Source organism: Nonomuraea fuscirosea, assembly GCF_003001935.1.
In the GTDB taxonomy this organism is placed as follows: domain Bacteria; phylum Actinomycetota; class Actinomycetes; order Streptosporangiales; family Streptosporangiaceae; genus Nonomuraea; species Nonomuraea fuscirosea.
Window position 1 is genome coordinate 57,672 of sequence record NZ_PVNG01000004.1, and the last position, 115,343, is coordinate 173,014.

Annotated in this window: 95 protein-coding genes and 1 pseudogene (2 of these 96 cut by a window edge); 47 read left to right on the forward strand and 49 right to left on the reverse strand. The window is 72.9% G+C overall.

All coding sequences use genetic code 11. The features are described 5' to 3' along the window. Nucleotides 1-56 carry the beginning of an amidohydrolase family protein gene (locus tag B0I32_RS10455; RefSeq protein WP_181307248.1) on the reverse strand. It extends 730 nt beyond the left edge of the window, so the window shows 56 of its 786 coding nt (coding positions 1-56); it begins with the start codon at nt 54-56; the stop codon falls past the left edge of the window. A gap of 294 nt (nt 57-350) precedes the next feature. Here B0I32_RS10455 and B0I32_RS10460 point away from each other — a divergent pair, with 294 nt between their 5' ends. From B0I32_RS10460 to B0I32_RS10475, 4 genes are all read left to right on the forward strand, one after another. Further along, a complete protein-coding gene (locus tag B0I32_RS10460) occupies nt 351-2,258 on the forward strand; it encodes an outer membrane protein assembly factor BamB family protein (RefSeq protein ID WP_245955733.1) in 1,908 nt (635 codons plus the stop codon). Between the two features lie 9 nt (nt 2,259-2,267). Further along, on the forward strand, nt 2,268-2,954 hold the full coding sequence (locus B0I32_RS10465) for an amidohydrolase family protein (protein WP_146178121.1): 687 nt from the start codon (nt 2,268-2,270) through the stop codon (nt 2,952-2,954). Between the two features lie 55 nt (nt 2,955-3,009). Then, nucleotides 3,010-3,756: an amidohydrolase family protein gene (locus tag B0I32_RS10470; protein WP_106237232.1), complete on the forward strand. Its 747-nt coding sequence runs from the start codon at nt 3,010-3,012 to the stop codon at nt 3,754-3,756. A 135-nt stretch (nt 3,757-3,891) separates the two neighbouring features. Next, nucleotides 3,892-5,112 (forward strand): DegT/DnrJ/EryC1/StrS family aminotransferase, encoded by a 1,221-nt coding sequence (locus B0I32_RS10475; protein ID WP_106237234.1) that lies wholly within the window; start codon nt 3,892-3,894, stop codon nt 5,110-5,112. A gap of 12 nt (nt 5,113-5,124) precedes the next feature. On the opposite strand, the gene B0I32_RS10480 is transcribed toward B0I32_RS10475, so the two are convergent. Together B0I32_RS10480 and pulA are read right to left on the reverse strand one after the other, a co-directional pair. Further along, nucleotides 5,125-5,766, reverse strand: coding sequence for a hypothetical protein (locus B0I32_RS10480; RefSeq protein WP_245955734.1), 642 nt, complete (start codon nt 5,764-5,766; stop codon nt 5,125-5,127). A gap of 127 nt (nt 5,767-5,893) precedes the next feature. Beyond that, complete coding sequence (gene pulA / locus B0I32_RS10485) at nt 5,894-8,602, reverse strand: pullulanase-type alpha-1,6-glucosidase (protein ID WP_219911754.1); 2,709 nt, start codon at nt 8,600-8,602, stop codon at nt 5,894-5,896. Between the two features lie 346 nt (nt 8,603-8,948). On the opposite strand from pulA, the gene B0I32_RS10490 reads away from it, so the two are divergent. From B0I32_RS10490 to B0I32_RS10530, 9 genes are all read left to right on the forward strand, one after another. Beyond that, complete coding sequence (locus B0I32_RS10490; RefSeq protein WP_106237238.1) at nt 8,949-10,238, forward strand: extracellular solute-binding protein; 1,290 nt, start codon at nt 8,949-8,951, stop codon at nt 10,236-10,238. Nucleotides 10,239-10,241: 3 nt separating this feature from the next. Then, nucleotides 10,242-11,231 carry a carbohydrate ABC transporter permease gene (locus B0I32_RS10495; protein ID WP_106237239.1) on the forward strand — a complete coding sequence of 330 codons (990 nt, stop codon included), beginning with the start codon at nt 10,242-10,244 and terminating at the stop codon, nt 11,229-11,231. Further along, nucleotides 11,225-12,103 (forward strand): sugar ABC transporter permease, encoded by an 879-nt coding sequence (locus B0I32_RS10500; RefSeq protein WP_106237242.1) that lies wholly within the window; start codon nt 11,225-11,227, stop codon nt 12,101-12,103. Before B0I32_RS10495 ends, B0I32_RS10500 begins: the two co-directional genes overlap by 7 nt. A 69-nt stretch (nt 12,104-12,172) precedes the next feature. Beyond that, nucleotides 12,173-14,578: a hypothetical protein gene (locus B0I32_RS10505; RefSeq protein WP_106237244.1), complete on the forward strand. Its 2,406-nt coding sequence runs from the start codon at nt 12,173-12,175 to the stop codon at nt 14,576-14,578. A gap of 87 nt (nt 14,579-14,665) precedes the next feature. Further along, the gene (locus B0I32_RS10510; RefSeq protein ID WP_146178122.1) at nt 14,666-16,801 is read left to right on the forward strand and encodes an alkaline phosphatase family protein; all 2,136 of its coding nucleotides are present in this window, start codon (nt 14,666-14,668) and stop codon (nt 16,799-16,801) included. Between the two features lie 111 nt (nt 16,802-16,912). Continuing rightward, on the forward strand, nt 16,913-20,329 hold the full coding sequence (locus tag B0I32_RS10515; protein ID WP_245955736.1) for a phosphodiester glycosidase family protein: 3,417 nt from the start codon (nt 16,913-16,915) through the stop codon (nt 20,327-20,329). A 141-nt stretch (nt 20,330-20,470) separates the two neighbouring features. Then, the gene (locus B0I32_RS10520; protein WP_106237248.1) at nt 20,471-21,625 is read left to right on the forward strand and encodes an amidohydrolase family protein; all 1,155 of its coding nucleotides are present in this window, start codon (nt 20,471-20,473) and stop codon (nt 21,623-21,625) included. Between the two features lie 187 nt (nt 21,626-21,812). Then, the gene (locus B0I32_RS10525; RefSeq protein ID WP_245955783.1) at nt 21,813-23,147 is read left to right on the forward strand and encodes a M20 metallopeptidase family protein; all 1,335 of its coding nucleotides are present in this window, start codon (nt 21,813-21,815) and stop codon (nt 23,145-23,147) included. Nucleotides 23,148-23,209: 62 nt separating this feature from the next. Further along, nucleotides 23,210-26,092 (forward strand): glycoside hydrolase family 2 TIM barrel-domain containing protein, encoded by a 2,883-nt coding sequence (locus B0I32_RS10530; RefSeq protein WP_106237251.1) that lies wholly within the window; start codon nt 23,210-23,212, stop codon nt 26,090-26,092. A 213-nt stretch (nt 26,093-26,305) separates the two neighbouring features. On the opposite strand, the gene tuf is transcribed toward B0I32_RS10530, so the two are convergent. Continuing rightward, nucleotides 26,306-27,514 (reverse strand): elongation factor Tu, encoded by a 1,209-nt coding sequence (gene tuf / locus B0I32_RS10535; RefSeq protein ID WP_106237253.1) that lies wholly within the window; start codon nt 27,512-27,514, stop codon nt 26,306-26,308. A gap of 226 nt (nt 27,515-27,740) precedes the next feature. Next, complete coding sequence (locus B0I32_RS10540) at nt 27,741-29,036, reverse strand: UDP-glucose dehydrogenase family protein (RefSeq protein WP_106237255.1); 1,296 nt, start codon at nt 29,034-29,036, stop codon at nt 27,741-27,743. A gap of 246 nt (nt 29,037-29,282) precedes the next feature. Here B0I32_RS10540 and B0I32_RS10545 point away from each other — a divergent pair, with 246 nt between their 5' ends. The 7 genes from B0I32_RS10545 to B0I32_RS10575 all read left to right on the forward strand — a co-directional run bounded on the left by B0I32_RS10545 (nt 29,283) and on the right by B0I32_RS10575 (nt 39,162). Beyond that, complete coding sequence (locus B0I32_RS10545) at nt 29,283-31,166, forward strand: S9 family peptidase (protein WP_106237258.1); 1,884 nt, start codon at nt 29,283-29,285, stop codon at nt 31,164-31,166. After that, a complete protein-coding gene (locus B0I32_RS10550) occupies nt 31,130-32,440 on the forward strand; it encodes a serine hydrolase domain-containing protein (RefSeq protein ID WP_245955737.1) in 1,311 nt (436 codons plus the stop codon). The genes B0I32_RS10545 and B0I32_RS10550 overlap by 37 nt, the downstream gene beginning before the upstream one ends. Before the next feature lie 34 nt (nt 32,441-32,474). Beyond that, complete coding sequence (locus tag B0I32_RS10555; protein ID WP_106237264.1) at nt 32,475-34,064, forward strand: PucR family transcriptional regulator; 1,590 nt, start codon at nt 32,475-32,477, stop codon at nt 34,062-34,064. A gap of 92 nt (nt 34,065-34,156) precedes the next feature. Then, entirely contained in the window at nt 34,157-35,740 is a 1,584-nt protein-coding gene (locus B0I32_RS10560; protein WP_106237266.1) for an ABC transporter substrate-binding protein, read from the forward strand. Nucleotides 35,741-35,744: 4 nt separating this feature from the next. Continuing rightward, entirely contained in the window at nt 35,745-36,686 is a 942-nt protein-coding gene (locus B0I32_RS10565; protein ID WP_106237268.1) for an ABC transporter permease, read from the forward strand. Then, nucleotides 36,686-38,500 (forward strand): dipeptide/oligopeptide/nickel ABC transporter permease/ATP-binding protein, encoded by a 1,815-nt coding sequence (locus B0I32_RS10570; protein WP_106237270.1) that lies wholly within the window; start codon nt 36,686-36,688, stop codon nt 38,498-38,500. The genes B0I32_RS10565 and B0I32_RS10570 overlap by 1 nt, the downstream gene beginning before the upstream one ends. After that, on the forward strand, nt 38,497-39,162 hold the full coding sequence (locus B0I32_RS10575) for an ABC transporter ATP-binding protein (protein ID WP_106237272.1): 666 nt from the start codon (nt 38,497-38,499) through the stop codon (nt 39,160-39,162). The genes B0I32_RS10570 and B0I32_RS10575 overlap by 4 nt, the downstream gene beginning before the upstream one ends. Here the strand turns inward: B0I32_RS10575 and menC are convergent. Both menC and B0I32_RS10585 read right to left on the reverse strand, forming a co-directional pair. Then, on the reverse strand, nt 39,152-40,252 hold the full coding sequence (gene menC, locus B0I32_RS10580) for an o-succinylbenzoate synthase (RefSeq protein ID WP_181307250.1): 1,101 nt from the start codon (nt 40,250-40,252) through the stop codon (nt 39,152-39,154). The two genes, B0I32_RS10575 and menC, sit on opposite strands and share 11 nt — an antisense overlap. A gap of 13 nt (nt 40,253-40,265) precedes the next feature. Next, nucleotides 40,266-41,063, reverse strand: a complete 798-nt coding sequence (locus B0I32_RS10585; protein WP_106237274.1) for a GNAT family N-acetyltransferase — start codon at nt 41,061-41,063, stop codon at nt 40,266-40,268. 126 nt (nt 41,064-41,189) lie between these two features. Between B0I32_RS10585 and B0I32_RS57575 the strand changes: the two genes are divergently transcribed. Further along, nucleotides 41,190-41,345 carry a hypothetical protein gene (locus tag B0I32_RS57575; protein WP_181307252.1) on the forward strand — a complete coding sequence of 52 codons (156 nt, stop codon included), beginning with the start codon at nt 41,190-41,192 and terminating at the stop codon, nt 41,343-41,345. A gap of 53 nt (nt 41,346-41,398) precedes the next feature. Here B0I32_RS57575 and B0I32_RS10590 read toward each other — a convergent pair whose 3' ends face one another. The 7 genes from B0I32_RS10590 to B0I32_RS10620 form a co-directional block, all read right to left on the reverse strand. Beyond that, entirely contained in the window at nt 41,399-42,988 is a 1,590-nt protein-coding gene (locus B0I32_RS10590) for a Na+/H+ antiporter (protein ID WP_106237276.1), read from the reverse strand. A 117-nt stretch (nt 42,989-43,105) separates the two neighbouring features. Continuing rightward, entirely contained in the window at nt 43,106-44,188 is a 1,083-nt protein-coding gene (locus tag B0I32_RS10595) for a M24 family metallopeptidase (RefSeq protein WP_245955739.1), read from the reverse strand. Next, the gene (locus B0I32_RS10600; protein WP_106237278.1) at nt 44,185-45,093 is read right to left on the reverse strand and encodes an ABC transporter ATP-binding protein; all 909 of its coding nucleotides are present in this window, start codon (nt 45,091-45,093) and stop codon (nt 44,185-44,187) included. The genes B0I32_RS10595 and B0I32_RS10600 overlap by 4 nt, the downstream gene beginning before the upstream one ends. Then, a complete protein-coding gene (locus B0I32_RS10605) occupies nt 45,090-45,863 on the reverse strand; it encodes an ABC transporter ATP-binding protein (protein ID WP_245955740.1) in 774 nt (257 codons plus the stop codon). The genes B0I32_RS10600 and B0I32_RS10605 overlap by 4 nt, the downstream gene beginning before the upstream one ends. Further along, complete coding sequence (locus B0I32_RS10610; protein ID WP_106237280.1) at nt 45,860-46,738, reverse strand: ABC transporter permease; 879 nt, start codon at nt 46,736-46,738, stop codon at nt 45,860-45,862. Before B0I32_RS10610 ends, B0I32_RS10605 begins: the two co-directional genes overlap by 4 nt. Further along, entirely contained in the window at nt 46,735-47,757 is a 1,023-nt protein-coding gene (locus tag B0I32_RS10615; protein WP_106237282.1) for an ABC transporter permease, read from the reverse strand. Before B0I32_RS10615 ends, B0I32_RS10610 begins: the two co-directional genes overlap by 4 nt. A 12-nt stretch (nt 47,758-47,769) precedes the next feature. Then, nucleotides 47,770-49,347: an ABC transporter substrate-binding protein gene (locus B0I32_RS10620; protein WP_106237284.1), complete on the reverse strand. Its 1,578-nt coding sequence runs from the start codon at nt 49,345-49,347 to the stop codon at nt 47,770-47,772. A 110-nt stretch (nt 49,348-49,457) separates the two neighbouring features. On the opposite strand from B0I32_RS10620, the gene B0I32_RS10625 reads away from it, so the two are divergent. Then, complete coding sequence (locus tag B0I32_RS10625; protein WP_106238195.1) at nt 49,458-50,099, forward strand: Lrp/AsnC family transcriptional regulator; 642 nt, start codon at nt 49,458-49,460, stop codon at nt 50,097-50,099. 79 nt (nt 50,100-50,178) lie between these two features. Here B0I32_RS10625 and B0I32_RS10630 read toward each other — a convergent pair whose 3' ends face one another. After that, nucleotides 50,179-50,514 carry an avidin-fold protein gene (locus B0I32_RS10630; RefSeq protein WP_245955742.1) on the reverse strand — a complete coding sequence of 112 codons (336 nt, stop codon included), beginning with the start codon at nt 50,512-50,514 and terminating at the stop codon, nt 50,179-50,181. Between the two features lie 753 nt (nt 50,515-51,267). On the opposite strand from B0I32_RS10630, the gene B0I32_RS10635 reads away from it, so the two are divergent. Both B0I32_RS10635 and B0I32_RS56405 read left to right on the forward strand, forming a co-directional pair. Beyond that, a complete protein-coding gene (locus B0I32_RS10635; RefSeq protein ID WP_106237289.1) occupies nt 51,268-52,035 on the forward strand; it encodes a bestrophin-like domain in 768 nt (255 codons plus the stop codon). Nucleotides 52,036-52,037: 2 nt separating this feature from the next. Further along, a complete protein-coding gene (locus tag B0I32_RS56405; RefSeq protein ID WP_146178123.1) occupies nt 52,038-52,919 on the forward strand; it encodes a hypothetical protein in 882 nt (293 codons plus the stop codon). A 325-nt stretch (nt 52,920-53,244) separates the two neighbouring features. On the opposite strand, the gene B0I32_RS61375 is transcribed toward B0I32_RS56405, so the two are convergent. After that, a complete protein-coding gene (locus B0I32_RS61375; protein WP_219911725.1) occupies nt 53,245-53,439 on the reverse strand; it encodes a response regulator in 195 nt (64 codons plus the stop codon). Nucleotides 53,440-53,540: 101 nt separating this feature from the next. Here B0I32_RS61375 and B0I32_RS10655 point away from each other — a divergent pair, with 101 nt between their 5' ends. Next, entirely contained in the window at nt 53,541-54,314 is a 774-nt protein-coding gene (locus tag B0I32_RS10655) for a phosphotransferase enzyme family protein (RefSeq protein WP_106237293.1), read from the forward strand. Nucleotides 54,315-54,341: 27 nt separating this feature from the next. Here the strand turns inward: B0I32_RS10655 and B0I32_RS10660 are convergent, their stop codons facing one another. The 3 genes from B0I32_RS10660 to B0I32_RS10670 are packed head-to-tail and all read right to left on the reverse strand — an operon-like array spanning nt 54,342 to nt 57,484. Continuing rightward, nucleotides 54,342-55,250 (reverse strand): carbohydrate ABC transporter permease, encoded by a 909-nt coding sequence (locus B0I32_RS10660; protein ID WP_106237295.1) that lies wholly within the window; start codon nt 55,248-55,250, stop codon nt 54,342-54,344. Between the two features lie 3 nt (nt 55,251-55,253). Further along, entirely contained in the window at nt 55,254-56,168 is a 915-nt protein-coding gene (locus B0I32_RS10665) for a carbohydrate ABC transporter permease (RefSeq protein WP_106237298.1), read from the reverse strand. Further along, nucleotides 56,165-57,484 carry an extracellular solute-binding protein gene (locus tag B0I32_RS10670; protein ID WP_106237301.1) on the reverse strand — a complete coding sequence of 440 codons (1,320 nt, stop codon included), beginning with the start codon at nt 57,482-57,484 and terminating at the stop codon, nt 56,165-56,167. Before B0I32_RS10670 ends, B0I32_RS10665 begins: the two co-directional genes overlap by 4 nt. Before the next feature lie 422 nt (nt 57,485-57,906). Here B0I32_RS10670 and B0I32_RS10675 point away from each other — a divergent pair, with 422 nt between their 5' ends. The 5 genes from B0I32_RS10675 to B0I32_RS10695 all read left to right on the forward strand — a co-directional run bounded on the left by B0I32_RS10675 (nt 57,907) and on the right by B0I32_RS10695 (nt 65,661). Next, nucleotides 57,907-60,402 carry a glycoside hydrolase family 3 N-terminal domain-containing protein gene (locus tag B0I32_RS10675; RefSeq protein WP_106237304.1) on the forward strand — a complete coding sequence of 832 codons (2,496 nt, stop codon included), beginning with the start codon at nt 57,907-57,909 and terminating at the stop codon, nt 60,400-60,402. After that, nucleotides 60,386-61,408 (forward strand): LacI family DNA-binding transcriptional regulator, encoded by a 1,023-nt coding sequence (locus B0I32_RS10680; RefSeq protein ID WP_106238197.1) that lies wholly within the window; start codon nt 60,386-60,388, stop codon nt 61,406-61,408. Before B0I32_RS10675 ends, B0I32_RS10680 begins: the two co-directional genes overlap by 17 nt. Before the next feature lie 103 nt (nt 61,409-61,511). Beyond that, nucleotides 61,512-62,594, forward strand: coding sequence for an NAD(P)-binding domain-containing protein (locus tag B0I32_RS10685; protein WP_245955743.1), 1,083 nt, complete (start codon nt 61,512-61,514; stop codon nt 62,592-62,594). A 264-nt stretch (nt 62,595-62,858) separates the two neighbouring features. Beyond that, on the forward strand, nt 62,859-64,538 hold the full coding sequence (locus tag B0I32_RS60885) for a serine/threonine-protein kinase (protein ID WP_106237310.1): 1,680 nt from the start codon (nt 62,859-62,861) through the stop codon (nt 64,536-64,538). Between the two features lie 112 nt (nt 64,539-64,650). After that, nucleotides 64,651-65,661 (forward strand): coiled-coil domain-containing protein, encoded by a 1,011-nt coding sequence (locus B0I32_RS10695; protein WP_245955744.1) that lies wholly within the window; start codon nt 64,651-64,653, stop codon nt 65,659-65,661. 50 nt (nt 65,662-65,711) lie between these two features. Here B0I32_RS10695 and B0I32_RS10700 read toward each other — a convergent pair whose 3' ends face one another. Beyond that, nucleotides 65,712-65,921, reverse strand: coding sequence for a hypothetical protein (locus B0I32_RS10700; RefSeq protein WP_106237312.1), 210 nt, complete (start codon nt 65,919-65,921; stop codon nt 65,712-65,714). Between the two features lie 97 nt (nt 65,922-66,018). Between B0I32_RS10700 and B0I32_RS10705 the strand changes: the two genes are divergently transcribed. After that, entirely contained in the window at nt 66,019-66,759 is a 741-nt protein-coding gene (locus tag B0I32_RS10705) for a dienelactone hydrolase family protein (RefSeq protein ID WP_106237315.1), read from the forward strand. 306 nt (nt 66,760-67,065) lie between these two features. Here B0I32_RS10705 and B0I32_RS10710 read toward each other — a convergent pair whose 3' ends face one another. The 3 genes from B0I32_RS10710 to B0I32_RS10720 all read right to left on the reverse strand — a co-directional run bounded on the left by B0I32_RS10710 (nt 67,066) and on the right by B0I32_RS10720 (nt 70,105). Next, nucleotides 67,066-67,542 (reverse strand): hypothetical protein, encoded by a 477-nt coding sequence (locus B0I32_RS10710; protein WP_106237317.1) that lies wholly within the window; start codon nt 67,540-67,542, stop codon nt 67,066-67,068. Between the two features lie 171 nt (nt 67,543-67,713). Beyond that, complete coding sequence (locus B0I32_RS10715) at nt 67,714-69,204, reverse strand: sugar ABC transporter ATP-binding protein (protein WP_245955745.1); 1,491 nt, start codon at nt 69,202-69,204, stop codon at nt 67,714-67,716. A 100-nt stretch (nt 69,205-69,304) separates the two neighbouring features. Then, on the reverse strand, nt 69,305-70,105 hold the full coding sequence (locus tag B0I32_RS10720) for a DeoR/GlpR family DNA-binding transcription regulator (protein WP_219911726.1): 801 nt from the start codon (nt 70,103-70,105) through the stop codon (nt 69,305-69,307). 163 nt (nt 70,106-70,268) lie between these two features. Here B0I32_RS10720 and B0I32_RS10725 point away from each other — a divergent pair, with 163 nt between their 5' ends. Genes B0I32_RS10725 through B0I32_RS10745 form a run of 5 tightly spaced genes read left to right on the forward strand, consistent with a single transcriptional unit; the run spans nt 70,269 to nt 77,381 of the window. Beyond that, nucleotides 70,269-72,794, forward strand: a complete 2,526-nt coding sequence (locus tag B0I32_RS10725) for a PA14 domain-containing protein (protein WP_219911727.1) — start codon at nt 70,269-70,271, stop codon at nt 72,792-72,794. 59 nt (nt 72,795-72,853) lie between these two features. Further along, a complete protein-coding gene (locus B0I32_RS10730; protein WP_106237320.1) occupies nt 72,854-73,921 on the forward strand; it encodes an ABC transporter substrate-binding protein in 1,068 nt (355 codons plus the stop codon). A gap of 1 nt (nt 73,922) precedes the next feature. Beyond that, on the forward strand, nt 73,923-75,470 hold the full coding sequence (locus tag B0I32_RS10735; RefSeq protein WP_245955746.1) for a sugar ABC transporter ATP-binding protein: 1,548 nt from the start codon (nt 73,923-73,925) through the stop codon (nt 75,468-75,470). Continuing rightward, complete coding sequence (locus B0I32_RS10740; RefSeq protein WP_106237325.1) at nt 75,451-76,431, forward strand: ABC transporter permease; 981 nt, start codon at nt 75,451-75,453, stop codon at nt 76,429-76,431. Before B0I32_RS10735 ends, B0I32_RS10740 begins: the two co-directional genes overlap by 20 nt. Then, a complete protein-coding gene (locus B0I32_RS10745) occupies nt 76,428-77,381 on the forward strand; it encodes an ABC transporter permease (protein ID WP_106237327.1) in 954 nt (317 codons plus the stop codon). The genes B0I32_RS10740 and B0I32_RS10745 overlap by 4 nt, the downstream gene beginning before the upstream one ends. A gap of 148 nt (nt 77,382-77,529) precedes the next feature. Here B0I32_RS10745 and B0I32_RS10750 read toward each other — a convergent pair whose 3' ends face one another. From B0I32_RS10750 to B0I32_RS10765, 4 genes are all read right to left on the reverse strand, one after another. Further along, nucleotides 77,530-77,973, reverse strand: coding sequence for a DUF6223 family protein (locus B0I32_RS10750; RefSeq protein ID WP_106237329.1), 444 nt, complete (start codon nt 77,971-77,973; stop codon nt 77,530-77,532). Nucleotides 77,974-78,276: 303 nt separating this feature from the next. After that, complete coding sequence (locus B0I32_RS10755) at nt 78,277-79,299, reverse strand: pirin family protein (protein ID WP_106237330.1); 1,023 nt, start codon at nt 79,297-79,299, stop codon at nt 78,277-78,279. Between the two features lie 41 nt (nt 79,300-79,340). After that, nucleotides 79,341-80,462, reverse strand: a complete 1,122-nt coding sequence (locus B0I32_RS10760) for an MBL fold metallo-hydrolase (protein ID WP_181307254.1) — start codon at nt 80,460-80,462, stop codon at nt 79,341-79,343. Between the two features lie 86 nt (nt 80,463-80,548). Further along, nucleotides 80,549-81,334 (reverse strand): oxidoreductase, encoded by a 786-nt coding sequence (locus B0I32_RS10765; RefSeq protein ID WP_106237336.1) that lies wholly within the window; start codon nt 81,332-81,334, stop codon nt 80,549-80,551. 112 nt (nt 81,335-81,446) lie between these two features. Here B0I32_RS10765 and B0I32_RS10770 point away from each other — a divergent pair, with 112 nt between their 5' ends. Further along, nucleotides 81,447-82,016: a TetR/AcrR family transcriptional regulator gene (locus B0I32_RS10770; RefSeq protein ID WP_106237338.1), complete on the forward strand. Its 570-nt coding sequence runs from the start codon at nt 81,447-81,449 to the stop codon at nt 82,014-82,016. Nucleotides 82,017-82,043: 27 nt separating this feature from the next. Here the strand turns inward: B0I32_RS10770 and B0I32_RS10775 are convergent, their stop codons facing one another. After that, nucleotides 82,044-82,757, reverse strand: a complete 714-nt coding sequence (locus tag B0I32_RS10775; RefSeq protein ID WP_106237340.1) for a DUF3152 domain-containing protein — start codon at nt 82,755-82,757, stop codon at nt 82,044-82,046. A 101-nt stretch (nt 82,758-82,858) separates the two neighbouring features. Further along, on the reverse strand, nt 82,859-84,130 hold the full coding sequence (locus B0I32_RS10780) for an NAD(P)/FAD-dependent oxidoreductase (protein ID WP_106237343.1): 1,272 nt from the start codon (nt 84,128-84,130) through the stop codon (nt 82,859-82,861). 254 nt (nt 84,131-84,384) lie between these two features. Between B0I32_RS10780 and B0I32_RS59750 the strand changes: the two genes are divergently transcribed. After that, nucleotides 84,385-85,263 carry a hypothetical protein gene (locus B0I32_RS59750; RefSeq protein WP_245955747.1) on the forward strand — a complete coding sequence of 293 codons (879 nt, stop codon included), beginning with the start codon at nt 84,385-84,387 and terminating at the stop codon, nt 85,261-85,263. A gap of 124 nt (nt 85,264-85,387) precedes the next feature. Here B0I32_RS59750 and B0I32_RS61625 read toward each other — a convergent pair. From B0I32_RS61625 to B0I32_RS10815, 7 genes and pseudogenes are all read right to left on the reverse strand, one after another. Then, a pseudogene (locus tag B0I32_RS61625) lies at nt 85,388-85,555 on the reverse strand (BTAD domain-containing putative transcriptional regulator); the annotation flags it as partial. A gap of 324 nt (nt 85,556-85,879) precedes the next feature. After that, nucleotides 85,880-86,794 carry a zinc metalloprotease gene (locus B0I32_RS10790; protein ID WP_106237349.1) on the reverse strand — a complete coding sequence of 305 codons (915 nt, stop codon included), beginning with the start codon at nt 86,792-86,794 and terminating at the stop codon, nt 85,880-85,882. A 196-nt stretch (nt 86,795-86,990) separates the two neighbouring features. After that, nucleotides 86,991-89,711: a sugar-binding protein gene (locus tag B0I32_RS10795; RefSeq protein ID WP_106238208.1), complete on the reverse strand. Its 2,721-nt coding sequence runs from the start codon at nt 89,709-89,711 to the stop codon at nt 86,991-86,993. A gap of 20 nt (nt 89,712-89,731) precedes the next feature. Then, nucleotides 89,732-90,532, reverse strand: coding sequence for a carbohydrate ABC transporter permease (locus B0I32_RS10800; protein ID WP_106237352.1), 801 nt, complete (start codon nt 90,530-90,532; stop codon nt 89,732-89,734). Beyond that, entirely contained in the window at nt 90,529-91,419 is an 891-nt protein-coding gene (locus tag B0I32_RS10805) for a carbohydrate ABC transporter permease (RefSeq protein ID WP_219911728.1), read from the reverse strand. Before B0I32_RS10805 ends, B0I32_RS10800 begins: the two co-directional genes overlap by 4 nt. 2 nt (nt 91,420-91,421) lie before the next feature. Further along, nucleotides 91,422-92,804 (reverse strand): extracellular solute-binding protein, encoded by a 1,383-nt coding sequence (locus tag B0I32_RS10810; RefSeq protein ID WP_106237354.1) that lies wholly within the window; start codon nt 92,802-92,804, stop codon nt 91,422-91,424. 3 nt (nt 92,805-92,807) lie between these two features. Next, nucleotides 92,808-94,022, reverse strand: a complete 1,215-nt coding sequence (locus tag B0I32_RS10815; protein ID WP_106237356.1) for a carbohydrate kinase family protein — start codon at nt 94,020-94,022, stop codon at nt 92,808-92,810. A 131-nt stretch (nt 94,023-94,153) separates the two neighbouring features. On the opposite strand from B0I32_RS10815, the gene B0I32_RS10820 reads away from it, so the two are divergent. From B0I32_RS10820 to B0I32_RS10830, 3 genes are read left to right on the forward strand one after another with little or no spacing between them, the layout of a single operon-like run. Beyond that, nucleotides 94,154-94,912 carry a DeoR/GlpR family DNA-binding transcription regulator gene (locus B0I32_RS10820; RefSeq protein WP_106237359.1) on the forward strand — a complete coding sequence of 253 codons (759 nt, stop codon included), beginning with the start codon at nt 94,154-94,156 and terminating at the stop codon, nt 94,910-94,912. Between the two features lie 10 nt (nt 94,913-94,922). Next, entirely contained in the window at nt 94,923-96,260 is a 1,338-nt protein-coding gene (locus B0I32_RS10825; RefSeq protein ID WP_106237362.1) for a 6-phospho-beta-glucosidase, read from the forward strand. Continuing rightward, nucleotides 96,257-97,312 carry a hypothetical protein gene (locus tag B0I32_RS10830; RefSeq protein ID WP_106237364.1) on the forward strand — a complete coding sequence of 352 codons (1,056 nt, stop codon included), beginning with the start codon at nt 96,257-96,259 and terminating at the stop codon, nt 97,310-97,312. Before B0I32_RS10825 ends, B0I32_RS10830 begins: the two co-directional genes overlap by 4 nt. On the opposite strand, the gene B0I32_RS10835 is transcribed toward B0I32_RS10830, so the two are convergent. Next, nucleotides 97,309-97,737, reverse strand: a complete 429-nt coding sequence (locus tag B0I32_RS10835; RefSeq protein ID WP_106237366.1) for a type II toxin-antitoxin system PemK/MazF family toxin — start codon at nt 97,735-97,737, stop codon at nt 97,309-97,311. The genes B0I32_RS10830 and B0I32_RS10835 overlap by 4 nt on opposite strands. A gap of 9 nt (nt 97,738-97,746) precedes the next feature. Beyond that, nucleotides 97,747-98,868, reverse strand: a complete 1,122-nt coding sequence (locus tag B0I32_RS10840) for an epoxide hydrolase family protein (protein WP_106237368.1) — start codon at nt 98,866-98,868, stop codon at nt 97,747-97,749. Between the two features lie 124 nt (nt 98,869-98,992). Here B0I32_RS10840 and B0I32_RS10845 point away from each other — a divergent pair, with 124 nt between their 5' ends. Continuing rightward, nucleotides 98,993-99,937 carry a helix-turn-helix transcriptional regulator gene (locus B0I32_RS10845; protein ID WP_106238212.1) on the forward strand — a complete coding sequence of 315 codons (945 nt, stop codon included), beginning with the start codon at nt 98,993-98,995 and terminating at the stop codon, nt 99,935-99,937. A 4-nt stretch (nt 99,938-99,941) separates the two neighbouring features. After that, the gene (locus B0I32_RS10850) at nt 99,942-100,718 is read left to right on the forward strand and encodes an acyl-CoA thioesterase domain-containing protein (protein ID WP_106237371.1); all 777 of its coding nucleotides are present in this window, start codon (nt 99,942-99,944) and stop codon (nt 100,716-100,718) included. A gap of 68 nt (nt 100,719-100,786) precedes the next feature. Here the strand turns inward: B0I32_RS10850 and gndA are convergent, their stop codons facing one another. Beyond that, nucleotides 100,787-102,211, reverse strand: coding sequence for an NADP-dependent phosphogluconate dehydrogenase (gene gndA, locus B0I32_RS10855; protein WP_106237373.1), 1,425 nt, complete (start codon nt 102,209-102,211; stop codon nt 100,787-100,789). Between the two features lie 74 nt (nt 102,212-102,285). Continuing rightward, nucleotides 102,286-102,978, reverse strand: coding sequence for an HAD family hydrolase (locus B0I32_RS10860; RefSeq protein WP_106237375.1), 693 nt, complete (start codon nt 102,976-102,978; stop codon nt 102,286-102,288). Nucleotides 102,979-103,001: 23 nt separating this feature from the next. Here B0I32_RS10860 and B0I32_RS10865 point away from each other — a divergent pair, with 23 nt between their 5' ends. The 3 genes from B0I32_RS10865 (at nt 103,002) to B0I32_RS10875 (ending at nt 107,260) form a co-directional block, all read left to right on the forward strand. Continuing rightward, the gene (locus B0I32_RS10865) at nt 103,002-103,643 is read left to right on the forward strand and encodes an SDR family oxidoreductase (protein ID WP_106237378.1); all 642 of its coding nucleotides are present in this window, start codon (nt 103,002-103,004) and stop codon (nt 103,641-103,643) included. Between the two features lie 4 nt (nt 103,644-103,647). Then, the gene (locus B0I32_RS10870) at nt 103,648-104,682 is read left to right on the forward strand and encodes an aldo/keto reductase (protein WP_106237380.1); all 1,035 of its coding nucleotides are present in this window, start codon (nt 103,648-103,650) and stop codon (nt 104,680-104,682) included. 79 nt (nt 104,683-104,761) lie between these two features. Next, complete coding sequence (locus B0I32_RS10875; RefSeq protein ID WP_106237382.1) at nt 104,762-107,260, forward strand: ATP-dependent Clp protease ATP-binding subunit; 2,499 nt, start codon at nt 104,762-104,764, stop codon at nt 107,258-107,260. Nucleotides 107,261-107,319: 59 nt separating this feature from the next. On the opposite strand, the gene ptsP is transcribed toward B0I32_RS10875, so the two are convergent. Genes ptsP through B0I32_RS10910 form a run of 8 tightly spaced genes read right to left on the reverse strand, consistent with a single transcriptional unit; the run spans nt 107,320 to nt 113,879 of the window. Next, on the reverse strand, nt 107,320-109,017 hold the full coding sequence (gene ptsP / locus B0I32_RS10880; RefSeq protein ID WP_106237384.1) for a phosphoenolpyruvate--protein phosphotransferase: 1,698 nt from the start codon (nt 109,015-109,017) through the stop codon (nt 107,320-107,322). Beyond that, the gene (locus tag B0I32_RS10885) at nt 109,010-109,291 is read right to left on the reverse strand and encodes an HPr family phosphocarrier protein (protein ID WP_106237386.1); all 282 of its coding nucleotides are present in this window, start codon (nt 109,289-109,291) and stop codon (nt 109,010-109,012) included. Before B0I32_RS10885 ends, ptsP begins: the two co-directional genes overlap by 8 nt. A gap of 10 nt (nt 109,292-109,301) precedes the next feature. Continuing rightward, nucleotides 109,302-110,306, reverse strand: a complete 1,005-nt coding sequence (locus B0I32_RS10890; protein WP_106237388.1) for a zinc-dependent dehydrogenase — start codon at nt 110,304-110,306, stop codon at nt 109,302-109,304. After that, nucleotides 110,303-110,728, reverse strand: a complete 426-nt coding sequence (locus tag B0I32_RS10895) for a PTS mannitol transporter subunit IIA (protein WP_106237390.1) — start codon at nt 110,726-110,728, stop codon at nt 110,303-110,305. Before B0I32_RS10895 ends, B0I32_RS10890 begins: the two co-directional genes overlap by 4 nt. After that, nucleotides 110,721-111,026, reverse strand: coding sequence for a PTS lactose transporter subunit IIB (locus B0I32_RS59755; protein WP_245955748.1), 306 nt, complete (start codon nt 111,024-111,026; stop codon nt 110,721-110,723). Before B0I32_RS59755 ends, B0I32_RS10895 begins: the two co-directional genes overlap by 8 nt. A 3-nt stretch (nt 111,027-111,029) precedes the next feature. Then, nucleotides 111,030-112,139, reverse strand: coding sequence for a mannitol-specific PTS transporter subunit IIC (mtlA, locus tag B0I32_RS10900; RefSeq protein ID WP_245955749.1), 1,110 nt, complete (start codon nt 112,137-112,139; stop codon nt 111,030-111,032). A 37-nt stretch (nt 112,140-112,176) separates the two neighbouring features. Next, on the reverse strand, nt 112,177-113,121 hold the full coding sequence (gene pfkB, locus B0I32_RS10905) for a 1-phosphofructokinase (protein WP_106237392.1): 945 nt from the start codon (nt 113,119-113,121) through the stop codon (nt 112,177-112,179). Beyond that, nucleotides 113,118-113,879 carry a DeoR/GlpR family DNA-binding transcription regulator gene (locus tag B0I32_RS10910; protein ID WP_106237395.1) on the reverse strand — a complete coding sequence of 254 codons (762 nt, stop codon included), beginning with the start codon at nt 113,877-113,879 and terminating at the stop codon, nt 113,118-113,120. Before B0I32_RS10910 ends, pfkB begins: the two co-directional genes overlap by 4 nt. Before the next feature lie 102 nt (nt 113,880-113,981). Here B0I32_RS10910 and B0I32_RS10915 point away from each other — a divergent pair, with 102 nt between their 5' ends. Continuing rightward, nucleotides 113,982-114,869 (forward strand): D-alanyl-D-alanine carboxypeptidase family protein, encoded by an 888-nt coding sequence (locus B0I32_RS10915; protein ID WP_181307258.1) that lies wholly within the window; start codon nt 113,982-113,984, stop codon nt 114,867-114,869. 142 nt (nt 114,870-115,011) lie between these two features. On the opposite strand, the gene B0I32_RS10920 is transcribed toward B0I32_RS10915, so the two are convergent. Further along, nucleotides 115,012-115,343 carry the 3' portion of an MmcQ/YjbR family DNA-binding protein gene (locus B0I32_RS10920; RefSeq protein WP_106237397.1) on the reverse strand. The gene runs 25 nt beyond the window's last position, so 332 of the gene's 357 nt are visible here — the last part of the coding sequence; the start codon falls outside the window, past its right edge; the stop codon is at nt 115,012-115,014.

A 115,343-nucleotide genomic window follows, 5' to 3' on the forward strand; every position in this document is an offset into this window, starting at 1 on the left:
ACGTCGAAGGTCACCTCAAGCTCGCCGACCAGTCCACCAGCGTCGAACGCCGTCACGCCGCCTCCATTGACTATTCCCGATCCGCACATTACGGTCTGGGCCAAAATTGGGCAACAACTCGCGGAGGTGCGGCCATGCCGCGCGGTTCCCTCACGCTCTCAGCGGTCCTGGCCGCCGTGCTCCTCACCACGGCGGCCCCGGCCTCGGCAGCGGTCTTACCCACGCCCCCCACGTCATCCGGCCCATCAGCCGGCGCACCCTCGCCCGCCGTCCCGGTCACCGCCGAAACAGGCTTCCAGGGCCGCGCGTCCGAGGCCGCCGAAGGGTCCCGGTCCTGTGCGGGGACGCGGGTGGAGACGTTCGGACCGGCGTCGCTGACCGGCGCGATCGTCGGCGCCGCCGTTCACGACGGCAGGGCGTACGTCGTCACCCGCGGCCAGAAGCCGCCCGTGCTGGCCGAGATCGACCTGGCCACGCGCGCGGTCGTCCGGACCGCCCGCCTGCCGGACGCCCCCGCGGCCGGGGAGCCCGAGGGCGGCTGGGCCACGGCGGTCTCCGGCGGCAAGGTCTACGTCGGCACGTACCCGGTGCCCGACCTCTACCGCTTCGACCCGGCCAGCGGCGAGGTGACGCACCTGGCCTCGTTCGGCAAGAACGGCGGCTACATCTGGTCGCTGGCCGCCGCGCCCGACGGCACCCTCTACGCCGGCACGTACCCCGACGGCCGGGTCAGGGAGTACGACCCGGACACCGGCGCCGTGCGCGACTTCGGCGTGCTCGCCGCCGGCGAGCGCTACGTCAGGGCCGTCGTGGCCGACGACCGCACCGTCTACGCGGGCCTGCTCGACAAGGGCAAGCTGGTGGCGATCGACCGGGCCACGGGCGCGGTCAGGGAGCTGGCGCAGGGCACGACGGGCATCGGCGTGGTGGCCGAGCACGGCGACCGGGTCCTCGCGGTCAGCGGGCCGGCCCTGATCGACGTGCGCAAGGACGGCACCGACGTCAGGAACGTCCCCCTGGGCCCGCTCAGCCTCGACGCGCTCACGGTCGCCGCCGACGGCACCGTCTACGCCACCTCCCGCCCCGACGGCGCGATCCACCGCTACCGTACCGGCGACACCGCCCTCACCCCGGTGGCCGATCCGCCGTCGCGGGACGACGAGACCAGGCGGATCGTGCTCACGGACGACGACACCCTCGTCGGGTTCTCCGGCAGCGGCGGCATGTGGTCGCTGGACCTGCGCACCGGCACGTCCGCGTTCACCGACCTGATCGAGGCGGGCCTGCCCGCCGGAGCCGAGCGCCCGCAGAGCATGCTGCTGGTGCCCGGCCGCGCCGTCTACGTCGGCGGGCACTTCTTCATGGACGTACGCGACCTGCGTACGGGCGAGCAGCGCAGGTTCCGCGTCCCCGGCGAGCCCAAGGACCTGGTCCGCCACGGGAACAAGATCTATGCCGCCCTCTATCCCAGCGGCCAGGTCGTCTCCGTCGACCTGCGCACCGACGAGGTCCGCCCGCTGGCCCGCCTGGGCCACGACCAGCAGCGCCCGTGGGACATCGAGTACGACCCGGGAACCGGCAAGCTGCTGGTCGCCTCCGCCCCGCTGGGCGCCAGGCTGGAGGGCGCCCTGTCGATCATCGACCCCGGCACCGGCGCGATCGACTCCTACCCGGGCGTCATCCCTGACCAGAGCCTGATGAGCCTGTCGCTCGACTCCCGCGCGGGCGTCGTCTACCTGGGCGGCGACGTGCTCGGCGGCGGCGGGACGCCGCCGGTCAGAGCGTCGGCCTCCGTCGCGGCCTTCGACCTGCGCACCCGTACGGTGCGCTGGCAGGTGGACCCGGTCCCGGGCATGCGGACGTTCCAGGACGTCAAGGTGCACGGCGGCCTGCTGTACGGGGTCTACAAGCGCGACTCCGGCACCTGGATCGCCCTCGACCCGGCCACCGGGACGGTCAGGCAGCGGGGCGCCCTGTCCGGGTACGGCGAGCTGACCGTGCATCGCGGCCGGGTGTTCGCCGCCACGTTCTTCGGCGGCGGCAACGCGTACGAGCTGGGCACGGACGAGCCCGGCGGCGGCGCGCTCGGACCCGCCAGGCACCTGGCCACCGGTCTCGGCGACGACTGGTACACCAACCCGCAACTGCACTTCGAGCCCGGCTCGTGGCAGGCGTGGACCATGAGCGGCCGTCATCTGGCCAGGGTGGACCTGAACCCGCGCTGCCCGCTCTTGACCGTCACTCCACCGCAAGGCTAATTTCGGTCTGTGCCGAAATCAGTGCTGGACGCCCACCGGCTCATCGGGCCCGTGCCCTTCGACGACCTGCCCCGCGACCCGGGGCGGGAGATGGACCGGCTGGGCATCCACCACGCCTGCGTCACCCACACGCTCAGCCTCTACTCCGACGTCCACGCCGGCAACGAGGCGCTGCTCGGCCTGCGCGACCCCCGGCTCGTCCCGGTGCCCGTCCTGCTCCCCGAAGCGTTCGCGCCCGCCCAGGACTGGGACGTGCCGATGGTCCGCCTCTGCCCGGCCCGGCACCGGTACGAGCTCACCGGCCCCACGGCGCTGCGCCGGCTGGCGGACCTCGGCGCCGTCGCGGCGATCGAACTCGACGAGACCTCACCGGCCGAACTCGTCACCCTCACCCGCCGGCTGCCGGAACTGCGCGTCCTGCTGCTCAGCCCCGGCTACCGGCGGCTGCGCGCGATCGGCGAGCTCATGGCCGAGATCCCCAACCTGTGGCTGGAGATCGGCACCGTCAACACGCAGCGCGGCGTCGAATGGCTGGCCGCGCACTACGGCGCCGAGCGGCTCGTGTTCGGCACCGGGGCTCCCGTCATGGACGACTGCGGGCCCCGCTTCCTGCTCGACCACCTCGAACTTCCGGAGGCCGACATCGACCTGATCGCCTCGGGCGGCAGCCTGCTCGGGCAGGGAGTCCTGCGGTGATCCTCATCGACCGGCTCGCTTCGGGCGGCGACCTGCTCGGGCGAGGAGTCCTGCGGTGATCCTCGACGCGCACGGCCACCTCGGATCGTGGCCCGACTTCCTCATCCCCGACCCCTCCGCCGCCGGCATGGTGTCCCTGATGGACCGGCTCGGCATCGACGCGATCGGCATCAGCCACCTGCTCGCCGTCGGCCCGGACGCCGAGGAGGGCAACCGGCTGGCGTTCGCCGCGGCCGGGCGGCATCCCGGCCGGATCGGCGTCTGGCAGGTCTACAACCCGCACCAGCGCAACCGGCTCACGGGCAGCGGCGTCTGGGGCGTGAAGATCCATCCGGACGTGCACGAATGCCGGCTCGACGACCGCCGCTACGACCCCGTGTGGGAGCTGGGCCTGCCCGTGCTCGCCCACGGCCAGACCGGCTCCCCGTGGAGTGACCCGGCGCAGTTCGTCACCGTGGCCGGGCGGCATCCGCACGTGCCGCTCCTGCTCGGCCACGCCGGGCTCTGGCCGAACGGCTTCGCCAGGGCGGCCGAGCTGGCGGGCCCGTATCCGAACCTCTTCCTGGAGATCTGCGGTTCCAAGATGACCGGCCGCTGGATCGCCCGGCTGGCCGAGCTGATCGGCGCCGACCGGGTGATCTACGGCTCCGACGCCTGCTTCCTCGACCTGCGCGTCGGCTTCGGCCGCGTCGCCCTGGCTCCCCTCACCGATGCCGACCGCACCCTCGTCCAGGGCGCCAACCTCGCCCGCCTGCTGCCCCCGGACCAACCGGCCGGGCCCGCCCGATCGCCCGAGCCGTGATCGCCCGAGCCTCGGGTGCGTGGCCGGACCCGCCCGTTCAGCCGAGCCGTGATCGCCCGAGCCTCGGTCATCCCGTCCTCGATCGCCTGAACCCGTTCGTCGTGGCCCCGTTCGTGCAGACAAGGACCAACTCGTATGACGCTCGCTCTCTACGGCGGAGCCCCCGTCCGCACCTCCCCCTGGCCCGCCTGGCCGCCGCCGCTCGACGGCGCCCAGCGTGAACGGGTCACCGCCGTGCTGGACAGCGGACTGTGGGGCGCCACGCAGGGTGGGTCCGCGTGCGCGGAGCTGGCCGGCGCGTTCGCTCGCCGGTCGGGGGCCGAGCACGCCGTGACCGTCGGCAACGCCACGCTCGGTCTGTTCGCCGCGTTGCGCGGGCTCGGGGTCGGGCCCGGCGACGAGGTGATCGTCCCGGCGTACACGTTCGTCGCCTCGGCCACCGCCGTCCTGCTCGCCGGCGCCACGCCGGTGATCGCCGACGTGGACGCGGACGACCTGCACCTGTCGGCGGACACGGTACGGGCGGCGCTCACCCCGCGCACCGCCGCGATCATGCCGGTGCACCTCGCGGGCAGCCCGGCCGACATGGACCCGCTGACCGAGCTCGCCACCCGGCACGGGCTGGCCGTGATCGAGGACGCCGCCCAGGCGCACGGCGCCACCTACCGGGACCGTCCGGTCGGCGGGCTCGGCGACGCGGGCGTCTACAGCTTCCAGGCGAGCAAGGCGATGACGGCGGGGGAGGGCGGCCTGATCGTCTGCCGGGACCAGGCGGTGCACGACGCCGTCTGGTCGGTCTGCAACCTCGGCCGCGACCCCGGCGGCGCCTGGTACGGCCATCCGTCGGTCGGCTGGAACCTGCGGCTGACCGAGATCCAGGCCGCGCTGCTGCTGCCCTGGCTGGACCGGCTCGACGCGGAGATCGACCGCAGGAACGCGTTCTGCGCCGCCCTCGAACGCGAACTGTCCGCGATACCCGCGCCCCCGGGCCGCGAAGGTGCGGGGGAGCCGGGAGAGAGGGCCGGGCCGGGGGGATTCCGGCCCGTGACGGTGGTCCCGCGGCCGGCGGGGACCACGCGGGACTCCCGGCACCTGCTGATGCTCAGGCTGCACGTGCCCGTCGACCGGTCGTTCCTGCTGGAGGCCATGGCGGCGGAGGGGGTGCCGCTCGACGGCGGCTACCCGCCGCTCGGCACCATGACGGCGCTGACCGGGGCCGGCGCCAGGCCGGAGCCCTGCCCGGCCGCCGAGGCCGCCGCCCGCGAGGTGGTCTGGGTTCGCCAGTCCATGCTCATGGACGACCCCGCCGGCGCCGCCTGCGTCGCCGAAGCCCTGGCCAAGGTCCTCACGGGCTGACCCGCGACCGGGTCAGACGGACGCCGGGGTGGCCGGGGCCGACGTGGGCTGCTCGGTGCGGATCAAGGCGTCGCACTCGGCGATCGTCTCCTCCAGCAGCGTCCGCAGCAGCGCGTCCGGGTCGGGGATGCACGCCTGCACGATCCCCACCACGGCCAGCTGCACCGCGTTCGGGGCCGCGTACCGGCGGAAGCCCTTCTCCGTGATCCGCGCGGCCCTGCTGAAGCGCCGGGCCTGCTCGGCCGCGTGCGGGACCTCCTCCATGGCCCGCCTGCTGCGCTCGCTCAGCCGCCCGGGCGGCGCGCCGTCGAGCCGGGCGAGCATCTCCTCGGCCGCCAGCACCGACACCGCCAGCGCGAGCTGGCGCTCGGCCGCCGCGACCGGCAGGGCCGTGGTGGCGCAGCGCAGCGCGATGTGCGCGTCCACCCGCAGGTCGTCGCTGGCCAGGCCGATGATGGACGGGACGAGGTGGACGAGCTTGGCCCGGCTCTCGTCGCCGGTGTTGTCGTTGACCAGGCGGGCGAGCGCGGCCAGCAACGGATGGGTGCAGGCCGGATGGTCACTCCACCGCTCGCCGGCCAGGTAGGAGGCCAGCTCCATGAAGCAGGCGCCGCGCTTCGGGTTGCGATGCCTGCCGCGGGAAAGAACCGGCATGTGATCAAGGTGATTGTCCACGGGTGCTCCACTGCTCCACGCGATCGCCGTTTATACAGTCTGCGCCGTCGTGCCGCGCAATGCCAGTGATGTCCTTGAACGTTCCCCCTACCCCGCCGGGTCACACTCAGGCGCTCACGAACACCGCGACCGTCCGCGCGGGCACCGTCACCGTGCCGGTGGCGGGATCGAACGACGACTCCCGCACCACGGGGTCCTCGGAGGCCGCCTGTACGGGATGCAGCGCCACCTCCCGCCCCGCCACCTCCGGCAGCGTCTGCGCCTGGGCCGACGGGGTGGCGTTGAAGACGACCGTCACCGACGCCCAGCGCGGGTCGAGCCCTTCCGTGTCCACGTGCATCGTGATCACCCCCTCCGCCGAGCCGGGGAACGTCAGCCGCCGCCCCACCTCCTCCGCCGACCCCAGCGCGAACGCCGGCGACGACGCCCTGATCCGCAGCAGCTCGCCGAACCCGGCCCGGGCGGCGCCGATGTCGGCGCAGCCGGGCCGCAGCGCGGGATCGGCCAGCAGCGGCCTGGCGTAAGGCCACGCGGCCTCGTTGGCGGCCCGGGGCGGCAGGCCAGCGCCGAAGCCGTTGCCCCGCTCGCAGTCCCACAGCAGCCGGTTGAACCAGTCGCCCGAGTCGTAGGAGTCGCGGTCGAACGACTTCGAGCGCAGCCGCTCCGAGCCCGCGTGCACGAACGCCGTCCCCTGCGCCAGCAGCACCGTGGCCAGCGACAGCACCTGCATGCGCACCCGGTCGGCCATCGGCGTCTCCTGCGGCAGCTTGTACGCCAGCGCGTCGAACAGCGTCTCGTTGTCGTGCGCGTCCACGTACGTCACCGCCTCCCCCGGCGCGGCGGTGTACCCGGCGGGCGAGCCGTGGTAGCCGACCTCCGAGCCCTTCCGGCCCGACGGCAGCACGTAGCCGGCCAGGTTGCCGGTCAGCCCCAGCCTGATCAGGTCCGCGCAGTACGCCAGCCGCGCCCGCCGCTCGCCTGGCGTGCCGTTGGCCGGGGCGCCGTTGGGGTCGCCGGCCAGCCCGGAGCCGAAGCCCTGCACGCGCGGGTCGGAGTCGAAGGGGCCGCCGCCGCGCACCGCGTCCCGCAGCCGGTCGGTGAACGTGCCGATCCCGGTCCCGGCCAGGTTGCCCTGCGTGGCCTGCTCGAACCTGGCGCCGCCGGCCACCTCGCCGAAGTCCCAGCCCTCGCCGTACAGGAGGATCGACCGGCCGTCCACGCCGTCCCGCTCGGGGGTCAGCGCGTCGAGCGCGCGGCGGACGGCGAGCAGGTTCGCCTTCGGATGGTGACCCATGAGGTCGAAGCGGAAGCCGTCGATCTTGTACTGCGTGGCCCACGTGACGATCGAGTCGACCACGAGGCGGCCCATCATGGCGTGCTCGGGCGCGGTGTTCGCGCAGCAGGTGGAGGTGGCCAGAGAGCCGTCGTCCAGCAGGCGGTGGTAGTAGCCGGGCACGATCGGGTCGAGCACGCCGGTGGAGTGGGTGTGGTTGTAGACCACGTCCATGACCACGCGCAGGCCGGCCCGGTTCAGCCCGGCGACCATGGCGCGCAGCTCTCTGGTCCGCTCGTCCGGGTCGGTCGCGTACGAGCCCTCGGGCACCGTGTAGTGCAGCGGGTCGTACCCCCAGTTGAAGGAGTCCCGCGCGGCCGTGCGCGCGACGCATTCCTGCTGCGCCTCGGAGTCGGGCGGCAGCGCGGCCAGGTCGCAGTCCGGCTCCGTCCTGTCCTGCCTGCGCTCGGGGACGGTGGCGAAGTCGAACACGGGCAGCAGCTGCACGTGCGTCAGCCCGTCCCGGGCCAGCGCCCGCAACTCCCGCATCCCGGCCGTGTCGTCGGCTATGTCGCCCGCCGTGTCGCCCGCCGTGTCGTCAGTGGGGCCGCCGCCGGGGGCGCCGGCGCGGTCGCCGCCGGCGGTGTCTGCGAAGGCCGTGTACGTGCCGCGCAGGGCCGGGGGCACGGTGGTGTCGGAGGCGGAGAAGTCGCGTACGTGCAGCTCGTAGATCGAGGCCCGGTGCGGCGGGACCGGGGGCGGCTTGACCAGCCGGTCCCAGCCGGGCGGCTTGAGCGCGGCGGCGTCCAGGCTCACCAGCCGGCTGCGCCCGCCGTCCGGGGTGACCGCCAGTCCGTACGGGTCGGTGACCTCGTTCGTCACGACCCCGCCCGCGCCGGGGGAGTACACGGTGACCAGGTAGGTGTACTCGCGGCCGAGCCACGACGGCGGCCCCTGCACCGACCACACACCGCTCTCGTCGTCGCGCCGCATCGGCTGCACGCTGCTCCGCCCGGGGCCGTACAGCGCCAGCTCGACCTTCCGCGCGGTCGGCGCCCACACAGCCAGCCTCAGCGCAGTGTCGCTGGACGGGCCGAGCGGCTCGGTGAGGGCGCGGGTGGCGTACAGGTCGTCCAGCACGCCCGGGATCTGCACGCCGGTCGCCGCCACGAGCGCGCCCGAGCCGTCCCGCGCGGCGGCCACGACCTGGCCGCGCAGTGCCTCGCGGACCATCCCGGCGTCCTCAGGGTGGACCGTGAACGCGGGATGGGCGGCCAGGTGCGGCCAGGCGCGCCGCTGCTCCTCGCTCAGCGTGCCGGGCAGCAGCCGGATCAGCTCCTGGACGCCGCGCAGGTCCCCGTCCCGGCAGGTGATCCCGCCGCCGGCGCTGAGGGCCAGGAAGTGGCGCGCCGCCGGCCCGGCCCGCCAGAGCACGGTGCCGCGGTCGATCCAGTGGGCCCTGGCCTCGCCGCCGGGCGGCTCGCCACTGCTGTGCGTCAGGATCTTCGCCCCGCTTTCGTGATTCCCGTCCGCCTTCGTGATGCCCCACCCGGGCAGCGGTGATGCAGCACGACGCCGCCCCGGGCTCGGCCCACCCCGGCGGCGGGGATGCGACGCGACGGCGCCCCGGGTTGGACCCGCCCGGCCGGCGGCGACGCGGCACCACGGCGTTTCGTGCCAGAACCGCTGCCCGAGCTGCCCTCGGGGTGTTGCCGGGACGTTACGGTCCGTCTACGATCTTTGCAACGCTTTCTGGAAATTTCAGAAAGCAATTGGCTCACTCTGGTAACTACTTGCAGAAACCTTGCGCCGCCATCTACCGGCGCGCGTTCCGTCGGCGTAGCCTCCGGCTTACTCCGACCTCCGACAGAGCTGTGAGGAGAAGGACATGCGACGACTTTTACCGTCAGCGGCGGCCGTCGCCGCGGTGACCCTGACGCTGGCCGCCTGTGGCGGCGGCGGAGGCGAGAGCGCCGCTCCCGCCGCGTCGGTCTCCGACCCGTCGAAGGTCAGCGGCGAGGTGACCTGGTGGGACACGACGCGCCCGGACAGTGAGGGACCGACCTTCCAGGCGCTGATCAAGGAGTTCCAGGCCAAGTACCCGCAGGTCAAGGTCAACTATGTGAACGTGCCCTCGGACCAGGCGCAGAACCAGTTCCAGACGGCCGCGCAGGCCGGCACCGGCGCCCCCGACGTGATCCGCTCCGAGGTGGCCTGGACCTCGCAGTTCGCCTCGCTGGGCTACCTGCAGCCGCTGGACGGCAGCCGGGCCGTGGACAAGCCCGAGGACTTCCTGCCCGGCCCGCTCAGCAGCACCAAGTTCGGCGGCAAGACGTACGCGGTGCCGCAGGTGACCGACACGCTGGCGCTCATCTACAACAAGCGGCTGCTCAAGGAGGCCGGCCACGAGGAGGCCCCCAAGACGATCGCCGAGCTCAAGCAGACCGCGCTCGACGTCAAGGCCAAGACCGGCGCGCAGGGCCTCGCGCTGAACGTCGACTCCTACTTCCTGCTGCCCTTCATGTACGGCGAGGGCGGCGACCTGCTCGACGTCGCCAACAAGAAGATCGTGGTCAACTCCCCGGCGAACGTGAAGGCCATGGAGACCGTCTCCGACCTGATCAGCTCGGGCGCGGCCGCCAAGCCCGCCACCACCGAGAGCTACGCCAACGCCATGACGGCCCTGAAAGAGGGCAAGGCGGCGATGATCTACAACGGGCCGTGGGCCCTGTCGGAGATCTACCAGGGCAAGGAGTTCAAGGACAAGGCGAACCTGGGCATCGCGCCGGTCCCGGCCGGCTCGATGAAGGCCGCGGCCCCCACGGGCGGCTGGAACCTGGCCATCTACGCCGGCTCGAAGAACATCCCGGCGGCGTACGAATTCGTCCGCTTCATGACCACGGCGGAGGCCCAGGCGAAGATCGCCAAGGAGATCAGCCTGCTGCCGACCAGGACCTCCGCCTACGACAACCCCGACGTCCAGGCCAACGCGGACGTGGCGGTGTTCAAGCCGATCATGGACACGGCCGTGCCGCGCCCGTGGATCCCCGAGGGCGGCCAGCTCTTCCAGCCGCTGCTGGAGGGCTATCAGGCGCTCGTCGGCGGCAAGTCCGCGCCCGCGGACATGCTCAAGCAGGTCGACGAGCAGTACCGCGGGATCATGAAGGACTGGAGCTGACCCGTGGCGGTGTCGACCGGACAGGTGAAGGCCGCGGGCGGCGCCGCCCGCGGCAGTCGCCGTGACAGCCCAGGACGGCTGCGGCGCTCGATCGCCACCCACTGGTACGCGTGGGCGATGATCGCTCCGGTGCTGATCGTGATGGCGGCGCTGATCGGCTGGCCGCTGGTGCGGGGCCTCTACCTGTCGCTCACCGACGCGACCGAGGCGAACATCGGCCGCACCATCGGCGTCAACGTCATCCCGGCCACGTACGAGTTCGTCGGCCTGGACAACTACCTGCAGATCCTGACCAGCAGCGTCTTCTGGGACAAACTGCTGTGGACCGTCGTCTGGACGGCGGCCTGCGTCGTCCTGCACTACGGCATCGGCCTGGGCCTGGCCGTCATGCTCAACCGCAAGCTGCGCTTCCGCTCCCTCTACCGGGTGCTGCTGATCCTGCCGTGGGCGGTGCCCGCGTTCGTGGCCGCCTTCATCTGGCGCTACCTCTACAACAGCGACTACGGCGTGATCAACGGCTTCCTCAAGATGGCCGGACTGACCGGCGTCGGCTGGCTGGACGACCCGACCACGGCGAAGATCGCGGTGATCGCGGTCAACGTGTGGATCGGCGTGCCGTTCATGATGGTCGCGCTGCTCGGCGGCCTCCAGTCGATCCCCGCCGAGCTGTACGAGGCCGCCGAGGTGGACGGCGCGGGCCCCTGGCAGCGGTTCCGCGCGATCACGCTGCCCGGCCTGCGCCAGGTGTCCACCACGGTGGTGCTGCTGGGCACCATCTGGACGTTCAACATGTTCCCCATCATCTTCCTCGTCACCCGGGGCGGGCCCGGCAGCGAGACCGAGATCCTGGTCACCTACGCCTTCCGTGAGGCGTTCACCGGCATCCGCAACTACTCCGGTTCGGCGGCCTGGGGTGTGATCATCCTGGCCATGCTGGTCGTCATGGCCGTCGGCTACCGCCGTACCCTGCGCAGTCAAGGAGACCCATGGTGAGCACCACGACCCGGCCCCGCGTGAGCACCACGACCAGGCCGCGCGGCGAGCGCGGCCCGCTGGCCTCCGTCGCGCTGCACGCCGGCCTGCTGCTCGCGGTGGCGATCTCCCTGTTCCCGGTCGTCTGGCTCGTGCTCACCTCGCTCAAGCCGCGCGACAGCTGGCTGTCGGCCGAGCTGCAGCTGTTCAACAACTCCTCGCTGGACAACTACGTCCGCGTGCTGACCGGCACCGAGTTCCCTCAATGGCTGCTCAACAGCGTGCTGACGGCCGGGCTGACCATGGTGCTCGGCGTGTTCCTGGCGGCGACCACCGGGTACGCGGTCAGCCGGTTCCGCTTCCCCGGCCACCGCTCGGTGATGTGGCTGCTGCTGATCACCCAGATGTTCCCCGTGGCCATCCTCATCGTCCCGCTGTACAACCTGATGGCCGGGCTGGGCCTGCTCAACCAGATCCCCGGCCTGGTGATCGCCTACATGACGATCGCGGTGCCGTTCTGCGCCTGGATGATGAAGAGCTACTTCGACACCGTCCCGGTGGAGATCGACCAGGCCGGCATGGTCGACGGGCTGACCCCGTTCGGCGTCTTCTGGCGGGTGGTGCTGCCGCTGGCCAGGCCCGGCATCGCGGTCACCGCGTTCTACTGCTTCATGACCGCCTGGGGCGAGGTCGGCTACGCCACCGTGTTCATGTCGCAGGAGGACAAGCGCACGCTCGGCGTCGGGCTGCAGCAGTTCATCGGCCAGCACTGGTCCGACTGGGGGTTGATGACGGCCTCCGCCGTGCTCATCGCCATCCCGGCCGGGGTGGTCTTCCTGCTGGTCCAGCGCCATCTGATCACCGGGCTCACCGCGGGGGCGACGAAGGCGTAGCAGGCTGTCGCCTGCGGGTAATCAATCAATCACTGTACGTGACCGTGGCCGGGGCGGGACCATGGTCACGTGGACGGATTCATCGACAGGACCTGTGCGGGCGTGACCGAACTCCGCGTGCACGGCGTCTCCGGCACGCCGCCGGCCGGCGTACTGAACCATCCCCACCCCCGCCTCGTCGCGGGCGACGGCACCACCGGGTTCTACCGGCGCTGGTGGACGGGCGGGCGGCCGACCGGCGAGCACCCCGACGTGCCGGGCGTCCGCCGCAGGGAGGCCTACGCCTGGGGCAACCTCACCTCGGGCGGCAGGACGATCGCGCTCTGGCTGCTCCTGCTGCCGTTCTCGCTGGCGAACCTGTCCTACTTCATGCTCCCGAGGCCGGCCGGCGGGACCCGGCTGCGGCACGCCACCGAGGCGGCGCAGCGGCTGTTCGCCCTGCTGCTCACCGGCACGCTCGTCGGAGCCGTCACCCGGGCCGCCGTGGACCTCGTCGGCTGGCAGTGCACCGCCGCCGGGCGCGCCTGCACCCTCGCCACGGCGCCCGGCTGGGTGCGCTGGCTCGGCACGCTGTGGGGCGCGGAGCCGTCGAAGCGGCTCGCGGTTACCGCGCTCGTGCCGCTGCTGCTCGTCGTTCTGCTGTGGTGGCTCGCCCGCCGCACCTGGCGCCGCGACGAGAACACCGCCGAACCGCCGGACGTCGCGCCCGACCGGCCCGAGTACCGGCCCGCTGCCGATCCGGCGTCCCGGTCCGGTGGCGAGCCCGGGTCCCGGTCCCCGGCCGAGGCCGAGGCCGATCCCGATCCCGGGTCCCGGCCCGCGGAGGCGGCCGAGGTGCTGCTGGCCAGGCCGCGGTTGTGGCGGGGTGGCGCGCCGGTGTGGCGGCTGCGGGTGGTGCACGTCGCCTTCTCGCTCGCCTCCATCGGGGTGGCGGTGTCGGCGCCCTTCGCGCAGACGTTCCCCGGGCTCGCGCTGACGGTGGCCAACGCCGGCGTGCAGCTGGCCGCCGCCGTGCTGGCCGCGCTGCCGTGGACCGCCCGGCGGGTGGACCCGCGCTCGGGACGGCGGGCGCCGCGCCGGCTCATCCGCTCCGTGCACGGGCTGCGGGTGGCGGCGCCGCTGGTCTTCCTGGGCACGGTGGGGGCCGCGCTGGCGGGGCTGCCTGAGGGTTCCGCCGGTACGACGCTGTGGCGGCTGCCCGGTGTCGGCATTGGAACGTTCCAGTACGCCCTGACGCTCGCGCTCGGCCTGTTCATCCTGGTCTCCACCTGCCTGCTCGCCCGCCTGGACCGCCGGACCCGCCGCACCGCCCCCGAGCCGGCCGAGCCGGAGGGGCGGGAAGGGCGGGAGGTCGTGGCGGGAGAGCGGCCGGCGATGGGCGGGGTGGCCGCCTGGGTCGTGCTGATGATCGCCGCCGGCGGCGCGAACGTCCTCGCGCTCGGCGTGCTGTTCTGCACGGCCGCCTTCTTCGGCGTCCCCGCGATGACGGGAGGCCCCCGCCCGCCCGGCCGGCGGCTGTTCCTCGACGACCCCGTCTGGTGGACGGCCGCCCTGGTGCCGCTGCTTGTCCTGGGACTGGCCGCGCTGGCCGTGGTGCTGTGGCTGATCAGGCGGGCCGAGGCCAGGCGGCTGGCGCCGGAGCTCAAGCCGTACTATCTCGAACGCGACGACGCCGAGGCCGTCGCGCGCACCTGGGCGCTGGCCTCGCTCACCGACCGCGCCGGGCTCGTGCTGGGCGTGCTCACCGGCATCGGGGTGGCCGGATCCGCTGCCGTCGGCACGATCCACCAGCTGCGCCTGTTCACCCCGGACGGCGGGCTCGCCGGGCGGGCCGCGTCGATCGGCGGCTGGGCCCTGGCGGCGGTCATCTCCGGGCTCGCGCTGCTCGGCCGCCGCACCTACCGCGACCCCCGCCTGCGCCGGACGATCGGCGTGCTGTGGGACGTCGCCACGTTCTGGCCGCGCGCCATCCACCCGCTCGCGCCGCCCTGCTACACCGAACGGGTGGTCCCCGAGCTGACGGCCAGGATCGGCACCCTCGCCGCCACGGAGCGGGACCAGGTCGTGCTGTCGGGGCACAGCCAGGGCAGCGTGATCGCCGCCGCCGTGGTCCTGCAGCTCGATCCCGCCCTGCGCGGGCGCGTGCGGATGCTCACGCACGGCTCGCCGCTGCGCCGCCTGTACGCGCCCTTCTTCCCCGCCTACTTCGGCGAGCCGGGACCGCGGGCCGTACGCGAGGCCGTGACCTGGTGCAACCTGTACCGGCTGAGCGACCCGATCGGCGGAGCCGTCTTCCGCCGGGTCGATCCGCTCGCCGGCGGACGGAGGGACGCGGTGGACCGGTTCTGCTGGGATCCGCCGCGTCCAGGACCCGGTGAGCCGCTGCCCGAGACGCGGTGGCATACGGACTACTGGCTCGAACCCTCCTATGGCGAAGCCTTGAATCATCTGGTCACCGTCAAACCCGCCGCGTGAGCGCGCCGGACCGGTAGGGTTGCCCGCGTTCCGAGTCGATCAGCCAGGTCCGGATGGGGGCTAACGGTGAGGTGGGTGCTGTTATTGGTGCTGTTTTCCCCGTTGTGGTGGTCGGCTCCGGCCGTCGCTTCCACGGAGGGGAACACGCCCGCGCGGGAGGTGCCCGCGAGCCGCTCCGAGGCCGGGGGACGGGTGGCCTTCATCGGGGTGCCGGGGCTGCTGTGGGACGACATCGACCCGCGTGACACGCCGCGCCTGTGGGAGCTGGCCGGGCAGAGCGGGCTCGGCTCCCTGTCGGTCAAGGCCGTCGGCACCGTGACGTGCCCGTACGACGGATGGCTGAGCGTGTCGGCGGGAGTGCGCTCGGCCGTCGGGCACCGCTGCGGGCTGCCGCCCGAGCCGGTCGTCCAGGGCGCGGGCGCGCTCGTGCGCGAGGTGCCCGAGCTGCACGCCCTGCGTGACGGCGCGTTCGCCGGCACGCTCGGCTCCGCCGTGCACGCGGCGGGCAAGTGCACCGCCGCCGTGGGCCGGGGCGCCGCGCTGATGCTCGCCGACCGGGAGGGCAAGGTCGACCTGTACGCCGCCGACCCGGCCGGCCTGGCCGACTGGTCGCGCTGCCCGGTGCTGGCCGTGGACGTGCCCGCGCTCATCGAGCCGTACCTGCGCGACGACAGGCTGTCGCAGGAGCCCGAGGCCATCGCGCCCGAGCAGCGGCGCGAGCTGGCCCGCCGGGCCGACGCCCAGGTGGGCGCGGCGCTGGACCGGCTGCCCGCCGGCACCGAGATCGTGCTGGCCGGGGTCGGCGACCACGGCTCCGTGCCGCACCTGCGGGTCACCATGTGGAAGCGCGCCGGCACGGAGGCGGTCGCCGGCGTGGCGGGCCCCGCCGTCGGGGCCAACTCCACCCGGCGCGGCGACATCGTCGTGCTGCCCGACATCACGCCCACCATCCTGCACGCGGCCGGCGTCGCGGTGCCGGACACCGTGCTCGGCGTGCCGTGGCGGCTCGGTCCGGCCACCACCCCTGACGACCTGGCCAGGGACGACATGGCCGGGGTGAGCGTGCGCGGCACGACGGGCGTCTTCTTCACCGCCTTCGCCACCGTCACGGTCGCCTTCTACGCGCTGGCCTACTTCCTGCTCACCCGGCGCAGGCGGCACGGCCTGGTCGGCGCCGCCGCGATCGTGCTGGCCGCGATGCCGGTCTCCACCTACGCGGTCAACCTGCTGCCGTGGGACCGCAGCCCGTACGTGGTGGTGACGCTGATCGGCGGCGTGCTGGCTTCCACGGCGCTGATCGCCGCCGTGGCCCTGCTCGGCCCGTGGCGGCGCGACCCGCTCGGGCCGCCCGCGACGGTGGCCGCGATCACCGCCGCGGTGCTCGTGTTCGACCTGCTGACCGGGACGACGCTGCAGTTCAACAGCCTCATGGGCTACACCGCCGTGGTCGGCGGGCGCTACTACGGGCTGGCGAACATCCCGTTCGCGCTGCTGTCCACCGCCGTGCTCATGGGCACCGCCATCGCCGCCCAGTACCTCGTGCGCGCCGGGCACAAGCGGGCCGCCGTCGGCGGGGTGGTCACGCTGGGCGTGGTCGCGATGCTGCTGGCAGGCTGGCCCGGCGTGGGCAGCGACTTCGGCGGCGTGATCGCGTTCGTGCCGGGCATCGCCGTCACCGCGCTGCTCATCGCGGGCAAGAAGGTGTCGGTGCTGAAGCTGGCCGGGTTCTGCGTGCTGGGCGGGGTGGCGGTGTCGATCATCGCCGTGCTCGACCACCTGCGGCCGCCCGCCGCGCAGACGCACCTGGGCCGGTTCGTGGGGCAGGTGATCGACGGCACTTTCCTGCCGATGATCGCGCGCAAGCTGGGCGCGATGCTGAACACCCTGCTCTCGCCCAACCTCATGCCGATCGTGCTCGCCGGGCTGGCGTTCCTGATCTTCGCGATCATGCGGCCGGGGAAGATCAGCGCGGGCGTGGTGCCCAGGGCGTTCGCGCGGTGGCCGATGTTGCGCGCCGGGCTGGTCGGCGCGCTGGTCAGCGGCGTCGTGGGCATGCTGGTCAACGACTCGGGCACCGCCGTGCTGTCGATGGTGGTGGCCCTGGCCGTGCCGCTGGTGCTGCACGCCGGCGTGCGGGTCCCGGGCGAGGAGGAGGAACCGGAGGTCGTCGTCCCGCTGGAGGAGCCGGGGCGCCGCGACGACGTCCTCGCCGGCGAGGTCTGAGCGCTCGTACGGGCCGGGGAGAGGCGTTCCCGGCCCGTACAAGATCTGAAATTTTCTTTTAGTTCATGCTGAAGCCTTGAAAGTTATAACCACGAGCGATTGAGTTCGGTCGTGCAGACCCTCCGATTGCTGGCCGCCGCCGCGCTCGTGTTAGGCCCCATGGCCCTCGTCGCGCCCGCGCAGGCCGAACCCGCTCCCCCCGCAGAGGACGCGCTCGACGCGTCGTCCTACCCGGCGCCCTCCACGCTCCTCACCCGGGCCGCTCCCGGCCAGAAACAGGGCCAGGCGCGGCTGGTGACGGACCAGCGGACCCGGCCGGTCGCGCCGGGCATCTCGCTCACCTCGTTCGACACCTACGACGCGCTCGGCTGGCTGCGCGCGGACGCCGTCACCGCCGAGCTCGGCGGCAAGCCGGGCGTCAAGGCCGACTACGTCTTCTCCGGCGAGGTGAGCAAGACCGAGCCGCTGTCCGGGCCGGTCAAGCGCTCGCGCGCCGTGGCCGCCGTCAACGGCGACTTCTTCGACATCAACAACTCCGGCGCCGCCCAGGGCATCGGCGTGCAGAACGGCGCGCTGATCCAGTCGCCGGTGGCCGGGCACGAGAACGCGGTGGCCGTCGGCGGCGACGGCGTCGGCCGCGTGCTGAAGATGTACTTCGAAGGCAGCGCCACCCCCGCAGGCGGCGCGCCGATCGCGCTCACCCAGTTCAACCAGATCGTGCAGAGCGGCGGCGTCGGGCTGTTCACGCCCTTGTGGGGCTCCTACAACCGGGCCCGCGCCGTCGAGGGCGCCACGTCCGTCGCCGAGGTCGTGCTGGTGGACGGCGTCGTCACCGAGGTACGCAGCTCCGCCGGCACCGGTCCCATCCCCGCAGGTACCACGATCCTGCTCGGCCGCGACGCCGGGGCCGCCGCGCTGTCCGCGCTGAGGACAGGTGACCGGGTCGACGTGCGCTACCGGCCCAAGCCGTCGGCCGGGGGCGAGGTCAAGGCCGCCGTGGGCGGCAACTGGGTGCTGGTCAAGGACGGGGTCGTGCAGAACTCCGCCGACCAGGCCGCGCACCCGCGTACCGCCGTGGGGTTCTCCGCCGACGGCAGGAAGATGTACCTGCTGACCGTGGACGGCCGCCAGGCCGACAGCCGCGGCGTCACGCTGAACGAGCTGGCCGCGATGATGGCCGACCTCGGCGCCGCGAACGCGCTCAACCTCGACGGCGGCGGCTCCTCAACCATGCTGGCCCGCGAGCCCGGATCGGCCGACGTCCAGGTGGAGAACAGCCCCTCCGACGGCGGCGAGCGGCACGTCCCCAACGGCCTCGCGCTCTACGCGCCCGAGGGCAGCGGCAAGCTGAAGGGCTACTGGCTGGAGACCGCGAGCGACCCGGCCAGGGCGCCCGGCGTCGGGCCGGTCGCGGGCGGGCGTCCCGACCGCGTCTTCCCCGGCCTCACCAGGCGGCTGCGCGCGGCCGGCTACGACGAGACGTACGGCCCCGCCGCCGGCACCCCGTCCTGGCGCTCGAACCCCGCCGTGCACGGCGTCGTGCGCGACGGCAGGTTCCACGCCCTCGTGCCCGGTCAGACCACGGTCACCGCCGCGCGCGGGAGCGCTAAGGGCAGCATCGAGCTGACCGTGCTGCAGCCGCTGGAGCGGCTCGGCGCCACCGCCGACCGGCTCGGCATCGCCGGTCAGGACGAGACGGCCACGTTCGGCGTGGTCGGCTACGACCGCAACGGCAACTCCGCGCCCGTCGAGCCCGCCGACCTCAAGCTCGACTACGACAAGAGCCTGTTCGAGGTGACGGCCGCCGAGCAGGGTTACTTCACCGTCAAGGCCAAGGGCGCCACCGGCTCCGGGCTGATCACCGCCAAGGTCGGCAAGCTCACCACGGCCGTGCCGGTGACGGTCGGGTTCGAGGACAGGCCGGTTGCCGACTTCGAGGACGCCGCCTCCTGGACGTTCGCCGCCGCCCGCGCCACCGGCGACCTGTCGGCCGCGCCCGGTCAGAGCGGCGGCGGGCTGAAGCTCTCCTACGACTTCTCCACCTCCACCGCCACCCGCGCCGCCTACGCCAGCCCACCGCAGCAGATCGTGGTGGACGGGCAGCCGCAGGCGTTCGGCATGTGGATCAACTCCACCGGCAAGGGGGAGTGGCCGAGCCTCGAGTTCTACGACGCGCTCGGGCAGTCGCAGATCCTGCGCGGGCCGTACATGACGTGGACCGGCTGGAAGTTCGTCGAGTTCACCGTGCCGCCCGGCGTCACCTACCCGCTCAAGCTGCGCCGCTTCTACGTGGCCGAGACCAAGGCCGACGTCGCCTACACCAACGAGATCCTCATCGACGGCCTGGTCGCCAAGGTGCCGCCGTCGGTCGAGACCCCGGCCACGCCCAAGGTGACCGATCCGGTGGTCGAGGCCGAGGTGGCGAAGATGCCGTGGCGCTTCGCGGTCATGTCGGACGCCCAGTTCGTGGCGAGGGAGCCGGACAGCGACATCGTGAAGAACGCCCGCCGCACGCTGCGCGAGATCAAGGCGGCCAAGCCGGACTTCCTGCTGATCAACGGTGACCTGGTGGACGAGGCGTCGCCCGAGGACTTCGCGCTGGCGAAGCGGATCCTCGACGAAGAGCTCGGCGGAACGGTGAAATATCACTACATCCCGGGCAACCATGAGGTCATGGGCGGCAAGATCGACAACTTCCAGGCCGTCTTCGGCGACACGTACGGGACCTTCGACCACAAGGGCACCCGCTTCATCACCCTGGACACCTCCCGCCTCAACCTCAGGGGCGGCGGCTACGACCAGGTGGCGCTGCTCCGCGCCAAACTCGACCAGGCGGCGAAGGACGCCTCGATCGGGTCGGTCACCGTGCTGTTCCACGTGCCGCCGCGCGACCCGACGCCCGGCAAGGGCAGCCAGCTCGGCGACCGCAAGGAGGCCGCGCTGGTCGAGGGCTGGCTGGCCGACTTCCAGCGCACCACCGGCAAGGGGGCGGCGTTCATCGGGGCGCACGTGGGCACCTTCCACGCCTCCCGCGTGGACGCGGTGCCGTACTTCATCAACGGCAACTCCGGCAAGAACCCCGCCACCGCCCCCGACGACGGGGGGTTCACCGGCTGGTCTCTGTGGGGTGTGGACCCGGTGACGCGGGCCGAGGCCGAGCACGTCAGGCGCAACTGGTTCGCCGACGCGCCCGACTGGATCGGCACGCAGGTCCGCCCGCACGTGGACGAGCTCACGCTGACGGCCCCCGCCACGGTCGCCGTCGGTAGGCCCGCCACGGCGACGGCCTCGCTCGCCCAGGGCACGAGGACGGTGCCGGCCGCGTACCCGGTGTCGGCCGGCTGGTCCGGCTCGCCGAACCTGCACGTCGGCCCGCGCGAGACGGCCAAGCCCTGGCACGTGGCGGTGCTCGACCCGGACACCGGCACGCTGACGGCACTGCGGGCCGGCCGGGTGACGGTGGCCGTCACGGTCAGCGGCGTCACCCGGCAGGCGACCGTGACGACGACCGCCAAGGCCGCCGCCTGACGCCCGCACTTCCGGGCCCCGCGGGACGGTCGCCGTCCCGTGGGGCCTTTGTGCGTGATGGGCCTGTGTGTGCGATGGGCGGGTCGCGGGCAGGGGGCGAGGGTACGGGATCGTGCGACCGCCAGACGGGAGGAACCCCAGATGTCCGCTGAGCTCGATCTCGTGCCCGCCGCGCTCACCCAGGCCATCGACGAGCTGCCCCTGGTGGACCACCACGTGCACGGGGCGACCTCGCACGACCTGTCCCGCACGGCGTTCGAGGAACTCATCACCGAGTCCGACCGCCCCGTGCCGGAGTGGACCACCCAGTTCGACTCCCAGGTCGGGTTCGCCGTCCTGCGCCACTGCGCGCCCGTGCTCGGCCTCGAACCCTTCTGCACGCCGGAGGAGTACCTGGCCCGGCGCGCCCGGCTCGGCGCGGGCGAGGTCAACCGGCGGCTGCTCGGCGCCAGCGGGATCAGGCACTTCCTGGTCGAGACCGGCTACCGCGGCGACGAACTGCTCGGCCCTTCGGGGATGGCGGAGGCGAGCGGGGCGCCCGCCGACGAGGTGGTGCGGCTGGAACAGGTGGCCGAGCGGGTGGCCTCGCTCGGGTGCGCGGCGGACGCGTTCGCCGACCGGTTCGGGCGGGCGCTGGACGAGCGCGCCCGTACGGCGCGCGGGCTCAAGAGCGTCGCCGCCTACCGGTGCGGCCTCGACTTCGACCCCGCGCCGCCGTCACCCGCCGAGGTGACCCTGGCCGCGGGGCGATGGCTGGACTCCGGTGGCGGGCGGCTGAGCGATCCGGTGCTGGTGCGGCACCTCATCTGGGCCGGGCTGGAACGGGGGCTGCCGCTGCAGTTCCACATCGGCTACGGCGACCCTGACGTGGACCTGCGGCGGGCCGATCCGCTGCTGCTGCGCGGGCTGATCGAACTGGCCGAGCCCACCGGGGTGCCGCTGGTGCTGCTGCACTGTTATCCGTACCAGCGGCACGCGGGGTTCCTGGCGCAGGCGTACCCGAACGTGTTCTTCGACGTCGGCCTCGGGGTGAGCTACACGGGGGCGCGCAGTGCGGCGCTGGTGGCGGAGAGCCTGGAGGTGGCGCCGTTCGCCAAGATCCTGTTCTCCTCCGACGCCTTCGGGCCCGCCGAGCTGCACCACCTGGGGGCGTTGTTGTGGCGGCGGGCGATGGCGCGGGTCCTGGGCGGGTTCGTCGCCGACGGCGAGTGGTCGCTGGCGCAGGCGCTGCGGGTGGCCGGCATGGTGGGGGCGGGGAACGCGCGCCGTGTCTACGGGCTGGGATCCGGGGGATGAGAGAGGCGTTCGTGGTTCGGTGATTTTCGAGCGGGGGCAGTGAGTGAGTGCGAACGGCCGGAGGGCGGCCGCAGGTACGGGCAACCCGGAGACGGGCGCAGGCACGGGCGGTGGCACGGGCGGTGGCGCGACCGGCGGCCCGATCGGTGGCGCAGGAGGTGGCGCGGGTCCGGGGGCGGAGCTGCGAGTGGCGTTGCTGGAGGCGCTGGGCCGGGAACTGCCCGCCGCGGCGGCGTTGCGGCGTGAGTTGCACGCCCTGCCCAGGGTGTCCGGCCAGGAGGAGCCGACGCTGAAGCGGGTGCTCGACGCGCTGCCGGAAGGAGCCGTCGAGCAGGTGGCGGGCACCGGCGCGGTGCTGCGGATCGGCGGGGCGGGGCCGGCGGTGGGGATGCGCGGCGAGCTGGACGCGCTGCCCATCGCCGAGCAGACCGGCGTGCCGTGGGCCTCCGTCAACGGCGCCATGCACGCCTGCGGCCACGACGTCCACCTGGCCGCCGTCGTCGCCCTCGCCCGCGCCATCGCCGCCACCGGCGCCCGCGACGCACACGTACACGAGGCGCGTGCGGCCGACGCACATGCCGGCGACACGCACGCTTCCGACGCGCATGCCCGCGAGGCGCACGCGGCCGATGTGCGTGCTCGCGACGTGGGTGCGCCGGCGCCGTTGCTGGTCGTGTTGCAGCCGCGGGAGGAGACCTTTCCGTCCGGGGCGCTCGATGTCGTCGCGTCCGGGGTGCTCGGGCGGCATCGTGTGCAGGCCATGATCGGCGCGCACGTGCAGCCCGTGCTGGCCGGGGGCACGATCGCCTGCGCTCCCGGGCCGGTGAACGCCTCGTCGGACGAGTTCAGGGTGACCGTCAGGGGAGCCGAGGGGCACGCCGCCTACCCGCATCTGACCCGGGACCCGGTGCTGGCCATGGCGCAGGTGATCGTGGCGGCGCAGCAGCTCGTCAGCCGGGTCGCCGACCCCATGGTGCCGACCGTGGTCACGTTCGGGACGGTGAACGCGGGCAGCACGCCCAACGCCGTCCCCGGCGAGGCCGTGGCCAGAGGCACGCTGCGGACCATGTCCCGCAAGTGGCGCGAGCGGCTGCACGAGCGGTTCGCCCAGGTGGTGGAGGACACGGCGCGGGCGTACGGATGCGTGGCCGAGGTCGAGATCCTGCCCGGCGAGCCGATCCTGGTCAACGACCGGGCGCTGGCCGTACGGGCGGGGGAGCGGCTGCGGGAGCAGGGGTGGACGGTCGACGACGAACTGCGCTCGTGCGGGGCCGACGACTTCGCGCGTTACGGCGAGGTGGCGCCGTCGCTGATGATGTTCGTGGGCGTGGACACCGCGGCCGGGCTGCACAGCCCCGGTTTCCTGCCGGACGACGACGCCGTGGGCGCGGTCGCCGAGGCCCTGCTGGCCGGCTACCTCGCCGCCTCCCCACCGGGCACCGGCGGGCGCTCATCGGAGCTCGGGGAGGCGGTGTCCTCCCACCGCGGTAGCGGGCGGGTCGCGGGGCCGTTCGAGGGGTGATCGGTTACGGACGAAGACCTCAACGCTGACGAAACCCGGTCGAACCTCTAGGCTCGGCCGAGATGGACCTCGAAACTTTCTCCCCTGGTTCGGGCCGCCTCGAACCCCGGGCAGCCCTCCGTACAGACGCCCCTTCCGTCGATCTCAACGGGACGTGGCGCTTCCGCCTGTCGCCGACCGCGAACGTCCCCGAGGACTTCGCCGGGCCCGACTACGACGACTCGGGCTGGGACGACCTGCCCGTGCCGTCCCACTGGGTGCTGCACGGTCACGGCGCGCCCGCCTACACCAACGTCGTCTACCCGATCCCCGTCGACCCGCCGCGGGTGCCCGACGAGAACCCCACGGGCGACTACCGCCGCGTCTTCGACCTGCCCGAGGGCTGGACCGGCGGGCGGCTGCGGTTCGAGGGCGCGGAGTCCTTCGCCCGCGTCTGGCTGAACGGCCACGAGCTGGGCTTCTCGACCGGCAGCCGGCTGCCCGTCGAGTACGACGCCGGCCCCTACCTGCGTCCCGGCCGCAACGTGCTGGCCGTGCGCGTGCACCAGTGGTCGGCCGCCACGTACCTGGAGGACCAGGACATGTGGTGGCTGCCCGGCATCTTCCGCGACGTCACGCTCACCCGTTCGGCCGCCGACGTCTTCGTGCGCGCCTCCTACGCGGCGGACGGACGCGGCACGCTGAGCTTCGACGGCCCCGGCACGCTCAGCGTCCCCGAACTCGGCGTCGAGAACCTCGAACCGGGCACCGAGATCACGGTCGGCGTCCGGCCGTGGACGGCCGAGACCCCGCACCTGTACGACGCCGTGGTGACCTGCCCCGGCGAGACCGTACGGCTGCGCGTCGGCTTCCGCAGCATCTCCATCGAGGACGGCGTGCTCCTGGTCAACGGCCGTCCGCTGCTGCTCAAGGGCGTCAACCGGCACGAGTTCCACCCGGAGCACGGGCGCGCGGTGCCGTACGAGACGATGCGCGAGGACGTGCTGCTGATGAAGCGGCACAACGTCAACGCGGTCAGGACCAGCCACTACCCGCCGCACCCCGACTTCCTGGACCTGTGCGACGAGCTGGGCCTGTGGGTGATCGACGAGTGCGACCTGGAGACGCACGGCTTCGGCGGGTTCGGCTGGCGCGGCAACCCCACCGACGACCCGCGCTACGAGGACGCGCTGCTCGACCGCATGCGCCGGATGGTCGAACGCGACAAGAACCACCCCAGCGTCATCATGTGGTCGCTCGGCAACGAGGCCGGCGTCGGCCGCAACCTGGCCGTCATGGCGGGCTGGACGCGTGAGCGCGACCCGTCCAGGCCGCTGCACTACGAGGGCGACCGGTCGTGCTCGCACACCGACGTCTACTCCCGCATGTACGCCTCGCACGCCGAGGTCGAGGCCATCGGCCGGCGTGAGGAGGACCCGCTCGACGATCCGGAGCTGGACGCGCGGCGGCGGCAGCTGCCGTTCCTGCAGTGCGAGTACGCCCACGCCATGGGCAACGGGCCCGGCGGGCTGGCCGAGTACCAGGAGCTGTTCGAACGCTATCCGCGGCTGGCCGGCGGGTTCATCTGGGAGTGGATCGATCACGGGCTGGCGCACCCCGAGCACGGGTACGCCTACGGCGGCGACTACGGCGAGCCCGTGCACGACGGGAACTTCGTCATCGACGGTCTCGTGTTCCCCGACCGGACGCCGTCCCCCGGGCTGATCGACCTGAAGAAGGTGTTCGAACCGGTCAAATTCGAGTTCGGCGACGGGGTCGTCCGGGTCGTCAACGGCCATGGATTCACCGACCTGTCCCACCTGCGGTTCGTGGCCGTCGTGCAGGTCGAGGGGGAGACCGTCGCCGAGCACCGCCTCGACGTGCCCGCGGCGGGCGGCGAGTGCAAGCTGCCCGGCTTCCCGGACCGGCCGGGCGGTGAGCGGTGGCTGACCGTGCGCGCCGAGCTGGCCGCGGACGAGCCGTGGGCGCCGGCCGGGCACGAGGTGGCCTGGGGGCAGGCGCTGCTGACACTGCACGATCCCGCGCCGAACGAGCTCCTCACCTCCTTCACCCGCGCCGCCACCGAGCCGGCCGACGGCGCCGGGGTGAGCGACGGCGAGGCCGGTCAGGACGGCGGGTCGCGTGACGGCGTCGGCCTGCGGTACGGCGGAGGCGCGGGCGCCCGGGATGAGCTGATCGCGGGGGACAGCGCGTTCGACGCGGCCACCGGGCGGCTCGTGCGGCTGTTCGGTACGGAGGTGGACGGGCCCCGGCTCGACCTGTGGCGGGCCCCGACCGACAACGACCGGGCCGACGGCCTGGCGGACAAGTGGCACCGGCTCGGCCTGCACCGCCTCACCCACCGGGTGGAGGAGATCACCGCGGGCGAGGAGCTGGTCGTGCGCACCCGGGTCGCGCCGGCGGCGACGAACCTGGGGATGCTGGCCACGTACCGGTGGACGTTCGACGGCGGCCTGCGGCTCGTCCTCGACATCGAGCCGGAGGGCGACTGGCGCGACCCGGTCGCCCGGATCGGGGTGACGATGACGCTGCCCGGCTCCGCGGTGGACCGGGTGACGTGGTTCGGGCCTGGGCCGGGGGAGGCGTACCCGGACACGGGCATGTCGGCCCGGGTCGGCCGGTGGTCGGCCACGCTCGAGGAGCTGCAGACGCCGTACGTGCGCCCGCAGGAGAACGGGCACCGCGCCGACGTGCGGTGGGCCGAGCTCGGCGGGATCCGGGTGTCCGGCGAGCCCGTGTTCGGGCTGACCGCGCGCCGCTGGAGCGCCGCCGAGCTGGCCGCCGCCCGGCACCTGCCCGACCTGGTGGCGGGTGACCGGCTCCACCTCCACCTCGACCTCGCCCACCAGGGCATCGGCACGGCCACCTGCGGCCCGCGCCCGCTGCCCGCCTACGATCTGCTGGCCCGCCGCACCACCCTCCGCCTCCGCTTCGACCGCGCTTGACGCCCGGCCGTCCCCCGTCACGGAAAGACCGGGCGGGCCAGGCACGCGCGGTGACAGTTCGGGCCCGCGCCCGACATGAAGCGGCCGGGCCCCGTACGACGGGACCCGGCCGCTGACGGTGGCCTCCGCACGTGAAGCGCGGAGGCCACGGAGGTGGGCCGATGCCCCGGTAGCGCGAGACGACCGGGGCAGCGCACCCGCCGGCACCAGGCGTCAGGCGACCTCCGCCGGGGCGGAGGGCCGGACGATCTCGGCCGGGGCGGCGAGGACGGTGCCGGCGCCGACCGTGAGGCCGCCCTCGCGGATCGCGAAGCCGAGCCCCGCCTCCAGCGCCACCGCCTTGCCCAGCTCGACCGCCACCTCCACCGTCTCGCCCGGCCGGGCGACGACGCCGGCGGGCAGGACGAGCTCACCCGGCACGTCCGTCGTGCGCAGGTAGAACTGCGGCCGGTAGCCGGTCGCGATCGGCCGCCGCCGTCCGCCCTCCTCCGGCGTGAGGAGGTAGACGCGGGCGGTGAACGAGCCGAGGGCCCGCTGGCTGCCGGGCGCGGCCAGCACCATGCCCCTGCGCACCTGGTCCCTGCGGACCCCGCGCAGCAGCACGGCGGCGTTGTCGCCGGCCTCGCCCCGCTCCATCGTCTTGCCGAACGTCTCGACGCCCGTCACGACGGCGGAGAACCCGTCGCCGAACCCGATCGCCTCGACCGTGTCGCCGACCCGCACCGTGCCGCGCTCGATGGCGCCGGTGACGACCGTGCCGCGGCCGGTGACCGTCAGCACGTTCTCGACCGGCATCAGGAACGGCGCGTCCACGTACCGCACGGGCACGGGGATGTGCTCATCCACCGCCCGCAGCAGCTCGTCGATCGACGCCGTCCAGGCGGGGTCGCCCTCGAGCGCCCGCAGCCCGGACACCCGGACCATCGGGACGTCGCGGTAGCCGTGCTCGGCGAGCAGCTCCTGCAGCTCCAGCTCGACCAGGTCGATCAGCTCCGGGTCGGCGCCGTCGGCCTTGTTGACCGCCACGACCAGGTGCTCGACGCCGACCCGCTTGGCGAGCAGCACGTGCTCCCTGGTCTGCGGCATGATGCCGTCGTGCGCGGACACGACGAGGATCGCGCCGTCGAGCTGCGCCGCCCCCGTGATCATGTTCTTCACGTAGTCGGCGTGGCCCGGCATGTCCACGTGGGCGTAGTGCCTGGTGGCGGTCTCGTACTCGACGTGCGAGATGTTGATCGTGATCCCCCTGGAGGCCTCCTCCGGGGTACGGTCGATCCGCTCGAACGGCGTGTACGTGGCCTGCCCGCGCCCGGCCAGCACCTTCGTGATGGCGGCGGTCAGCGTGGTCTTGCCGTGGTCGACGTGGCCCATCGTGCCGATGTTGAGATGCGGCTTGTTGCGTACGTAGGCCTGCTTGGCCATGGTTCCTTCCCTCGAAACCTGGAGTTTTCGCCGTGACCCGTCATGGGCCGGTCAACCTCTCCCCGCCGGGTCACGTGGACGTACGGGAAGAGGTCAGCGCTCCAGGCCGTCGCAGGCACGCCCGAGCGCGCCCGGCAGTGCGGGCGTCGCGAGGTGAGCGTGCTGGAACATGAGGAACATAGTGCGGGCTTCAGCACCGCGCCGCAACGGTTTATTCCAGGAGCGGTTAGGGCCTTCCGACGCTCATGTACGTGTAGCCGAGCGCCCGCATCGCCGCCGGATCGAACAGGTTGCGGCCGTCGTAGAGCACGGGACGGCGCATGACCGACGCCGCGCCCGCCCAGTCGACCTCCTTCAGCTGCGGCCACTCGGTGACCACGATCGCCGCGTCGGCCCCCGCGAGGGCCAGCTCCGGCGTCGGGTGCCGGGTCGTCGAGCTCCACGGCTCCACGCCGGCCGGGCGCGCCATCGGGTCCCAGGTCCGCACCTCGGCGCCCTCGGCCAGCAGCCGGGCGGCCAGCACGGTGCTGGGCGCCTCGCGCATGTCGTCGGTGCCGGGCTTGAACGTCAGGCCGAGCAGCGCCACCCGCATGCCCGCCAGTGTGCCCAGCTCGTCGTGGAGTTTCTGCACGGCCCGGCGCTTCTGCAGGTTGTTGACGTCGATGACGGCCGACAGGAGCTGCAGGTGGTAGCCGGTGTTGCTGGCGAGCTGGCGCAGCGCCTCGGAGTCCTTGGGGAAGCAGGAGCCGCCCCAGCCGATGCCGGGACGCAGGAAGTGGGGGCCGAGGCGGTGGTCGAGGCCGACGGCGCGGGCGACCTCCTCGACGTCGGCGCCGGTCTTCTCGCACAGGGTGGCGATCTCGTTGATGAAGCTGATCTTCGTGGCGAGCAGCGCGTTGGAGGCCAGCTTGACCATCTCGGCCGAACGCACGTCCATCACCACGACCGGGCCGTCGACGCCGTCGTGCAGGTCGGTGATCAGGGCGGCGGTGGCCTCGTCGGCCGAGCCGATGACGATGCGGTCGGGCTTGAGGAAGTCGGTGACCGCCCGGCCCTCGGCGGTGAACTCGGGGTTGGCGGCGTAGCCGACGTGCGCCAGGCCCGCCGCGTCGAGCGCGGCCCGCACGCGCGCGCCCGTGCCCACCGGGACGGTCGACTTCACCACGACGGCCTTGAGGTGCGCCGCGCCCTCCAGCGACTTCACCACCGCCCAGAGCCGGGACAGGTCGGCGTCGCCGGAGGCCGAGGGCGGGGTGTCCACGCACACGTAGGCGATCTCGGCGCCGTCGAGCGTCTCGGCCAGGTCGAGGGTGAAGGTCAGCCGCTCCTTGTTCCTGGCGATCATGTCGCCCAGGCCCGGCTCGTAGATCGGCACGTCGCCGGCCCGCAGCAGGGCGACCTTGTCCGGATCGATGTCGCGGACCACCACCCGGTGGCCGAGCTCGGCGAGGCAGGCGCCGGTGACCAGACCGATGTATCCGGCGCCGAACACGGCGACGTGGCGTTCCGGCTTGCCGACCATGGCTGACCATCCATTCTCGCGGGCGTCAGGGGCGCGCCCGCCGTTCGGGGGAGAGAGGTGCCGAAACCGGCGCGGGATCTTCACTTTAACGTTGGCCTTCACATTCTCCCCGACCAGCCGTCACGTCCTGTACGCGAGCCCCGCCACCGGAGTCCGCGCACCCGGTTGGCGGTGAGCACAACGGGGGCGGCCCTGTTCGTCGCGCACGCCGAAGCAGGCGGCTGAACGGTGGCCTACGGTTCGGATATGCCACGACTCGCCCTGGAGGACCTGCACCGTTTCGCCGTACCCTCCGATCCCGCGCTGCGCCCCGACGGCGGCGCGGTCGCGTACACGCTGACCACCGTCGACCGGGACGGCGACGAGAACCGCTCGGAGATCTGGCTCGTCTCCTGCGACGACCCAGGCGCGCAGCCGCGCCGCCTGGCCGCGGGCAGCTCGCCCCGCTGGTCGCCGGACGGCCGCACGCTCGCGTTCCTGCGCCCGGCCGGCGGCGGCGCGGCCCAGCTCCACCTGCTGCCCATGGACGGCGGCGAGCCCTCCGTCCTGACCTCGGCCGCGCTCGGCGCGGGGGCGGCGTGCTGGTCGCCCGACGGCACCCGGATCGCCTACTCGGGCCCGGCGGGGCCGGGCGGGCAGGCGCCCGACCCGAACGCCCCCGTCGTCGCCGACCGGCTCGACCACAAGGCCGACGGGGCCGGGCTGCTGCGCGGCGTCACCACGCAGCTGTTCGTGGTGGACGTCGCCTCCGGCGAGTCCGCGCAGGTCACCGAGGGCGACTTCCACGCGGGAGAGCCGTCGTGGGCGCCGGACGGCGGCCGCCTGGCGTTCGTGGCCGACATGGAGCCCGACCGCGACCTGGAGTACGGCGGCGCGGTGTACCTCGTGCCGCCCGAGGGCGGCGTGCCCGAGCGGCTGACCGACCCCGGGATCATCTGCGCCGGCGTGTGGTGGCTCGGCGACCGCCTGCTGATCGCCGGGATGAAGGGCGAGCTCGTCGGGCACGTCCGGCTCTACACGCTCGACCCCGGCGGCGACGGCGGCGTGGCCGAGGTGGAGACGGGGCTCGACCGCAACGTCATGCTCGGCCACCCCGGCTATCCCGGCGCCACCCCGGCGCTGCTCGGCGGCGAGCTGGTCTTCTGCGTCCGCGACCGCGGCTGCTCCCACCTCTACCAGGCGCCAGGCCGCCGGCTCGTGCCGGAGGAGGTGAGCGTGTCCGGGGCGAGCGTGGCCGCGGGGCGGATCGCGTACGTGGCCGCCGATCCGCGCACCGCGGGCGAGGTCTTCCTGCTGGAGCCCGGCGGGGGCGAGCCGCGCCGGCTCACCGGTCACGCCCTGCCGGACGCGGAGCCGTACACGCCGGTCCGGCGCACCTTCACCGCGCCCGACGGCACCGAGGTCGAGGGCTTCGTCCTGCGCGACGAGAACGCCACCACCCCGGGCCCGCTGCTGCTGGACGTCCACGGCGGCCCGCACAACGCCTGGGCCCCCGTGCTCGACGGCTTCCACCTCTACCACCACGTCCTGGCGGCGCGCGGCTGGACCGTGCTGGCGCTCAACCCGCGCGGCAGCGACGGCTACGGCGAGGCGTTCTACACCGCCGCCGTCGGCGCGTGGGGCCTGGCCGACACCCAGGACTTCCTGGCCGCGATCGACGACCTGGTGGCCGACGGCGTCGCCGACCCCGAGCGGCTGGCCGTCACCGGCTACAGCTACGGCGGCTACATGACGTGCTGGCTGACCGGCGCCACCGACCGGTTCAAGGCGGCGATCGCCGGCGGCGCCGTCACCGACCTGGCCGTCGCGGGCGGCACTTCCGACCTCGGCCACCTGATCGCGACCCAGGAATGCCCGGGCGACCTGGCCGCCCAGTCACCGTTGACCAGGGTGGGCGAGGTCACCGCGCCCACCCTCCTGCTGCACGGCGAGAACGACGACCGGTGCCCCATCGGCCAGTCGGAGCAGTGGTTCGCCGCGCTGCGCGAGCGGCGGGTGCCCGTCCGGCTCGTGCGCTACCCGGGGGCCTCCCACCTGTTCATCCTGAACGGCCGGCCCTCACACCGCTATGACTACAACGAAAGGATCCTCGCGTGGCTGGAGCAATGGGTCAGCGGCTCCCCGAGCTGATCGCCGAGTACGAGGTGCCGGGCGCGGCGCTGGCGTACCTGCACGAGGGAGAACTGCACGAGTTCGCCGCCGGCACCCTGAACAAGGCCACCGGTGTCGACGTCACCACCGACTCGCTCTTCCAGATCGGCTCGGTCACCAAGGTCTACACCGCCACCCTGATCATGCAGCAGATCGAGCAGGGCAGGCTCACCCTCGACACGCCGGTGCTGGAGGTGCTGCCCGAGTTCAAGGTGGCCGACGCCGAGGTCACCAAGAAGGTGACGATCAGGCATCTGCTCACCCACACCAGCGGCATCGACGGCGACCTGTTCCTCGACACCGGGCGCGGCGACGACTGCGTGGAGAAGTACGTCGCGGCCTGCGCCGACCTGGCCCAGAACCACCCGCTCGGCGTCACCCAGTCCTACTGCAACTCGGGCTTCAGCATCGCCGGCCGGGTGCTGGAGAAGCTGACCGGCAAGCGCTGGGACGACGTGCTGCGTGAGGGCATCGGCGAGCCGCTCGGCCTCACCCACACCTGGACCCTGCCCGAGGACGTGCTGCGCTTCCGTGCCGCCATGGGCCACGTGGACGGCGAGCCCGCCCCGGTGTGGGGGCTCATGCGCTCGGCGGGCCCGGCCGGCCTGATCTGCGCCCGCCCCGCCGACGTGGTGGCCTTCGCCAGGGCCCACCTGGAAGGCGGCCTGCTGGAGAACCCGCAGGTCATGTGGGAGCCGCAGGTGGACATCCCCAACCCGTACGCGCTCGGCCGCCACTGGGGCGTGGGCTGGATCGTGGACGAGTGGAGCGGCCAGCGCGTCATCTCCCACGGCGGCAACACCATCGGCCAGCACGCGATGCTCTGGGCCGTGCCCGGCACCGGCACCATCGCCTGCGTCACCGTCAACGGCGGCCACTCCGGCGCGTTCACCCACCGCGTGGCGACGGAGCTGTTCGCCGAGCTCGACGGCCTGTCCGTGCCGGCCACGCTGGGCCCGCCCGAGACGCCGGTCGAGGTGGACGCCTCCCGCTACGCCGGCCGTTACGAGCGCGCGGGGGCCATCCTCGACGTGTCGCTGCGCGACGGCAAGCCGTGGCTGCGGATGGAGGCCACCGGCGCGCTGGCCGAGCTGGAGAAGCCGCAGGAGTTCGAGCTCGTCCCGGTCGACGAGACGACGTTCGTGCTCAAGTCGCCCGAGGACCCGTCCTGGCTGTCCGCGGTGTTCTACGAGCTGCCCGACGGCTCCCCGTACGTGCACCTGGGCGCCCGCGCGACGCCGAAGACCGGCTGAGGCGGCCGCCCGCGCCGTGGACTATCGTGACCGGATGAAGAACCGCCCACGCGCCAGTCTCGGGCGGATCCTGCACGACCTCGGCACGACGGTGCTCGACGTGGCCGCCTCGCCCGGCTCGCTCGACGCCGAGGTGACGGGGGTGCACATCTACGACCCGCTCGACGAGCTGATCGTCCCCTCGGGGGCGATCCTGCTCGCGGTCGGCGTGCAGGGCGCGGACGACATCTGCGCCCTGCTCGCCCGGGCCCCCCACGCCACCGGCATGGTGGTCAAGCTGCCGGTGGACGTGGACGAGCGGGTGCGCGCGGCCGTGCTGGAGACCGGCGTGGCCGTGCTCGGCCTCACCCGTGCCGCCTCCTGGGCGCAGGTGGCGGCGCTGCTGCGCTCCCTGCTGGCCGAGGGCGACCTGGCCGAGCCGGGGGAGGGCGCGTACGGCGACCTGTTCTCCCTGGCCAACGCCGTCTGCGCGCTGCTGGACGCGCCCGTGACGATCGAGGACAGGTCCTCGCGGGTGCTGGCCTTCTCCGGACGCCAGGACGAGACCGACCCCGGCCGGGTGGAGACCGTGCTGGGGCTGCAGGTGCCCGAGCGCTACCTGCGCCAGCTCGACGCCCAGGGCGTCTTCAAGCGCCTCTACCAGAGCCACGAGCCGATCCACATCGAGCTCGACGACGACGACATCGTCAACCGGGCCGCGATGGCGGTGCGGGTCGGCGACGAGATCCTCGGCTCCATCTGGGCGGTCGTGCACGAGCCGCTCAGCCCGCAGCGGCAGCGCGCGCTCGCCGACGCGGCCAAGATCGTGGCGCTGCAACTCCTGCGCGAGCGGGCCGGGGCCGACACCCAGCGGCGGCTGCGCGCCGACCTGCTGTCCACCGTTTTGGCCGGCGGCGCCGACGCCGCCGAGGCGGCCGGCCGGCTGGGCATCGCCACCACCCGCCTGTGCGTGCTGGCCGCCCAGCTCGCGGGCGTGCCCGCCGACCCGGCGCAGGGCGAGAGCGACAGGCAGCGCTTCTGCGACGCGCTCGCGCTGCACGTCGCCGCCATCCATCCGAAGGCCGCGGCGGCGCTGGTCGGCTCCGTCGCGTACGCGGTGCTGCCGCTGGCCGCCGGGGGAGACGAGGAGGCGCGGGCCGTCCGCGTGGCCGAGAGCTTCCTGGCCAGGGTGGGCCCCCGCCACGCGGCCAACATCGGCGTCGGCCGCCTCGCGCTCAGCCTCGCCCAGGTCGCCAGGTCCAGGGCCGACGCCGACCGCGCCCTGCGCGTGCTGCGCGCCGGCGGCACCGCGGGTCAGGCCGCCGGATACACCGGGGTGCACTTCGAGTCGCTGCTGCTCCAGGTGGCCGACGTGGCCGCCGCCGAGGACCAGGCGCCCACCGGGCCCTACCAGCGGCTGCTCGACCACGACGCCGAACACGGCACCGAGCTGGCCGCCACGCTGGGGGCCTACCTCGACGCGTTCGGCGACGTCAACCAGGCCGCCGCCCGCGTCCACGTGCACGCCAACACCTTCCGCTACCGGCTCAAACGCCTGGTCGAGATCAGCGGGCTCGACCTGGCCGACCCCGACGCCAGGCTCACCGTGATGCTGCAGATGAGGATCTTCGGACGCCAGCACTAGCGGCCCCGGCTTTTTCGTGACCGGCCACGAAGAAGGGGCCGGGGGTGAGCGGGGAAGGTGGTGCTCTCCCCCCTCGCTCGTCTGGAGTGCCCATGAGAACACCGATAGCGGCGGCCCTCACCGCGCTCGCCCTGCTCGCGGCCGCCTGCGGAGGCACCGACGGGGGTGGCGAAGGAGGTGGCGGGCCGGCCGGGGGCGGCACGTTCACCTACGCCCTCTCGGCCGACCCCGGCGTGCTCGACCCTTCCGGGGCCGTGCTCAACGTCACCATCACCACGCTGTCCCTCGCCTACGACACCCTGGTCGGCGTCTCCAAGGACGGCAAGACCGTGCCCCTCCTGGCGGAGAAGTGGGAGGTCGAGCCGGACAAGGTCACCTTCACCCTGCGCAAGGACGCCACCTGCTCCGACGGCTCGCCGGTCACACCCGCCGACGTGGCCAAGAGCGTCAACCACATCGCCGACCCCGCCACCAAGTCGCCCATCTACGGCGTGATCGTGCCCGCCGGCATGAAGGCCGAGGCCGACGAGGCGGCCGGCACCGTGACCCTGTCGATGCCGGAGCCGTTCAGCTTCATCCTGGAGACCGCCCGGTCGCTCTACGTCGTCTGCGGCAAGGGCCACGAGGACCGCTCCCTGCTGGCCCGGGGCACCTCCGGCAGCGGCCCCTACAAGCTCACCGAGGCCGTGCCCGGCGACCACTACACGTTCAAGGCCCGCAGGGAGTACGCCTGGGGCCAGGAGGGCGGCACCGGCAAGGACATCCCGGAGAACGTGGTGGTGAAGATCATGCCGAACGAGCAGACCGCCGCCAACCTGCTCATCTCCGGCGGCCTGAACGGCGCCCTCGTCCTCGGCCCCGACCGCGCCCGCCTGGAGGCCGCCCCCGGCATCGGCAAGGTGGTCGAACCGGTCCAGAACGGCCAGTTCTTCTACCACCAGGGCGACGACAGGCCCGCCCACGACCCAGCCGTGCGCAAGGCGCTCACCCAGGCCGTCAACCTCAAGGAGCTGGCCGGGATCGCCACCAGCGGCACCGGCAAGCCCGCCACCGGCCTCGTCCTGCACCCCCGCCCCTGCCAGGGCGACTCCGTCACCGGGCACGTGCCGGCCTACGACGAGGCCGCCGCCAAGGCGGCGCTCGACGCGGCGGGCTGGAAGCCCGGCCCCGACGGCATCCGGGTCAAGGACGGCAAGCGGCTGACCCTGCGCTACCTCTACGCCACCACCAAGGGCGCCGGGACGCAGGCCGCCGCCGAGTACCTCGCCGCCGCCTGGCGCAAGGTCGGCGCCGAGGTGAAGCTGAACGGCCAGATCGACACCAAGCTCGCCGAGTCGCTCAACGCCACCCAGGACTGGGACGTCATCTGGCTGCCCATCGGCGTCACGCTGCCGAGCCAGCTCATCGGCTTCCTGTCCGGACCCGCCGCCCCCAAGGGCGCCAACTTCGCGCACCTGGCGAACAAGAAGTACGAGAAGCTCGTCGCCGAGGCCGGCCGGGTTCCCGCCACCGAGGGCTGCCCGAAGTGGCTGGAGGCGGAGTCGGCCCTGTTCGACTCGGCCGACCTGGTGCCCGTGGTCGAGCAGACCGTGCTCCAGGCCACCAAGGGCGCCACGTACCAGCAGTACGCCGGGGTGTTCGTGCCCGCCACGATCCGGCTGACCCAGGGAGGCTGACTGAATGACCCGCCGTCTCGGCGTGCGGCGACTGGTGCGGTTCGCGGTGTCGCTGGGGGTGCTCATGGTGGTGTCGTTCGCGATGATCCACCTGATCCCCGGCGACCCCGTCCGCGCCGCCCTGGGCCCGGCCGCTCCTCTGGAGCTGGTCGAGGCCCGCCGGGCGGCGCTCGGCCTCGACCGGCCGCTGCCGGAGCAGCTGCTCACGTACGTCACCGGCGTCGTGACGGGCGACTTCGGCACCTCGTTCCTCACCGGCGAGCCGGTCGGGGAGGTGATCGCCAGCCGGCTGCCCAACACCCTGTCGCTGGCGCTGCTCGCCACCGCCGTGGCGCTGCTGATCGCCGTGCCGCTCGGGATGTGGGCCGCCGTCCGCACCGAGAACGGCCGCAACCGGGGCACCGAGCTCGGCTTCAGCGCCACCACCGGCACCGCCGTGGCCGTGCCCGAGTTCCTGTACGCCATCGCGCTCGTGACCGTCTTCGCCATCGCGCTCGGCTGGTTCCCGCCGGCCGGCAAGGCGGGGCCGCTCACGTACGTGCTGCCCGTCCTGGCCCTGTCGCTGGGCCCGGCCGCCATGATCGCCCGCATCTCGCGCGTGGAGACGCTGCGCGAGCTGGCCAAGGACTACGTGCGCCTGGCCCGCGCCAAACGGCTGCCCGCCGCCCGGCTGCACCTGCGGCACGTGCTGCCCAACACGCTGACCGCCACCCTGACGGTCGGCGGCCTGCTGCTGACCTCGCTCATCGCGGGCGGCGTGCTGGTCGAGTACGTCTTCGCCTGGCCCGGGCTCGGCCTGAAGATCGTCGAGTCCATCACGCAGAAGGACTATCCGGTGGCCCAGGGCGTGATCCTCGTCTACGGCGCCCTCGTCCTGGTCGTCAACCTCGCGGTCGACCTGGTGCTCGGGGCGCTCGACCCGACGTCCGCCATCAAGGAGGCCTGATGACCGGCTGGTCGCGCAGGAACGCGCCGGGAGTCGCGGGGGCCGTCATCGTGGCGGCGATGGCCGTGCTGGCCGTCGTGGGCCCGCCCATCTGGGGCGACGAGGCCGTGCGCATCGACGCCGCCGCGATCCTTCAGGGAGCCTCGCCCGGCCATCCGCTCGGCACCGACAACCTCGGCCGCGACCTGCTGGCCAGAGTCCTGGTCGCCGGGCGGTACTCGCTGCTGCTGGCGCTGGCGGCCACCGCCATCGGCGCCGTGGCCGGCATCGTGCTCGGCACCCTGCCCTCGGTCCTGCCCAGGCGGGCCGCCCGGCTGGCCACCGGCACGGTCAACGCCCTGGTGGCCTTCCCCGGGCTGCTGCTGGCCATGTTCACGGCGGTCGTCACCGGGCTGGGCGCGCGCGGCGCGGTGCTCGGCATCGGGGCGGCCATCGCCCCCGGCTTCGCCCGGCTCACCCAGACGCTGGCCGCCACCGTCGCGAACGCCGACTACGTCTCGGCCGCCCGCATGCTCGGCGTGCCCCGCCGCCGCATCCTGACCAGGCACGTGCTGCCCAACATCGCCGAGCCGCTCATCCTCAACCTCACCCAGGCGCTCGGCGGCGCGCTGCTCGGCCTGGCCGGGATGTCGTTCCTCGGGCTCGGCGTGCAGCCGCCCGACTTCGACTGGGGCCGGCTGCTGTTCGACGGCTTCCCGCGCATCTACGTCACGCCGGAGGTGGCGCTCGGCCCGGCCGCCGCCGTCGCGCTCGCCGGGATCGGCTTCAACCTGCTCGGCGACGCCCTGGCCAGGGCCGCCGCGCGGACGTCCGTCGTCCGCGAGCGGACGCCGGCCCCGCCCGTCGCGGACGGCGCGGGCGAGCCGGACCCCGGCGCGGTGCTGGAGGTACGCGACCTGACCGTCACCTTCCCCGGCGGCGTCACCCCCGTGCGGCAGCTCTCCCTGACCGTGGCGCCCGGCGAGATCGTCGGCCTCGTCGGCGAGTCCGGCAGCGGCAAGAGCCTGACCGCCGCCGCCATCGGCGGGCTCGTCCCCTACCCGGGCACCGTCACGTACGCGGCGCTGCGCCTGGGCGGCAGGGACGTCGCCACGCTGTCGGACAAGGAGCTCGGCACCGCGCTCGCCATGGTCTTCCAGGACCCGCTCGCCGCGCTCAACCCGGCGCTCAAGGTGGGCGGGCAGCTGGCCGAGGTGGCCATCGTGCACGAGGGCGCCGACCGCGCCGAGGCCCGCCGCCGCGCCGTGGACCGGCTCGGCCACGTCCACCTGCCGGAACCGGAACGCCGCGCCAGGCAGCATCCGCACGAGCTGTCCGGCGGCATGCGGCAGCGCGCCGTGATCGCGATGGGCCTCATGGGCACGCCGCGCCTGATCGTCGCCGACGAGCCCACGACCGCGCTCGACGTGACCGTGCAGCGGCAGATCCTGCGGCTGCTGCGCGAGGTCGTCGAGGAGACGGGCGCGGCCACCCTGTTCATCTCCCACGACATCGCCGTCGTGGGCGAGCTCTGCGACCGGGTCGTGGTCATGTACGCGGGCCGCGTCGTCGAGGAGCTGCCCGCCGGCCGGCTGGCGGACGGGGCCGCGCACCCGTACACGAAGGCGCTCATCGCCTCCCTGCCCGACCTGGACACCGACCGCTCCACGCCGCTGGCGGGCATCGCCGGCACCCAGCCCGCCCCCGGCCAGATCGGCCTCGGGTGCGCGTTCGCCCCCCGATGCCCGCTGGCCACCGCCCGGTGCGAGTCCGAGCGGCCAGAACTCGTCGCGCACGGCCCCGGGCAGCGGGTCGCCTGCTGGGAGGTCAAATGATCATCAAGAACCTGAGCGTGCGCTTCGGCGCCTTCACCGCCGTGGACGACGTCACGCTGGAGATCCCCGACGGCGGCGTCGTCGGGCTCGTCGGCGAGTCGGGATCGGGCAAGTCGTCGCTGGCCAGGGCCGTGTGCGGGCTCGTGCCGCACACCGGCAGCGTGGAGGGCGCCCGCCGCGTGCAGATGGTGTTCCAGGACCCGTACGCCTCGCTGAACCCCCGCATGACCGTCGGCAGGACCATCGCCGAGGGCGCCGGGCCGAAAGAGGTGGAGCGGCTGCTCGGCCTCGTCCGCCTGCCCGCCGAGCTGGCCGGGCGCTACCCGCGCGAGCTGTCGGGCGGGCAGCGCCAGCGCGTCGCCATCGCCCGCGCCCTCGGCGGGAACCCCGGCCTGCTGGTCGCCGACGAGATCACCAGCTCGCTCGACGTGTCCGTGCAGGGCGCGGTGCTCAACCTCGTCCGCGGGCTGCGCGACGAGCTGGGGCTGACGATGTTGTTCATCTCGCACAATCTGGCCGTGGTCAGGTACGTCGCCGACGTGGTCGCCGTCATGCACCACGGCCGCCTGGTCGAGGTCGGGCCCACCGAACAGGTCGTCGGTGAGCCCGCGCACGAATACACCCGCGCCCTGCTGGCCGCGGTGCCCAGGCTCAGAGGGTGATCCACTCCGTGGCCGTGGTCACCTCGTCGAGCACGGCCGGGATCGGCTCGACGCCCAGCCCCGGCCCGGCGGGCACCTCCAGATGCCCGTCCGCCAGCTCGAACGGCTCGGTGACGTCGGTCGCGTAGTAGCGCCGCGAGCCGGAGGTGTCGCCCGGCAGCGTGAAGCCCGGCAGAGCGGCCAGCGCCACGTTGGCCGCCCGGCCCAGGCCGGTCTCCAGCATGCCGCCGCACCACACCGCGACGCCGTTGGCCCGGCACAGGTCGTGGATCCGGCGCGCCTCCAGGTAGCCGCCGATCCGGCCCGGCTTGATGTTGATGATCGAGCACGACCCGAGCGCGATGGCCGCGGCGGCGTGCTCGGCCGACTCGATCGACTCGTCCAGGCAGACCGGCGTCCGCAGCTGCGTGGCCAGCTTGGCGTGCTGGACCAGGTCGTCGTTGGCCAGCGGCTGCTCGATCAGCAGCAGGTCGAACGGGTCGAGCCGGGCCAGGTGGCGGGCGTCGGTGAGGGAGTAGGCGGCGTTCGCGTCCACCTGGAGCAGCAGGTCGTCGCCGAAGCGCTCGCGCACCGCCCGCACCGGCTCGACGTCCCAGCCGGGCTCGATCTTCAGCTTGATGCGCACGTACCCCTCGTCGATGAAGCCCGCCACGGCGTCGAGGAGCTGCGGGACCGAGTCCATGATGCCGACCGACACCCCGCACGGCACGCGCGTCCTGGCCGCGCCGAGGAAGCGGCCGAACGACTGGCCCGCCGCCCGCAGCTGCGCGTCCAGCACCGCCGTCTCCACCGCCGCCTTGGCCATGCGGTGCCCCTTGATCGGTTCGAGGGCGCGGCCGACGTCCTGCGCGTCGAGGGTCCGCGGCAGCCTCGGCAGCAGGAAGCGGCGGATCACCTCGGCGGCGCCGTCGACGTACTCGGAGGAGTAGAGCGGCCCGGACATCGCCACGCACTCGCCCCAGCCCTCCGCGTCGGGCGTCACCACCCGCACCAGCAGGATGTCACGGGAGGTCTCGGTGCCGAACGAGGTGCGGAACGGCGCCACCAGCGGCATCGCGATCCGGCGCAGCTCTACTCCGGTGATCTTCACTTGCGCTCCCACTTCACTGTCTCTCCAACCTCTCCAACACGTAGTACGACTTCCCGCAGAACCCCGTGACCTCGCGGCCCTGCGCCATCAGGCCCCCCAGCACCTCACGCACGGCGTGCCGCCAGGCCTTGCCGGCTCCCGGGTCGGCCCGGCGCAACCCCTCGATGTCGGAGGGCACCGCCACCAGCACGGTCGCGGCGTCGTCCGGCCCGGGGACCGGGCGCCCGCCCTCGTCGGCCAGCGCCACCACCGCGTCAGCGGGAACCGGCACGACGTACGGCTCCCGCCGCGCCAGCGCCTCCACGTGCGGCGCGGTCAGCGGCCAGGACGCCAGCAGCCGGTCCGACTCGTCGCCCTGGTTGATCGCGTCCTCCATCACGCCGTAGAAGGCCGGCAGGTACTCCACCGGCCTGGCGCCCAGCTTGGCCAGGTTGAAGTGCGCGTTGCGGCGCACCAGCGGGTCGTAGGTCCAGGTGATGCGCTCCAGGCCGCGCTCCAGGGCCCAGCGCCGCTGGTGCTGCTTGAGCAGGAACCCGATGCCGTGCCCGGCCGTCGCGCCCGTGACGTGGGAGTGCAGCGCGCCCCCTGCCGCCAGGAACCCCACGGAGGCGCCCACCATGCGCTCCCCCTCGAACGCCCCGGCCACGTAGCCGCCGGCGTGCGCCAGCGCCCGCATCAGCTCCAGCGTGATCGGCGGGTCGCCGGAGCCGAAGTGCCAGATGCCGTCGAACAGCGCGTTCACGCCTTCGAGCTCCGGCATCTCGTGGAGCTCCCTGACCTCGATCAACGGCCCACCCTTTCTCACGGACATCTCATGGCGACGGTATGCCATCGTCGTTCGCCGATGTTCGTGCGGATTCACCAAGACGACCCCGCCCTTTCGTGGCCCCGCCCTATCAAGGAGCCGGCGGCCGTGGTGCGGTTCTAGGTTGCCGGGGTGAAAGAAGAGCTCATGACCGTGCTCGGCGACGCCGACGCCGTACTCGAACCGCTCACGCACAACCCGGACAACGCCGTCACCCGCGGCATCTGGCGCGCCCGCGCCGGCTGCCGACGAGGCCTGAAAACTAGCCGCCACCGTCCTGTGACCTGAACGGCCCGCGTCCGAGCTAGCGCTGGGCGGCCCGCGCGGTCAGGCGGGTGAGGTCAGCGCCAGCTTCTGGTGTCGAGGCGGCGCAGGACGCGCGAGACCACCGCGGGGTCGGCGCCCGGATCGCGGCGCGCCTCCAGCACCACCTGCCGGGCGGCCGACAACATCTCGCCCTGCACCCGCCGCACCAGCTTGATCCGCCGGGCCCGCTGCTCGTACGCCTCGCGCCGCTCCTCGTCGCCGATCTCGGGGCTGATCCGCAGGCCCAGGTCCATCATGCGCCGAGTCAGCGCCTCGACCACCTCCTCGGGCAGCCCCTCGGCCTCGTCGATCTGGCGCAGCCGCCGCTTGGCCGCCCTGGCCGCCTCGATCGCCAGCCGCTTCTCCAGCTCCCGCTCGGCCGCCGTGTCCGCCTTCACCCCGAGCCTGGTCACCAGCCACGGCAGCGTCAGCCCCTGCACGATCAGCGTCACCAGGATGACCGCGAACGAGACGAACACGATGACCGCCCGCTCGGGGAACGCCCCGCCGCCCTCCGTCTCCAGCGGGATGGCCAGCGCCAGCGCCACCGACGCCACCCCGCGCATGCCCGCCCACCACATGACCACGGTCTCGCGCCAGCTCAGCGGCACCTCGGAGGTCCCGTCCGCCCCCTGCGGGCCCATCTTCCTGGCCACCCACGCGGCCGGCAGCAGCCAGACCAGCCGGACCAGCACCACGACCCCCACGACGGCGGCGCTCCAGCCGAGCACCAGCCCGAGCCGCCCGTGCACGGTGCCGAGCACGGCGTGCAGCTCCAGCCCGATCAGCCCGAACGCCACCCCCGTCACCAGTGTGTCCACGACCTGCCAGAACGTCGTCGCGGCCAGCCTGCCGACCACGTCGTCGGCGTCGGCCATGCGCTCGGCCAGGTAGGACGCGGCGGTCAGCACGGCCAGCACCCCCGACCCGTGCAGCCGGTCCGCCAGCGCGTACGCGGCGAACGGCAGCAGCAGCGACAGCCCGACCTGCAGCGTGGCGTCGCCCAGCAGCGTCATCAGCCGCCCGCCGAGCCACCCCAGCGCCAGCCCCACCAGCACGGCCACCACGGCCGACAGCACGAACTCGCCCAGCGCCCCCGGCCACGAGAAGGTGCCGGTCACGGCCGCCGCGATGGCCACGTGGTAGAGCACGATCGCGGTGACGTCGTTGAACAGGCCCTCGCCTTCGAGCAGCGACACCATGCGCCTGGGCAGCCCGAGCCGGCCCGCCACCGCCGTGGCCGCGACCGGGTCGGGCGGCGCCACCAGCGCGCCCATCGCCACCGCCGCCGCCAGCGGCAGCCCGGGCACGAGCGCGTGCGCGACCGCCGCCACGGCCGCCGTGGTCACGAAGACGAGCGCCACGGCCAGCAGGAAGATCGGCTGCCAGCTGGCCGCGAACTGCCGCCACGAGGTGCGCTGGACGGCCGCGTACAGCAGGGGAGGCAGCAGCAGCGGCAGCACGATGCCGGGCGGGACGTTCACGTTCGGGACGAAGGGCAGGACGGCCAGCACGATGCCCAGCAGCGTCATCAGGACAGGCGGGGGCAGCCCGAGCCGCTCACCCACCGGTACCGTGACCAGCGCGCCGAGCAGCACGAGCATCAGCAGCACCAACTGGTCCACGACGCCCCCTGACGATCGTCCGGACCAGCGTAGTCGAGCGTTCCAGGACGGCGGCGCAGTGGCTGACGATCAAAGACGTGCAGCACGCGCGCGCTGACGGTCGAGGACGTGCGGGGGCTAACGCTCGAGGACGTGCAACGTCCGCGGGCTGGAGCCCAGCGGCACGGCTCCCGGCTCGGCGCAGGCCACCACGTCCGCCACCCGGGCCCCGAACAGGTCGGGCACGTAGATGGCCGGTTCGACGCAGAACGTCATCCCGGCCGCCAGCACGGTGTCCTCGCCGTCCCTCGGCCCCTCGTCGGGCCCTAGACCCACGCCCCGGCAGGTGCGGGCGGCGGCGAAGCGCCCGTACCCGCTGCCGTCGATCACCTCGCCGACCGCCCGCGCCACCTCCGCCACCGGGGCGCCCGGCCGCACCGCGCCCAGCCCGGCCCGGTACGCCGCCTCCACCACGGAGTACATCGCCTCGAAGTCCTCGGGCGGCTCGGCCACCACGAACACCCTGCCCACCTCGGCGCAGTAGCCGCCCCACCGCCCGCACACCGACACCGTCACCGCGTCGCCCGGATTGATCACCCGTTCGCCCGGCACGTGCGCCGGCCTGGCCGTGTGCTCACCCGCCGCCACCCGCAGCGCGACCAGCTCCTCGCAGCCCGACTCCGCCAGCAGCACCCGCAGCCGGTGGGCCATCGCCCGCTCGGTCGCCCCGAACCAGGCCAGCTCCCTCGCCCGCGCCAGCACGCCCTCCGCCGCGGCCACGGCCCGGCCGATGGCCGCCACCTCGTACGGCTCCTTACGCAGCCGCAGCGGCGCCAGCACCGAGGACGCGGGCACGAGCTCGGCCTCGATGGCCATCCCGAACAGCTCCCGCACCCGCATCTCCGGATCCACCCCGACCCGCCGCGCCCCCTCGGGCACCAGTCCGGCCGGATCGGTGGTCTCGGCCACCGCGTCGCCGGTCACGACGATGAACGCCCCCGCCCGCCCGTCGGGACGCCCGCCCAGGAACCGGTAGTCCGGCGAGGGCCGCAGCACCAGCGCGTCCACCCCGGCCCCGGCCATCGCCTCCCGCACGGCCGCCACCCGGCCGCTCACGGCGTCGAGCGGCTCCCCCGCGTCCGCCGCCACGCGCACGGCGTCGTGCGACTCCCCGGCGGCCGCCACCCGGCCGGGCAAGGGGTCGCGCGGCTCCTCGCTCACGTGGGCTCGTGCAGCCAGCAGGCGACCGGCCCGAAGTCCGGCTCCTTCTCGCGGCACACGTCCATCACCATCGGGCAGCGCGGGCTGAACCGGCAGCCGCCCGGCGGGTTCGCCGGATCGGGCACGTCCCCGGGCAGCTCGGCGGGCAGCACGCCCAGCCCGTCCGGCTTCGGGATCGCCCCCAGCAGCGCCTTCGTGTACGGGTGCCGCGGCTCGGCCCACACCTCGGCCGTACCGCCCACCTCGACGATCTTGCCCAGGTACATGACCGCGATCCGGTCCGCGATCAGCCGCACCACCGACAGGTCGTGGCTGATGAACAGCAGCCCCGCCCCAGACTCCACGGCCAGGTCCCGCATCAGCCTGGCCACCTGCGCCTGCGCGGAGGCGTCCAGGGCCGAGATCGGCTCGTCGCCGATCAGCAGCCGCGGCCGGGCCGCCAGCGCCCGCGCGATGGCGATCCGCTGCCGCTGCCCGCCGGAGAACTCGTGCGGGTGCCGCCGGGCGAAGTCGCGCGGAAGCCCGACGCGTTCCAGCAGGTCGGCGGGGGTGGTGGCGGTGTCGCCCGAGGTGCGCAGCCCGTCGGCGATCTGCTCGCCCACCCGCCGCCTCGGGTTCAGCGACGCGTACGGGTCCTGGAACACCATCTGGATCCCGGTGAGCCTCCTGCGGCGCAGCCCGAGCGGGGTGACCGGCTGCCCGTCGAAGGCGACCGAGCCGGCGGTGATCGGGTTCAGCCCGCAGACCGCGCGGGCCAGCGTCGACTTGCCGCAGCCGGACTCGCCGACCAGCCCGACAACCTCGCCGGGGTTGACCGCCAGGCTGGCCCCGGCCACCGCCCGCACCACGGGCCGGCCGGGGGAGCGGTGCTCGACCACCAGGTCGTCAATGGTCAGCAGGCTCATGTCAGCTCCGTATCCGGCAGGGAGTCCAGCAGCGAGCGGGTGTAGGCGTGCCCGGGCTCGCGCAGCACGCTGGCGCGCGGCCCCGTCTCCACCACCAGGCCGTCCTTCATCACGCTCACCTCGTCCGCGACCGCCGACATGACGCCCAGGTCGTGCGTCACGAGCAGCACCGCCAGCCCCAGCTCGTCGCAGAGGCCGCGCAGCAGCCGCAGCACGCCCGCCTGGACGGTCACGTCCAGCGCGGTCGTGGGCTCGTCGGCGATCAGCACCTTCGGCGAGCAGGCCAGCGCGATCGCGATGGCGATGCGCTGCCGCATCCCGCCGGAGAACTGGTGCGGGAAACGCCCGTACGCCTCCGCCGGGCCCGGGATGCGCACCTTGCCGAGCAGCTCCACCGCCCGCGCCTTCGCCTCCGCCTTGCCCAGGCCGAGGTGGTGGCGCATGTGCTCGGTGAGCTGCTTGCCGATGGTCAGCATCGGGTGCAGGCTGGTCGCCGGGTCCTGGAAGACCATGGCGACCTCGCCGCCGCGCACCCGGTTGAGCTCCTTGGGCGGCAGGGTCAGCAGGTCGCGCTCGCCGAGCCGGATCGCGCCCGAGACCCGCGCGCCGTGCGGCAGCAGCCCCAGCACGGCCAGCCCGGTCATCGTCTTGCCCGACCCGCTCTCGCCGGCCAGGCCGTGCACCCGGCCCTCCGACAGCCGCAGGTCGACGCCGCGCAGGATGTCCTTCCCGCCGATCGACATCTTCAGCCCGGTGATGTCCAGCGTCACAGCGCACGCTCCTTGATCGCGCGGGCCGTACGGGGGTCGAGGGCGTCGCGCAGGGTGTCGCCGAGGAAGTTGAACGCCAGCACCACGGTCAGGATCGCCAGACCCGGGAACGTGGCCACCCACCAGCTGTCGAACACCTCGACGCCGGAGGCGACCATCGCCCCCCACTCGGGCGAGGGCGGCTTGGCGCCCAGGCCCAGGAACGACAGCCCGGACAGCAGCAGCAGCGCGGTGCCGATGTCGAGCGTGGCCAGCACCAGGACGGGGCCGGTCACGTTCGGCAGCACGTCGACCCGCAGCGAGCGCCACACCGAGAAGCCCAGCAGCCGCCCGCTCAGCACGAACTCCCGCTCCCGCACGCCCAGCACCAGTCCGCGCGTCACCCGCGCGTAGGCGGGCCAGGCGACGACGAGCACGGCCAGCACCGCGTTCGTCAGGCTCGCGCCGAGCGCCGCGGCCACCACCATGGCCAGGATGACCGTGGGGAAGGCGAACACCAGGTCCGCGACCCGCATGATGGTCTCGTCCACCCAGCGGCCGAAGTATCCGGCGCACGCGCCGAGCAGGCCGCCGATCAGCACCGACAGCGCCACCAGCAGCAGCGTCAGCGGGATCGACACGCGCGCCCCGTACATGACGCGGCTGAGGATGTCGCGGCCGAGCTGGTCCGTGCCGAACCAGTGGCCGGGCCCGGGAGCGGCCAGCCGCGGCAGCTCCTGGGCGAGGGGGTCGTGCGGCGCCAGCACGGGCGCGGCCAGCGCGACCACGATCCAGGCGACGACCAGCACGCCGCCGACGACGGCCAGCGGCTGCCGCCACGCCTGCGGCAGCCTGCGGAGCAGGCCCTTGCGCGCGAGGGGGTCGCGCCGTCTCATTGGAGCCTCACTCGGGGATCGATGACGCCGTACAGGACGTCCACGATCAGGTTGATGACCAGGTACACGATGCCCACCACGAGGCCGACGCCCATGACGGCGGGCAGGTCGAGGGTGGTGGCGCTCTTGTAGGCGTACTGGCCGACGCCGGGCCAGGCGAAGATCGCCTCGACCAGCACGGTGCCGGACAGCAGGCTGCCGAAGGCCAGGCCCGCCACGGTGATGATGGGCACCAGGGCCGAGCGGAGCACGTACCGGAACAGGATCGTGCGCCCGGGCAGGCCCTTGGCCCTGGCGGCGCGCACGTAGTCCTGCCCCAGCACCTCCAGCACCGCCGACCGGGTGAACCTGGTCAGCAGCCCGATCGTGTAGAGCGCCAGCACCAGGGCGGGCGTGACGAGGTGGCCGGCCGCGGAGGCGAAGATGTCCCACCGGCCGGCCAGCAGCGCGTCCACCGTCTGCAGCCCGGTCACGGGCGGCGCCAGGCCGAGCGCGACGTCCACCCGGCCGCTGCCGGGGGTGAGCTGCAGCCGGTAGAAGAACACGTAGAACGCCAGCAGCGCCAGCCAGAACGTCGGCACGGAGATGCCGATCAGGCTCAGCACCCGCAGCGCGTGGTCCGAGAGACGGTCCCTGCGCAGCGCCGCCACCACGCCGAAGCCCACGCCCAGCACGAGCGAGACCAGGATCGCCGCGCCCGCCAGCTCCAGCGTCGCCGGGACGAACTCGGCCAGGTCCTGGCCGACCGGGCGGTGGCTCTGCTGGCTCATGCCCAGGTCACCCTGGACCAGGCCCTGCAGGTGGATCAGGTACTGCTGCCAGAGCGGCTTGTCCAGGCCGTGCTCGGCCCGCCACTGCGCCACGATGGCGGGATCGCCCAGGGCCCGCTGGCCGAGGTTGGCGGCCACGGGGTCACCGGGGACGAGGTTCGTCAGCACGAACGTCACCAGGGTGATGCCCCAGGCCATCAGCACGGCCAGCAGGATCCGCCGGATCAGGAACCGCGCGAGCGGATGCACCCTGCGCCGCCCTTACTTCGCGCCGAGGTCGGCGACGTCCACCGTCCACACGGGGTGGTACTCGAGGCCGGTCACCGACGCGGCGGTCACGATGTTCTGGCCCGGCTGGATCAGCGGCACGAACGGCCCGGACTCGTTCAGCTTCGTCTGGACGTCCACGTACGCGGCACCGCGGGCCTCGTCGCCGATCGTGGTGGCGGCCTTGTCGCCCGCCGCCTCGATCTCCTTCGCCGCGTCCTTCTTCCAGCCGGCCCGCAGGCCCACCGTCTTACCGGGCAGGAAGGCCAGGTAGTCGCTCGGGTCGGGGTAGTCCGGGCCCCAGTACCACAGGCCCATCTCCTCCTTGCCGTTGCGGTAGTTGTCCAGCGCCGTCGTGACGGGCGCCGGCTGCAGGTCCACCGTGATGCCGACCTCCTTGAGGTTGGCCTGGATCCGCTCGGCCAGCGGCTGGAACGACAGGCCGTTCACGGTCAGCTCACTCGGGTACTCCAGCTTGACGCTCGGGTTGGACAGCCCGCTCGCGGCCAGCGCCGCCTTGGCGCCCTCGACGTCGCGCTTGGCCCCCTGATCGGCGGGCAGCGCGCCGAGGAACTGCGACGGGATCACGCCGGGGGCCTGCGCCGAGCCCTCGCCGGCCAGCTCCAGCAGGCCGGTGTAGTCCACGCCCTTGCGCACGGCCTCGACGAACTTGGGGTTCGTGGTGGTCTTGCTGATCGCGGAGTCCTGGTTGGCCAGCAGGAAGATCACGTTCGCCGACGGGGTCTTCTTGACCTGGAGGGTCGCGGGCATGCCGGCGACCTGGTCGCCCGACAGGTTGAGCGCCACCTGGCTGTCGCCGCGCTGGACGTTCAGCTTCTGGGTGGCGGCCTCGACGTTGCGGATGACGACCTTGTCGTAGGCGGGCTTGGTGCCGTAGTACTTCGGGTTCGCCTTGAGCGTGACCTGGCTGCTCACGTTGAACGACTCGATCTGGTACGGGCCGGAACCGGCCGAGGAGCCGTTCAGGTACTGCTCGGCCTTGTCCTGCGGATCCGTCGTCGCGCCGTTCTGCTTGGCGAGCTTGCTGTTGATGATGCCGAGGGCCGGGTTCGGCAGGATGAACGGCAGGGCCGGGTTGGCCGCCTTCGACGTCAGCGTGATCGTCGTGTCGTCGGTCTTGGCCACCTCGACGCCGTCCAGCAGGAAGGACGGCGTACCCTTCATGTCACGCACCCGCGTGAGCGAGAACACCACGTCATCGGCCGTCAGCGGTGAGCCGTCGGCGAACGTGGCCCCCTGCTTCAGCTTGAGCGTCAGCGTCTTGCCGTCCTCGGACAGCTCGTACGACTCGGCCAGCGCCGGCACCGGCTTGGTCACGTCGGCCCCGTCGAACGTCAGCAGCGTCTCGTAGACCGCCTTGCCGATGATCAGTCCGGTCGGCTCGTACGTGCGGCCGGGGTCGGCCGTCTTGAGGTCGAAGGAGGTGTCGATGACGAGGGTCTTGCCCCCGGCCGCGGCCGGGGTCTGGGAGGTGCCGCCGCCGCTTCCGCAGGCGGCGAGGGCGAGTGCACCGGCGAGCAGCACAGCCGCCGTCTGCGAGCGGGTCGCCATGTAGTTCCTCCAAAATTGGACGTTCAGCAGAAGGATGTCGAGGATTGTCCGGCAGAACGTCCAGGCTCTGTGCGGCCAGCGAGACGTATATCAAGTGCGGTGAGGTAATGATGAGTGAAATTTCCAGAAATGGTGTCGGCGGTGGCGGTCAACCTGGACGGATCGGCATCGGGCTCGAACTGGACGACGTCCACATGAAGATCCTCGAGGTCCTGCGCGAGAACGGCCGGATCTCGGTGGCCGCGCTGGCCGAGCGGGTGGGCATCTCGCGGGCCAACGCCTACACCCGCTTCGAGGCGCTGCGCGCCGACGGCGCGATCAAACGCTTCACCGCCGAGATCGACCATGTCAGGACCGGGCTCGGCATCACGGCGCTGATCTTCGTGACCGTACGCCAGCAGATGTGGAAGCAGTTCCGGGCCGAGCTGGCCAGGATGCCGGAGGTGGAGTACTGCGCGATCACCACCGGCCAGCACGACGCGATGATCCAGGTACGCGTCTCCGACGTGGCCGCCGTGCACACCATGGTGACCGATCGCCTGGCCAACATCCCCGCCGTCAAGGCGACCGAGACGGTGTTCATCCTGGACGAGGTGCTCAAGCGGCCGTACGTGCTGCCGAGCGACGGCGACCGGGACCGGCCCCGCTCCCCGCGGCGACCGGCCCCTGAGGCGCAGGGGGACGTGCCGCTCGGCATGATGCGCTTCGTCGGCGCCGCCGAAGGCCGCGCCGCCCTCCGCAAGGACGGCTGACGCCTTCGGCGGGACGGCTGACGCCTCGCGCTCAGGACGTCTTCGTCGGGACGGCTGACGCCTGCGCTCGGCTCGGTGATCAGGCCACTTCGGCGCACACGCTCACGTGCGGCGTGTCATCCCCCTCGAACGCGAACTCCTCCACCAGCCGCAGCAACCCGTCCTCCCCGGCCTCGATGCGGCTGATGCTCCTCCCGGCCGCCTTGCCCCCGGCCACCAGCGCGTGCACGTAGGTGATCGACACCTGGTCACCGTCCCTGGTGCCGACGAAGCGCCCCTGGGTCACGGTGTCGCCCGTGTAGCTGCCCCACACCACCTCGTCGTCCTCCCAGTACTCGAACCGGGTGGGGCTGTCGGGGTCCACCACGCTCGCCGTGGAGCTCACCATCACGAATTTACGACCGTTGAGATTCACGCCCCCATGGTCCCCAGATTCCCGAAATATCACCAAACCGTTGGACATTTGGTGATGCTCCCCAGTCAACCCGCACCAATCCGTCCAGCAACACCCCACCCGACCCGCGATCACCACCCCCTCAGTCCACCGCCCCCACCCCTGGAGCCCGGAGCAGGGATCACCGACGCCGATGGGACTGCGGGACCGATGAGACCACGGAACCGATCGGGTGATGGCGCCGACCGGGACGATGGAACAACACCCCTTGTGAGGCAGCACCGCTTGGAGGGTGGCATTCCTCATGAGGCGTGATCCTTCGTGAGGCGGGATCCCTCGTGAGGTGACATTCCTCGTGAGGCGGCACCGCCCGGAAAGGGGATCCCTCGTGAGGCGGCGCTGCCGGGGGCGACCACCCCGGAGCGCCGCCTCCGGGCAGGTGCCCGAAAGGTGTCTCTGCGGGGGCCGTCGGGCACCTTCCCCTACGCGGCGAGGACCCCGGCCAGCTCGTCGGCCACCAGCTCGATGGTCCACTGCCCCACTGGCTCACCGGCCCACCGCGACACCGGCTCGTCGGCTTCCCTGGGTCGTCCATGGGCAGCCCTCGTTGACGCCGATACGCCTTTGGAAACCGCCTGCTCCGGTCCTCGTGTGCGACTCGCGGAGCCGGGCGGGGGCTTGCCCGGGACTTTACCTTTCACCGCCTGACGCCATCATTGCGCTGTGTGATAGTAATGTGACACTGCGTATCCGAAAGAGATCCGGGAGATCTTCATGGTGGCGTACACGCTCTCGATCTTGGCGGCGGTAGGCGCGGTGGCGCTCACCGCGCTGCTGTTCAGGCGGGTGAAGAGAGCGGGCGAGGACCGCGATCCCAGCGGCCCGTCCGCCGCACACGCCGGGGCGATGCTGTCGGCCATGTTCCTGCTGGTGTTCGCGATCGCGATCATCGTGCCATGGACTACGGCCGACGCAGCCAGGCTCAACACCCACGCCGAGAGTCAGGCCGCGGTCGACGCCTACTGGGCCGCCGCCGACCTGCCCGGCTCCGCGCCGGAGGAGGTGCGGCGATCGTTGCGCGAATACGTCGCGTTCGTCGTACGGGACGAGTGGCCGGTCATGGCCGACGGCAAGATGCACCCGGTCGGGGCCGAGCGGATGGACGACCTGCGCGGCCGCGTCACCGAGTTGCAGACGCGCGACAACGACGAGGAGGACGCCAAGGCCGGCGTGCTGGAGCAACTCAGCGCCATCTCCACGGCCCGTGCCCAGCGCACCGCCGACGCCGCCGCGTCGCCGCCTGACGGGCTGCTGCTGCTGACGATCCTCACCGGCGTGCTGGTCATCGTCTTCCCGTTCCTGGCCGGGGCCAGGCCGCGCGGGCTGGCGATGCTGCCGCTGCTGGCGACGGCGGCGCTGCTGGGCTTCGGCACCTACCTGACCTGGGACATCTCCCACGCCTTCGCCGGGCCGCTGGCGGTCGGGCCTGAGGCGTTCCAGGGGGCGTTGCAGGAGTTCGCCCGGATCACCGGGGGGATGTGACCGTGGCAGCCGGACGCGCGCCCCTGCTGCTCGCCGCCACCCTCCTCACCGCCACCGCCGTCGGCCCCGCCGCCATCCCGGCCTCCGCAGGCGGCAGCCCCCGGCCCGATCGTGTGCCCGCGCCGACCACAGCGGTGCACCCTGGACAGGGTTCGGTGGCGGCCAGGGTGGCAAGTGCCGGGCAAGGTTCGGTGGTGAGCACGGTGGCGGCGGGTGCAGTGCGAGGGCTGGTGGTGCCGGTGGCGGGCTCTGGGCTGGGGCCGGTGACAGTTGCAGGGCAGGGGCGAGGGCCGATGGTGGTGCCGGTGGCGGGTGGTGGTCGCGGGGACTCGGTGGACCGGGACGTGGGTGGGGGGCGGGTGCCGGTGCGGGGGTGGGATTCTGGGCGGGTGCCGTCGCCTCGGCCGGTGCCGAAGGTGTCCGTACGGCCGCCCGCCCCGCCCAAGGGCGTCACCGTGGGGCCGACGGTGAAGGTGCCCCGGGTGTCGGTGCGGCGGGCGCCCCGGCCCAAGGTGTCGATCTCGATCCCGAACGTGAACCGGCGGGCCAGGCCCAAGATCACGCTGCCCCAGGTGACGATCTACCCGGACGGCGTGTGCTCGGGCGCGGTCGCGGTGGGGGAGTGCCCGCGCCGCAGATCCAGGGCGGAGGCGCGTAAGGTCGTGCCTCCCGCTCCACCCGCGTCCCCCGTACGGCCGGTGCGTGTGTCCCCTCCGCCGGACCCGACCCCGACCCCGACCGCCACGCCGTCGACTCGATCACACGTCAAACGCCTCGAACCGCCGGCCAGGCGGGGCAACCCCCTGAACACCGTGCTGCTGACCGTCGTACTGGTCACCGCCATCACCTCGACGACGGCGGTCGCGTTCCGCCGCACCCGCTGAGCAAGCGAAAGGCCGGGGTCCGGGCGAGTGACTCGTCTGGCCCTGCGAGGTGGTGGGAGGTCGGATGGGGTGGCTCATCCGACCTCTGAGACTCGTCCGACCCTCCGTGACGCTGGGGGATCGGCGGCCTCGGCCCCGGCGGTCCCGGAAGCGGTCACGTACGGGCGGATGGTGTCGCTGCCGAACACCCCCAGTACGCCGCCAGGAACGCCCCGCACAGGGCGACCAGCTTCCAGTGGTGCCGGAGCTTGACGGGGACGCGGTGTCTGAGCCGCTTCGGCCGTGCCATGACGAGGGCCTCACAAGTCGGTCTGGTCGTATCCGGTCAGGACCGTGACCGACTGGCCGTGGTTGCGTTCGCGCAGCGTGGCGATGAAGGTCCGCGGGCTCGCCACCGGGCCTGCGTGCCCGACGCGGCGGTGCGCACCCGGAACCCGTTCAGCTCCAGGGCGTCGAGCAGCAGCTCGCGGATGTTGGGCTCGTCGTCCACCACGAGCACCAGGGGTGAGTTGGCCGCCATGACGCCCGTTCTACCCCCTCTACCTGGGAATCCGGTGAAAAACGCGATGCGCGGCCGGAAGACCGCGTGGCACACTGACCGGACGCGATCAAGGAGGGGCGGTGCCCGGGGAAGAGGTGCTGACCGGCGGTGGTGTGAACCACGTGGTCAGGGCGGGCGCCACCGTACGCCGCCCGGCGGGCCCCTGGACGCCGGCCGTGCACGCGCTGCTGCGGCACCTGGAGGCGCGCGGGTTCACCGGCGCGCCGCGCGCGCACGGGCTCGACGAGCACGGGCGGGAGGTCCTCGACTTCGTGCCGGGCGAGGCCGCCGACCATCCGCTGCCCGCGTGGTCACGCACCGACGACGCGCTGACCCGGGCGGCCCGGCTGCTGCGCGGCTACCACGACGCCACCGCGGATTTCGCGCCCCCGCCGGACGCGGTCTGGTACTTCCCGCCGGTCGAGCCGGCCGAGGTCGTCTGCCACGGGGACGTGGCGCCGTACAACTGCGTGTTCCGGCACGGGCGGCCGGTCGCGCTGATCGACTTCGACACGGCGCACCCCGGCCCGCGCATCTGGGACGTGGCCTACGCCGCCTACCGGTTCCTGCCGCTGCACGAGCCCGGCGACCACGACGGCCTGCCGCTCGGCGAGCAGGCGCGGCGGCTGCGGCTGTTCGCCGACGCCTACGGGCTCGGCGCGGCGGACCGCGCGGCGCTGGTGCGCACGGCACGCGCCCGCCTGCGCCACCTGGTCGCCTTCATGCGCGAACGCGCCGCCGCGGGCGACGCGGCCTTCGCCGGCCACGTCGCCCGCGGGGACGACCGCTTCTACGAGGCGAACATCGAGCACCTGAGCCGCCACGAGAGCGCTCTCATACGCGCGCTCACGTGAAGCCCGCCCGTCACGCCGAACGAGAGCTCACTTGCTGAACCCCGCCGTCAGGCCGCTGAGCAGTTGGCGGCGGCCCACCACGTACAGGATGAGGATGGGCAGCGTGGTCAGCACGACCGAGGCCAGCACCGCGGGCACGTTGATGCTGTACTGACCCTGGAACGACCACAGCGCCAGCGGCAGCGTGCGCTTGTCGGGGCTCTGCGTCAGGATCAGCGGCAGCAGGAACCCGTTCCAGATCTGCAGCGAGTTGTAGACGGTCACCGTGACCACGGCCGGGCGGGTCAGCGGGAAGGCCAGCCGCCACATCGTCACCTGCTCGGTCGCGCCGTCGATCCGCATCGAGTCGAACAGTTCCTTCGGCACGTCCCTGATGAAGTTGGCCAGGATCAGCACCGACAGGGGGATCGCGAAGGCGATCGAGGGCAGGATCAGCGCCAGCAACGTGTCGTACAGGCCCAGCCTGATGATGATCAGGTAGATCGGGATGACCGTGGCCTGCAGCGGGATCGCCAGCCCCATGAGGAACAGCGAGTTCGTCCAGCGCAGGAACCGGCTCTCACGGCCCGCCCGCACGATCGCGTACGCCGCCATGAAGCTGAACAGCACGGCCGGCACGACGGCGCCGAGCGTGGCGATGACGCTGTTGACGAAGTACTGCGGGAAGTCCGCCTCGATGACCATGCCGTAGTTGGCCAGCGTCGGCGCCGCCGGCGGCGCGAGCGGGTTCTCGGCGTAGTAGTTGCTCTGCGACTTGAAGCTGGTGATGACGATCCAGTAGATCGGCACGATCACGATCGCCAGCCAGATCACGCTGCTGACGCCGGCCAGCCAGTTGGGGCGCTCGCGGCTGCGGCGCTGCCTGCGGCGGTGGCCTCGCGGCTCCGGGCCGGGAGCGGAGAGCCGCTCGGGGGCTCTGGTGGGGACGGTCGTCATGCGTCAGGCCCCTTCGAGCTGGCTGTGGGTGGAGTCGCGGCCGCCGAGCCGGCGCAGCAGCAGCGCCAGGACGAGGCCCACGAGGACGAGGATGACCGCGATTGCGCTGGCCGGCCCCATGAGGTTGGCCTGGAAGCCGCGCTTGTACATGTCCAGGGCCAGCACCCGGGTCGCGTCGCCGGGACCGCCCGCGGTGAGCACGAAGATCAGGTCGAAGAAGGTCAGCGAGCCGACCACCATGAGCGTCGACGACGTGATGATCGTGTACTTGAGCTGCGGCAGCGTGATGCTGAAGAAGCGGCGGACGCGGCCCGCGCCGTCCAGCTCCGCGGCCTCGTACATGGAACGCGGGATCTGCCGCACGCCGCCCTGGTAGATCAGCGAGTGGAACGGGATGAACTGCCAGGACACCACGAAGATGACCACGCTGAAGGCCAGCACCGGATCGCCCAGCCAGTCCTGCACCAGCAGGGGGATCTGCAGCCCCGCGCCGAGACCGAAGTTCGGGTCGAGCAGCGCCTTGAACGTGATCGCCAGCGCCGCCGAGCTGAGCAGCAGCGGGATGAAGTACAGCACCGACAGGATCGCGCGATAGCGCTGGTGCCCGGCAAGGAAGACGCCCATGAGGATGCTCGCGGGCGTCTGGACCGCCCAGGACGCCGCCATGACCAGGAAGGTGATCCACAGCGCGTGCGGGAGACCGGGGTCGCTCAGCACGGCCCGCCAGCTGTCGAATCCGGCGAGGTGGATCTCGCCGAGCCCGTCCCACTGAGTGAAGCTCAGCACGAGGACCCCGATGAGCGGGATCACGCCGAAGGCGACGAAGAACAGCAGGGCGGGAAGGGCCAGCCAGCTGAGGGAGCCGCCGCCCCGGCCCGCCTTCGCGGAGGGCCGGGTGGCGGTCGCTACCGCGCTCACTTGCCGATGACCGCGTTCATGTTCGTGGCGAACTGCTGCGGCGAGATCGACATCTGGAAGAGCTTGGAGATGTTGTCGAGCAGCACCTCGGCGGCGGTCGGGCTGAGCGCCTGGTCCCACGACTGGGCGAAGGACTTGGCGTTGACCGCGATGCCGTACACGAAGTCGAGGAAGGCCTTGTCCTTGGAGCCGGCGAACTGGGCGTCGGCGCCCTTGACGATCGGCACCGCGCCGGTCGACACCCACTCCTTGACGGACTGGTCGCTCATCAGCTCGGTGGAGAAGAACTTCTTGGCGATCTCCTTCTGCTCCGGCGTGGCCTTGGAGGAGATCGACATGTACTGGCCGGGGTTGCCGACGGTGTTGCCGGGGTCACCCTTGCCGCCGTCGATCGGCGGGAAGTTCATGTAGCCGAGGTTGCCGCCGGAGACGAAGTCGCCGCCGTCGGTGGACATGCTGCCGTACGTCCAGCCGCCGTGCAGCATCATCGCGGCCTTACCGGTGTAGAGCAGCGCCTGGTCGGCGTTGGAGTCGGCGGTGATCGAGGAGAAGCCCTTGACGAACCCGTCGGCCTTGATCAGCTCCTGCATCTTGCCCAGGGCGTCGATCGCGATCGGGTTGTTCCAGGCGTCCTTCTCACCGTCGAACACGGCCTGGAAGACCTCGGGGCCGCCGAGGCGGTCGAAGAGGAACTCCAGCCACATCATGTTGGTCCAGCGCGACTGCCCGCCGAGCGAGAACGGCGCGATGCCCTTGGCGTTGAACTTGGGCACCAGGTCCATGATGTCGCCCCACGACTGCGGGGGCTGGGCGCCGATCTTGTCGAAGGCGCGCTTGTCGTAGTAGAGGACGATCGGCTGCATCGTCTCGCACGGCATCGCGTAGATCTTGCCGTCGATGGTGGCCGCGCCGAAGGACGAGGGGAACAGCCGGTCCTTGACGGCGGCGTTCTGGTCGAACCACGAGGTCAGGTCGTCGACCTGGCCGGCCTGGACGTAGCTGCGCAGACCGCCGCCGCCCCAGCCCCAGATGATGGTGGGCGCCTGGCCGGCGCCGATGGCCGTCTTGATCTTCGTCTTGTACGCGTCGTTCTGGAACGTCGTACCAGTGATCTTGCCGTTGGGGTTGGCCTTGTTGAACCGCTCGACCGTCCTGGTCCGCACGCCCTCCTGTGGCTGCGTCGACAGGTACCAATAGGTCGCGCCGCCGCCACCTCCACCACCGCCGCTCGTGGCGCCGGTGCCTCCGCCCGCGCCGGTCTGGGTGGGTCCTGAACTGCCGCACGCGGCGAGCGCGGCTCCCAGGGGAAGACCCATGGAGAGGCTGAGGAAAGTGCGGCGAGACGTTGTGCTGGGCTCCACGCTGATCTCCGTACTCGAATGCCGCGGGCCGGGGGGTCGCGGCGCGTTTGGTCACTGGATGCGCAACTGATGAGATGGCCGGCGGTCGTGGAACGGCATCGCGGCGATGCCACTCTTCCACCCCTCCTCGTGTCAGCTCATCGAAACATTTTCGACATGACCGCGGGGTTCGCCAATCTAGGTTTCGGCAATAAGGGTGTCAAGACCTTGTCGATCAACGAAGCCCTGGAAATCCCGGCGAGCGCGTGTAAGGTACTCTCGCGCACGCCTTCAGCTGGCGCTTCGGATGATGAAGGTTCGGCGCGGCAAGTCGGTCACAGTCTCGAAACATTTCGAAAACTTGCGACAGCGCCGCACCTCTTTAAGGAGTGCAGTAGATGACGGCTCTAGACCGGACCCCCACGACGGACCGGGCCCTGGGCCCATGGCAGGATCCGGCGCTCGCCGTGGCCGACCGCGTCGACGCCCTTCTCGCGGAGCTGACCCTGGAGGAGAAGATCGGCCAGCTCGGCAGCCGGTGGATCGGCAACGACATGCTGGAGCCCGATCAGGATCCCGCCCCCGACCCGGGCGCGGGGCCGGAGCCCGAGACGCTCAACGTGGCCCCCATGCAGGACGTGTTCGCCGCCTCCGGCACCGTCCCCCTGGAAGAGGCCGTCCGTGACGGGCTCGGTCACCTCACCCGCGTCCACGGCAGCGCCCCGCTCACCGCCGCCCAGGGAGCGGCCGAGGTCGTCCGGCTGCAGCGGGCCGTGGTCGAGGCGTCCAGGCTGGGCATCCCGGCGATCGTCCACGAGGAGTGCCTGACCGGCTTCACCGCCTACGGCGCCACCGTCTACCCCGCGGCCATCGCCTGGGCCGCCACGTTCGACCCCGGGCTGGTACGGCGGATGGCCGCCGCGATCGGCCGCGACATGCGGGCCGTGGGCGTGCACCAGGGGCTGTCGCCGGTGCTGGACGTGGTCCGCGACTACCGGTGGGGCCGGGTCGAGGAGACCATGGGGGAGGACCCGTACCTCGTCGCGACCCTCGGCGCCGCCTACGTGGGCGGCCTGGAGAGCGCCGGGATCATCGCCACGCTCAAACACTTCGCCGGCTACTCCGCCTCGCGCGCCGCCCGCAACCACGGCCCCGTGCCGATGGGCCGGCGCGAGCTGATGGACATGATCCTGCCGCCCTTCGAGGCGGCCATCGCGCTCGGCGGCGCCCGCTCGGTGATGAACTCCTACTCCGACGTCGACGGCGTCCCCGCCGGGGCCGACCCGTGGCTGCTGACCGAGGTGCTGCGCGAGGAGTGGGGGTTCACCGGCACCGTCGTCTCCGACTACTGGGCCGTCCCGTTCCTGGCCACCATGCACCACGTCGCCGCCGACCCCGCTGAAGCGGGCGTCCAGGCGCTCAGCGCCGGCATCGACGTCGAACTGCCCGACACCCTCGGCTTCGGCCGGCACCTGGCCGAAGCGGTGCGCCGCGGCGAGCTGCCCGAGGCGCTGATCGACCGGGCCGTGCGCCGCCTGCTCACCCAGAAGGCCGAGCTCGGGCTGCTCGACCCCGGCTGGACCCCCGAGGACTCGGTCGCCGGCGCGGAGTCCGTGGACCTCGACTCGCCGGGCAACCGCGCCCTGGCCAGGGAGCTGGCCGAGCGGTCGATCATCCTGCTCGACGCCGGGAGCGCCCTGCCGCTGCTCGGCGAGGGCCGCACCGCGCCCCGCCGCGTCGCCGTCGTCGGGCCCGCCGCCCACGACCCGCGGACGTTCATGGGCTGCTACGCCTTCCCCAACCACGTCCTGCCCCGGCACCCGGGCCTCGGGCTCGGCCTCGACGCGCCGACCGTGCTCGACGCGCTCGCGCGCGAGCTGCCGGACGCCGAGCTGCGTTACGAGCGGGGCTGCGACGTGCGCGGCGACGACCGCTCCGGCTTCGCCGCCGCGCTGGCCGCCGCCCGCGAGGCCGACGTGTGCGTGGCCGTGGTGGGCGACCTGGCCGGCCTGTTCGGGCACGGCACCTCGGGCGAGGGCTGCGACGCCGAGGACCTGCGGCTGCCCGGCGCGCAGGCCGACCTGCTGGCCGAGCTGGCCGCCACCGGCACGCCGGTCGTCGTGGTCGTCGTCTCGGGGCGTCCGTACGCGCTCGGCGAGGTGCACGCGTCGGCCGCCGCGCTCGTCCAGGCGTTCATGCCCGGCGAGGAGGGCGGAGCGGCCATCGCCGGCGTGCTGTCCGGCCGGGTCCAGCCGGTCGGCCGGCTGCCCGTGCAGATCCCGCGCACACCCGGCGGGCAGCCGGGCACCTACCTGCAGCCGCCGCTGGGCGCCGACAGCCACGGCATCAGCAACCTCGACCCGACGCCGCTGTTCCCCTTCGGCCACGGCGCCTCCTACACCTCCTTCGAGCTGTCCGATCTGCGGATCAGCGACACCGAGGTGCCCACCGACGGGGAGTTCACCGTCTCGCTCGCCGTGCGCAACACCGGCGGCCGGGCCGGCGAGGAGGTCGTCCAGCTCTACCTGCGCGACGTCGTGGCCCAGGTGACCCGGCCGGTCCGGCAGCTCACCGGCTACGCCAGAGTCCGGCTCGAACCCGGGGAGAGCACGCGGGTCAGCTTCGGCGTGCACGCCGACCGCACCGCGTTCACCGGCCGCGACCTGCGCCGCGTCGTCGAGCCCGGCGACATCGAGGTGCTGGCCGGCACCTCGGCGGCCGACCTGCCCTGCCGCGGCACGGTCCGGCTGACCGGGCCGGCCCGCCACGTCGGCCACGACCGGCGGCTCGTGACCACCGTAGAGATCGAGAACGGGAGAACCGACGCCATCGAGACCATGATCGAGGGAGCGAACGGCAGCAGGCAGGGGGGTGCCGATGCCGCCCAGTCCTAGACGGGCCACGCTGGCGACGGTGGCGGCCTCGGCGGGTGTGTCGGTCGCCACCGTCTCGAAGGTGCTCAACGGCCGCAGCGACGTCTCGCCCGCCACCCGGTCGCTGGTGCAGTCGCTGCTGCAGGAGCACGAGTACGTCGCGCCCGCCCCCCGCCGCGAGCCGGCCGGGCTGGCCACCGTCGAGGTGCAGTTCGACACCGACCTGAACGCGTACTCGACCGAGATCGTCCAGGGCGCGGTGGCCGCGGGCGCCGAGGAGGGCGTCGGGATCGTGGTCAGCATCAGGAGCGGCACCGAGCGCACCACCGCCTGGGCCCGCGAGCTGGTCGCGGCCGGGCGGCGCGCGCTGATCGCCGTCACCGGCGAGCTGACCGCCGGGCAGCCCGCCGCGCTGGCCAGGGCCCGGCTGCCGCTCGTCCTCATCGACCCGCTCAACCTGCCGCGCACCCGCGTCACCAGCGTCGGCTCGACCAACTTCGCCGGCGGCCTGGCCGCCACCCACCACCTGCTGTCCCTGGGGCACCGGCGCATCGCCTACATCGGCGGCCCGGCCACCGCCGCCTGCAACCAGGCGCGGCTGCACGGCTACCGCGCCGCCATGGAGGCCGAGGGCGCGCCCGTGCTGCCCGGCTACGTGCGCTCCAGCCACTTCCGCTACCACAGCGGGGTGGCGGGCGGGGCGGCGGTGCTCGACCTGCCGCGCGCCCCGACGGCGATCTTCGCGGGCAGCGACGAGATGGCCGTCGGGATCATGGAGGCGGCGCGGGCGCGCGGGCTGCGCATCCCCGAGGACCTCAGCATCGTGGGGTTCGACGACACCCAGATCGCCCAGGTGACCTCGCCGCCGCTGACGACCATCCGGCAGCCGCTGCGGGAGATGGGCGGGGTCGCGCTGCGTACGGCGTTACGGCTGGCGGCGGGGGAGCGGATCGACTCCCATCATGTGGAGCTGGCGACGGAACTGGTCGTCCGCGGCTCGACCGCCCCGGTGCCACCGCGCTCCTGACGATCCGCTGCTGTGCGCGGTCGGGAGCCCGGGCCGGCGGCGGACGCGGAGCCCGTCCAGGCCGGGGTTCCCGTCCGCGCGCGGGAAGAGGCGGCGGGGCGGTGTGGTTGCACCGATCGTGGAGCACAGCAGCGAGGTCGTGGTGATCGGCGCCGGGCAGGCGGGCCTGTCCAGCGCGTACTTCCTGCGCCGGTTCGGGTTCGAGCCGGTCGTCCTCGACGCGGCCGAAGGGCCGGGAGGGGCGTGGCGGCACCGCTCGCCCTCGCTGACCATGGACAAGGTGCACGGCGTCTTCGACCTGCCCGGCGTGCCCAGGACGCCCGGCTCCGACGGCGGGCGTCCCGCCGCCGAGGCGGTGCCGGCCTACTACGCCGGCTACGAGCGCGAGATCGGGCTGGACGTCGTGCGCCCGGCCAAGGTCACCGCCGTCGGCCACCTGGACGCCGGCCGGCTGCTGGTCGAGTCGGACGCGGGGCGGTGGGCCGCCCGCGCGGTCGTCAACGCCACCGGCACCTGGACGCGCCCGTACTGGCCCTACCATCCCGGCGCGGCCGATTTCGCGGGCCGGCAGCTCCACTACGCCGGCTACCGGGGACCGGCCGAGTTCGCGGGGCGGCGCGTGGTCGTGGTGGGCGGCGGGGCGTCGGCGATGCACGTGCTGTCCGAGATCGCCGGCGTGGCCGCCGCGACCGCCTGGGTCACCCGGCGGCCGCCCGTCTTCAGGGACGACGACTTCGGCGAGGAGGCCAGGCGGGAGGCCGTGGCCATGGTCGAGGAGCGCGTGCGCGCCGGGCTGCCGCCGCAGAGCGTCGTCGGGGTGACCGGCCTGACCTACAGCGTCGTCGTCCGCGAGGCGCTGGCGAAGGGCGCTCTCGACCGGCTGCCGATGTTCGGCCGCATCGTGGCGGACGGGGTGGTCTGGGACGACGGCACGTACGTGGCGGCCGACACGATCGTCTGGGCCACCGGCTTCCGCTCCGCGCTCGACCACCTCGCCCCGCTCAAGCTGAGGGAGCCGGGCGGCGGCATCCGGGTGGACGGCACGCAGGTGATCAGGGAACCCCGGCTCCAGCTCGTCGGTTACGGCCCCTCGGCCAGCACCACCGGCGCCAACCGAGCCGGCCGCACGGCCGCCCGCAACGTCCGGAACCTCCTGACCGCCCTCCCCCTCCGCCCCGCCGCCTGACCCCGCCCGTCCCCTCCCCGCCGCCTGACCCCGCTCACCTGCTCCGCCCCGCCGCCTGACCTCCGCCCGCCCGCTCAGGCCCGCCCCCTCCCCTCGGACCCGCCTTCCTGACCCGGTCTCGCGGACCCGGATCTCCTATGGATCATCGTGGAATACCGATTCCGGCATGTCCGGCGGCTGCTCCCGCGAAGGGGTCGACACCCGGTGTGACGCGGGGATAACGTCCTGACATCAGGATCTTTATCCGGTCAGGAGGTCCCCATCATGGAGGTTCCCGGCTACACGGAGATCCGGGAACTCGGTCATGGCGGGACCGGCCGGGTCATGCTCGCCGTGCGCGATTCCGACGGGCTGGCCGTCGCGGTCAAGCACCTGTCCGCCCCGCTGCGCCAGGACGCCGGCTTCGTGACCCGCTTCCGCGCCGAGGCCCAGCTCATCAAGGAGATCGACAGCCCGCACACCGCCCGCGTGCTCGACTACGTCGAATCCGGCGACGACGCCGTCATCGTGATGGAGCTGGTCGACGGCGTCACGCTGCGGCGGCTGCTGGCGGACGAGGGCGCGACCGGTCCCGAGGCGGCGCTGGTGGTGCTCAAGGGGGCGCTGCTCGGGCTGGCGGAGGCGCACCGGCACGGGGTCGTGCACCGCGACTTCAAGCCGGAGAACGTGATGATCACGCAGGACGGCGACAGCAAGCTCGTCGACTTCGGCGTGGCCGCCCGCTTCGGGGAGAACGCCGAGCTGGCGGGGACGCCGCCGTACATGGCGCCCGAGCAGTGGGACGACGCCCCGGCCGGGGCCGCGACCGACGTGTACGCCGCCGCCCTGGTCTTCTACGAGTGCCTGACCGGCCACCGCGCCTTCCACGGCGAGAACGTCGCCGCCCTCGCCTACCAGCACCAGCACGTGCCGCCGCCGCTGGAGGACGTCGAGGAGCCGCTGCGCCCGCTGCTCGCGCACGGCCTGGCCAAGGACCCTTCGGCGCGGCCCGAGTCGGCGCAGGCGTTCCTGGCCAGGCTGGAGGAGACGGCACGGGAGGCGTACGGGGAGGAGTGGGAGCGGCGCGGACGGGCCGGGCTCGGGATCCTGCTCCTGCCGCTGGCCGCCCTGCTGCCGGATGCCCGCGCGGCGGCCGGCGGCGCGGGAAGCGGCGGGGTGGAAGGTGACGGCGGCACGGCCACGAGCCTCGCGCAGAGCACGCTCTCGCCCGTGGGCAAGCTGGCGATGACCGGTGGGCTGGTGGTGGCCACGGCGGCGGCCGTGGTGTCGGCGTTCGTGATCCTCGGGGACGGCCCGGGGCCGGGGACCGGCAGCGCCCTGCCGCCCGCCACGTCGGCTCCGCCGTTCACCGCCGCGCCCACCGCGTCCTCCGCGCAGGAGTCCGGCACGCCCGAGCCGACGGAACCGGCCGCCTCCGATCCGGCCACCCCGGACTTCACCCCCGGCCGCACCTCGGGCCCCACGCCGGCCGATCCGCCGTCCGAGGCGGGACCCACCACGGGCCGGCCGGTCGCGACCCCGCCGCCGGCCACCCGGCCGACCAGCCGGCCCACGCGCACCCGCACGAGCCGCCCCACCGCCACCCGGGAGCCCACCCGCGAGCCGACGCGGTCCAGCCCGCCCACCAGGACCCGCACGACGCCGCCGGCGACACCGCCCGTCACGCCGCCCCCTGACGACGATCCGCCGGGCACCGGCGACGAGCCGCCCGAGCCTCCCGCGACGAACCCGCCCGGCCGCGAGCCGCTGATCTCCCTGTCGGTCAGCGTGTCACTCGGCCTGCCGGTGCTCGGCGGCGAGGGCGACGGGCTGGTGGACGCCGACGTCGGGCTCGGCCTGGGCACCAGCTTGCTGGGATTCCTCGTGGTGCCCGGCTCGGTGCTGCTCGGACGGCAGATCGTGGCCCGCAGAACGCGCAAAGGACGCGATACCGGAAAATCGTGATTGCATGCCGGAACGCGTGATCTCTACTATCGTGCGTCGAATAGAGGGCGGCCCCCGGCCCGAATAGCTCGTGACCGGAACCTGCCCTGCGTGCCCCAGGGTAAGGAGAAGAGTGGCGGTTGCGTCCTCTGCCGACCGGCTGCGCGCCCCGGCCCGTACGACCCTCGCCTGTCTCACCCTGGTGCTGCTGCTCGCGGCGGCCCCGGAGCGGGCGGCTTCAGCACAGGCGGCCCCCAAGCCCACCGCCAAGCAGCTGAAGAAGGAACTGGCCGAGCTGCAGAAGGACTCGGACAAGTTCATCGCCGACTACTACGAGAGCCGCGTCGCCGGGCAGAAGGCGGAGCGGGCGGAGAAGGCGGCGCGCGAGAAGCTGGCCGCCGCCCAGGAGGTCTACGACCGCCAGTCCACCGAACTGCGGGCCATGGCCCTCGCCAAGTACATCGGCGGCGATCCCGGCACGGCCGGCCTGCTCACCTCCGAGGGCGACCCGTCGGCGCTGCTCGCCCGGATGGCGCTGGCCCAGCACATGATCGACCTCCAGGACGCCAGGCTGAGCGGCTACGCCCGGGTACGCGACGACCGCCGCCAGGCAGAGCAGGACGCCGCCGCCCGTACCGAGGAACTCCAGGCGAGCACCGAGGAGCTGGAGAAGCGCAAGAAGAAGGCCGAGAAGCAGATCGAGAAGATCAAGGACCGGATCGACCTGCTCTACACCGCCCCGGGGGTGCGCCGCCCCGACGGCACCTGGGTGCCCCAGCTGCCCGCCGGGACGGACAACGTCACACCCCGCATGCGGCTGGTCAAGGAGCTCATTCAGCAGCGCTTCCAGGTGCCGTACGGGATCGGGTGCTACCGGGCGATCCAGGACGGCGGCGAGCATCCACTCGGGCGTGCCTGCGACTTCATGCTGAGCCGCGGCGGCGCGTTGCCGTCGGGCGCCGAGCTGAAACGCGGCGAGGAGATCGCCGCCTGGGCGATCAAGAACGCCAGGCGGCTCGGCATCATGTACATCATCTACCGGCAGCGCATCTGGCACACCCGCACGGGCGGCTGGCGGACGATGTCCGACCGCGGCGGCACCACCGCCAACCACTACGACCACCCGCACATCTCGGTGTACTGAGGCGCACGGCCGTCTTGCCACGTGAACCCCTGGTCAGGGGCGGCCGTGCGCTACTCGCCTCCGTCCCCGCCGTCGTCACCGTGGCCGCCGCCTCCGTCTGGAGGGTCGCGCATGATGAGCGCGATGAGCAGGTAGGTGAAGAAGCCGGCGACCGAGATGACGTACGGGCCGGCCTGGATCCGACGGCGATCCTGCCGCGGTGGCTCACCTCGCCCGGCTCGCGTGCGTCGCGGCGCGGGATACGGTGGGCGCGTCGGCATCGTGCTTCTCCGCCGGCCTGCTGCGCCGCGTCGCCGTGCCCGCGTGATGGCGGTGTCCGGGCGTGCTTGATGAGTCCTCTTTGCCATGGAGTGCGAAATGATGATCGAGATTCCCGGTCCCGACGGCACGGCGGAAGCCTGGCTGGCCCGTCCCGACGACTCCGCCGAGCACCCGGGCGTGCTGTTCTTCATCGACGCGATCGGGCTGCGTCCCAGGATCCACGAGATGGCCGACCGGATCGCGAGCTGGGGTTACGTCGTGCTCGCGCCCAACATCTTCTACCGCGAGGGCACCGCCGCGGAGACCTCGCCGACGGGTGACCTGCGGCTGCCGGGGGAGCGGGAGAAGTTCTTCGCGACCGTCGGGCCGCGGATCGGCTCGCTGACGACCGAGCGGGTGACGGCCGACAACGCGAGCTACCTGGCCGCGCTGCGGGCCCAGGACGGCGTGTCCGCCGGGCCGGTGGGAGTGACCGGCTACTGCATGGGGGCGCGGCTGGCCATCCGGGCGGCCGGCGCCCACCCCGCCGAGGTCGGCGCCGTCGGCGGCTTCCACGGCGGCGGCCTGGCCACCGACGCGCCCGACAGCCCGCACCTGAGCCTTGCCACAGCCCGAGCCGAGTTCGTCTTCGGTCACGCCGACAACGACCCGTCCATGGACCCGGAGGCCGTCGAGAGGCTCGGACGGGCGCTCAAGGACGCCGGCCTGACCGCCGCCAACGAGGTGTACGCCGGAGCGCCGCACGGCTACTCGATGTCGGACACGTCGATGTACGACGAGGCCGCCTGCGAACGCCACTTCACCACCCTCCGCGCCCTCTTCGCCCGCGCCCTCTGATGACTCGGGTTGTACGACCTGCCCGGCAGGCTGAACGCCCGGCGGGTCGGCGCGTGGTGATCCGGTCGGGTCGAGGACGGGGCCTGATCGCGATTCGGCCCAGGGCCGGACCAGCTCTGGGGACTGGTCGCGCCTGACCCGGGGCAGGGCCGTTGGTCGCGGACCGGTCTCCGCCGCCTCATGCCGGGGTCACGGCCGGGCTTCGGGCTGGGGGAGGAGGCCCGGTTTCCGTCGGGTCCGGTGGGGCTCACGGTTGGTGGGCGCGGTCCGGGTCTTCGTCAGCTCAGGAGGGCCCCCTGACCGGGCTCACGGCTGGGAGAGTTCGGCGTCGAGGCGGGTGAAGGTGGCGCCCTGGGTGGTGGCGCGGGCGCCGAGGACGTGGCCGTCGCACATGGTCGTCACCGTGCCCGCCCGGTCCGTCACCTTCCAGGTGACCCGCTCCTGGCACGGCTGACCGCGCCGGTCGCGTTCCCAGGTGCGGCCGCACACGCGGCAGGTCGTGACGTTGACGCTGTACGACAGGGTGTTGCCGTGCTCGGGGCACACGCCCCACGGGATGCCGCACCGGCGCTCCAGCAGGGAGCGGATCCTGGCCAGGTCGCCGGCCGCGCGCTGGAGGTCCTCGCCGCCCCGGTCCAGCCAGCCGGCGGCGTGCCGGGCGGCTTGGAGGGGGTCGCGTTCGGCCGCCGCCGCAGGGGCGCTGTCGCACAGCGCCCGCACCTCGGTGGCCAGCGCCTCGGCACGGGCGGCCAGGTCGCGCAGCTGCTGAGGACTGATGCTCATGAGATGCTCCCCTCGGGCCGGGGCCGCCACGGCGGCGGGGACGGCCGGTCGTACCGGACCGTATGAGGTGATCTTATGCGCCGGCCGACCTCTTCGCGGCGATGGGCGGGTCCGGTGCCGATCAGTCCTGCGCGAGGACTACGGGAAGCGTCAGTGCCTGGTGGCGGCGGGTCAGTCTTTGGCGAGGGCGGACAGGAGGCGGTCCTCGGTGACCTCGGGGCCGGTCAGTTGTTCGGTGATCGCCCCGTCCCTGAGCACGACCACGCTGTCGCAGTTCTCCACCAGCTCGGACACGTCCGACGAGATCAGCAGGATGGCCAGCCCGTCCACGGCCAGCTCGTCCAGCAGCGCCTGCATCTCCAGCTTGGTCGCCACGTCCACCCCCCGGGTCGGCTCGTCCAGCAGCAGGACCTTGGGGTGCATGGCCAGCCAGCGGGCCAGCAGCACCTTCTGCTGGTTGCCGCCCGACAGCTCGCCGGCCGGCTGCCTGGGGGAGACGGCCTTGATGCCCAGCCGCCGCATGAACGTGGCCACGATGTTGTCCACCTGCGCGTCCGACACGATCCCCGCCCGCGACAGCCGGGGCAGGGCGGCCAGGGCGATGTTGTCGCGTACCGAGAGGGTCGGCACGATGCCCTCGGTCTTCCTGTTCTCCGGCACCAGCCCGACCCCGGCGCGTACGGCGCTCCTGATCGACCACTTGCGCGCCTGCGCCCCGGCCACGGTCACCTGGCCGGCGTCCACGGGGAGCACGCCGGCGATGGCGCGGGCCGTCTCGCTGCGGCCGGCGCCGAGCAGGCCGCCGAGCCCGACGACCTCGCCCGCGCGCATCTCCAGCGACACCCCGTCCAGGACGTGGTGGCGGGTCAGGCCCTTGGCCTCCAGGACCGGCACGTCGCCGGGCACGCCGGGCTCGCCGTGCTGGGTGGCGGGCTCCACGGGGTGGAAGGGCCGGCCCAGCATGAGCGAGACCAGCCGCAGCCGGTCGAGCCCGGCCAGCGGGCCCGTGTGCACGACCCTGCCCTCGCGCAGCACCGTGACGCGGTCGCAGATCCCGTACAGCTCCTCCAGGCGGTGGGTGACGTAGACGACCGAGCGACCCTGCTCACGCAGCGTGGTCACGGCCGCGAACAGGGTCGCCAGCTCGGCGTGGTCGAGCGCCGTGGTGGGCTCGTCCATGATGACCAGGCGGGCGTCCGCCGAGGCGGCCCTGGCCAGGGCGACGATCTGGCGCGCGCCCTCGCCCAGCGACCCGAGCGGGCGGCGCACGTCCACGTCGAGCCCGTACGCGGCCAGCGTCTCCTCGGCGCGGGCGTGCACGGCGGCGGCGTCGATCAGCCCGAATCGCCCCCTGGGCTCCCTGCCCAGCAGCAGGTTGCGGGCCACGCTCATCGTCGGTACGAGGTTCGTCTCCTGATGGATCGTGGCGATCCCGGCCCGCCTGGCGTCGGCCGGACCGGCGAACCTGACCGGCTCCCCGAGCAGGCGCAGCTCGCCCGCGTCGGGCTGGTGGACGCCGGACAGCACCTTGACCAGGGTCGACTTGCCGGCGCCGTTGCCGCCCACGAGGGCGTGCACCTCTCCCGCGCGCACGGACATGGTGACGTGGTCGAGGGCGGTGACACCCTGGAACGCCTTGAGAACGCCAGCGACCTGCAGCACGGTTGCCTCCGCCTCGATGGTGGTCGAGGTAGGAAACGTTATAGTAACGAGCCTGTCACATTCGATCAGATCCGGGCGTAAGAAAAAAGGGGGAACCGGGCTAGATCTCGGCGACGTGCAGCCGGACGCCGCGCGCGCTCAGGTCGTCGAGCACGTCACGGGGCGCGGCGTCGTCGGTGACCAGGTGGTCGATCCGGTCGGGCGCGACCGTCTGCACCATCGTGTCGACGCCGATCTTGGTGTGGTCGGCCAGCACCACGACCTCCTCCGCCGCCCCGGCCAGCGCCCGGTCGACGCCGGCGACCTGCATGTTGGGCGTGGACAGGCCGCGCTCGGCGGTCAGGCCGTTGCCGGAGATGAAGGCCCGGCGCACCCGCAGCCCGGCCAGGGAGTGCTCGGCCGCGCTGCCCACCAGGGCCAGGATCGAGCCGCGCAGCGTGCCGCCGGTCAGCATCACCTCCACCCGCGGCGAGGCGGACAGCACCTGCGCGACCAGCAGCGAGTTGGTCACCACGGCCAGCTCGGCGTGCCTGGTCAGGCGGCGGGCGAACTCCTGGGTGGTGGTGCCTGGGCCGACCACGATGGCGTCGCCGTCCTCGACGAGGGCGCCGGCCAGGTCGGCGATGGCGGCCTTCTCGGCCGACTCGAGTGACACCTTCTGCGTGTAGCCGGCCTCGCGGGACAGCTCGCCCGGCAGTGTCGCGCCGCCGTGGTGGCGGTTGAGCAGGCCCTCCGACTCCAGCGCGCGCAGGTCGCGGCGGACGGTCACCTCGGAGGAGTGCACGGCCTGGGCCAGCTCCCGCAGCGACACGGCGCCGTTCGCGCGCACCAGTTCGATGATGCGCTGCCGGCGTTCAGCGGCGAACACGGGCCTGCGTCCGTCACTCTGCGTGTCGCTCACGTCCCGATCATAGTCGACGGGCCAAGTGAAGTTCACCTCTGACCGAACGCGAACGAATTTGATCGGAAATCTTGACCGGCTCGGTCCGCTGATGCTTACTTTGGAGCGTGTCAGGGTCAAAAGCTGTCCGAACCTGATCGGCGCCTTCCGAAAGGAACCCCCCGTGCGTAAGCGCCTCGCATTGCTGCTGTCCGTGCTGATGTGCTTGTTATGGCAGACGCCGGCCCCCGCCTCGGCCGGATCCGCGGCCCTTCCCGAGCGGAACGGGCTACGCGGCGACTACTACCTCGCCTCGGCGGCGGGCCAGTTCGACTTCGCCGACCTCAAGGCGAGCATCATCGACCCGAACCTCGAGATGGCCGACCTCAACCCCACGTTCCAGCTGCTGACCGGCAGGGAGGACGACGTCACCGTCAGGTGGACGGGGCAGATCACGCCGAAGTACTCCGAGACCTACACCTTCTCCATCATCGGCGACAACGGCTTCCGCCTGTGGGTGGACGGTCAGCCGATCATCGACCACTGGGTGGACGACTGGGACCTGGAGCAGACCGGCACCCCGATCGCCCTGGAGGCGGGCAGGAAGTACGACGTCAAGGTCGAGTACTTCGAGCACTACGGAGGCGCCAACCTGCGCCTGCGCTGGCAGAGCCCGAGCCAGCCGAAGGCGATCGTGCCGGCGGAGGCGTTCACCGTGCCGGCCGACTTCCAGCCGGACGGCCCGTACGACGCCAGGCTGAACGCGGCCGGCGACGTCGCGACGCTCACCTACGCCAAGCCCCTGGCCCCGCTGCCCGCCGACGCGGCGGCGAAGCTGGGATTCACGGTCGGCGCGGCCTCCTGGCCGGTAACCTCCGCAATCCAGAAAAGTCCTGAAGTAGTCGAGCTGAAGCTGAAATATCCGGTCCCGTCCAAGGCGGGCAGCACCGTCCGCACCTCCTACGACGGCAACGGCGGCATCACCTACGCCGACGGCACCCCGCTGGCCGCCTACCCCTTCGCGCACGTGGTCAACGTCTCCACCTACGTGCTCAGGACCCGGTGGGCCGACGACGTGAACCCGGCGAACCCGCTGCCCGAGTACCCCAGGCCACAGCTCGTCAGGGACCGCTGGCGCAGCCTCAACGGCACCTGGGAGTTCGCCCCGGCCAAGGAGGGCGAGGCGGCGCCGTTCGGCCGGCGGCTGGCCGAGCGCATCGTGGTCCCGTACCCGGTGGAGTCGCAGCTGTCCGGCATCGGCCGGCACGAGGAGCGCATGTGGTACCGCCGCACGTTCGAGGTGCCCCGCTCCTGGAAGGGTGAGCGGCTGCTGCTGCACCTGGACGCCGTCGACTGGGACGCGGCGATCTACGTCAACGGCAAGCAGGTGGCCACCCACAAGGGCGGCTACGACCGGATCAGCGTGGACGTGACCGCGGCGCTCAAGCGCTCGGGCCCGCAGGAGCTCGTCGTCGGCGTGTACGACCCCACGGACGAGGGCGCCCAGGCCATCGGCAAGCAGCGGCTCAACCCGGGCAGCATCTGGTACACCGCCGTGTCCGGCATCTGGCAGACCGTCTGGATCGAGCCGGTCGGCAAGGACCGCATCGACCGCGTGGACACCACCCCCGACCTGCGCGGCCAGTCCCTGTACGTCACCGTCCACGGCTCGAAGGGCACCGCCACGGTGACCGCCAGGGACGGCCGCAGAGTCGTCGGCACCGTCCGCGGCCAGGTCGGCAAGGAGCTGCGCCTGCCGGTGCGCAACCCCAAGCTGTGGACTCCGGACGACCCGCACCTGTACGACCTGGAGGTCAAACTCAAGTCGGACAAGGTGGAGTCGTACTTCGGGATGCGCTCTATCACGCTCTCCGGCAACCGCATGCTGCTCAACGGGCAGCCGGTCTTCCAGATCGGCCCGCTCGACCAGGGCTTCTGGCCGGACGGCATCTACACGCCGCCCACCGACGAGGCCCTGCGCTACGACCTCGAGCAGACCAAGGCGCTCGGCTTCAACGCCGTGCGCAAGCACGTCAAGGTGGAGTCCGACCGCTGGTACTACCACGCCGACAAGCTCGGTCTGCTGGTCTGGCAGGACATGCCGTCCGCCTTCCGCACCACCGACAGGCCGCAGTTCGAGGCCGAGCTGCGCGAGATGGTGGACCAGCACCGCAGCAGCCCGTCGATCGTGATGTGGGTGCCGTTCAACGAGGGCTGGGGCCAGTACGACCAGGCCCGTATCGCCGACCTGGTCAAGAGCTGGGACCCGAGCCGCCTGGTGAACAACATGAGCGGCGTCAACTGCTGCGGCGCGGTGGACGGCGGCAACGGCGACGTCAAGGACTTCCACATCTACCCGGGCCCCGGCAACCCCGGCAAGCCCGAGGGCGCCAGGGCGACCGTCATCGGCGAGTACGGCGGCCTGGCCCTGCCCGTGGTCGGCCACACCTGGTCCGGCGGCGGCTGGGGCTACGCGGTCGAGCCCGACCCCGAGGCCCTCACCGACCGTTACGTGAACATGGTGGGGGAACTGGAGCGGCTGCACGCCTGTGAGCAGCTCAGCGCCGCGATCTACACCCAGACGACCGACGTCGAGACCGAGATCAACGGCCTCATGACGTACGACAGGGCGATCACCAAGCCCGACGTCAAGCGTGTCCACGACGCCCACAAGGCGCTGACGGGCGCGATCAACCCCACCTGCAGCTGAACCACCGGCGCCCGGGCCTCTGTGGCCCGGGCGCCGCACCTGGTAAGAAAGGATCCGCGATGACCCCCCATCTCCGGACAGCCGCGCTGACCCTGGCCGTGCTCCTCACCGCGGCCGGGTGTGCCAAGGGCGAGGAGCCGCAGAGCGCGCCCGCCGCGGCCAGCTCGGCCGGTCAGCAGGTCGTCGAGACGCCTTCGGGCACGGCCGGCCCGACCTGCACGCTGGAGCAGTTCGGCGGCACGAAGTTCGACCTCAAGACGGCCACGGTGGGCTTCTCCCAGTCGGAGAAGGAGGCCAACCCGTTCCGCATCGCGGAGACCAAGTCGATCAAGGACGAGGCCGCCAAGCTCGGCATCACCGACCTCAAGGTCACCAACGCGCAGTCGCAGTTCTCCAAGCAGATCACCGACGTGCAGCAGCTCATCGCCCAGGGCGTCAAGCTGCTGGTCATCGCGCCGCTCAACTCCGACGGCTGGGAGCCGGTGCTGCAGCAGGCCGCCGCGAAGAAGATCCCCATCATCACGGTCGACCGCAAGATCAACGCCAAGGCGTGCAGCGACTACCTGACGTTCATCGGCTCCGACTTCTACGAGCAGGGCAAGCGCGCCGCCGACCGCATGATCGACGCCCTGGGCGGCAAGGGCAAGGTCGCCATCCTCCTCGGCGCCCCCGGCAACAACGTCACCACCGAGCGGACGAACGGGTTCAAGGACCGGGTCAAGGAGAAGGCCCCCGAGATCACGATCTCGTTCGAGCAGACCGGTGAGTTCGCCCGCGAGAAGGGACAGCAGGTCACCGAGCAGCTCATCCAGTCCAACCCCGACATCAACGGCATCTACGCCGAGAACGACGAGATGGCGCTGGGCGCGGTCACCGCGCTGAAGGGCGCGGGCAAGGAGCCGGGCGACATCAAGATCGTCTCGGTGGACGGCACCCGCAGCGCCGTCCAGGGCATCGTGGACGGCTGGCTGCACGCGGTCATCGAGTCCAACCCGCGCTTCGGCCCGCTCGCGTTCGAGACCGCGCAGAAGTTCCTGAACGGCGAGGCCATCCCCGACAAGGTGATCATCTCCGACCGCGACTATGACACGGGCAACGCCAAGGACTCCCTCGGTGAGGCGTACTGAGTTGGAAGCGGTTCTCGAGGCAAGAGGCGTCAGCAAGCGCTTCCCCGGCGTGCTCGCCCTCGACGGCGTGTCCCTCGCCCTGCGTCCGGGCGAGGTGCACGCGCTCGTCGGCGAGAACGGCGCGGGCAAGTCCACCCTGATCAAGGTCTTCACCGGCGTGTACCAGCCGGACGGGGGCGAGCTGCGCTACCAGGGAGGGCCCGCCGCCTTCGGCACCCCCCTGGAGGCGCAGCGCGCCGGGATCTCCACCATCTACCAGGAGGTCAACCTCGTCCCCATGATGTCGGTGGCCCGCAACCTGCTGCTCGGCCGCGAGCCGCGCGGCAGGTTGGGGGTGATCGACGCGGCCGCCATGTACGGCGAGGCCGAACGCGTCCTGTCCGGCTACGGCGTGGACACCGACGTGCGCCGCCCGCTGCGCACGCTCGGCGTCGGCGCGCAGCAGATGGTCGCGCTCGCCCGCGCCGTGTCGGTGGACGCCCGGGTCGTCATCATGGACGAGCCCACCTCCTCGCTGGAGCCGCGCGAGGTCGAGACCCTGTTCGGGGTGATCAGGCGGCTGCGCGACAGCGGCATCGCGGTCATGTACGTCAGCCACCGCCTCGACGAGCTCTACCGCGTCTGCGACCAGGTGACCGTGCTGCGCGACGGGCGCCTCGCGCACACCGGGCCGCTGGCCGAGCTGGAACGGCTCAGGCTCATCTCGCTGATGCTCGGCCGCGACCAGAACGAGGTCCGCACCGAGGGCCTGACCAGCTTCTCCCGCGAGCACGCCGAAGGAGACGAGCGGGGATCGGGCAACGGCGCTCCCGTGGTGGAGGCCAGGGGACTGACCCGGCGGCACGTGCTCGACGGGGTGGACGTCAGCGTCAAACCGGGCGAGGTCGTCGGGCTCGGCGGGCTGCTGGGCGCGGGCCGTACCGAGACCGCCAAGGCCATCGTCGGCGCGCTGCCGCTGGACGGCGGGCAGGTGCTCGTGGCCGGGGCGCCGCTGCGGGCCGGCTCCACCTCGGCCGCGATCAGGGCGGGCGTCAGCCTGCTGCCCGAGGACCGCAAGGCCGAGGGCATCATCCCCACCCTGTCCGTCCGCGAGAACATCGCCCTGGCCGCCCTGCCCTCCATGGGCCGGGCGGGCGTGGTGTCCGAGGCGAAGATCGACCGGATCGTCGAGATCTTCATGCGGAGGCTGAGGATCAAGGCGGCCTCGCCGCACCAGCTCGTCTCCGAGCTGTCCGGCGGCAACCAGCAGAAGGTGCTGCTGGCCCGCTGGCTCGCCGTACGGCCCAAGGTGCTGCTGCTGGACGAGCCCACCCGCGGCATCGACGTCGGCGCCAAGGCCGAGGTGCAGGCGCTGATCGACGAGCTGGCGCGGGAAGGGCTGGGCGTGCTGCTGATCTCCTCCGACCTGGAGGAGCTGGTCGAGGGGGCCGACAGGATCCTCGTGCTGCGCGAGGGCGCGGTCGTCGGGGAGCTGTCGGGTGACGAGGTGACCGAGGAGAGAATCATGGCGACGATCGCGGAGCAGTCCGATGGCCGAGCTGACGCATGACCGGGGCGGCCCGCGGGGCCGCGTCGCCGTGCTCAAGCCGCAGGTGTTCGCCTGGGTGCAGGACTACGGCGTGTACGCCGCCGTGCTGGCGCTGCTGCTGTTCAACGTCCTGTTCACCCCCCACTTCCTCGACGCCTCCAACTTCCGCACCCAGCTCGTCCAGGTGACCCCGATCGTCATCGTCTCGCTCGGCATGGCGCTGGTGATCGGCACCCAGGGCATCGACCTGTCGGTCGGCTCGGTGATGGCGCTGGCCGCCGCGCTCGTCGTGCTCTACCTCGGGTACGGCTGGCTGCCCGCCCTGGTCGTGGCCGTGATCGGCGGCGCGGTCGTCGGGGCCGCCGGGGGAGCGCTGGTCGCCTACGTCGGGGTGCAGCCGATCGTGGCCACACTGGCGCTGCTGGTCGGCGTCCGCGGCCTGGCCAACGTCCTGGTGCCGCAGCTGGTCGAGTTCCGCAACCCCGACCTGATCGCCCTGGGCAGCAGCTCCGTGGCCGGGATCCCGGTGATCGTGCTCATCGCGGCGGCGCTGACCGTGATCGTGCTGTTCGTGGTGCGGCGCACCACCTTCGGCCGGCAGGTGGTCGCCATCGGCGGCAACCGCTCGGCCAGCGAGCTGTCCGGCCTGCCGGTCAGGCGGGTGCTGCTGCTCGTGTACGTGATCTCCGGCCTGCTCGCCGCCCTGGCCGGCGTGCTGGCCACTGCCCGGCTGCAGGCGAGCGACCCGACCTCGCTCGGCATGTTCATCGAACTGTCGGCGATCACCGCCGTCGTCGTCGGCGGCACCCCGCTGACCGGCGGCCGGATCAGGGTGCTCAGCACCGTCATGGGCGCGCTGCTCATGCAGCTCCTCGCGGCCACGCTGATCAAGCACAACCTGCCGCAGTCGTGGACCCAGATGGTCCAGGCGGTCATCATCCTGGCCGCCGTCTACGCCACCAGGAAGCGGGAGACCCGATGAACCGCGAGCAGCTCAGCCGGACGCTGCAACAGCACGGCGCCGTCATGGTGCTGGGCACGCTGGTGATCGTCGGCAGCCTGGCCTTCGACTCCTTCGCCACGCCGGCGAACGCCGCCAGCGTGGTCGTCTCCTCCTCGTTCCTGGCGATCATCGCGATCGGCATGACGTTCGTGATCATCAGTGGCGGGATCGACCTGTCCGTGGGGTCGCTGTTCGTCCTCGGCGGGGTGCTGGCGGCGTACGGGTCGCAGTACGGCATGCTCGTCGCGCTGCTGCTGCCGCTCGCGGTCTGCGGGGTCGTCGGCCTGCTGCAGGGACTGGTGATCGCGCGCACCGGCATGGCCCCGTTCATCGTGACCCTGGCCGGGCTGCTCGGCGTGCGCGGCCTGATGCTGGCGATCTCGGACGAGGGCGCGACCACGTACCTGGTCAAGGACCGCGCCTTCGCCGCGCTCGGCCAGGGCGAGATCCTCGGCCTGTCCTACCCCGTCTACATCACCGCCGTCCTCGCCCTGGCCGCGATGGTGCTGCTGCAGCGCACCGGCTTCGGCCAGAACGTCTACGCCATCGGCGGCAACGAGCAGGCCGCCGCCCTGATGGGCGTGCCCGTCGCCCGGACGAAGGTGTACGTGTACGTCATGTCCGCCCTGCTGGCCGGCCTGGCGGGCGCGCTGAACGCCGCCCGGCTCTCCTCCGGGGTGACGATCCTCGGCATCGGCCTCGAACTGGACGCCATCGCCGCCGTGGTCATCGGCGGCACCCTGCTGACCGGCGGCGCGGGTGGCATCACCGGGTCGGTGGCGGGCGTGCTGCTGCTCGGCGTCATCCAGAGCCTGATCAACCAGGTCGGCAATCTGACGTCGGCGTTCCAGCAGGTGGTCAGCGGGCTGTTCCTGGCGCTCGTGGTGGTCGCGCAACGGTTGCTGAGCAAGGCGCAGCGGCTGACCTGAAAGGCGCGGCGGCCGGCCTGAGCGAGGCGCGGCGGCCGGCTTGAGTCTCCGGTGTCCCCGGCCCCTCCCGGGGACACCGGAGCGTCACGGCCAGAGGCGGGATCCGGCGCTCAGAAACCGACCGCCCGCCGCGACCGATCACCCGCGATCACGGTGTGGGCGGTCGCGGGCTCGTCTCGGCTGCGGTCAGCCGCTCGCTCGGCTCGGCGCGGCGGGAGCGGGCCAGAGCCAGACCGCCGAGGACCGCACCGGCCAGGCCCAGTACCAGGGCCACGGCCGCCCCGAACACGCCGTTGCCGGTGCCGAGGCCACCGTCGGCGACGGCCAGCTTCACCGCGCCGTTGAGCCCGCCGATCAACCCCGCCGCCAGCGCCACGATGCCCGCCCTGCTTCCGGCGTCGCCGGCACGGCGGGCGGAGCGCAGCGCGAGCCAGCCGATGATCACGCCGCCGAGCGCCACCGATGCGGCCACGCTGGCCCAGATCCGCGCAGGGGTGCCGAGGAAGGTATCGACACCCTGGCCCGCGCATTCCGCCGGCGTCGTACAGACAGGCGAGACCACCTGTGCGGCAAGTGCGACCAGGACAGACATGGAGGATCCCTTCGACCGGACGATGGGCGCCCGCGGCATGTGCGTCGCGGTGGCTCGGCCTGGGCCGGCCGAGGCACCGGTGAGGAGCGCGAGCGCCTGGGCGGTGCTTCACGGACTCGATCCTCGCGTGGTCGAGGCGGGCGCGGCCTCCGCCGGCGGACGGCGGCTTCTACGCAGTTCCGCGTAGACGGCTAGTGCCTCGGTACTCCCGTCGTCGTAGGCGGCCGCGCGCCTGGGCGGAGGTTTCTCGCGGGCGGCAACCGGAGGATCCCGGCATGAAAGACCGCGCCGTGTCGTCGTCGGTCAGCGCACCCGGCCGCGCGGCTTGAGGCGGGTGCCGGGCAGGACGGGCGCGGGGAGCGGGGCGCCGCCGAAGCCCTCGACGGCGCCGAACCCCTCGCCCTCCGCCCACTCCTTGCGGAACGCGGCGATCTCGTCGTGGGAGCGCCCGACGAAGTTCCACCACATGACCAGTTCCTCCCCGAACGGCTCACCGCCGATCAGCAGCACCCGCCCGCGCCCCGACAACCGCACCGCCGCCCGCCCCGGCGGCAGGTACACCAGCGGCCCGTACTCCAGCGGCCCGTACTCCAGCGGCCCGTACTCCAGCGGCCCGTACTCCAGCGGCCCGTACTCCAGCGGCCCGTACTCCAGCGGCCCGGACTCCGACGGCCCGGGCCCCACCAGGGCCGCCTCGCCGTCGAGCAGCAGCAGCCCGTGCTCGTACGCCGGATCCAGCGGCACCTCGCCCGTGCCGTCCACGGCCACCTCGGCCCCGACGAGCGGGCTGTAGGCGGTCGCGGGTGAGGTCACCCCGCCCAGCGACCCCATGACGACCGTCGCCGCGAAGCCGGGACCCGACAGCACGGGCAGGTCCGGATGGTGCTCGAAGCCCGGCCCGGTGTGCCGGTGCGCGTCGGGCAGCGCCACCCAGAGCTGCACCCCGTGCAGCACCGTCTCCGGCGACTCCTCCGAGTGGGAGATGCCGCGCCCCGCGGTCATGAGATTGAGCTGCCCAGGGCGGATCTCCTGCAGCGTGCCCAGGCTGTCGCGATACAGCACCTCGCCGGCGACCAGCCAGCTCACCGTCTGCAGGCCGGTGTGCGGATGCGGCGGCACGCGCATGGTGGCCCGCTGCGGCCCGTACGCGTCCACGAAGCACCACGCGCCGATCATCCGCCGGTGGGCGCCGGGCAGGGTCCTGCGCACGGTCATCGCACGCGGCCCGCCCAGCGGCACCTCGCGTCCGGTCAGCACCTCGGCGCCCTCGCCCGTGCCGGTGGTGGCGCAGCGGATCTCCCGCGGGTCACGCTCCAGGTTGCTCACGCCCCGACTTTACGTTCCCGAGGCCATGGGGGAGCCCGCCGTCAGCTGAGCATCTCCCACCAGCCCTCGACCGCAGGGACGGCCGAGACGTCGACGGCCTCGCCCGGCCGCGGGACGGCGATGCGCACGTCGCGGGCCTTGGCCTCGCGCCACAGCCGGTCCACCGGCTCGCCCCACGGATGCAGGGCCAGCGTGAACGTGGCCCAGTGCACCGGCAGCAGCACCCCGCCGCCCAGGTCGAGGTGGGCCTGGACGGCCTGCTCCGGGTCCATGTGGATGTCCGGCCAGGACGGGCTGTACGCGCCGATCGGCATCAGCGTCAGGTCGAACGGCCCGTGCGCCGAGCCGATGCCCCGGTAACCCGCGAAGTAGCCGGAGTCGCCCGCGTAGAACACCCGCCTGGCCGCGCCGATGACCACCCACGAGCCCCAGAGCGTGTCGTTGCGGGTGAAGGAGCGGCCGGAGAAGTGGCGGGCCGCCGTGGCCACGAACCGCAGCCCCGCGACCTCGGCCTCCTCGTTCCAGTCCAGCTCGATGATCCGGAACGCCGGCACGCCCCACCGCTCCAGATGCGCCCCGATGCCCAGCGGCACCAGGAACGGGGCCTTCTGCGTGCGCGTCAGCCTGAGCACCGTGGTCCGGTCGAGGTGGTCGTAGTGGTCGTGCGAGATCGCGATCGCGTCCACCTCGGGCAGCTCCTGCAGCTCCACCGGCACCGGGTGGTGCCGCTTGGGGCCGACGAACTGCGAGGGGGAGGGCCGCCTGCTCCACACCGGGTCGAACAGCACCCGCCGGCCCTCGATCTCCACCAGCGTGGAGGCGTGGCCGTACCAGACGGCGCGCACCCCGTCGGCGGGCGGCGGGTCGGCGGGCGGGATCCGCAGCGGGACGGGCCCGGCCGGATGGCGCTGGCTCCTGTCCTTGGCCAGCTCGCCGAGCAGCCCGACGGGCGGCGCGGTCATCAGGGCCGCGCCCTCGGGCATCGAGTTCACGAACGTGCCGTCCCTGAACTGCGGCGAGTGCCGTATCCTCGTCGCCCGTTCCGGTCCCGACGCCAGCGGCCGCACGCCCAGCTCGGCGGGCAGATCGCGCAGCGCCCACCCGGCCGCGGCGAGGACCGCGCCGCCCGCGAGGATCCGCCGTGCCGTCCGCATCCCTGCCATAGCCCACTCTCCCCTGCAAGCTTCTTCGTCCCGCTCAGCGGGCGGGACTCCCCGGTGTTTCCCTATCTACGATATATCGCGATAGGTCAGACGGTTTTCACCGCACCGCCGTCGATGAGGAAGTCGGCCCCCGTGACGCTCGCGGCATGCGGCGACGCCAGCCATGTCACGAGCGAGGCGACCTCTTCCGGCTCGACGAACCTACCGGTCGTCATTCCGGTGCCCGACGGCAGCCCTGCCAGGAACGCATCCAGGTCCACGCCGTGGGCGGCGGCCAGCGCGGCGCCGTACCTGCCGGGGTCCTCCCACAGCGAGGTGCGGGTGGCGCCCGGCGAGACCGTGGTGACCCTCACTCCCTGCGGGCCGAACTCCTCGGCCAGCGCCTTGCTCAGCGCGGTCAGCGCCGCCTTGGCCGTCGCGTAGTGGACCGGCCCGCCGCTCGGCGTGTGCGCGCTGGTGGAGGAGATGTTGATCACAGTGCCGTGCCGCCGGATCAGGCTCGGGACGGCGGCGCGGGTGGCGCGTACGGCGCTGAGGAAGTTCAGGTCGTAGAGCTGCCGCCACTGCTCGTCGCTCAGGCTCAGGAACCCGAACGCCTCGTCGCTCGCGTCGCCGCCGCCCACGTTGTTGACCAGCAGGTCGATCTCGCCCAGCTCGGACAGCGCCCGGTCGATCACCGCGCCGGGGCCGGCGGCGGTGGACAGGTCGGCCGTGACCGGCACGGCGCCGGTCTCCTTCAGTTCGGGGGTGATCGTCCGGGCGGCGGCGACGACCCGCATGCCCTCGCCGATCAGCGCCTTGACGACGGCCAGGCCGATGCCCCTGCTCGCGCCGGTGACGACGGCGGTCCTGCCGCTGAGTCCCATGTCCATGGTGGTACGTCCTTCCGCTATGTGCGTCAGTTGCGATGCGTCGAACATACGACTTGCAACACTGGTGATGCAAGTCTGCGGGAAAGGGTGACCGTGGAGTATCCTTCGAGGCATGAGTGGGACGACCCGGGCGCTGCGGTCCGACGCCGAGCGGACGGTGCGCATGATCCTGGAGGCGGCCGAGCGCGTGCTCAGCAGAAACCCGGCGGCCAGCATGGAGCAGATCGCCGAGGCCGCCGGAGTGGCGCGCACGACCGTGCACCGGCGCTTCGCCTCCAGGGAGGCGCTGGTGGAGGCCATGGCGAGATGGGCCACCCAGAACTTCGCCGAGGCCGTCGACGCGGCCTCCCCCGAGAGCGCGCCGCCGCTCGTCGCGCTCTACCAGGTCACGGCCAACGTGCTCCGCGTCAAGATCGACTGGGGTTTCACAATGCGGGTCATGGACGCCGACCCCGAGGCGGGCCGGGTGCACGCGGACATCTCGGAGCGCTGCGACCGGCTGCTGATCAGGGCCAGGGACGCCGGCGTGCTGCGGGCCGACGCCGATCTCGACTGGACCAAGCGGGTCTTCTACGCGCTGCTCCACGAGGCCGCCGCGTACCGTGACGAGGACCCCGACGTGCTGGCCACCCGGGTGGTGGACACCCTGCTCAGGGGCGCCGGCACCGGCCGCGGCCTGTAGCCGGCGCTCGGCCGGGCCGCGAGACGGTCAGCGCTCGTCCGGGATGCGGTGGGGGTGGGGCCACGGGTTGGGGCGGCAGCGGCCCAGCGACTTCGACTGCTGCGTCATGACGGGGGCCAGGCGGCCGGGCCCCGGACAGTGGCGGTGGTGGTGGCCCAGGCCGTGGCCGACCTCGTGGCTGATCAGGTAGCGGCGGTAGGCGGTCAGGTCGCCGTCGTACTGCGGCACCCCCTCGGCCCAGCGCAGGGCGTTGATGACCGAGCGGCGGCCGTTCCAGCAGGACAGCTCGCCTCCCGTGCGCAGCGGCAGGCACTGCCGGATCGTCATGCGCGGGCTGGACAGGGCGACGCGGACGCGTACCGGGCCCGAGTCGACCCGCTCGAACCTGGCCCAGCCGCGTACGTCGTTGAGCGTGCGGTGCACCTCGGCGGCGAAGCCGGCCGGATCGAAAGGGAGCCCCCGCTCGACCTCGACGAGATACCGCACCACCGCCCCCCGGCCCGGCCTCGCGGGCGCGCCGCCGCGCACGACCGCGTAACGGCCGGACGCGGAGTGCGGCACCCGCACCCGCTCGGGCACGCCGGGCGCGAGCGGCTTCGGCGTAGCACCGGCCGGCGGGGTGGGCGGTGGCGCGGGTGTTCCCGACGCGGCGCCCGGCGGTCCGGGGGCGGACGGTTCCGGGGTGCAGGCGGTGGCCGCCACGAGCAGCACCAGGAGCAGCGGAAGGACGAGCGGCGGCACGGCAGCCTCCCCACGAAGTCGCGGTGGGGAGGTATCCGATCTTACGTGGCTGCTTGTCGCGCTTAAGGGGCAGGGGTAGTGGATCTACCAGGTTGTCGGATTTAGCGGGTGTTGGGGGCGTAGGGCGTGATGTCGATCGGCGGTGTGTCACCCAGCGCGAGCGCCGCGGCGATCCGGCCGGTGAACGGGCCCGCCGTCAGCCCGTACGCGCTCAGCCCCGTCGCCACCACCACGCGCCCGGTCAGCGGGCCGATCAGCGCCGGGCCCGGCGCGTACACCGGGCGCAGGCCGACCCTCGTCTCCGTGACCGTCGCGTTGAACAGCCCGGGCGCCACCCGCAGCCCCGCCCTGATCACCTCGTCCAGCCCGCCCATCGTGACCCGCGGGGCGAAACCCACGTCCTCCACGGTCGCGCCGATCACGACGCGGGAGTCGGGGAAGCCCAGCAGGTACGGGCCCATCCTGGGCAGGATGATCGGCCACCACGCGGTGTCCACGCCCTCCAGGGTCGCGTGCAGGATCTGACCGCGCCTGGGGAAGACCGGCAGCTCGACGCCCAGGGGCCGGCACACCTCACCGGTCCACGCGCCCGCGGCGACGATCACCGCGTCGGCGTCCAGCGGCACCGCCGCACCGCTCAACGGCCGCTGGACGCCGGGGGGCCCGCCCGTGACGGGCCCCGACGGCGCGGCCTGCCGCCACGACGCCCCCTGCCCGCCGCCGTGCGCCCGGCTCGTCGGAGGGTACGCGGCGCCGCCGGCGGTCACGGCCGGGGTCGCGCCTGAGCCCGCCGTGCCCTCCGGCGCGAGCGGCTGCCCACTGCCGTCGGGGCTGTGGAGGAGGACCTGGCCGTCCGGGGTGAGGGCGGCGATGCCCGTGCGTACCTCGGCGCCCATCGAGACGGCGGCGCGCAGCAGGGCGTCGCGGACCGCGCGGCCGTCCACCCGTGCCGCGCCCGGCACCAGGATCGCGCTCAGGGTGTCCGACAGCGGCGGGAACAGTTCCGACGGGGTGGACACATCGGTGATCTCGCCCATCTCCGGCGCGCCGGGACGACGGCGGCGCAACAGCGCGCGTACCTGCTCCAGGTCGGCCGGATCCTCGGCCACCAGCAGCGCGCCCACCTTGGCGTAGCCGATGTCCTCGCCCAGCTCCTCCACCAGCCCGGGATAGTGACGGGCGCCCTCGTTGGTCAGCCGGTACCAGTCGTCGTCCTCCGGATGGTCCACCCACGGGCACACGATGCCCGCGCCCGCCCGCGTCGCATCGCCCTGGTACCCGCCGTCCACCACGGTCACCGCCGCACCCCGGCGGCTCAGATGGTAGGCCGCGCCGGCCCCGACGATGCCGCTTCCGATCACCACAACACGCATGGTCACAATGATCGCAGCCGAGGTGACCTGGGCCGATGACCGGATCCGCCCCTTGTCATGCGGATACCCCGCCACGGCCTTCTCCGTGCCTGGACACACCCTCACCGGAAGATCGCCGCGAGAGCCCGAGCGAGGTCCGTACGAGGTCCGCGCCAGGGGCCGAGCGAGGTCCGGGTGAGGCGCGGGTCAGGGGTCGTGCGAGGGGCGGCGCGAGGTCTGTCCGGCGCGGCTCTCGCGGGTCTAATGTCAGGCGCATGAGCGTCGAGGTCACCCGGATCGACCTGCCGTGTCCCGTTCGCGCGGCCGCGTCCGACGGGACGACCGTCTGGTGTGCGGTGGCCGGCGGTGTGCGCGCCTACACCGCCGCCGGCTCTCCGCTCGGAGAGGGCGGTCCCGGACCTGAGCTGCGGTCGCTGGCCGCCGTGCCGGGGACGGTGACCGGGCCTGCCGGCGTTCCCGGGATGCTGGCGGAGACCGTGATCATGCCCAGGTCGTTCGCGGGAGCCTCACTGTCGGGGCCGCTGCCGGAGGGGACGCTGGCCGGTACGTCCCGCGACCGCCTCCACTGGCTCGGGCCCTCGGGCGCGCCGGACGGCGACCTGCCCTTCGACGGCCGGGTGGTGGCGGGTGGCGGGGAGATCTGGGCCGTCGGCGCCGACCTGGCCAGGCGGCTGACCGGCCCCGGCCGGCTCGGCGAGCCCGTGCAGCTGCCCGCCCTCGACGCGTGCGCGGCCGAGGGGGAGCGGCTGTGGTGGACGTCCAGGCGGGACACGATCCTGCGGGGCGGCCCGAAGGAGGTCGAGCTCGGACGGGACCGGCGCGGCGCGATGGTCGTGTGCGCGGGCTCGTTATGGATCAGTGTCACCGGCGGGCTGTTACGCGTGTCCGCCTGGTCGGGGGAGCCGGGCCGGCTCGTGGCGGCGCCGGAGGGACCGGTGCCGTTCCTCGTCTGCGCCAACGGCGTCCTCACCGGCGGCGCCCGCGACCTGTTCACCCTCGCCCCGGCGGCCGGCGCACCCCTGCGCGTGATCGAGCTGGGGCTGGACGTGCCGCTCGCCCTGGTGATCGCGGCGGGCAGGCACGTCTGGGCCTTCCCCGCCGGCCGCCCGCAGGCGCTGATCGTGGTGACATGAGCCGAGCCGTCAGCGGCGCCCCCGTACGTACCGGGACAGGACGGCGGCGCCGGTCGGTTCGGACGACAGGCATTTCAGGTGGGCCTGTGGCCCGCCGGCGGGGAGGAGCCGGTCGCCCGCGCGCCGGCTCCAGATCGGCCCGCCGCTCCACGGCGCTCAGGTGCAGCTCAAGCAGCGACGGCGAGACGGTCGCGCGCAGCCACTCGGAGTCGACGTCCTCGAACGGCGTACCCCGCCACAGGCCGGTCGCCTCCTCCACCAGGACCCGCTCGGCCGCCGTCCCGGCGAGACTCGCGCGTGCCCCGGGGCTTCCGGCATCCGCCGGACGGCGATCAGGCCACTACGACTACGCGGTGGCGGGGCGGGTCCGGCGCCCGTCGTACGGGAGTAGAGGGACGAGCAGGACCGCACCCGGAGCGGCCCCCGCAGGACGCTCCCCACCGGGCGGTCCCGCGCGGGAGGAGCCGCATGGGTGGAGAACCACCGCCTCCGCCGTCGCGCCGAGACGGCGCCTTCCCCGTGAACGCCGGTCACGCCCAGCGCGCCGTCACGATCTCGCGCGGACGGCGGAGGGGTGGCAGTCCTCTGGTGCGCGGGCGTCCGAGCCGCGGTTGGGTCAGGCGCGGGCGCCGGTCCTGGCCTGGGAGGGCAGGAACGACGACCGCGGCCCGGCCAGCGCCGCGTCCATCCGTTCCGCCTGGCCCTTCGTGAACATGAACATGGCCGCGTCCTCGACGTAGTCCATGTAGTTCATGAACATGTCGCCGTCGGGCCCGTTGCCGCAGCTCACCTGCGGGAACGTGGGCGTGCCGCGGTTGAGGCCGGCCTGGTTGGGGGTGTCGTCGACGAAGTCGGTGCCCGAGCAGCCGTCGCCGTCGTCGCCCCAGATGTGACGCAGGTTGAACCAGTGGCCGATCTCGTGGGTGGCGGTGCGCCCCCCGTCGTAGGGCGACTCCGCCGTGCCCGTGGTGCCGAACGCGCTGTGCAGGATGACGACCCCGTCGGCGTCGGCGGGACCTCCGGGGAAGGCGGCGTAGCCGAGAGCCCCCCTGAGCTGGCACACCCAGATGTTGAGGTAGCGGTCGGCGGGCCAGGCGCTGGAGCCGCCCTGGTCGTCGAACTTGACCGTGTCGTCGGGGGCGAACTCCGGCACGTCGGTCCGGCGGCGCACGACTCCGTCGGTCGGCCCTCCGTCCGGGGCGGTGTCGGCCAGCTTGAACTCGAGCCTGGCGTCGGCGGCGCGCTCCCGCCACACCTCGGGCACCTTGGCCGCGTCGGGGTTGACCCGGCGGAAGTCCTGGTTGAGCACCTTGAGCTGGCTGTCGATCTGGTCCTGGCCGATGTCCTGCTCGGGCGTGTGGTGGACGACGTGCACGACCACGGGAATGGTGACCACCTCCTCACGGGCGGCGGCGCGGGCGTTCTTCCTGGCGAAGGTGTCGTTCTCGATGGCGGCCAGGGCGATGGCGTAGCGGGGCGAGGAGGCGAGGAGTCGGTGGTGGACGGCCATGGTGGCGCAACGGTCGGTCATGGGGGCTCCCTGGGGGCGGGGGACTAAGGTTCGTCACCCTTACGCCTACCCGGAGAGTAGTCGTTCAATCACTTATCGTGACTGTCCGTTGAGGTCGGGGCGGTGATCGCGGTGCCCGCCGAGGGCCGCACCACGATCACCGCCGCACGATCAGCGGGACGTCGCGCTCACCGTACGGAAGCCCGGGACGGCGCGCTCACCGTACGGAGACCTGGGACGCCGCCGTGCCGCCGCCGGACGCCTCCCAGCCGGCCACCACCGTCGCCCCCGGACCCGGCGCCCGGTCCAGCGGCACGGTCACGGTCGTGGTCCCCTTACGCGTCACGGTCACGACCCGGCTGCCCGCCGTGCCCCGCCCGTCGCGGGCGAACAGGTGCGCCTTGCCGCCGGCGGCGGCCCGCAGCGTCACCTTGACGCCGCCCGTCGTGCCCCTGGCCGCGACGACCTCGGCGCCGCGCGACGGCTTCGCCGCCGGGCCGCCGGCCAGCGGCAGGTGCACGCGGACCGCCTGCTCCAGCGACTGCGGCGAGTCGAGGCTGGACAGCGCCGTGTCGGGGATCTCCGGGTCCGGCGGGGTCGTCGGCCGGTCGGCGGGCGGCTCGTAGCCGGGCAGGGACGCAACGCCCCACCGGTACGGGTCGCCCTGTACCCCGCCCCACGTCGACCAGCCGATCCTGGTCTGGCCGGTCCTGTCCTGGGTGTCGGAGTCGTACACGAGGACGTTCAGCCCCAGATGATCCGGATCGACGGCGCCGGGCAGCACCCCCATCGGGATGGACATCTCCACCGTGTACGCGCCGGCGGACACCTGGGACGCCACCCGCATCCCGGGCGCCGTCTCCTCGCCCGGCCCCTGGCGGTTGTCGGCGTCGCGCAGGAAGCAGGGCGGGCCCTCGGCCGTGACCGGCAGCACCGCGGTCTTGAACGTGGTCGAGGTGTTCTCGGACGTGCCGCGCGGGTCGAGGGTGACCTCCACCGCGTCGGTACGCCAGTGCCGCTTGCAGTCGGAGGCCGCCAGCCGGGTGCCGAGCACGTCGTCCTTGACGTGCACCACCAGGTAGAGCGTGTCGTCGTGCCAGCCGATCTTCGCCGTGCCCGAGCAGTCGGCGGCCGAGGAGCAGGCCGTGCCCTCCCACAGGCGGGAGATGTTCAGCGCGGCGCCCGCGTACTCGCCGTCGCCCTCCACGCCGTCCACGGCCGGGGCCGACGCGGCGCGCGGCACGGTGGCCGCCGGGACGAGTTCGAGCGCCGGGCGGCTGGTGGCGGTGCCGTCCTCGCTCGTGGTCGTGATCGTGTAGGCGTAGTCGCCGCCCTCGTTGGACGTCTTCAGCGCGGGGTCGGAGTTGGTGACGGTGAAGGGCACGGTGGCCGACTCGCCGGCGGCCAGCCCGCTGTACGGGGCCTCGGCGCGGTCGGCGGTGAAGCCGGCGGGCAGGTCCAGGCGCACGGTGCCGGACCTGGTGGCGGTGCTGACGTTCGTGACCACCACGCCGACCTGCCTGCTGCCGCCGGACGGCAGCGTGAGCACGGGCGTGACCAGGCCGTCGAGCTGCGGCACGCCGACCTCGCCGGTCCACTCGCGGTACTGGGCCACCTGGGGGAGCGGCTGCTGCTCACCGCGTACGGACGGGCTGAGCTCGACCTGCCGGTCGGTGTAGCCGCCGCCCCGCTCCGTGGTGAGCGTGGCCGCGACGCGGGCCCGGCCGGGCTCCGCCTGCGCGGGCGGCGTCACCGTGAACGTGGCCGAGCCGCTCCGGCCGGCGCCGAGCCGGCCGAGGCCGCCGGAGCCGGTCACCTTCCACCCGGCGGGCACGCGCAGGGCCGCCGCCGAGCGGCCCAGCGGCTCACGGGGCGGCGCGGTGACACTCACCTCGACCTTGAACGGCGCGCCGGGCCGCACGTCGAACGCGCTGGTCCGCAGGCCGAATCGGGTACCGAGCGGCGCCGTCCCGGCCGGCCTGGTCAGCGCGCCGTCGAGGACGGCGGTGGGCGACGCGGCGGCCGCCGTGCCCGGAGCGGGGAACGGCACCCGCGCGTCCACCTGGGTGAAGAAGTCGCAGCCGAGCTGCGCGGGATCCGCGGGCACGTCGGGGAAGCCGGCCCAGCCCTGGGAGGCGTACACCCGCTGGGCGTCGCGCTCCACGGCCGCCCACGTCCTGCCCCGCTCGGCCGAGGCGCGCCCGCTCCAGACCCCGAACACGTTCTGCGCCGGATAGGCGGGACGGAACGTCGCCGCGCAGTCCTGGCCGACGGCGGAGGTGCCGCGCGCCCCGCCGGTGAGCAGGCGGGCGGGCGCGAAGGGACGCAGCCCCTCGTCGCGGATCTGCTCGGGGAACGCCTTCGGATCGGCCGCCGCGTAGAACGCCTCGACGGCCAGCCGCGCGGCCTCCTGGTGGTTGCCGTGGTTGCCCGGCGTGGGGGCCGGGTCCATGGTGAGCATGATCTCGGGACGGGTCTGGCGGACGAGCCGGACCACCTTCGCCAGCGTGTCGCCGCCCCACACCTGGTCGGTGAGCGGCGCGCTGACCGTGTAGTAGAAGTCGACGTCGTCGAGGTTGAACACCTCTCCCACGCCCGCGTTCGCGACGGCCGTGCGCTCCTCGGACTCGCGCAGCAGGCCGAGCGCCGGGCCCTCCTCGGGGCCGACCGCGTTGCCGCCGCCCTCGCCCCTGGTGACGGTGACGACGCCGGCGCGGACGCCGTGCTCCTCCTTCCACTGGCCGAGCGTGGACAGGGTGAACGCCTCGTCGTCGGGGTGGGCGCCGACGAACAACGCGTCGAGATCGACCGGCTCCTTCGCAGCGGTACCAGTGAGAGGGGTGGCGAGGGAGGGGGTGGCGGGCAGGAGGGTGAGGGCGGCGACGGCGCCGAGCAGCGCCAGGCGACCCGCCGTCCGGGGCGGACCCGCGGCTCTCATGGACATCGGACCTCCGGGAGTTAGTCGCGGACCGCCCCTTGGAGCAGCCCGCGGACGAAGTGACGCTGGAGGAAGAGGTAGAAGACGACGACGGGCAGGGCCACGATGACCGATCCGGCAGCCAGCAGCGTGAACCCGGAGGTGTACTGGCCCTGGAAGAAGGCCAGCCCCAGCGGCGCCGTACGCAACGACTCGCTGGTGACCATGATCAGCGGGATGAGGAACTCGTTCCACGTCCACATGAACACCAGCACGGTCAGCGTGACGACGGCGGGCCGGGCCGGCGGCAGCAGGACCTGCCACAGGATGCGCCAGCTCGACGCTCCGTCGATCCGGGCCGCCTCGACGATCGCCCGGTTCGAGGCCCGGAAGTAGGCCCGCATCCAGAACGTCCCGAACGCCACCGACATCGCGACCTGCGGCAGCGAGATCGACCAGAACGTGTCGATCAGCCCGAGCGAGCGCAGGTCGAAGTAGAGCGGCACCGCCACGGCCTCGCTCGGCATCATGATCCCGAGCATGAACAGGTAGAACAGCGCCGACTGGCCGCGGAAGCGCATCGTGCCGAACGCGTAGCCGCTCATGACGGACAACACCACGCTCACCACCACGGTGAACGCCGACACGGCCAGGCTGGTGCGCAGGTAGGAGCCGAACCGGCCGATCTCCCAGGCCGCCGCGAAGTTCGCCAGCCCGGCCGTGCCGCCGCTGTCGGCGGGGCCGAGCGCGGCGGCCAGGATCACCACGACGGGATAGAGCGCGAACACGGCGAACACCGACAGGATGACGTAGTTGGCCAGCCGCTCCCCGCGCGAGATCACGAGATCCTCCTGTCGGCGAAGCGGTTGATGGCGAACGAGATCACGAAGATGATCACGGTGAGGGTGACGCCGATGGCCGCCGCCGAGCCGACCTGGCCCAGGCCGAAGGCACGATGGTAGACCTCGTACGACGGCACCGAGGTGGACTCGCCGGGCCCGCCGCGGGTGGTGACGTACACCAGGTCGAAGGTGCGCAGCGCGGCGATCACCGTCAGCGTCAGCGCCACCGCGATCTCCCCGCGCACCGACGGCAGCGTGACCGCGAAGAACTCGCGCAGCGGGCCCGCGCCGTCGAGCCGCGCCGCCTCGTACAGCTCCAGGGGGATGCGGCTCATCCCGGCCAGCAGCAGCACCGTCACCAGCCCGGTCTCGAACCAGGTGCCGACCACGCCGACCGCCGGCAGCGCGAACGTGTAGTCGCCCAGCCAGCCGCGCGTCAGCGAGTCCAGCCCGAGCGCGCCGAGCAGCCCGTTGAGCGAGCCGTCCGGCGCGTACACCCGCCGCCAGGCCACCGCCACCACGACCATGGCGATCACCTGCGGCAGGAACACGACCGTGCGGAAGAAGCCCAGCCCGCGCACCTTGGCGTGGTTGAGTATCGCGGCCAGCCCCAGCCCGATGACCAGCGGCACCCCCGCGTAGAACACCATGAGCACCAGGGCGTGGACGAAGGACGCCCGCAGCCCCTCGTCCGCGACGATCGCGAGGTAGTTGTCCAGCCCGGCCCAGGTGCCGAGGGACAGGCCGTCCCAGTCGTACAGGGAGATCTGCACGGCCCGGCCGATCGGGTACAGCAGGAAGGCCGCGTAGACGACGAAGGCGGGCAGCAGGTACAGGTAGGCGACGCGGCGGGGCTCTCCTGGCGGCCCGGCCATGATCCGGGCCATGCTCAGCCGTTGCTCTCGGCGAACGTCTTGTAGTCCTTCTCCAGGGTGTCGAGGAACTCCTGCGGCTTCGCCTTCCCGGCCAGCAGGTCCTGCAGCGCCGCGCCGAGCGTGTCGGCGAATGTCGGGGTGGCGTAGTCGAGGTAGGGCACGAGCCCGTTCTTCTCGGTGGCCGTGCCGAACGCGGTGAACACGTCCTGCTGCGGCCCCTCCTTCACCGTCTGCGCGCCGGTGTCGGCGACGGGCAGGTTGCCGGTCTCGGTGAGCACCTTCATGGCGTCGGCGTTGGTGATGAAGTCGATGTACGCCGCCGCCGCGTCGGGGTGCGGGCTCTTGGCGGTGATCGCGAACGGCAGGCCCGTGCCCCCGGTCGCCACCGGCGCGGCGTCGGCCGTGGCGCCGGGCGGCAGCATGAAGCCCAGGTCGTCGCCCAGCGCCTTCTCCAGGTCGGCCAGCAGCCACGTGCCCGCGATCAGGAAGACGCCCTGCCCCTTGCCGAACGCCTGCCAGGCCGCGTCGTAACCCTGCCCGTTGAAGCCCTTGGCGAAGTAGCCGTCGTTCACCCATGTCACCAGCTGCTCGGCGGCCCTGGTGTTCTCCGGCGTGTTCCACGAGGCGCCCTTGCGGCCGAACGCGAGCGTGCCGATCTGCTCCGCCGGGACGTTGCGGCCCTGCACCGTGCCGAACACGTGCACGGCCGGCCACTTGTCCAGGTTGCCGAACTGCATCGGCACCTCGCCGCCCGCCTTCGCCTTGGCCAGCGCGGCCTCGAAGTCGGCCCACGTCTTCGGCGGCTCAAGGCCGAGCTTGGTCAGTTTGCTCTTGTTGTAGAACAGGCCGACGACCTCGCCGACCTGCGGCAGGCCGTACAGGTTGCCCTCGCCGAACAGCTTGCCGTCGGCGCTGTAGCGCGAGTAACGCAGCACCGAGTCGGGGTAGCGGCTCTTCCATCCGTACGCCTCGGCGTAGGGGTCCAGCGCGAGCAGCTGCCCGGCCTTGACGAACGCGCCCATGGACGAGCGGCCGTTGTTGGCCTCCACCACGTCGGGCGGCTCGTTGCCGCTCAGCGCCAGCCGCAGCGTGGTGTTGAGGTCGTCGAACGAGCGGGAGGTGCGCTTCAGCTTGATGTTGGGGTATTTCGCCTGGAAAGCCGTGTTGAGCTGCTCCATCTGGGCCGCCTGGCCGCCGCGCACCTCCTGGTCCCACACGTTCAGGGTGACCTCGCCGAGGGAGGCGGGATCGGTGCGCACCGCCGACGCGCTCGCCTGCGGGGTGGCGGCGGGGGGCGGCGCGGAGGAGCCGGGGGCGCAGCCGGCCAGGGCGAGCGCGCCGGCGGCCAGCAGGACGAGGGTCCTGGATCCGCGCGGCTGTCGCTTCGGGGCGATCATCAGTTACTCCTTCTGCGCAGGTACGCGAGGCGTGTCCGGGTCCTCGCCCTCGGGCGGGGAGTGCGGCTCGTCGGGCCGCTTCCCGGAAGCGGGGGATGTCATGCCCACGTCGGCGTACCGGGCGATGGTGGCGACCGCGCGGCGTACCGCTCCGACCGGGACCGTGGGCACCAGCCGGTCGAGGAAGGCGTAGCGGCGGGCCAGCGAGCTGCCGTAGGCGCCGCTGTGATCGGCCGCCGCGCGCACCTCGTGCCACCAGTCGGCGATGTCGCCCCAGCCGGGCGCGGCCAGCGAGCCGCCGAACTGCTGCACCGCGAGGGCCGCGCACACCTCCGCGAAGGCCAGCCGGTCGTCCAGCGGCCAGTGGCACAGCGTGCCGAGCACGAAGCCGGCCCCGAAGACGTCGCCCGCGCCGGTCGGGTCGAGCGCCGTCACCCGCGGCGCGGGCACGAACGCCTCCTCGCCCGTCGTCGAGTCGATCGCCATCGCGCCGTTGGCCCCGTCGGTCACCACGGCCAGCGGCACCTTGTCGGCGATGGCGTAGAGCGCGTCGCGCGGCGTCTCGGTGCCGGTGTAGGCCATCGCCTCGGTCGCGTTCGGCATGAAGGCGTGGCAGACGCCGAGCTGGTCCAGCAGCGAGCGGGGCCACGCGCCCGACGGGTCCCAGCCGACGTCGGCGAAGATGAGCGCGCCCTCGCGGTGGGCCAGCTCCGCCCAGTTGCAGGCGGCGTCCGGATCGCCCAGGGGCTCCTCGGGCGACAACGTCACGATCACGGCCCTGGACGGCGGCGGCTTGCCGATCATCTCGTTGGCTGGCATGGGGGCCGGATGGCCGTGCGTGACCATGCTGCGGTCGCGGTGCACCGCCATCGAGACCGTCACCGGCGAGTGCCAGTGCTCGAAGCGCTGCGACCGGGACAAGTCGACCGACTCCTGCTGCTCCAGCGTGCGCCAGCAGAAGTCGCCGTAGTCGTCGTCGCCGAACGCGGCCGCCAGCGACGTGCGCAGCCCCAGCCGGCTGGTCGCGATGGCCAGGTTGGCGATGCCGCCGGGGCAGGAGCCCATGCCCTCGGCCCAGATCTCCGTGCCGGCCGCGGGCATCGCGGGCAGGCCGGTGAAGATGATGTCGAGGAAGACGGTTCCGGCCAGGAAGACGTCGAACTGCGGGCCCTCCGGGGTCCGTTCGCCGGCGAGAGGGTCGTACGCCTGGACAGACACGGGATCAGGTCCTCCTCGACACGCGGGATGTGCGCAATCTTGCACGTTTGCTCGCACACTTCAAGTGTTTCGGGCGACCGATTGGCGCAAGATGCTTACTTATGCGCGAATTTGACTGATACACTCCCGGCGTGCTCCAGCGCCTCAGGCATGCCGAGATCATGCGCCGCGTCCGCAGCTCGGGCGCCTCCAGCGTGCGCGATCTCGCGAGCCAGCTCGGGGTGAGCCCGTCCACCATCCGCAGGGACCTCGAGGTGCTCGACCGCGACGGCACCCTGCGCCGAGTCCGCGGCGGCGCCCTGGCCGGCGTCGACGCCGACGCCGACCGGCCCTTCGCCGAGGTGGCGGCCACCGACGAACAGGACAAGGAGGCCGTGGCCGCCCGCGCCGCCGAACTCGTCGGCGACGGCGACGTGGTCCTGCTCGACATCGGCACCACCACCATGTGCCTGGCCCGGCGGCTGCGCGGGCGCCGCGTCACCGTGGTGACCTCCAGCCTCGCCGTCCTCGACGTGCTGCGCTCCGACCCCGAGGTCGAGCTGCTGCTGCTCGGCGGCATGATCCGGCGGCCCTACCACTCGCTGGTCGGGGTGCTGACCGAGGCCGCGCTGAGCCAGGTCGTCGCCGACCGCGTCTTCCTCGGCGCCAGCGGCGTACGCCCCGACGGGCAGCTCGTCGACACCACCTTGGCCGAGGTGCCGCTCAAACGCGCCATGATCGCCGCGGCCGGGCAGGTGGTGCTGCTCGTGGACCGCCACAAGTTCCCCGGTACCGGCGCGCTGCGCGTGTGCGGGCCCGAGGACGTGGACATGATCGTCACGAACACGGGCGCCGACGAGAGCACGCTGCGCGCCTGCGCGGCCGCCGGCGCCGAAGTGCTGCTCACATGAAGGGGTGAGGATGAGACTGGCCGTTCTCGGCGGCGGGGGCTTCAGAGTCCCGCTGGTGTACGGCGCGCTCCTGCGCGACACCGCCAAACCGCGCGTGGAGGAGGTGGTGCTCTACGACGTCTCGGAGGAGCGGCTGGCGGCCGTCTCCCACGTGCTGAGCGGCCTGGCGGCCGGACACGACGACCCGCCCCGCGTCCGCGTGACCACCGACCTCGACACCGCGCTGCGCGACGCCACGTTCGTCTTCTCCGCCATCCGGGTCGGCGGCCTGGCCGGCCGCACCGCAGACGAGCGGGTCGCCCTCGACCTCGGCCTGGTCGGCCAGGAGACCACCGGAGCGGGCGGCGTCTCCTACGGCCTGCGCACCGTGCCGGTCGCCGTGCGCGTCGCCGAACGGGTGGCCGCGCTCGCGCCCCGGGCCTGGGTGATCAACTTCACCAACCCGGCCGGCATCGTCACCGAGGCCATGCGCCGCGTGCTCGGCGACCGGGTGATCGGCATCTGCGACTCCCCGGTCGGGCTGATCCGGCGGGCCGCCGCCGCGCTCGGCCTCGACCCCGCCCGCGTGTCGCCCGACTACGTGGGGCTCAACCACCTCGGCTGGCTGCGCGGCCTGCACCACGAGGGGCGCGACGTGCTGCCCGGTCTGCTCGCCGACGACGACGCGCTGCGCCGGGTGGAGGAGGCGCGCCTGTTCGGCACCGAGTGGGTGCGGGTGCTGGCGGCGCTGCCGAACGAGTACCTGTACTACTACTACCTGACCAGGGAGGCCGTGGCCGCGAGCGCCGGGCGCACCCGGGGTGAGGAACTGCTGGGCCAGCAGGACCGCTTCTACGCCGCCGTACGCGAGCGGCCGGACGACGCGCCCGCCGCGTGGGCGCGGGCGCGCAGGGAGCGGGACGAGTCGTACATGGCCGACGCCCGCGGCGTCACCGACGCCGGGGAACGCGACGCCGCCGACCTGGAGGCGGGCGGCTACGAGGGCATCGCGCTCGCCCTCATGGCCGCCATCGCCCGCGGCGAGCCCGCCACCATGATCCTCAACGTGCGCAACGGCTCCGCCGTGCCGGGGCTGCCCGAGGACGGGGTCGTCGAGGTCCCGTGCGCGGTCGACGGCTCGGGCGTGCGCGCCCTGGCCACCCGGCCGCTGCCCGGCCGTTTCCTGGGGCTGACGCAGCAGGTCAAGGCGGTCGAGCAGACGGTCATCGAGGCCGCGCTGACCGGCTCGGCCCGGCTGGCGGCGGCGGCGTTCGCCATGCATCCGCTGGTGGACTCGACGAGCACGGCGGAGCGGCTGCTGGACGGCTACCGCGCCCGCATCCCGGAGCTGGCGGCCGTCTTCCCGTGACGACGCCGCCGGGCGCGGGCGCCGGCCGCGCGCTGATCCTCGGGGTGGCGGCGAGCGCCGGCCTGACCGCCCTCATCTGGGTGCTCGGCAGCCGGCTGCAGGGCATCGAGTTACGGCCCGACCAGGGCGCCTCCTGGTACTACTGGAAGCTGCCCGACCCCACCCTCTGGACCCGCCTGTCGGCCTGGACCGGCTACGCGGCCCACCAAGCCGCGTTCTGGTGGCTCATCTATCACGCGCAGACGCGGGTCCGCCGCTACACCGGCGGCCTGCACCGGGTCAACGTGGTGGCGCTGGCCGTCAACGCCGGTTTCGTCGCCCTGCACGTCCTGCAGACGCATCTGTTCTACGACGGTCTCGCCCAGGACGTGTCGATCTACAGCTCGCAGGGCTCGGTGGTGCTGCTGCTGGTGGTCGTGCTGCTCATGGAGAACCGGCGGCGCGGCCTCCTCCTCGGCCGGCCCGCCCCCATCGGCCGGGCCGTCGTGGACTTCGCCCGCCGCTACCACGGGTACCTGTTCAGCTGGGCGGCCGTCTACACCTTCTGGTACCACCCGGCGGAGGGCACCTCCGGCCACCTGATCGGCTTCTTCTACATGTTCCTGCTGCTGGTGCAGGGCTCGCTCTTCCTCACCAGGGCGCACACCCGCCGCTGGTGGACCTTCACCCTGGAGGGGCTGGTGGCCGTGCACGGCACGCTGGTCGCCGTCATGACCTCGGGGCCGGACGGCGCGTGGCCGATGTTCCTGTTCGGCTTCCTCGGGGTGTTCGTGCTCACCCAGATGCACGGCCTCGGCCTGCCCGTGCCCGTCCGCTGGGGCCTGGCCGCGCTGTACGCGGGGGCGGTGCTGCTCGTGTACGGGCTGCGCGGCGACCTCGGCGCGGCCGTGGCCGAGCCGGTCAGGATCCCGGCCATCGAGTACGTCCTGGTCGGTGTGCTGGCCGTGCTGATCTGGCTGGGCCTGCGCACCGCCGCCCTGATCCGCCGGCCCGCCCCGCCGTCCCCTTCCGCCCCCGGCCACACGGACGAGGGCGGTACGGCGGCCGGCTAGCGCGCGCCCCAGCCGTGGGTCTTCATGAGCCGGGCCGCCACCCTGGCGAAGCGCTCGCCGTCGAGGATCGCGCCCTCGCGCCTGATGTCGTCCTCGTCGAGCACGAAGACCCGGTCCAGCCGGACGTAGGAGATCCGGTCGTCGCGGCCCCACGCGCCCAGCTCCAGCCAGTCGTCACCGTCGTCGCCCTTGCTGGACAGCATCATGCCCAGCAGCCGCCGGCCCGTGCGGCCCACGATCAGCAGCGGCCGGTCCTTGCCTCTGGCCGGGTCCTCCTCGTACGGCACCCACGCCCAGACGATCTCCCCGGGGTCGGCCATGCCGTCGAGGTCGGGGGAGTAGGCCAGCGTCGTGGGCCCGTGCAGGGAATGGATCTCGCGTACCGCGCCCCGGGCCGGCCGGGGGTCCTCACCTAGATCACGCATTGGGGGAGCTTACGGCGCGAGCCCGGCGGAAATCCACCCGGCCCCTCGCGTCACGGCCGCAGGCCGAGGAAGAACTCCCTGACGTCCTCGACGAACAGGGGGGGCCTGGAGGGCGGCGTAGTGACCGCCGCGCGGATACTCCGACCAGCGCACCACGTGGTGCACCCGGTCGGCGTAGCGCCGCACGGTCGTGTCGCCGGGGAAGAGCGCGAAGGCGGTGGGCGTCGGGTCGGGCGCCGCCGGGGGCGCCCAGTCGGGGACGCTCTCCCGGTACAAGCGGCCGGCCGAGCCCGCCGTGCCGGTGAACCAGTAGAGCGAGATGTTCGTGAGCAGGTCGTCGGGCGTGAGCCCGCCCGCGTCCCGGCCCCAGGAGGCGAACGCGTCCAGGTTCCAGGCGAGCTGCCCGGCGGGGGAGTCGGCCAGGGCGTAGGCGAGGGTCTGCGGCCTGGTGCCCTGGATGACGGCGTACCCGTTGACCTCCTTCCACCGCTCGACGCCGGCGGCGCGCTCCCGCTCCTCCTCCGTCAGGCCCGACAGGTCGTCGTCGGGGAACGCGGTCACGGAGGCGTTCAGATGCACTCCGGCCACCCGGCCGGGGGCGGCCCTGGAGACGGCGGCCGAGATCAGCGAGCCGAAGTCGCCGCCCTGCACGCCGAAGCGGCCGTACCCGAGCCGGTCCATCAGCGTGATCCAGGCGGCGGCGATCCGCCGCACGCCCCAGCCCGGCTCGCGGGTGGGCCCTGAGCAGGTGAAGCCGGGGATGGACGGGACGATCACGTGGAAGTCGCGGGAGAGCGGCCCGGCCACGCGGGAGAAGTCGGCGAACGAGCTGGGCCAGCCGTGGGTCAGCAGCAGCGGCGGCGCGTCCTCGCGGGCGGAGCGCAGGTGCGCGAAGTGCACGAGCTGCCCGTCGATCACGGTCGTGTACTGCGGCAGCTCGTTCAGCCGCGCCTCGTGCTCCCGCCAGTCGTAGCCGTCCTCCCAGTACGCGGCCAGCTCCCGCACCGCCTCCGGCGGCACCCCGTACGACCAGCCCGTCCCGTCGAGCGCGTCCGGCCGGCGCGTCCTGGCCAGCCGGTCGCGCAGATCGTCGAGGCGGTCCTGGGAGATGTCGATGACGAACGTGTCCATGCCCGGCACGTTAGGCGGCATCGCGGTCAGTTCCAGGCCGCGATGGCAGGCTCGCGACGGAAGGCGCCGTGACGGCCGGCATCGCGGTCAGTTCCTGGCCGCGATGGCGGGCACAATGGCCGGTGTGCTGGACACCTCGGCCAGGCTGCTGCGCCTGCTCTCCCTGTTGCAGACCCGGCGCGACTGGGCCGGCGCCGACCTGGCGCGGCGGCTCGGCGTCGCCCCCAGGACGCTGCGCCGCGACGTCGGACGGCTGCGCGAGCTCGGCTACCCGGTGCACTCCACGCCGGGCGCCGCCGGCGGCTACCGGCTGGGCGCGGGCGCGGAGCTGCCGCCGCTGCTGCTCGACGACGAGGAGGCCGTCGCCGTGGCGCTCGGGCTGCGTACGGCCGCGAACGGCACCGTGACCGGGATCGAGGAGACCTCGCTGCAGGCGCTGGCCAAGCTGGAGCAGGTCCTGCCCGCCCGCCTGCGCACGCGGGTCGGCACGCTGCAGGCCCACACCGTGCGGATCAACCGGGCCGGCCCCACCGTGGACGCCGACGTGCTCACCCACGTCACCGCCGCCTGCCGCGACCGCGAGCAGCTGCGCTTCGGCTACACCACCTACGACGGCGAGACGGCGCAGCGGCGGGCCGAGCCGCACAGCCTCGTCAGCGTGGGCCACCGCTGGTATCTCGTCGCCTGGGACGTCGAGCGCCGTGACTGGCGCACTTTCCGGGCCGACCGGATCCGGCTGCGCACCCCCAACGGTCCCCGCTTCGCCCCGCGCGAGCCGCCCGCGCCCGACGTCGCCGCCTGGCTGCACGACCGGCTGGCCCACGGGATGTGGCCGATCGAGGGGCGGTTCCTGCTGCACGCGCCGGCCGAGCGGATGGCCGGCCGCACCCAGGGCGTGGTGGAGCCCGCGGGCCCGGACCGCTGCGTGCTCACGCTGCGCGGCGACGACCCGCACCTGATGGCCGTCGTCGTGGCCTTCCTCGACGTCGACTTCGAGGTGATCGAGCCGGTCGAGCTGAAAGATCACCTCCAGGCGCTCGGCCGGCGGCTGCTCTCCTCTAGAATCTGATTCTGTGCCGACGTCAGCGTTCTTCACCAAGAAACGGGACGAACTCGTCCCCGCGCCGCACGCCCGCGGCCCCTGGTCCCCCGACATGCTGCACGGCCGCCTGCTCGGCGGGCTGGCGGCCCGAGCCCTGGAGGAGCGGCACGCCGGCCCCGGCCTGCACTTCGCCCGGCTGACCGTCGACCTGTTCCGCAACAGCCCGATGCTGCCCGTCACCGTCGAGACGGTCCTGGTCAGAGACGGGCGCAGGATCCGCGTGGCCGACGCCGTGATCTCCACCGACCAGGGCGTGATCGCGCAGGCCCGCGCGGTGCTGCTGCGCCGGGGCGAGCAGCCCGAGGGCGAGCGCTCGACCGTGACGCCCGCCTGGGACGAGCCGCCGCCCTCGGGGCCGCCGCCGGCCGACGGCGTGGGCTGGAAGCCGCCGTTCGACCTGTGGCGGGTGACCGAGTGGGGCGCTCCCGGGCCGGGACGGGTGTGGATGCGGGAACGGTTCCCGCTGGTGGACGACGAGCCGCTGACCCCGTTCGTCCGGGCCGCGCTGGCCGCCGACTTCGCCAGCCCGCTCAGCAACGTCCAGGCCGAGGGGCTGCGCTTCATCAACGCCGACTACACGATGACCCTGGCCAGGCTGCCCGAGGGCGAGCTCATCGGCGTGGAGAGCACGGGCCACGTGAGCGCCGGCGGTGTCGCGGCCGGTCAGGTGACCATGCACGACACCACCGGGCCGCTCGGCTTCTGCGCGGTGACCGCCGTCGCCAACGCCGTGGCGATGAACGGCTAGCCGGACGGGCACGGCAGGGCGCGGCGCGGGGCCGCGCCGGTCGCCCGCCGATCGCTCGGGTGAGAGGGCTACGCCGGCCGCTCCTGGCGGTCGCCGGACCAGTCGGTGTGGAAGGTGCCCTCCTTGTCCACCCGGTGGTAGGTGTGCGCGCCGAAGAAGTCGCGCAGTCCCTGCACCAGCGCCGCCGGAAGGCGGTCGCGGCGCAGCCCGTCGAAGTAGGCCAGGGCCGAGGAGAAGCCGGGCGTGGGCACGCCGATCTGGACCGCCGTGGTCACCACGCGCCGCCACGACTCCTGCGCGGCGTCGAGCGCGCCGGCGAACGTCGGGTCGGCCAGCAGTGTGGGCAGCTGCGGGTCGGCGTCGTACGCGGCCCTGATCCGGTCGAGGAACTTGGCCCTGATGATGCAGCCGCCCCGCCAGATCGTGGCCATCGCGCCCAGGTCGAGGTCCCAGCCGTACTCCTTCGAGGCCGCGGCCATCTGGTCGAAGCCCTGGGCGTAGGCGACGATCTTGGAGGCGTAGAGCGCCTGGCGTACGTCCTCGATCAGCTGCCGCTCGCCGACCCCGGACACGTCGGGCCCGCGCAGCGACCGGGCCGCGGCCCGCTGCTCGGGGTGGCCGGACAGCGCGCGGGCGAACGTCGCCTCCGCGATGCCCGTCACCGGCACGCCCAGGTCGAGCGCGCTCTGCACGGTCCAGCGGCCGGTGCCCTTCTGCTCGGCCTGGTCGACCACGATGTCCACGAACGGCTTGCCCGTCTCGGCGTCCACCTGGTCGAGCACCTCGGCGGTGATCTCGATCAGGTAGGAGTCGAGCTCGCCCCTGTTCCACTCCCTGAACACCTCGGCCAGCTCGGCCGGCGTGACCCTGAGCGCCTGGCGGAGCAGGTCGTAGGACTCGGCGATGAGCTGCATGTCCGAGTATTCGATGCCGTTGTGCACCATCTTCACGAAATGGCCGGCCCCGTCGGGGCCCACGTGCACACAACACGGCACGCCGTCGACCTTGGCCGAGATGTCCTGGAGGATCGGGCCGAGCGCCTCCCACGACTCCTTCGACCCGCCCGGCATGATGCTGGGGCCGTTGAGCGCGCCCTCCTCGCCGCCGGAGATGCCGGTGCCGACGAAGTGCAGGCCGCGCTCGCGCAGGGCGGCCTCGCGCCGCCGGGTGTCCTCGAAGTGCGCGTTGCCGCCGTCGACGATCATGTCGCCCGGCTCCATCAGGTCGGCGAGCTGGTCGATCACCGCGTCGGTGCCCGCCCCCGCCTTGACCATGATGATCGCCCGCCGCGGCCGCTTCAGCGAGGCCACGAAGGCGGCGAGCTCTTCGGACGGCACGAACGCGCCCTCCTCGCCGAACTCCTTCACCAGCTGCTGCGTCCGGCTGTGCGAGCGGTTGTGCACGGCCACGGTGTAACCGTGCCTGGCCAGGTTGCGGGCCAGATTGCGCCCCATGGTCGCCAGGCCGGTGACGCCGATGTCTGCCAAGTCCATCTCAGCTCCTCTGTGGGGAATACGCATGATCCAGCTCGGTGGTTCGGAGGGATATTCCCACCCCGTCGCCACCGTCAGTCACTCTGTCGCACGCCGAGTTCGTCGAGGCGGTCCAGCATCTCGGCCGGATCGGCGTACACCAGGAACGCCCCCGCGCGCTCCAGTTCGTCCCTGCCATACCCGCCCGACAGCAGCCCGATGCCGAGCGCGCCGGCCCGGCGGGCGGCGAGCAGGTCCCAGACGCTGTCGCCGACCACCATGGCGTGCGCGGGATCGACCTGCGCCAGCGCCGCCCCGGCCAGGAACAGGTCGGGGTCGGGCTTGGCGCGGCGCACCATGTCGCGGGTGACCATGGGCGTGTCGTCCGGCAGCCCCAGCATGCCCAGGGCCAGCCGGGCCGTGCGGGCGTAGCCGCTGGTCGCGATGGCCCAGGGCACGCCGCGCGAGGTCAGCTCGGCCAGCAGCTCCGGCGCGCCGGGCAGCGGCCGGACCGAGGCGGCCTGCTGCTCGTACGCCTCGGCGTGGGTGGTCTGCAGCTCCTCGATCTGCTCCCGCGTCAGCTTCAGCCCGGTCTCGCGCAGCAGCGCGCTGACGAACAGCCCGCCGCTCATGCCGATGCGCCGATGGATCCGCCACACCGACAGGTCGATGCCCATCCCCGACAGCGCCTGCCGCCAGGCCACCACGTGCTGGTAGACGCTGTCGATCAGGGTGCCGTCCAGGTCGAACAGGAACGCCGGCGTGGGCGCCTGCGGGAAGTCGCGCATGGGTCCATGACACCATGACGATTATGGGGATCATCATCGCGGGTGGCCACGGGCAGATCGGACTGCGGCTGGCCGCCCTGCTCGGACCGGGCGCCACCGGGCTCGTCCGCAACCCGGCGCACCTCGCCGACGTCGAGGCCACCGGGGCGCGGGCCGTGCTGTGCGACCTGGAGCGGGCCGGCATCGACGAGGTCGCCCGCGTCGTCGAGGGCGCCTCGGCCGTGGTGTTCGCGGCCGGCGCCGGGCCGGGCAGCGGCACGGCGCGCAAGGACACCGTCGACAAGGGCGCCTCCGTGCTGCTGGCCGACGCGGCCGGGCGGGCGGGCGTGCGGCGCTTCGTGCAGATCTCGTCCATGGGGGCGGGCAAGCCGCCCGCGCCGGGCCGGGACGAGGTGTGGGCCGCCTACATCAAGGCCAAGACCGAGGCCGAGGAGGACCTGCGGGCCCGCGACCTCGACTGGACGATCCTGCGCCCCGGCCGCCTGACGAACGATCCGGGCACCGGCCGGGTGCTGCTGGCCCCGGAGGTGCCGCCGGGCGCGGTGCCGCGCGACGACGTGGCCGCCGTCGTCGTGGCGCTGCTGGACGATCAGGGGAGCGTGCGGCGGACGCTGGAACTGGTGTCCGGTGACACGCCCATCTCCGACCTCGCCGGGAGAGAGTAAGACTGTGACGGAATATCGCGTACTCGGACGTACAGGTCTCAAAGTCAGCCCGCTCTGCCTCGGCGCGATGATGTTCGGCTGGTGGGGCGAGTCCGACCCCGGGGAGTCCGCCCGGATCATCGGCAGGGCGCTCGACGCGGGCGTCAACTTCATCGACACCGCCGACGTCTACTCCCAGGGCCAGTCGGAGGAGTTCGTCGGCCAGGCGCTGGCCAAGTCCGGCAAGCGTGACCAGGTGGTGCTGGCCACCAAGTGCCACGGCGTCATGGGCGAGGGCCCCAACGAGCGGGGCAACTCCCGCCGCTGGATCTTCCAGGCCGTCGAGAACAGCCTGCGCCGCCTCGGCACCGACTGGATCGACCTCTACCAGATCCACCGCTTCGACCCCGAGACCGACGTCGAGGAGACGCTCGGCGCGCTCACCGACCTCGTCCGGCAGGGCAAGGTCCGCTACATCGGCAGCTCCACCTTCCCCGCCCACCGCATGGTCGAGGCGCAGTGGGCCGCCGAGCGGCGCTCGCTGGAGCGGTTCGTGTGCGAGCAGCCGCCGTACTCGGCGCTCGTCCGCGGCATCGAGGCCGACGTGCTGCCCGTGGCGGAGGCGTACGGCATGGGCGTCATCGTGTGGAGCCCGCTGGCCGGCGGCTGGCTCAGCGGACGCTACCGCAAGAGCGGCGAGCTGCCCGAGACGCGCCGCTCGGACCGGCTGCCGCAGCGCTACGACATGACGATCGAGGGCAACCAGCGCAAGCTGGAGGCGGCCGAGCAACTGGCCGTGCTGGCCGAGGAGGCCGGCCTCACGCTGATCGAGCTGGCGCTGGCGTTCGCGATCAGGCACCGGGCGGTGACCTCGGCCATTATCGGGCCGCGCACGATGCAGCACCTGGAGAGCCAGCTCACCGCCGCCGACGTGCGGCTGAGCGACGACGTGCTCGACCGGATCGACGAGATCGTCCCGCCCGGCGTCACGCTCAACCCGGCCGACGCCGGCTGGCAGCCGCCCGAGCTGAGCGACGCGGGGCTGCGCCGCCGCCCGTGACCCGGATGCTTTGCCGACTCCTGACTATGAAGGGCGGCATGTGCGGCTAGATGTCCTCTGAGCGCGAAGGGGATATGCGATGTCGGATATGCCGTACAGGTCGTTCTTCGGTGGGGACCCGTTCCGAGGCTTCGAGGAGCTGACGGGCCGGGTCTTCGGCGGCATGGAGGGCTGGCCGCCTTCGCGGCCGGGCGTGCAGCGCGTGGACGTGGGCAAACTCCTCAGCGCCTCGGCCAGGGAGGTGCTGAGCCGGGCCGTCGAGGCGGCCGGGCAGCGGGGCGCCCCCGACCTGGACGTGCTCGACCTCCTCGACGCGCTGATCGACGACGACGCGGTCAAGGTCCTGCTGCGCGCGGCCGGGGCCAACCCGGGCCGGCTGCGCGACGGGATCGACGCCGCCGCCGGGCCCGGCCAGGCGGCCGAGCCGCCGACGACGCTCTCCCCGGCGGTCAAGCGCGCCGTCCTGGACGCCCAGCGGGTCTCGCGGGCGCTGGGATCGTCGTACATCGGGCCCGAGCACCTGCTGCTCGCGCTGGCCGCCAACCCCGACTCCGCCGCCGCCCGGCTCCTGCGCGAGCAGGGGGTCTCGGCGAACGAGCTGCAGCAGGCCCTCCTGTCCGGCGCCGGCGCCGGGAGCGGCCAGCAGACCGCACAGCGGGCCACCGGCACACCTTCGCTCGACGAGTACGGCCGCGACGTCACCGAGGAGGCCCGCCAGGGCCGCATCGACCCGGTCGTCGGCCGCGAGGACGAGATCGAGCAGTGCATCGAGGTGCTCTCGCGGCGCACCAAGAACAACCCGTGCCTGATCGGCGAGCCCGGCGTCGGCAAGACCGCCATCGTGGAGGGCATCGCCCAGCGCATCGTCAACGGCGCCGTCCCCGACCTGCTGAAGGACCGCCGCGTCGTCGCCCTCGATCTGACCGGGATGGTGGCCGGGACCAAGTACCGGGGCGAGTTCGAGGAACGCATCAAGAAGGTCATCGACGAGGTGCGCGCCCACGCCGACGAGGTCATCGTCTTCATCGACGAGGTGCACACGCTGGTCGGCGCCGGCTCCGCCGAGGGCGGCATGGACGCCGCCAACATCCTCAAACCCGCCCTGGCCCGCGGCGAGCTGCACGTCATCGCCGCCACCACCATCGACGAGTACCGCAAGAACATCGAGAAGGACGCCGCGCTCGAACGCCGCTTCCAGCCGATCCTGGTGCCCGAGCCGACCGTGGAGCAGACGGTCGAGATCCTGGCCGGGCTGCGCGACACGTACGAGGCCCACCACCAGGTCCGCATCACCGACGAGGCCCTCGACGCCGCGGCCGGCCTCTCGGCCCGCTACATCTCCGACCGGTTCCTGCCCGACAAGGCCATCGACCTCATCGACCAGGCCTCGGCCCGGGTCCGGCTGCGCTCACGCACGCCCGGCGTCGACGTACGCGAGCTGGAGGAGCGCCTCGACGCGCTGCGCCGCGACAAGGACCAGGCCGTCTCCGCCGAGGACTACGACCGCGCCAAGGAGCTGAGCGCGGAGATCGGCAAGGTGCGGCCGGAGCTGGAGCGGGCCAGGCACGGCGCGGACACCGTCCCGCAGGTCATGGTGGAGGACATCGCCGAGGTGGTCTCCCGCCGCACCGGCATCCCGGTCACCCAGCTCACCGAGCAGGAGCGCGAACGCCTGATGCGCCTGGAGGAGCACCTGCACCGGCGCGTCATCGGCCAGGACGAGGCCGTCACCGCCGTCGCCGAGGCCGTGCGCAGGGCCAGGGCGGGCCTGTCCGACCCGAACCGCCCGATCGGCAGCTTCCTGTTCCTCGGCCCGACGGGGGTCGGCAAGACGGAGCTGGCCAGGGCGCTGGCCGCCGCCCTGTTCGGGGGCGAGGACCACATGGTGCGGATCGACATGAGCGAGTTCCAGGAGCGGCACACGGTCTCGCGCCTCATCGGCGCGCCGCCCGGATACGTCGGGTACGAGGAGGCCGGTCAGCTCACCGAGGCCGTCCGCCGCCGCCCGCACGGCGTGATCCTGCTCGACGAGATCGAGAAGGCCCACCCCGACGTGATGAACATCCTGCTGCAACTGCTCGACGACGGCCGCCTCACCGACGGCCAGGGCCGCACGGTCGACTTCAGCAACGCCGTCGTCATCATGACCAGCAACCTCGGCGCGGAGCTCATCCTGGAGGCCACGGGACCGGTCGAGGACCGCCTGATGGACCTGCTGCGCCACTCCCTGCGCCCCGAACTGCTCAACCGCATCGACGAGACGATCATCTTCAAGCGGCTCGAACGGGACCAGCTCCGCCAGATCGTGGACCTGATGCTGGAACGCACCCGGCAGCGGCTGCGCGGCCAGGACGTCAGCATGGAGGTGACCGACGCGGCCAAGGACTGGCTGGCCGGGCGGGGCCACCAGCCCGAGTTCGGCGCCCGGCCGCTGCGCCGCACGGTGCAGCGGGAGCTGGACAACCGGCTGTCCACCATGCTGCTGACGGGGGAGATCAGGGAGCACGGCAAGGTGACCGTGGACGTCGAGGACGACCGGCTCCGGCTCAGGGCGCACAACCCGGAACCGGCCGCCTGACGCGTCACTCCGGCGCGGGGGGCGCGCTCCGGCCGGTCACTCCAGGGCGGCCCGGCCGGTCACTCCAGGGCGGCGAGCGCGCGTTCGCGGCACTGCTCGAACGTCAGCGACGCCAGCGCCTCGCGGACGAGGGGCACGCACACGGGGGCCATGGACAGGCTGGTCACCCCCAGCCCCACCAGCAGGGGAGCGAGCAGGGGATCGCCCGCCGCCTCCCCGCACACTCCGACCGGCTTGCCCGCCTCCCGGCCCGCCCGCGCGCACATGGCGATGAGCTCCAGCAGCGCCGGCTGGCACGGGTCCAGCAGATCGGCCAGGGAGGAGTGCTGGCGGTCGGCGGCGAAGGTGTACTGGGCCAGGTCGTTGGTGCCGATGCTGAGGAAGTCCACCTCCTGCAGCAGCCGGCTAGCGCGCAGGGCCGCCGCCGGGACCTCGACCATCACGCCCACCCGGGTGATGCCCTTGGCCCTGGCCCGGCGGGCGAAGGCGCCGGCCTCGGCCACGGTGGTGACCATGGGCGCCATCACCTCCGGCCGCGTGCCGGTCTCGCGCGCCGCCGCGGCGATCGCGTCGAGCTGGGTGTCCAGCACGTCCGGCAGCAGCCGGTCCACCCGCAGGCCGCGCACGCCGAGCGCCGGGTTGTCCTCCTCGGGCAGCCCGAGGAAGGGCAGCGGCTTGTCGGTGCCGGCGTCGAGCGTGCGCACGATCACGTGCTCCACCCGGCGGAAGACCTCGGCGTAGGCGGCGACCTGCTCCTCGAACGAGGGCGCCTGCTTGCGGTCCAGGAACAGGAACTCCGTCCTGAACAGGCCCACCCCTTCGGCGCGCAGCTCCTCCGAGCGCAGGTCGGCGGCCGAGCCGATGTTGTGCAGCAGCTTGACGGGGTGGCCGTCGGAGGTCAGGCCGGGACCCTCGCTGGCCGCCAGCCTCGCCCTGCGGGCGCGGTCGGCCTCGTTGACCTCGGCCGCCTCCGGCGTGGTGAGGCCGACGGCGATCTCGCCGGTGCCGCCGTCCACACCGATCACCGTGCCCTCGCCGACCGCCATGATGCCGTCGCAGGCCACCACGGCGGGCAGGCCCCTGCCGCGGGCCAGGATCGCGGTGTGGCTGGTCGGGCCGCCGCGTTCGGTGACCAGGGCCAGCACGTCGGGGCCGAGGCCGGCGGTGTCGGCGGGGGAGAGGTCCGCGGCGGCCAGCACGTACGGGTGCCCCGGGTCGGGCAGGCCGGGCATGGGCAGGCCGAGCGCGAAGGCCACCGCCCGGTGCCGCAGGTCGTCGAGGTCGGCCGCCCGCTCGGCCAGGTAGCCGCCGAGCGCGGCCAGGGCCTCACGGTGACCGGTGAAGGCCGCGTCCAGGGCGTGGGGCGCGTCGGAACCCTCCCTGGCCAGCCGTTCCGCCTCCTCCAGCAGCATCGGATCCTCGGCGATCATGGCGAGCGCCTCCAGGATCTCCGCCGCCTCGCCGCCCGCCGCCTTGGCCCGCCGGTTGAGGTCGGCCGCCACCGACTCCAGCGCCCCTGAGACGGTGGCCGCCTCCGCGTCCGGGTCGGTGACGGCGCGGGGCGCGGGCAGCGCGGGCGGCCCGGCCATCCGCAGCACCGGCCCGGCCGCCCGCCCCTGGCTGACCCCGAGCCCGCTGAGCCGCCCGGTGGCCCCGGTCCAGGGGCCGCCTGCGGGACCGGAGCCGCCGGGCGGTGGTACCGAGTCCGCACCGGTCCCGCCGGAGCCGGCGTGGTGGGGGGTGGTGTCGTCAGCCATCGAGCGCCTCTTCCGCGTCCAGATCGCGGGACAGCAGCGCCGCCAGCGTGTCCAGAGCCTCGTCCGCGCCAGGCCCGTCGGCCTCCAGCGTCACCTCCGTGCCGTGCACGGCCCCCAGGGACAGCACGCCGAGCATGCTCTTGGCCGGTACGGACTTCTCCCCGGCCCTGATCGTCACCGGCACGCCCACTTTGACCGCCGCCTGCACGAACAGCTTGGCCGGCCGCGCGTGCAAGCCGCTGGCCGAGGCCACGACCACCGTTCGTTGTGCCATCGCCTACCTCCTAGGGTTCGATCGTGACCTTGATGGCCGTACCCCGGCTGACGAGGTCGATCCCGTCCAGCACCTGCGGCAGCGGCAGCCGGTGGGTGATCAGGTCCGACACCGGCACGGCGCCCTCGGCCACCAGTTGCAGCGCCTGCGCGTTGTGGGCGGGGCTCGATCCGTTCGCGCCGACGATGGTCAGCTCCCGGTAGTGCACCAGGTTGGAGTCCAGCGCGATGACCGGGTCGTCCTTGGGCAGCCCGCCGAAGAAGCTGATCCGGCCCTGCCTGGCCGCCATCCGCACGGCCTGCTCCTGCGCCGCGCCGGACGCCGCCGCCGTGATCACCACGTCGGCGCCCCGGCCGCCGGTCAGCTTCAGCACCTGCTCCACGGCGTCGGAGTCGATGACCGCGTCGGGGTGCACGAGCTCGGCGGCCATGGCCAGGCGGCCCGCGTTGACGTCCACCAGGAACACCCGCGCCGCGCCGCGCGCCCGCGCCAGGCGTACGTGCAGGCAGCCGATCGGGCCGGCGCCCATCACCACCACGTCGTCGCCAGGACCGACGCGCGCCAGCGACTGGCCGTTGAGCACGCAGGCCAGCGGCTCGGCCACCGACGCCTCGGCGAACCCGACGCCGTCGGGGATGGCGTTGACGCCGTCCACGGCCAGCACCTTCGCCGGGACGATCATGTACTCGGCGAAGCCGCCGTCGTAGTGGTAGCCCATCGACTCCTGGTTCGGGCAGACCGTCTGGCGGCCCCGGCGGCACTCGGCGCACGTGCCGCACGGGATCGCCGCGATCACCTGCACCCGCGCGCCGGTGCCGACGACCTCGCCGGCGATCTCGTGGCCCATGACGCGCGGCGGCACGATGTGGTGGTGGCCGAACTTGAAGATCTTGGCGTCGGTGCCGCACGTCGAGCAGTTGCGCACCCGGATCTTCAGCTCGCCGGGCCCGGCGACCGGTTCCGGCGCGTCCTCGATCCTGATGTCGCCCGGCGCGTGGAAACGCGCGACCTTCATGACAGCTCCTTGATGACTTGGGATACCTCGGTGGCCTCGCGCAGCGTCCTGGCCCGGTCGGGGTCGAGCAGGATGTCGGCCAGCGCCGCCAGCAGCGGCACGTGCCCGTCGCCCGCGGCCGCGATGCCCACGCACAGCGTGACGGGCTCGCCGTCCCAGTCGACGCCGCCGGGGAAGCGCACCACGCAGATGGCGTCGCGCTCGACGTCCTCCTTGGACGCGGCGGTCCCGTGCGGGATGGCCACGCCCTCGCCGACGTACGTGGAGATCGTCCGCTCGCGTTCGAGCATCGCCTCCACGTACGACGGCGCGACCGCCCCCACGTCGACCAGCGCCTGCCCGCACCGGCGGATGGCCGCGTCGCGGTCGGCGGCGCTCTCGTGCAGCAGCACGGCGCGGGGGTCGAGCAGGCCGTCACGCATCGACGGTGCCGCCGTTCTTGATCGTGTTCACCAGCTTGGTGACCGCCGGGTCGCCCAGGAAGATCTGGAACGACACCAGCGGCTTGCCCGGGGCTGCGGCCTTGGCGCGGGCGGCCAGGCCCGTGTGGCAGACCACCACGTCGGCGTCCTCGGGGATGGAGTTGACCGGGGTGTGCTCCACGGTCACGCCGGTCCCCTTGAGCTGCTTCTTGAGCGTGGAGGCGAGCATGACGCTGCTGCCCATGCCCGCGTCGCAGGCCACGATGATCTTGTGGATGTCCTTGCTGTCTATGGCCATGGCTCAGCTCTCCTTGGTTGCGGGTTCTTCGGTCGCGGCGGGCTCGGGCTCCTCGGGCTCCGCCTTCTCGCCCCTGCCGAAGCCGAGCAGGACGGCGGCGACCGCGAACGACACGGCCGTCGCGACGAGGATGCCCAGGCTGGAGCCGAGCCAGCCGCCCTTGGGGGTGACCGCGAGGTAGGCGAAGATGCTGCCGGGCGACGGGGTCGCGACCAGGCCGGCACCTGTGATCATGAAGGTGAACACCCCGGCCGCGCCGCCCGCGATGACGGCGATGATGAGGCGGGGCTTCATCAGGACGTACGGGAAGTAGATCTCGTGGATGCCGCCGAAGAAGTGGATGATCATCGCGGCCGGCGTGCTCGGGCGCATCGCGCGCGGGCCGAACAGCAGGTAGGCCAGCAGCAGCCCCAGCCCGGGGCCGGGGTTCGACTCCAGCATGAACAGGATCGACTTGCCCTGCTCGGCGGCCTCGGCCACGCCCAGGGGGCTCAGCACGCCGTGGTTGATGGCGTTGTTCAGGAACAGCACCTTGGCCGGCTCGATCAGCACGGAGGCGATCGGCAGCAGGTTGTTGACGATCAGCCACTCGACCGCGTTGCCCGCGCCCGTGGTGATCGTCTGGACGACGGGGCCGATGCCGAACATGCCGACCACGGCCATCGCGCCGCCCACGATGCCGGCGGTGAAGTTGTCCACCAGCATCTCGAAGCCGGCTTTGGTCCGCTCCTCAGTGAACTTGTCCACATATTTGAGGATCAGGGCGGTGAGCGGGCCGATGATCATGGCGCCCAGGAACATCGGAGAGTCCGTGCCCACCACGACGCCCATGACCGCGACCGCGCCGACGACCGCGCCGCGCTGCCCGTGCACCATCCGGCCGCCGGTATAGGCGATGAGGATCGGCAGCAGCATCTTGATGATCGGATCGACCATCTTGGCGAGCGTCTCGTTGGGCAGCCAGCCCGTCGGGATGAACAGCGCGGTGATCAGGCCCCAGGCGATGAACGCGCCGATGTTCGGCATGATCATGCCGGCCAGATGGCCGCCGATGCGCTGGATGGTGGCCTTGACCCCGGTTCCGGTGACCGGGGGTGTGTAGGTGTCGGCCATGGACGTGCTCCTTCGGGGGGATGAGCAGCCGCTGATTTCAGGGGTGGGGTGAGGAGAGCGGACGGTCGGGGTCGGGCGCGCGGACGGTGACGGCGCCGGGGTCGATGTGGTCGGGGCCCGGCATGCGGCTGCCGGGCAGGCATACGGCGGCGGCGCCCCAGGCCAGCGCCAGCGCGAGCGCGGCGGGGCCGCGGCCGCCGCCGGCCAGGAATCCGGCCAGCATGGCGTCCCCGGCCCCGACGGAGCTGCGCGGCTCCGTCACCGGCGCCTCGCCGTACCAGATGCCGTCCTCCTCGACGAGGACGGCGCCGTCGGCGCCCAGGCTGGCCAGCACCGTGCGCGCGCCGGCGGCCCGCAGCTTGGCCGCGGCCTCGGCCACGTCGCCCAGCCGGCGGATGGGCATGCCGGTGGCGCCGGACAGCTCCTCCAGGTTGGGCTTGACCAGGGCGGGCGCGGCGGTGAGCGCGCTGGACAGCGCGGGGCCGCTGGAGTCGACCGCCATGAGGATGCCGGCCCCGGCGAACCTGCGGCACAGCCGGGCGTAGACGTCGGAGGGCACCTCGGGCGGCAGGCTGCCGGAGGCCACCACCCAGTCCGCCTCGTGGGCGGCGCTCAGCACGGTGTCGGCGATCGTGTCGAGCTCCTCCTGCGACAGGGCGGTGCCCGGCTCGTTGATCTTGGTGGTGGTGCCGTCGGGCTCGGCCAGCGTGACGTTCGACCGGGTCGGGCCGGCCACCGGGACGGTGACCATGTCGAGCCCCTCCGCGGCCAGCAGGCGGATCAGTTGCCGGCCCTCGTCGCCGCCGAACGGGACCACCGCCCGGCTCGCCACCGAGTTGGCCAGCAGGGCGCGCGAGACGTTGACCCCCTTGCCACCGGGATCGAGGCGGGCGGCGGCGGCGCGGATGACCGCGCCGCGGTCGAGCGAGGCGATCTCTATGGTGCGGTCGAGGCTGGGGTTGAGGGTCAGGGTGAGGATCACGCCCTGATCACCTCCGGGCCCGCGGCCGCCACGTCGGCGGCCAGCGCCACGTCGAGGCCGGTGTCGGTGATCAGCACGTCGATCTCACTCAGCTCCGCGAACGTGGCCAGGTAGGTGTTGCCGAACTTGGTGTGGTCGGCCAGCAGCACGCTGCGCTGGGCCGCGCCGACCATGGCCCGTTTGATCGCCGCCTCCGCCGGGTCGGGCGTGGTCAGGCCCCGGGCGAGTGAGCAGCCGTTGGTCGCCATGAACGCCACGTCCACGTTGAGGCGATCGAGCGGGCGCAGCGCCCAGTCGTCCACCGTGGCCAGCGTCTTGCCGCGCAACCGGCCGCCCAGCATGATCACGTTCAGGTTGGCGCGCGCGGCCAGGGCGGTGGCCAGCGGCGGGGAGTTGACCACCACGGTCAGCTCGCGGTCCAGGGGCAGCACCTGCACCAGGCGGCCCGTGGTGGTGCCGGCGTCGATGATCACCGAGCCGTCCTCGGGCAGCTCGGCCAGCGCCGCCTTGGCGATGCGTTCCTTCTCGGCCGTCATGACCTCGTCACGCGCGGCCAGCGCGGGCTCGAACCCCAGCCGCTCCACGGGGATGGCGCCCCCGTGGACGCGGCGCAGCACGCCCGCCCGCTCCAGCGACGTCAGGTCGCGGCGGATCGTCTCTGTGGTCACGTCGAGCTCGGCGGCCAGCGTCACCACGTCGACGCGGCCCGCGAGCCGCGCTCTCCGCAGGATCTCCTGCTGCCGCTCCTCGGCGTACATGATGTTGATTCACCGCCGTTTCGGGTTGGTTTCCTCTGTGTTTATACCCGCTTTCGTTTGCTGGTCAAGAGTGTCGGGTCACAATCTGGTAGTTATAGGCAGGTGCGAATCAAGCCCCTTGCCGCCGTGCCCCTCGCGGCCGTCACCGCCGCCACGCTCGCGGCCCCCGCCGCCGCCCACACCGGCGCCCAAGCCGCGCCGCCACGGGTGCCCGCGGGGACGACGGCGGCATGGGTGGTGTTCGACCGGCAGGCCGGAAAGATCGTCGCGACCCGGAACGCGCACCGTAAATATCGCTCGGCCTCGGTGGTGAAGATCCTCATCGCGATCGACTACCTGGAGCGGCGCAAGAGCGTGCCCGCCGCCGACGCCAGGCTGCTGCGGATCATGCTGCGCTCCAGCGACGACGACGCGGCCTCCACGTTCTGGGATCGGCTGGGCAAGGGGCAGATCATCGTCAGGCAGGCGCGCCGGCTCGGGCTGTCCGACACCACGCCGCCGCCGGCGTCCAAGCCGGGCTTCTGGGGTTACACCTCGCTGAGCGCGTACGACATCGTGCGCACCTACCGCTACCTGCTCGACCGGGCCGACGCCCGGGTCAGGAACACGATCCTCACTCACCTGCGGCACTCGACCCCGTGCGGGACCGACGGCTTCGACCAGACCTTCGGCATCCCCGACGCGCTGCCCCGGCCGTGGGCGGTCAAGCAGGGCTGGTCGGGCTTCGGCACGACGCCGCCGGTCAGGTGCGGCGGCGGCGGTGGCGCCAGGGCCGTGGGGGCGCCCATCTCGTGGATCGCCCAGCGCGCCACCGGCTCGGGCGTGCCCGACTACGGGCGGCCGGTGCTGCACTCGACCGGGCTGGCCGGGAAGGGCGACCGCTACGTCATGGCCGTGCTGACCGCCCATCCCACGGGCGGCACGTGGAGCTCCTCGGTCAAGCGCATCACCACGATCACCCGCGACCTCTACCGCGACGTCACCCGCTGACCGGCGGCGTCTTCACGCGTGGTCCGACGCTGACCGCGGCGTCATCACCCTACGTCCGACGCTGACACGCGATCCGGCCCGCGTCGTTCGGCATGGACCGGTGCCGTCGCGGGCGGACCCGTGACGCCGCGGGCGGGCGGCGCTACGGGTGCGGGCGGGCGGCGAGTTCCTGCTCGCGGCGAACCTTCTGCGGCACGCACATCCGCCACGCCTCCAGCACCAGCTCCCGCATCTCCGCGACGTCGAGGGCCGCGGTGCGCGCCTCCACCCAGTGGAAGCGCAGGTCGGACTCCCTGGGCATGAGGAACTTGTCCGGCTCGGCCGCGACCAGCGCCGCCCGCTCCTCCTTGGGGAAGCCGAACCCCATCTGGGTCTCGTCCCGCGAGAAGGCCACGTAGACGATCTGGCCCACCCGGAACTTCACCCGGTCTCTGATCAGGTGCTCCGACGAGCGGGGGAGCGTGCACGCGAACC

Bases quoted from the DNA above. Each gene is read 5' to 3' on its own strand.
- B0I32_RS10475 (WP_106237234.1), top strand. From the start codon at position 3,892: ATGACGCTCGCTCTCTACGGCGGAGCCCCCGTCCGCACCTCCCCCTGG.
- B0I32_RS10480 (WP_245955734.1), bottom strand. From the start codon at position 5,766: ATGCCGGTTCTTTCCCGCGGCAGGCATCGCAACCCGAAGCGCGGCGCC.
- B0I32_RS10490 (WP_106237238.1), top strand. From the start codon at position 8,949: ATGCGACGACTTTTACCGTCAGCGGCGGCCGTCGCCGCGGTGACCCTG.
- B0I32_RS10500 (WP_106237242.1), top strand. From the start codon at position 11,225: ATGGTGAGCACCACGACCCGGCCCCGCGTGAGCACCACGACCAGGCCG.
- B0I32_RS10520 (WP_106237248.1), top strand. From the start codon at position 20,471: ATGTCCGCTGAGCTCGATCTCGTGCCCGCCGCGCTCACCCAGGCCATC.
- B0I32_RS10530 (WP_106237251.1), top strand. From the start codon at position 23,210: ATGGACCTCGAAACTTTCTCCCCTGGTTCGGGCCGCCTCGAACCCCGG.
- tuf (WP_106237253.1), bottom strand. From the start codon at position 27,514: ATGGCCAAGCAGGCCTACGTACGCAACAAGCCGCATCTCAACATCGGC.
- B0I32_RS10540 (WP_106237255.1), bottom strand. From the start codon at position 29,036: ATGGTCGGCAAGCCGGAACGCCACGTCGCCGTGTTCGGCGCCGGATAC.
- B0I32_RS10545 (WP_106237258.1), top strand. From the start codon at position 29,283: ATGCCACGACTCGCCCTGGAGGACCTGCACCGTTTCGCCGTACCCTCC.
- B0I32_RS10555 (WP_106237264.1), top strand. From the start codon at position 32,475: ATGAAGAACCGCCCACGCGCCAGTCTCGGGCGGATCCTGCACGACCTC.
- B0I32_RS10560 (WP_106237266.1), top strand. From the start codon at position 34,157: ATGAGAACACCGATAGCGGCGGCCCTCACCGCGCTCGCCCTGCTCGCG.
- B0I32_RS10565 (WP_106237268.1), top strand. From the start codon at position 35,745: ATGACCCGCCGTCTCGGCGTGCGGCGACTGGTGCGGTTCGCGGTGTCG.
- B0I32_RS10570 (WP_106237270.1), top strand. From the start codon at position 36,686: ATGACCGGCTGGTCGCGCAGGAACGCGCCGGGAGTCGCGGGGGCCGTC.
- B0I32_RS10575 (WP_106237272.1), top strand. From the start codon at position 38,497: ATGATCATCAAGAACCTGAGCGTGCGCTTCGGCGCCTTCACCGCCGTG.
- B0I32_RS10585 (WP_106237274.1), bottom strand. From the start codon at position 41,063: ATGTCCGTGAGAAAGGGTGGGCCGTTGATCGAGGTCAGGGAGCTCCAC.
- B0I32_RS10600 (WP_106237278.1), bottom strand. From the start codon at position 45,093: ATGAGCCTGCTGACCATTGACGACCTGGTGGTCGAGCACCGCTCCCCC.
- B0I32_RS10610 (WP_106237280.1), bottom strand. From the start codon at position 46,738: ATGAGACGGCGCGACCCCCTCGCGCGCAAGGGCCTGCTCCGCAGGCTG.
- B0I32_RS10620 (WP_106237284.1), bottom strand. From the start codon at position 49,347: ATGGCGACCCGCTCGCAGACGGCGGCTGTGCTGCTCGCCGGTGCACTC.
- B0I32_RS10625 (WP_106238195.1), top strand. From the start codon at position 49,458: ATGAGTGAAATTTCCAGAAATGGTGTCGGCGGTGGCGGTCAACCTGGA.
- B0I32_RS10635 (WP_106237289.1), top strand. From the start codon at position 51,268: ATGGTGGCGTACACGCTCTCGATCTTGGCGGCGGTAGGCGCGGTGGCG.
- B0I32_RS61375 (WP_219911725.1), bottom strand. From the start codon at position 53,439: ATGGCGGCCAACTCACCCCTGGTGCTCGTGGTGGACGACGAGCCCAAC.
- B0I32_RS10660 (WP_106237295.1), bottom strand. From the start codon at position 55,250: ATGACGACCGTCCCCACCAGAGCCCCCGAGCGGCTCTCCGCTCCCGGC.
- B0I32_RS10670 (WP_106237301.1), bottom strand. From the start codon at position 57,484: ATGGGTCTTCCCCTGGGAGCCGCGCTCGCCGCGTGCGGCAGTTCAGGA.
- B0I32_RS10675 (WP_106237304.1), top strand. From the start codon at position 57,907: ATGACGGCTCTAGACCGGACCCCCACGACGGACCGGGCCCTGGGCCCA.
- B0I32_RS10680 (WP_106238197.1), top strand. From the start codon at position 60,386: ATGCCGCCCAGTCCTAGACGGGCCACGCTGGCGACGGTGGCGGCCTCG.
- B0I32_RS60885 (WP_106237310.1), top strand. From the start codon at position 62,859: ATGGAGGTTCCCGGCTACACGGAGATCCGGGAACTCGGTCATGGCGGG.
- B0I32_RS10700 (WP_106237312.1), bottom strand. From the start codon at position 65,921: ATGCCGACGCGCCCACCGTATCCCGCGCCGCGACGCACGCGAGCCGGG.
- B0I32_RS10705 (WP_106237315.1), top strand. From the start codon at position 66,019: ATGATGATCGAGATTCCCGGTCCCGACGGCACGGCGGAAGCCTGGCTG.
- B0I32_RS10710 (WP_106237317.1), bottom strand. From the start codon at position 67,542: ATGAGCATCAGTCCTCAGCAGCTGCGCGACCTGGCCGCCCGTGCCGAG.
- B0I32_RS10730 (WP_106237320.1), top strand. From the start codon at position 72,854: ATGACCCCCCATCTCCGGACAGCCGCGCTGACCCTGGCCGTGCTCCTC.
- B0I32_RS10740 (WP_106237325.1), top strand. From the start codon at position 75,451: ATGGCCGAGCTGACGCATGACCGGGGCGGCCCGCGGGGCCGCGTCGCC.
- B0I32_RS10745 (WP_106237327.1), top strand. From the start codon at position 76,428: ATGAACCGCGAGCAGCTCAGCCGGACGCTGCAACAGCACGGCGCCGTC.
- B0I32_RS10750 (WP_106237329.1), bottom strand. From the start codon at position 77,973: ATGTCTGTCCTGGTCGCACTTGCCGCACAGGTGGTCTCGCCTGTCTGT.
- B0I32_RS10760 (WP_181307254.1), bottom strand. From the start codon at position 80,462: ATGGCAGGGATGCGGACGGCACGGCGGATCCTCGCGGGCGGCGCGGTC.
- B0I32_RS10765 (WP_106237336.1), bottom strand. From the start codon at position 81,334: ATGGACATGGGACTCAGCGGCAGGACCGCCGTCGTCACCGGCGCGAGC.
- B0I32_RS10770 (WP_106237338.1), top strand. From the start codon at position 81,447: ATGAGTGGGACGACCCGGGCGCTGCGGTCCGACGCCGAGCGGACGGTG.
- B0I32_RS10780 (WP_106237343.1), bottom strand. From the start codon at position 84,130: ATGCGTGTTGTGGTGATCGGAAGCGGCATCGTCGGGGCCGGCGCGGCC.
- B0I32_RS59750 (WP_245955747.1), top strand. From the start codon at position 84,385: ATGAGCGTCGAGGTCACCCGGATCGACCTGCCGTGTCCCGTTCGCGCG.
- B0I32_RS10790 (WP_106237349.1), bottom strand. From the start codon at position 86,794: ATGACCGACCGTTGCGCCACCATGGCCGTCCACCACCGACTCCTCGCC.
- B0I32_RS10795 (WP_106238208.1), bottom strand. From the start codon at position 89,711: ATGAGAGCCGCGGGTCCGCCCCGGACGGCGGGTCGCCTGGCGCTGCTC.
- B0I32_RS10805 (WP_219911728.1), bottom strand. From the start codon at position 91,419: ATGGCCCGGATCATGGCCGGGCCGCCAGGAGAGCCCCGCCGCGTCGCC.
- B0I32_RS10810 (WP_106237354.1), bottom strand. From the start codon at position 92,804: ATGATCGCCCCGAAGCGACAGCCGCGCGGATCCAGGACCCTCGTCCTG.
- B0I32_RS10825 (WP_106237362.1), top strand. From the start codon at position 94,923: ATGAGACTGGCCGTTCTCGGCGGCGGGGGCTTCAGAGTCCCGCTGGTG.
- B0I32_RS10835 (WP_106237366.1), bottom strand. From the start codon at position 97,737: ATGCGTGATCTAGGTGAGGACCCCCGGCCGGCCCGGGGCGCGGTACGC.
- B0I32_RS10840 (WP_106237368.1), bottom strand. From the start codon at position 98,868: ATGGACACGTTCGTCATCGACATCTCCCAGGACCGCCTCGACGATCTG.
- gndA (WP_106237373.1), bottom strand. From the start codon at position 102,211: ATGGACTTGGCAGACATCGGCGTCACCGGCCTGGCGACCATGGGGCGC.
- B0I32_RS10860 (WP_106237375.1), bottom strand. From the start codon at position 102,978: ATGCGCGACTTCCCGCAGGCGCCCACGCCGGCGTTCCTGTTCGACCTG.
- B0I32_RS10865 (WP_106237378.1), top strand. From the start codon at position 103,002: ATGGGGATCATCATCGCGGGTGGCCACGGGCAGATCGGACTGCGGCTG.
- B0I32_RS10875 (WP_106237382.1), top strand. From the start codon at position 104,762: ATGTCGGATATGCCGTACAGGTCGTTCTTCGGTGGGGACCCGTTCCGA.
- ptsP (WP_106237384.1), bottom strand. From the start codon at position 109,017: ATGGCTGACGACACCACCCCCCACCACGCCGGCTCCGGCGGGACCGGT.
- B0I32_RS10885 (WP_106237386.1), bottom strand. From the start codon at position 109,291: ATGGCACAACGAACGGTGGTCGTGGCCTCGGCCAGCGGCTTGCACGCG.
- B0I32_RS10890 (WP_106237388.1), bottom strand. From the start codon at position 110,306: ATGAAGGTCGCGCGTTTCCACGCGCCGGGCGACATCAGGATCGAGGAC.
- B0I32_RS10895 (WP_106237390.1), bottom strand. From the start codon at position 110,728: ATGCGTGACGGCCTGCTCGACCCCCGCGCCGTGCTGCTGCACGAGAGC.
- B0I32_RS59755 (WP_245955748.1), bottom strand. From the start codon at position 111,026: ATGGCCATAGACAGCAAGGACATCCACAAGATCATCGTGGCCTGCGAC.
- mtlA (WP_245955749.1), bottom strand. From the start codon at position 112,139: ATGGCCGACACCTACACACCCCCGGTCACCGGAACCGGGGTCAAGGCC.
- B0I32_RS10910 (WP_106237395.1), bottom strand. From the start codon at position 113,879: ATGTACGCCGAGGAGCGGCAGCAGGAGATCCTGCGGAGAGCGCGGCTC.